This is a genomic window from Jeotgalicoccus saudimassiliensis (genome assembly GCF_000756715.1).
GTDB classification, from domain to species: domain Bacteria; phylum Bacillota; class Bacilli; order Staphylococcales; family Salinicoccaceae; genus Jeotgalicoccus; species Jeotgalicoccus saudimassiliensis.
The window spans coordinates 1384382-1499724 of the sequence record NZ_CCSE01000001.1 but is presented as its reverse complement, the minus strand read 5'-3'; the positions used below and the strand labels follow the sequence as shown (position 1 = coordinate 1499724).

Below are 115343 nucleotides of genomic sequence, written 5' to 3'. Positions count from 1 at the left end.
GGACGTATCGTGTTTGTATCGTCGGTATCAGGGATTACAACAAATCCGCTGTCCGGCCCGTATTCAGGTTCCAAGCATACTGTAGAAGCCTTTGCACTGGCATTGAGTAAAGAGCTTCAGGAATTCAATGTGGAAGTATCAACGATTAATCCAGGACCTTATTTAACCGGATTTAATGACCGTGAATTTGAAACGTGGAAAAACTGGGAGACAGATCTCAGTGAAACGGTATTTGATTACAGTAAAACGGCATTCCCGAGTGAACAATTCGACCCTCACGAAGTGACGGAACCGGCAATTAAAGTCATACTCGGTGAGACTAAGCAATACCGCAACGTCATTCCTGAGAAGATGGTTTCAGGGCTGAAAGAAAAACAGCAGGCTGTATGGGATAAGAAAACAACTGACGGTCTCGGCGAGCGTAACGAAACAGTACAGAAATCATATGACATTGAACCGGGAACTCCGGCAGAATAGTGAATACAAAAAAGTCCGCTTAATTTTTGAAGTGAACCCCAAAAGTTGAACTTTTGGTTAAGCGATTTTATTAAAGGTGTGTCTCCTGTAATTGACAGGGGACATGCCTTTTAGTTTTGTTTTAATTCTATCATTGTTATAGAAAGCGATATATTGATGAATCGCAGATTCCAGTTCTGTATAGGTCGTAAACTGTTGGCCATAAAACATTTCCTGTTTCAACAGCCCGAAGAAATTCTCCATTGGAGAATTATCCAGACAGTTGCCTTTTCTCGACATACTTTGGAATGTCTGATGCTTCTTAAGGTATTTGACCCACTGTCTATGCTGATAGTGCCAGCCCTGATCCGAGTGGACGGTCATTCGATAGTCCAACATCGGTCGTTGTTGAATCAAATCGATTAAAGGGTCGATTGCGATATCCAGTGTGGGTGAACGATTGATTTTGCAAGACAGAATCTCTCCGCTGAATGCATCCATGAACGGCGACAAGTAAAGCTTCTCCCCGGACGCTGGAATGTTGAACTGAGTGATATCCGTCAATACTTTTTGATATGGACGATCTGTTTTAAACCGGCGGGACAGTTTGTTCTTAGCAATTTTACCGACTTTTCCTTTATATGCTTTGTATTGTCGGTTTCTATGCTTAAACTTACCGCAAAGCAATTGATATTTCCGCATCAAACGCAGCACTTTCTTGTGATTCACTATCATCCCTTTATTTTTCAATGCCAAACAGACCCGACGATAGCCATATCTGCCTTTGCTTTCAGCCACGATCGTCTGGATGGATTCGACGATTTCAGCCTCTTTATCGTGCTGCTCCGGTAGCCGGTCATTCCAGTACTTAAATACACTTTTTGCGATTTTTGCGGTCTCAAGCAGTTCTTTCAGCTGATAGCGCCCTGTTTTCCTTAACTCTATGATCACTCTGACTATTTCTTTGTTCGTTTGTCTCGAGCTAAGGATTGTAACTTTTTTTCCAGGGCAATGGCGACCTCCAGCTTACGGTTCTCAATTCTTAAACGTTCCAGTTCCTCACGTTCTGTTTCGTTCAATGGCTGACTTTCATTTCGTTTCTTCCTGGATTGTTTCTTATTCATCAGTTTAGACGGCCTGCCTTTCGGTTGGGTTTCTAAACCCAGAATACCATATTGATGATACCGACTCTGCCACTGAGCAATGATTGAGGGATTCGGTATGTCAAAAGCATTCGCTGTTTCCCTGTATGATAAATGATGTTCGAGACGGTACTGTATGACCTCGAGTTTAAATGACTTGGAATAAGTGGATTTTGTCATCCCTGCCGTCAATCCTTGAACACCATTTTGATTGAATTGATTGACCCATGTACGGATTAAACTACTGGTAATACCATACTTACTTTCCAGTCTGTTAAAGCCATTGTTCCCCGTTAAATACTCATTCACCACTTTAATCTTGAAATCGATTGAATGTTTTCTATACATATAAAAGCACCCCTAAAGTTGAATTTTGGAGTTCAACTTTAGGGGTGCACATCATTTTAAGCGGACTTTTTTTATCTTGCATCAGTACTTTCGAACGGAGAAATTACTGCTCCAAGCTGTACGGCAGCAAATATTGCAGCAGCGATCATCAGCAGTAAATATAAATCGTATTTCGAGAAAGTTGTTCTGTGATAATATGTTCGGCTGCCGTCTGTGAACCCTTTTGATTCCATAGCAATGCCGAGTCTGTATGCCCGTCTGATACTTTGGCTGAGCAATGTGACAATCGTTGATTTCAGGCCTTTAAATCCAGAAATATGTTTTTTGTTAATCAGTGCACTGCGCACTTTTCTCGCCTGTCTCAGCTGGAAGTATTCGGAGACAATAATCGGCACCATTCGTATCGCTGCCATAAAAGAATAGGCATATTTAGGTTTCACTTTAAGCTGAATCATCAAAGCGTAAAACACATCGGTAATCTTCGTCGTAAATATAACGAGTGCACCGAATAACGACAGAATAACGCCGCGCATCGTAATGTGAAGTCCCCTGACAAAGCTTTCTTCAGTAATATGAATAATGCCGTAGCGAAACAGTGTTTCAGTACCTTCACCGTAAAATATCATATAGAGACTTGAGATGAACCCTGAAATAAATATGAAAATCAGCAGCATGGCGAGATATTTAATTTTAACACCGCTTAGGCACAGTAATGTTATGAGTATGAGTATTGTCAGATGAAAGAGGACGTTCGGATTATGAATGAAAATTACTGTGGCAAAAAGTATTGCCGCGAGCAGTATTTTCGTCAGCGGATTCGCTTTATCTATAAAGGTGCTGTAATTCTTTATCGTTTCAAGCATGATTTGTCCTCTTCTCATGAAGTGTTCCATTTTCAATAATCAACCGTCTCAACGGATAGCGTTCTTTAATATTCTCATCATGTGTAATCATAATTATCGTTGTGCCAGCGGCGGTCATTTCATGAAACATACTGAGCATACGAAAAGCTGATTTCTGATCGAGACCGAACGTCGGCTCATCGAGCAGCAGCACATCAGGTACAGCGCCGAGAGCTGTTGCAACACTTAAGCGTCTTTTCTGGCCGGTGGAAATTTCAAGCGGATGCAGATGGGCAATATTATTCAGCCCGAACTGATTTAAAATAACCTCTGTCCGGCGCACTGCCTCCGTGTATTCAAAACGGGATTCCATATTGATAAAAATTTCATCGAATACTTTATGTGTAATAAATTGCAGTTCCGGATTTTGGAAAACAGGATATACGTTTCCCGCAATGTGTTTGGTCTTTTTAATTATTTTACCTCGGTAATAAATGCTGCCGTCTGCCGGAATGAGTTTCATAATCGCAAGCAGCAGGCTGGATTTACCAGTGCCATTTTTGCCTTCTAGTGTAATCCATTCCCCTTTTCCAACACTTAAATGATCAACGTGCAGAATCTCCATGCCCCGGCGTTCAAGATGCAGGTCTTTCAGTTTCAGCAGTACTTCATCCTGAGGTGACAGCGGAGCGTATACAGGAGCCTTCTGCCACGATTCCGGATGCCAGACACCGTATTCATTTAAAAGGTCTTTGTGATGTCTTAAAACGTCATTGGGTATACCTTCGTGGATAATCTGTGCTGCGCCATTCATCAGAATGACACGGTCGACTTTATCCCAAATATAATCAACACGATGTTCAACGATAACTACTGTGCGTTTTTCCCAAATCTGCTCAATAACGTTCCACAACGAAGCTGCGGATTCATCGTCCAGCATACTTGTCGGTTCATCCAGGAACAGTGTATCTGGGTTCTGCAGCAGTGCGGAAGCGATAGACAGCTTCTGCTTCATTCCGCCGGATAAGTTATTAATATTTAAGTCGAGAGGCACATCGAGTCGGGTCTGCTTCAGTGCATCCAGCATCATCGGTTCCATATTTTCTTTTGGAATACTTCTGTTTTCTAATATAAAAGCGAGTTCTTCTGCAACAGTCGGCATCGTAAACTGAGAATCAGGATCCTGAAACACATAAGCATTATCATCAGGAATATCGAGAATCTCAGCTTTCATCGGTGTATGAATAACATTGGGAATTAATCCGCCCATGACATTCAGCAGCGTACTTTTTCCCGAACCGCTCGGTCCGAGCAGCAGTACTTTCTCCCCTGATTCGATATAAATATTTAAATCGTTAAAAAGCTTGGCAGGTGCTTCCGGAAATTTTAAATTCAATTTTTCTATATTTACACCAGACATATTATAATCCTTCATGTGAATTATCAGCTCTTCGACCGACAAACTTTAAGACGCCGGTTTCTTTCAAAGCTTTATAGAGCAAATGACCCAGCCAGCCGGCTACAATCGCACCACTGAGAATTCTGAGTGAGAACATTAATGCCAGATTCCATGTTTCAAGGTGTCCGAGATAACCGTAATACCAATCGAGTGGCAGCGTTGACAGAGCAGCTGCTATACCGGCAAGAACTGCCGCCATCAGGCTTGTACTCTTATATCTGAAGAACAGGAATACAAGCTCACAAACCAGTCCCTGTATTAAACCATACATAATCAGCGAGACATCAAACTGCAGCAGTACAATCGTTTCCCCGGAAGCCGCTGCAAACTCGGCAATCAGTGCAACACCGGGCTTTCTTATAATTAAGTACGCCACAATTGCAGCGATAAACCACATGCCGTAAACCAGTTCATTTAAGTGAAGTCCGAACGGCTGCAGAATAGTATAAATTCCGTCCCATAAAGAATAAATAACAGCGAAAACGAGTGCGATAACGACAGTAATTAAAATATCAGTGAGTGTTAAACTGTTTCCTTTTTTCATGATGAAGCCTCCGTTATAAATTTCAAACAAAAAAACACACCACTAACGGAATGGTGTGCATATAAAAATATGCCACTTCCCTACGCTAGTATGATCTAGATCAGGTGATAAGGGTCAATCTCAGTCCGTACGGACACCCCCAGTGGTGGTGAATTCATTATTTGATTATCACTATCATAGTCCACTTATGTGAATTTGTGAAGTGTCATCTGTTTAGTAATCGTAACACCCTGCCTCGGATTTTCGTACAGCGTTACTTTCAGCAGTACATCATTCTCCGGCAAACGTGCAGAAAGCTCTTCAAACAGCCAGTAAGATATGTTTTCTGCTGTCGTATTCATCTCCGGAAGCGTTTCATTAAGCAGGCAGTTATCCAGCTTAATGCCGATTTCTTCATCGTAAATTTTATCGATTAAATGAAAATCAGTCGCAAGCCCAAGAGCATTAACAGGTGAAGATATCTCAATGCTGAAAGAATAATGATGATTCTTTAAATCTTTAAAAGCAGTATTAGAAAAAAATATACGGTTATCGCATATAAACGAAAAATGTTTGTGAATGGTTACCTGTTCTTCAAAATACTTAAACTCTGCAGGCGGCTTTACATCGTTAATATTCATATAACTACCTCTTTATAAATCAATTTAATTAATTATACCCATTTATAATAGTGAGTATCAAATGTGTGAAACATCATAAAGTTGTTAGGTCATGCTCTAAAACGGGAATAGGTAAATAAAGGCAGTTGCGAACTAATCTTTTAAGGAGGATTTACCATGCGTAAACGAACGAAGTTTATTATTGGAGCGGGACTCGCAGCAGGAGCACTTTATGCATCAAAGACAGAAGCGGGACAGTTAATTAAAGGTGCTGTGAATAAATGGACGGATGATGACTATATTATTAATCTCGGAAAGCCTGATGAGGCAAGGGATGCAAATATGGTGGATGAAGGTGCGATGACCAGCGTATTATATTATAACGAGTTACGGGATAAGGCATCTGAACAGGAAGATAAATACGCATAAAAAAGCCGGGGACTCCCCGGCTTTTAATGTTTAACTGAATAAATTTATAAAGAACACGATAACGGGAATGTTAACGATATCAATAAGGAATGCTCCAACGACCGGTACGATTAAGTAAGCAGTCTTCGAAGAACCGAATTTAGATGTAATTGCATCCATGTTAGCCATCGCTGTAGGTGTTGCACCTAAACCGCTTCCTATCAGTCCGTTAATCATTACTACTGCGTCATAATTTTTCCCGAGCAGTCTGTAGACAATAAACATTGTATACAGAATAATAACGATAACGTGAACAGAAACAATCAGCAGAATCGGCAGTGCCAGATCTGCGAGCTCCCAAAGTTTTATACTCATTAACGCGAATGACAGGAACAAGCCTAATGAAACAGCTCCGATTTTATCGTTAATTGTTGTGTCAAAATCAAATGGAATTCTGTCCTGTGTTGCATCTAGCAGTGTTCTGACAACAATAGCCACAAACATTGCACCTACATAATCAGGCAGGATAACTCCGGTTAAATCAGAAAAGATACCGCCAATATACGTTCCGAGCGCCATAGCGAATGTAATAATGGCAAGGTATATAAAGAATTGATCGATTGTAAATTTATTTTCTTTTTTCTGAACAGGAATTTCATAATCGCCAGCATCGAACTTGGGTTCGTTACTCTTAAGATTGTGCTTGTTAATCATAAAGCGTGCAACCGGTCCGCCAAATACGCCGCCGGCGATGAGGCCGAGTGTCGCCGCAGCAATCCCGACAGTTGTCGCACCCTGTACTCCTAATCCATCAATTGTTTCACCGAATGCTGCAGCACCCCCGTGCCCGCCGATCATCGCAGGAGAAGAAGCCATAAGACCAAGCAGCGGATCTATACCAAGCAGACTTGCCATGGATACACCTAAAGTATTTTGTACAATTGATAAAAAACTTGCGGCAAGTAAATAAATCACAAGTAGTTTTCCACCCAATTTAATAAGTTTAAAACTTGCACCTAAACCGACTGTTGTAAAAAATATAATCATAAATAAAGACTGTAGAGAAGTATCAACAGTTATCGTAACTAAACCAGCAGTGTGCATTATCAATGTGAACACTGCAAAAATCAGACCGCCGACAACTGGTGCCGGTATAGAGTATCTATCTAAAAAATGTATTTTTTTAACTAAGTAAGCACCGATGAGGTAAACTATCACTGCTAAAAATAATGATGTCACTAAATTTAATTCCATATCCCATCCTCCATCATTTAAAATTCAATCAGAAAACCTATTCTAATCTATAACTGAAGAATAACCAACAATAACTTTTACATCTTTGTAGTAAATTATGGAGTTTTTGTGAACGCATACATTTTGCCGATAAACAAAAATCCCGCTGGAGCTTTAGCAGCTCGGGCGGGATTTAAATAATCAATGTAACGCATGGCATAGTTTTGTAACGCTATACATTACATTGATTTGAGCGTTAAGTTCCTAAATCCTTTAACTCTCCCATTTGGAATGAAGAATGCATGTGCAGAAATTATCATTCGCGTAACCTGGTTCAAAATGTTTAATAACATCTTCTTTCATGTTGCCGAACGTCGTTTCCGCCTTATGCTCTGTATCTGCGGAATGATATATACCGGTTTAAAAAATACTGAATAACAGTCGCAAACATCGTCGCGCCTATTTTAACAAAAATAGCATTCCATTCAAGGTTTTGCACAAAAATAAAGACGAATATTGAAACAATTGAAAAGCCGACAGCACCGATAGTCAGAAATGAAAAATAGCGTTTGAAAAACTTGCTGTCCGCCTTGAAGTTAAAATGATAATTTAATATAAAATTTGTTGTGATACCTGTGAACATACTGATCAGATTTACTATTTGAATATGAATATCCGTATAAGTATGCAGTACGATAAACAGCAGCAAATCAAGTATTCCGCCAACTGCTGCAATCATGATATATTTAGTGAATTCTTTAAGTTTACGCATATCCACCCAACTTTCTGCCTCTGTTTTATGTTGGATTATATCATAAAAAAAATGCGCCCCTTTTTGAGACGCACATGATCTTATTCAAACATTGTTTTGGATATATTCAGTGCGCGGAGCATCGCTGTTTTCTTATAATTATGGTCATCACTCTTACTCAGAATATCATCGACCGTTTTCACGCCGTCGACGATGTAATCTCCTTTGTTCAGCATAATACATTCAGCACGTGCACCGGCCACAACATCGGAAATTTCCGAACGTGTCGGGATACCTGTTTTAATCAGCGATTCCAGCACCTGCGTCGCCCAAATAATCGGTGTATGGGCTGCTTCACATATCCACAGCAGTTCTTCCTGTATTTCACTGAGTCGTTCATAGCCTATTTCAACAGCAAGATCTCCCCTGGCGACCATGATGCCAAATGATCTGGCTGATGCTGCTTCTGCAATAATATTGGGTATTTCACCAATTGCTTCTGTTGTTTCTATTTTAGCGATAATCGGCATATCTTTTTTATCTTCCGGGAGCTTCTCCTGCAGTGTATCTTCAATATACTTCATATCATCAGCACTTTTTACGAATGAAAATGCGATGATATCTGCGTTCTCCACTGCGAAATCGAGATCTGTCATATCTTTTTCTGTAAGGACGTTTAAATTCATATCCAGGACCGGAAAGTTTATCCCTTTTTCGGTTTTGATTTTAACACCTTTTGGTTTTGATGTTTTTTTTACTTTACATATCAAGCCGTCATCCTGAATTTCCGTGACGACAGCTTCAACCTGTCCGTCATCTATTTTAATAAGCTGATCGATATCCACATTCTTAAGTACTTCCGGCACGGAAGTGTTAATCGCTATGCTGACTTTTTGCGGGAGCACCATTGCTTCCTGATTGGACAGCAGAAAATTCTCGTCTGCCTTCAGTTTAGGATTTCTTTTAGAAGTCAGCAGTGTTTTAATACGGACTTTCGGTCCGCTTATATCCATCAGTATTCTGCATGATTTACCCGTTTCTCCTGACGCTTCTTTGATGTTGTTAATCATCTGTTTCCATGTATTCTCGTCATCGTGAGCACAGTTGATACGTGCGGCATTCATGCCGGACTCAATCAGCGTTTTAACCAGCTCATAGTCTTTCGCTGCTTCCGTAGGCATCGTTACCATAATCTGCGTATGACGATGGTCGTCACGTTCGCCGAGCAGCAGTGAGGTATTTTTTTCAAGCAGACTTTTTCGGTCTGTTGAGCCGGGGTATTTAAAATACTCAGTATCATCCTGAATATCTCCGGTAATGTAACCGAGTGTTTTAATTACTGAATCGAGGTTGCCGAGCACGTTGGGTTCAAGACGGCCGAGTGACGATACACCCCACGGTATTAAAGCATTCTGTATGTCCCTGTGATCTTCCCGTCGGAACGCCATATAGGAAGCGAGATTTTTAAGGCTGTGCTTATAATCTTCACGGACTTCTCTCTGCTGCCAGCGCTCCAGTATTTCTCTGCCGTCTTTTCTGACTTGCTGGCGTATCTGCTTTACCTCTTCTAATAACGGTACTGCTTCTTTATTCATAATGTCCCCCTCAGTGTGTTAAAAACCTTTTTTATGAAGTAGAAAAATAAGAATGAAATAACACAGATGTATAAACATCCATACATTAAAGCCCTGCAGGCCGTATAAATTAATCTCTTCTATACTTAAATAATCCAATACATAAAACAGTGCGCTTGTCAGCATCCAGCTGAATACAAGTGCCGGAATATAAAACTTTTGAAAGTTCACAAAGATAAACTTAAGTAACACAGCAATGATAACCGAAGTAATGAGATGAAACAGTACCTCTGTCACGAAATAAAACTCATGTGCTGTCAGAAAATCTATATTCAGAAGCAGTGTCATCAGCTCTAGCTCAGTCAGCCGTTCAATTGCTGCAGAGACGATAAATAAAAACATGCCGGAAATTAATCCGGTCACTGTTCCGGATATTAAATACTTCATCTATTCAAATCCTTATAGTAAAAAAGATATAGAACAGGACTGCCGAGTTCATTAAAAACTGAGCAGTCCGTTATTTTAACCGAAGATTTTGTCTGTTGCCTTCGCACCTTCGATATCACGCTCTTTAAGTTCATGTGTGGAGAATGTTGTCCATACTACCGTTATCGTGGTGTAATTAATTCTGATACCGGGATGGTGCTGCTCTTTCTCTGCCTGCTGGGCAAGCATATTCACAAACTCGATACCGTCGAGAAAACGATCGAATTTAAACTTTTTAACCAGTTTCTCTTCTTTCAGTTCCCAGCCGTCACCTTCGAGTTTTTTCGCTTCTGCCTTAACATCCATAATCAATTACCTCCTGTTCATTTTATCGATATTCATTTATACCCTTTATGAATAAAAGAAATCATATGTGGTATGTACATAAAGAATGATTAATTTAAAGGACAGGTGATATTGTGGAACAGTCAAGAGTTATTGAACGTATAGAAGAAATTTTAGATGAGTCAAAAATAGGTGTCTTATCCACAGCGAAAGATAATGTGCCGAATTCCCGTTATATGTGGTTTTATAATGACGGGCTGACATTGTATGCTAAAACGAATGACCAGTCGCCTAAATACGATGAACTTGAACAAAATCCGAAGGCTCATATACTCCTTGGCTTTAATGATACTGATAACAATGCATTTGTGGAAATCAACGGCAGTGTGGAACGAATTGATGACCAGGATACAATTGACTGGCTCTGGGAAAAACAGGATAAAACCTTCTTTGATTCAAAAGAAAATCCGCACCTGAAAGTTCTAAAGGTGACGCCGGACGAAATTAAAATTATGAACGATGACGAAGAACCCGTTGAAATCACACTATAGAGAAAAGCGAGGGCATGCCCTCGCTTTTCTTATTACTAATAACAGAAAGGTGATTTGATGAGTACACAGAGAAAATGGGCAGCAGGTTATTTAGCTGCTTTTATAGTAATGATAGTAATGAACTACTTTGTAGGAACAAATGTTGGAAATGTTGCGAACAGTAACCAGCCTATTATTCAGCCGGCGGGATTTGCGTTTTCCATATGGGGATTAATATATATTCTGGTATTTATATGGATAATTAAGCAGTTCTTTCAGAAAACTTGGGAAGATTCTCCAGCCTATAAATTAAAATACTGGCCAATCATTAACTTCTTACTCAACAGTGCATGGATTTTAGTATTTACTCAGCAAATGATACTGGCGTCAGTAATTATAATTTTTGCATTGCTGATTACACTAATTATTATGCATATTTTAATTACGTCTCAGAACTACAGCTGGTTTGACCGTTTTCCTTACTCTGTTTATTTTGCCTGGGTAACAGTCGCCTCTATCGTTAATGTTTTCCAATTAACGAATGATAATAATATCGATTCTATAATCGGTCTGGATGAATTAACATGGACAATTATCATGCTGGCAGCTGCAGGAGTCATTGGTGTTCTGACGGCCTTGTATTTTAAAGACTGGTTATATCCGCTCGTCATTATCTGGCCGTTATATGCTATCTATTCGGAGAATGGCAGTGATTACATGAATTTAAATATTACATTGCTGATTATCAGCATTGTACTCGCAGTTTCTGCCATTGTTGTTATTGTAATAAAAAATAAAAATGAAAAACCCGTTTAAGCACGCGGGCAATGGGGTTTATAAACTAAGAGAAGATTTATGTGTTAAATATATTTAGGAGTGGTCATTTAAATGAGTAAAATATCTAAGGAAGATATTTTAAAGATTGCACAAGAAGAAAAAATCGGGTATGTGAAATTACAGTTCACAGATATATTAGGTGCACTTAAAAATGTGGAAATCCCTGTTGAGCAGCTGGAAGAAGCACTGGATGGGGAAATAATGTTCGATGGTTCTTCTATTGAAGGGTTTGTCCGCGTTGAAGAATCGGATATGTATTTAAAGCCTGATTATAATACTTGGAGTATTTTCCCATGGTCTGAAGAAAACTGTAGAGTTGCACGATTAATTTGCGATGTGCATAACTTCAATAACGAGCCTTTCGAAGGAGATCCGAGAAGTAATTTAAAGCGTATTGTTAAAGAAATGGAAGACATGGGTTACGATGCATTTAACCTTGGTCCGGAGCCTGAGTTCTATTTATTTAAATTGGACAAAGACAATAATCCCACTACTATCGTGAATGACACGAGCGGTTACTTTGATGTATCGATCACAGATACAAGTGAAAGATGCCGACGTGAAATAGCAAAAACACTTAAGAAAATGGATTTTGAAGTAGAAATGTTTCACCATGAAGCAGGACCCAGCCAGCATGAAATCAGTTTTAAATACAGTGATGCGGTAACGTCGAGTGATAATATTCAGACGTTTAAACTGGTGGCAAAAACAGTAGCCAGACAATACGGTCTGCATGTTACATTTATGCCTAAACCTTTATACGATGAAGCCGGAAGCGGTATGCATTATAACGTGTCGTTATTTAAAGACGGTACCAACGTTTTCTATGATGAACATGATGAAGACGGTCTGAGTGAGGAAATGAAATACTTTATGGCAGGTCTGCTTGATCACGCGCGGGGTTATACGGCAATCTGTAATCCGCTTGTAAACTCATATAAACGTCTGAGCACAGGATTCGAAGCACCGCGTTATATCGCATGGAGCGGCAGCAACCGTACACCGCTGCTCCGAATACCATCGACAAGAGGAGCAGGAACACGAGCAGAAGTCAGATCGCTGGATCCATCGGCAAATCCGTATCTTGCGACTGCAGTAATATTAAGAGCGGGCCTCAGCGGCATTAAGAATCAGAAAGACCTGACGACGCCGGTGGACGAAAATATTTTTGAAATGACAAGTACCCAACGTAAGGCGGAAGATGTCGAAGACCTGCCAACAACGTTATATACAGCGCTGAAAGCATTGAAAGAAGATGAAGTGATTCAGGATGCGCTCGGCAGGCATATATGCGACCACTTTATAGAGAACAAGAATTATGAATGGAAAATGTACAGTGCCCAGATAACGTCGTGGGAGAAAGAACAGTATTTAAGCCAGTATTAATAAGGAAACGGGAGTAACGCATAGCGTTACTCCCGTTTTTTGTATTAGATATAATCTTTTACATCATAGCTTTCCTCGCTGCCGAAGTCTTCCAGCGTCACTACTTTGTGAAGTGCTGCTGCAACGTCTTCAGCTTTTGCAAGCTTGTTTGTATCCTTATACTCTTTGAAGCGGTCGAGGTTGGGAAACTCATTGATATCAGATGCGCGGATGACTTCCTGCATCCCTGTATCGATAACGCCCGGATAGAACACCGCACTCTTAATGTTGTTGCCCTGATGGATGTTTTCTTTGTTAAGAACGCCATGTACCATGTTTACAGCTGCTTTGGAACTGCAGTATACACCCCATCCCTCAATTGCACTTCGTGCAGCACCGCTCGTTACAGTAACGATACGCTTTTCGCCTTCAAAGTCTTTGAAGCGGTTAACGAAGCCCTGGATAAGAAGTGTCGGAGCGACAACGTTGACTTTATAGTTTGTTACCATGTCATCTGCTGACACATTGCTGACTGCTTTGACCGGGTCGACAATGCCTGCAACGTTCAGTAAATACACTTCATCAGTTTCGTCCGGGTCTACAGAGTTGAAAATTTCAGGTACAAATTGCTCAAGTGCATCGGTATCACTGAAATCCACTGAAAATGATTTATGGATGTTACCTGCTTCCTCTACTTTGCTTCTCGTAATACTGATAATTTTACTGTCACCGAAAGTTTTCGCAGCTGCTTCGCCGAGTCCGCGGTTGGTACCTGTTAAAAATACATACTTCATTGATGTTTTCCCCCTTGATTTATATCTTTCAACTTCATTATACGCTTTTATTTTTACTTGCTAAACGTTCTTCACATATTTTTATAATCGTTTTCAGTGCAGTAATACGTGCATAGCGTTTATCGTTTGCCGGAATAACAATCCACGGCGCATGTTCAGTATCTGTTTTAAGTATCATATCCTCAGACGCTTCCAGATATAAATCCCATTTCTCACGATTACGCCAGTCATCCTCTGTAATCTTCCATTGTTTCTCAGGTGTGTTTAAACGATCTTCCAGTCGTTTGAGCTGTTCATCCTTATCGAGTGACAGAAAGAATTTAATAACAACTGCCCCTGAATTATGCAGTGCTTTCTCAAAATCATTAATCTCTTCATATGCCTGCTGCCATGCATCCTGTGAAGCGAAACCTTCTACACGTTCGACGAGAACCCGTCCATACCAGCTGCGGTCAAAAAATCCAATGTGGCCGCTTCTTGGTGTCCGTTTCGCAAACCGCCATAAGTAATGATGGGCAAGCTCGATATCAGTCGGGGTACCAATAGCATTGTTTTTATAGCCCGTCGGATCAAGGAGTGCTCTCGTACGTTTAATGTTACCGCCTTTGCCGGCAGCGTCCATTCCTTCATAAACCAAGACAAGCGGAATCTTCTCCTGATAGAGCTGGAACTGAATTTCACGCATTCTTGCCTGTAAATCCGGCAGTATTTCTTTATATTCATGCTTTGGGATAGTTTCTTTATCAAAATCAAATGTGAACAAGTCAGTTTTAAAGTTATCGCTGAACCTGCCTTCGGTCTTTGGCTTATTTTTATGCTCAGCTTTAATACGTTTCTTTAAACGAGTAATGATCGCAGAGTATAAAGTATTTGCGGCATCTTCTTTGTTATGAAAATCAATCTGAGTCCACGGAGAAACTGTCTCACCCTGCAGAAAGTATTCCATTTCTTCATCATAGTCATGGTGCTGCAGGCGGCTCTGGAATTCTTCAGCTTTCCATTTCAGCATAGGGTTATCTTTCAGATTCTGAATATGACGTTCCCGGACTTCTTTATCCGTAGTAATGTAAAATTTTAAAACCTCATAGCCGTTGTTTGTTAAAGTTTCTTCAAAGTTCTTCATATCTTCTTCAATCAATTTGAAGTCAGTATTAATATTGCGCTTGATATTATAATCCTTGTATTCTATTAATTGCGAGTACCAGCTTCTGAAATGAATATTAATATTGCCGTCTTTCGGAAGATGATACCAGTAGCGGTGAAGGAAAGGATACCTTAAATCGGCTTCTCTCGGCGGACGCGTGGCGACGAAGTTTGTATACTTCGCATCGAGCGACATATATAAGGCGTTTGATAACCGTGATTTACCCGATGCAGGAGCGCCTTCAATAATAATCATGACAGGAATACCCATATTGTGTGTCCTGCGTGTGACTTCTCCTAATTCAAATTCCAGGTCTTTATCAATTGAAATCATGTTTATCCATCTCCAATCTGAATATATCGATTCAACTTAAAGAATATCTATTAATTCCAGTATATCTTTAACCGGAGAAACTGGGTACTATATAAACAAATTGTTAACTTCTTACATTATGGGATAGAAAAATCTGATAACATGAAGAGTGAATTATAGTCTTTAAAGCATTAAAAAGGGGTGGTCCGATGGATCAGAAGGATTGGAAAATATTAAAATTGCTCTATGAAGAGAAGAATATTACGAAAACAGCTGAGAAATTATATGTTTCGCAACCTTCATTAAGTTATCGTTTGAAAAATTTAGAAAAAGAAATAGGAACCGAGCTTATTTTTAAAACGAAAACAGGTATTGAATTTACGTCTGAAGGAGAATATCTCGTTAAATATGCAAAAGATATGCTACAGCAGCTTCAGGTGGTTAAAGATAATATTAATAATATGAGTGAAGAAATATCGGGCACACTGAAGATCGGTGTATCGAGTAACTTTGCTCAATATGTTCTGCCTAACCTGCTTAAAACATTTTCAAATAAATATCCTGAAGTACGTTTTAATGTTAGAACAGGTGTGAGTTCAGATGTATATAAGATGATAAACGATTCATCAGTTCATATTGGTATTCTTAGAAGAGATTATCAATGGCAAAGCAGGAAGTATTTATTAAATCAGGAACCGCTGTATATTATTTCTCAAAACGAAATTAATGTGCAGGAATTACCTTCATATAAGCAGATAGATTATAAAACAGATTCTTCTCTTAAAGAGATTATTAACCGCTGGTGGACGACTGAATTTGCTTCGCCGGCAAGTATAGAAATGGAAGTAGATCGTCTTGATACGTGTAAGGAATTAGTAAAAAGCGGTTTAGGATATTCTATTGTGCCTGAAATTTGTTTAAAAGAAGAGGAGAACCTGTATAAATCAAAAGTTGAATCGAAAGACGGAGCTTTAATAAAAAGAGATACATGGATAATGTACAATGAGGACTACGAAAATCTGGTTATTGTAAAAAAATTCATTGAACATATGCGCTCGTGGGGAAATATCAAATAAAAAAAGGAAAGCATCGGGGGGATGCTTTCCTTTTTAATTTATGTCTAATTCTGTGCTGCTGTAGAAAGATAGTTTTTAACTGAGTCACCTGCAGTTTTTCCGAATACAGATCCTGACATTAAGCCTGAACCGCCGGGATAGTTATGGTAGAAAAGATCTCCGACCATCTCGCCTGCAGCATATAACCCTTCAATAGGTTCATCATTCTCATCCAGTACTTCTGATTTGTTGTTTACTTTGATTGCACCGAAAGTAAATGTGATACCGCAAGTAATTGGATAAGCGTAAAAAGGACCTTCGTTAAACTTAAGCGCCCAGTTTGTTTTGTTCGGTGATAAGCCGACTGTTGTTTTACCGTCTTTAACACTCGGGTTATAGTCGCCGTCCTGAACTGCATCGTTGTAGCTGTTAATTGTCTCCAGGAAATTTTCTTTATCAACGCCCATTTTCACTGCAAGTTCTTCAATAGTGTCAGCTGTCAGCATTGTTGCTTCTTCCAGGTTGTACTCTACTCTTAACATGTCTCTCACCTGAGAATCGTAAATCTGAAATGCTTTCTGCTGAGTCTGTTTCAGAGTTTCTTTACCGTATTTTGCGTAAGTGTAGTTTCTGAAATCTGCACCTTCATCGACGAAACGCTCACCTTCTACGTTAACGATTAATCCTAATGGATATGATGATTTCTTATAGATGTCACCAGGTTTGCTGTAGTCACCAGTTTTAGGTGAGTTGTAGTCTGTAGTATGTGCGTGACAGCCGTCATATTGTCCTGCTTTTACTGCACCGACTTCAAGTGCCATTGTGATACCGTCACCTGTGTTGTACTCGCTTCCGCGGACAATTGCATTTTCCCACTCTTTGCCGAGGTGCTCCATACGTTTCTTCTTGTCAGCTTCAAATCCGCCGCTCGCTAATACTACTGCTTTAGTTTTAACAAGGACTTTACCGTGCTCTTCACTGTTTACGTGAACCCCTGTAATTTTCCCATCTGTTTTTTCAAGCTTTTCAGCAGGTGATGCGTACCAGAAGTCCACACCGTTCTCTTCTGCTTTTTTGAATAATGATTTTACAAGACCGATACCTTTATCGACTGTTTTAACAGGCAGACCGCCCCAGAATGATTTCTTTCCGTCTTTTTCAAAGAACTGGTTTTCATTTAACTGAAACTCTACACCCTGCTCTTTCATCCAAAGAATCGTTTCATATGATTTACCTGTTAAATGTTCAGCAAGACTTGGGTTGCTTTCGTTTTTAGTAACGTTCATTAAGTCGCCGTGATAATCCTCTGTTGCATATTTTGGTAATTCAATTGAGTTTAGTTCTTCTTCAGATAAGTTGTCTACGACTTTGCTTAAACCGTCAAGATCGTTATATGCGAATCGGATTGCTCCATCAGTAAAGAATGAGTTGCCTCCGCGTTTGTGCTGCGGCCCCTTTTCGACAACAAGTACTTTTAAATTGTCTTCACTTGCAGATACCGCTGCACTTAATGCTGCGTTACCAGATCCTACTACAACTAAATCATATTCAAAATTTGTCATTTTATAATTCCCCCTGTTATGGATGTATAGCTCAAGGTTAGAACATATCTGATAATAAATGAAATATCGTTTTTAAATAAAATGTGATAAAAATATTCTATGATGCTTTAAGGACGGCAGATGATTGGCAAATTTATAGAAAAGATAGTTAAATTAATTATCAGAAATATCAATACATTGCGTTTCTCATAGTAATGTACTATATTTTATAAAGAGTTTTTCAACTGAATACAATTCTTTCGGGGCAGGGTGAAATTCCCAACCGGCGGTAATCTTTATAAGAAAGCCCGCGACCTGTACGGTAATTTTTACCGTATGGCTGATTCAGTTCAAGTCTGAAGCCGACAGTTAAAGTCTGGATGGGAGAGAGAATAATGTAGCAGCGTAAAATGTTTTAACAGCATTTATATACGTTTATTTAGCATTGTGTCAAACACTGTGTTAATTCAGCATACATTTTTTTAGCACCGGCGGATAAGTTTATTCGCTGGTGCTATTTTATTCAGGAGGTAAAAACTTGAACACATATATGAATATGGCTGTAAATATGGCCAATATGGCAGCCGGTCAGACGGCAGTCAATCCGCCGGTCGGTGCCGTCATTGTTAAAGACGGCCGGGTCATCGGTTACGGGGCGCATTTAAAATCAGGAGATCTTCATGCAGAACGTGCAGCATTGAACAGCTGCAGGGAATCACCAGCAGGTGCAGATATATATGTCACACTTGAACCCTGTTCACATCACGGCAAAACACCGCCATGCACCGAGGCGATTATTGAAGCGGGTATAAAACGTGTGTACTACGCTTACCGGGATACGAATGATAAAGTTGACGGACTGAAAGTGCTTAACAATCATGGTATTGAAACCATTCATCTCGGTAATACTGATGTGGATGAACTGTACCGTCCGTTTAATATTCAACTGGCAAATAAGCGTCCGTTTATTACATTAAAGAGCGCGATGAGTCTCGACGGTAAAATTGCGCACAGGAATGGTGACAGCCACTGGGTCAGCAACGATGAATCCCGGCGTGACGTGCACAATTTAAGGCATCATCACGACGGCCTGCTGATTGGTTCGCACACGCTGTTAAATGATAATCCGCACCTGACAACCCGTTTGTCCGAAAACGATAAACACCCGGTGCCGGTTATTCTGCTCGGTTCGCAAACACTGCGTGAGGATATGAATATATTCAAGCACCCGCATAAGCCTATTATATATACCAGTAACGAGGAGAATGTGCAGTTCAAGGACCGCGCAAAAATATTCTTTGGAAATTATAATTTAACTGAAATACTTCATATATTATATGAAGAAAATATTGCATCACTTTTAGTGGAAGGCGGTTCGTCTATCCACACTCAATTTTTAAACGAAAAATTATTCGATGACCTCATCATTTACATTGCCCCGAAAATATTTGGTTATTCTGAATATCAGCTCCATCAAGGTGACCCTTCCGGTCAGCTGGATTTGATATTACATCATGTTGAAAAGCTCGAGTCGGACATCAAACTTACTTACAGGAGGACTCCAGCATGTTTACAGGATTAATCGAACAAACTTCACCGGTACTCTCTATTAATAAAACATCTGCATTAACTGAAATGGAAATAAAAAACACTCTTTTTGACGATTTAAATATAGGCGACTCTGTCGCAGTTAACGGTGCGTGCTTAACAATAACAAAACTTCAGGAAGAATCATTTTCTGTTGAGATTGTAAATGAAACGAGCAGTATAACGTCGTTATCTGACGTTAAAAAAGGCGATATACTTAATCTGGAACGAGCGATGAGACTGGACCAGCGCTTAGGCGGACACATAGTGTCAGGCCATGTCGATGGTACGGGACTTATTGAAAACATTTATAATGACGGCGATGCGTTGGTACTATCGGTAAAATGCAGCCGGGAATTGATGAAATATATGATCTTAAAAGGTTCTGTCACAATAGACGGCATCAGTTTAACGTTATTTGATATCAAAACTGAAGAGGATATTTTTATCTTAAATATCATTCCAAAAACACAGTATAAGACGAATATCTCCGGGAAAACTGCTGGGGACATTGTGAATATTGAAGCGGATATGATGATTAAGCATATCGATCATCTGCTTAATTTTGAGAAAGCAGGTGGCAGACATGTTTGATTCAATTGACAGTGCCTTAAAAGATTTAAAAGAGGGAAAACTGATTATCGTTGTCGACGATGAAGACAGAGAAAACGAAGGAGATCTTGTCGGTATAACGGAGTTTATCGACGCAGAAGCTATTAACTTTATGGCCACTCATGCAAGAGGATTAATCTGTACGCCGGTGTCGAAAAGTATTGCTGCACAGGCGGGACTCGTGCCGATGACTGAGCATAACAGTGATGAATATCAGACAGCATTTACAATTTCTATTGATCACGTCAGTTCAACGACCGGTATCAGTGCATTCGAACGCTTCGACACGATAAAGGCGCTCTTAGCCAGCAATGTTTCACCAAAAACCTTTAACCGTCCGGGTCATGTCTTCCCGCTTGTTGCTAAAGAAGGCGGCGTGATAGAACGACAGGGACATACAGAAGCAGCAGTGGATTTAGCGAAGCTGACTGGTGCAAAACCGGCAGGTGTGATTTGTGAAATTATGAATGACGACGGCACGATGGCGCGCGTCGATGATTTACAGGTATACAAAAAGCAGCACAATCTAAAAATGATTACAATTGAAGCTTTAAAACACTATATGTTAAAAAAGCGAGCAGTTACGCTGGCGAGTACTATTAATCTGCCGACGAAGTTCGGCGAATTTAAAATGTATGACTTTGTCGATGGTAAAGGGAAAGAACATTTGGCGCTTGTGCATGGTGAGGTTACACCGCATATGAATGTCCGCATTCATTCGGAGTGTCTGACGGGCGATGTGTTTAAAAGTTCGCGCTGCGACTGCGGTGAACAGCTCAATAAGGCAATGGAGATTATGAGTGAAGAGGATGGCATCATTTTATATATGCGCCAGGAAGGCCGCGGTATCGGTCTAACGAATAAATTAAAAGCGTATGAACTGATAGAACAGGGTTACGACACAGTAACGGCGAACGAACATCTGGGCTTTGATGCAGATCTTAGAACCTACGAAGAAGCTGCGGCAATGCTTAAGCATTTAAATGTAAATGAAGTGACACTGCTGAGTAATAACCCGAAGAAGATTCAAGGGCTGGAAAATGAAAATATTAAAGTACATTCAAGAGAACATATTGTGCCGGCAAATATTTACAATGCAGATTATTTAAATACAAAAAAAGAAAAAATGGGTCATCTATTATAGGAGGAATTAATTATGAATGAATTAGAGAAAACAATGAACGGTCAAAATTTAAAAATAGCGATTGTGACGGCGGAATTTAATGAATTTATTACGAGTCGTTTATTAGACGGTGCACATAAAACTTTGCTGAAACACGGCGTTAAAGATGACAATATCGATTTAGTCTATGTACCGGGAGCATTTGAGCTGCCGTTAACAGCAAAAACATTGGCTGAAACGGGTAAATACGACAGCGTTATAACACTCGGCTGCGTAATACGCGGCAGTACGACGCATTACGATTATGTTTGCAATGAGGCAGCAAAAGGTATAAGCCATGCAGGACTGTCAACAGGCGTACCCGTTATATTCGGCGTTATAACAACAGAGAATATCGAACAGGCCATCGACCGTGCCGGCGCGAAAGTTGGTAACAAGGGGTCGGAAGCGGCTGCGACAGCAATTGAAATGGCAAGTATCATAGAAAGTATTAAAAAATAATATCAGGGGGTCATTTAATGATAACCGGGGACGATAAAAAATACTTAAAACGCAGTGTGGAACTGGCACAGAAGGCTCTCGAAACAGGAAACTCACCTTTCGGTTCACTGCTTGTGTCAAAAGAGGGAGAAATACTATTTGAAGACCATAACCGTGATGCAGACGGAGATCAGACAAAACATCCGGAATATGCCATTGCGAAATGGGCTGCCGAGAATTTATCGGCTGCAGAACGTAAAAATTCAGTAGTTTACACTTCAGGAGAACATTGTTCAATGTGCTCATCTGCACATGCCCTGGCGGGACTTGGCCGCATCGTTTACGCAAGCTCCTCAGCACAGCTTAAAGCATGGCAGAAAGAGCTTGGTATTACAGAACGCAGTGCCTTAAAAGGATTGAGTATTGAGGAAGTCATTAATGATACAGAAATAGATGGACCTGATGAAGAACTGTCTGAGCAAGTGAAACAGCTGCAGCTGGAATATTATAAATAAAAAATGCTGGAAATCTTAAGTGATTTCCAGCATTTTTAAATTTTTTGAGGCTGTCGGGTGTGTGTGTGGGTGCCGGATACACATGAGCTTCTGTCATGCCAGTCCTGTGAGTGCCGGATACACATGAGCTTCTGTCATGCCAGTCCCGTGAGTGTCGGATTCACATGAGCCTCTGTCATACCAGTCCTGGAAGTCCCGGATTCACATGAGCCTCTGTCATACCAGTCCTGTAAGCACCGGATACACATGAGTCCCGATCATGCCAGTCCGGCTATAAATTTAACCCTATCCTGAAAAAGATATTTAAACTTCAGCAAAGTCATTAAACTTACAGTTTGAAAGTTCGCGGTTTAAACCAAGCGCTTTAGGAACCATAGTTTCAAGCAGCAGATCGTCTTCTTCGAAGATAATTTTCTTAAGTTCTATACCGAAAAAGTGTTTCATCCGCGATTCTGTCATCACTTCATTAACTGGTCCAAAGACGAGTCCTTTGTCTTTACCTGTTAAGAGTACTTTATCCGCCAGGTAAAAGGCGTGGTTTGGATAATGTGTATTAATGATGCATGATATTTCTTTTTCTGTAGCAAGTCTTCGTATCGTCTCAAGAATAACGATTTGTTTTTGAATATCGAGATGTGATTCCGGTTCATCCAGTATAAGCAGTTCCGGCTCTGACACAAGTGTGCGTGCAATCAGTGCCAGCTGCAGCTCCCCGCCGCTGACTTCGTCGCATGTCGAGTGTGCAAGGTGTTTAATACCGACTGCTTCCAGAGCTTCCAAAGAGGCTTCAGTATCTGTCTGATTAGGCTGCTGCAGCGTACTGATATATGGTGCCCGCCCCATTATAACCATTTCCAGTATCGTGTAGCCGAACGTCATTTTTTGAGCCTGAGGGACATAACCGATACGTTTCCACAGGTCTTTCTTTTTGATGGTGTTTCTCGGTTCATCATCGATACGTGTCTCACCCTCAGTCCAGTCGAGCAGTCCGGTAATGCATTTAAGCATCGTCGTCTTGCCGGCTCCGTTCGGTCCTAATATCGATAAAATCTCTCCTGGTTCGAGTGTAAATGAAACATTTTCGGCATACAGATCCGGACCTGATTTTTTCTTCATCTTATAATGAAAATTCGCGTCCCGTACTTCTAATTTCATGACCAGCGTCCTCCCATTCTTCTGAGCAGATAAGCAAAAAACGGTGCTCCGATTATTGCAGTTAAAATGGACAGTGGAATTTCCGTTGCAGTCATACTGCGTGCAAGGTCATCGATAATCAGCAGGTAAACACTGCCGATTGCGAGTGACGCCGGCAGAACGTACTGATTATTACTGCCGACAAGCATACGTGCAATATGTGGAATAATTAAGCCAACCCAGCCGACTATGCCGGCAACTGCAACGGTTGCAGCGGTAATCAGTGTGGCTCCGGTAATTACAGACCATTTTAAAGCTGTGACCGGAATCCCCATTGATTTTGCTTCATCCTCTGACAGAGTCAGCAGATTTAAGCGCCATCTTAGTAAATATAATATGAGCATGCCGACTATAATAATCGGCCCTGCGATAAATAAATCCCGGTATGTCGCGGTGCCTAGGCTGCCCATTAGCCAGTAAGTAATAGCAGGCAGCTTTTCTTCGGGGTCCGCGACGAACTTTGTCAGAGAAATCAGCGCATTAAATAATGCCGATGTAATGACCCCGGCGAGCACAAACATGAAAATCGGTGCAGTTTTTTGATATCCGGCGACAAAAAAAGTAATGAGTATTGCCAGAAATCCGAATATCAGTGCAAGTATCTGCGCTGCAAAGCTGTGGCCGAATAACAGTATGCCGAGTGAAGCACCGAATCCTGCACCAGCCGAGACCCCGAGGATATCAGGAGATACGAGCGGATTGCCAAACATGCCCTGGAAACTTGCTCCGGCCATCGACAGACCGCCGCCGATTAAAAGTGCCAGTAAAATACGGGGCAGACGGATATTCATGACGACAGTTTCCTGCATGGCAGTCCACGTAGGTTCTATCGGTAAAATTTGTCCTGTTAAGATTTTAATAATTGTAATCGGATCGATAAACATTCTCCCGACCCCGAGTGATACAATCGCTACTGCAATCGGCAGCAGCCACATTAATATAACAACTGATTTTTTCATTTTATACCATCCTAATATTTAGCAGCATCAGATGACGGATGAAGAATACTGTCCACATCTTCATCTGTCAGTTCATATTCGTAAAAATCGCTGTAATAGTTTTTGATTTCTTCATTTATATCGTAATCGAATACTTCAGGGTGGTTAATCTGTGCCATCCATTTAAGCATCAAAGGTGCATCTCCGTTTGGCGGGAACCAGCGGTATATACCTAGCGGCACTTTATGCACGTTGCCATCTTTTACAGCCTGAACTTCACTCCAGTCCTGACCGGATACGCTGTTGTTTAACAAATCATCCGGCTGGGTTTCAGTAAAGTTAGTAATGTAAATAATATCCGGATTCCAAGCGTAAATTTGTTCCATATTCACTTCTTTCTGTCCCTCTACACCATCATCCCCAACGATATCCGTACCTCCGGTTGCTTTAATCCACTTCTCACTGAAGAAGTTGGCTCCGCCGACGATAATGGATTTATCCGAATGCCGATGCAGGAACATTACACGCGGTTTTTCAGTATCTTCAACCCCAGTTAACCCTTCATCAATCATCGTCTGAACTTTTTCTCCCTCTTCTATAAAGCGGTCGGCACGTTCTGTCACTTCGCCGCCTTTAATATCAGATGTGATTTTCAGCCAGCTGTTAAAGGTTGCAAGCGGATCAGCATCAGCGACCTGAATGGTCTGCAGACCTACGGTAGAAATTCCCGCTTCCGCAACTTTTTCCAAAGTTTTTTCATCTGAAGAATTTTCAAAGTAAATCTGTGGATCGACCTTCATCAGCTCTTCTATATTTACTTCTCCATTTTTAACGAAATCAGTTGAAGCATCTAATATTTCCGGGGAAATATTAGCGAGCATGGAGTTTTCTGCTGCGTTATATGCGTTGGGATGAAGACCGACTACTTCTTCAGTTGAATTAGTACCGACATACCAGGTGCTGAAGTAAGGCAGTATTCCGCCGACAACGATACGTTCTACATCATTTGGAATTGTCACATCGCGGCCGAGCTGGTCCTGGATGACTTTCTCTTCTGCCGAAGTTTCTCCTTCGTCTGTGGCAACGGAAGAAGCGTCGCTGCATGCTGCAAGTGTGAGTGCTGATAAGGCGCCAAGTGCCATTAATTTATAAAGTTTTTTCATTGTTTTTATCCTCTCTCAGCCATGTTGCCAGGCCGTGTAAAAATGGTTTTGATTTATTTATAAAACCGAGACCGATATGGAACATCGGATCGAGTGACGTCACGATAAGTTCACCGTTAAAGCTGACGTCGTCTATGTAAAATATCGAGCGTCCCTCCGGTGTATCGAGCAGTGATTTCGCATCTTTTGGCGGAGCGAATGTACCGTGATAGTGCCATTTCATATCAGGTACGCTTAAGTGTTTATAAAGCGGATGGTCAGCGTGCTGCTGATTTAACGGCAGGTCGCCATTTTCCCGTACCCACCAGCTGAAATTCACTTCTGAATCTTCCCAGTCGACAGACGGCATGAAGTTATCAAGTACTTCTCCGAAGATAATTATTCTTGTACCGTCATTCAATGCGCTGAGAAATTTAGATTGAAATCTCTTTAAAAGTGTCACGTCCAGACGGCATGATAAGAGCACTGTATCGTAAGCAGTCAAATTGTACTGATCAAGCGTTCGTATATGAATCACGTCGTCATATAAGTAATGAAATTCCTCTTCTTTCAGAAACCTGTTCTGATAAGGTGTGCCGTTAACGATTAAAGCAATATTCATGATTTCACTCTCCCTTTAATGAGTGCAGCTTCCTTACGGATAGCTTTAAGCATCTGTAATCCTGCCTGATTAGCCGAGTTATCCTCATCGGCATAAATACGATAAAGATCAGTTCCCGCACCGGCGTAAATCGTCCCGTTCGTAGATGCTCTGTCCACGTACATGATGACATCGTTATTCTGATCGGTAATCAATACCTCAGCGGCTTTTGGAACGGTTTCAAAATATCCGCGTGAAAAGAAACCGCGCACGCCTTTACGGTATTCCAGATGTTTCGGCTGAATATTTTCTAAAAAACCGTGATCTGTTTTTTTAATATGTACTTCTCTGTCTTTCAGCGACAGCGGCGAACGTTTCCAGTCGGGCACCTGCTGCAGCCAGTCCATGCCTTTTTCAGCGAGTGAGAAAATAACACCGCCATTATTTAAGTAAGCCTGCAGCTGGTCGTCGTGTTCAGCCATAAAATACTCATCGATATGAGTCGAGATGATGAGACCGTCGTATGTATTTAAATCTGTATAAGGCAAATCGTACTGGCTGAGGAAGGTCAACCCTCTTTTATGATCCGTGTCGTTAAGCCGGGCAAACTGTATATCAATACCAAGATACAAAATATTATTCATGATGTTTACATCTCCAAAACATTTAAAATTTTAATGAAAAGATAAAATTGCACAATCACTAGTATATTGACAATGATAATCATTTTCAACTAGAATAGTAAAATAAATATGACGAAATTAATAAGGAGCAGGAAAATGAGCTTGAAAATAGCGTTTTTAGATTCTGGAAATGCATTTGGAAATAATACTGAAGTCTTACCAAATGAGAATATTATGATTCAACAGGTGCCGCAATATGAAATAGGAAGTTACGAGTTCTCTGATTTTGATGTTATTATGGTGCCTAATTTTGCAGATCAGGAAAATCTTTACATGCATAAAAATGTAATTGAAAAGTTTTTATCACAAGGTAAAATCATCGCATTTTTTGGACATTTATTCAGACCGTGGCTGCCGGGAGCTCCGCTTTTCATGCCGGAGAAAATTAAACATTTCAGCGATTATAATTTATATCCGCAAGAGAACTCGTCGATTTTTAAAGGTGTGTTGACAGAAGATATGACGTTCAATAAAGGTGTAGCAGGATTTTTTGCGAGAGGTCATTATCATGCGGATGAGAAAAGTGAAGTTCATTTAATATTTGAGAGCGGACATATATGCTCATATGCAGACAGACACTCGACAAGAGGTACGATATTTGTACATGCCGGCCGCCCCCTGCACGGTTACTATAAAGATGGCAAAACGACAGATAGATTAAGACCGCAGTTTATCCAGTGGCTGCATAATGAGGCTAAAGCGTTAAAAGGAGAGTCAGCAGAATGAAGAAAATAGGCGTTATTTACTCAGGAAACGATGCACACTACAGAACATTTCATGAGCCCAAATTTAATCAGTATATCGACAGAATAATTTATCACCCTGAATTTTTAACTACGGATTTAAGCGGGCTCGATGTGCTTTATGTTCCTTCACAGCTCAACAAGGAGCTTCTTCTGGCAAGTGCTGAAAAAATTACAGATTTTGCAAATAATGGCGGTACAGTTGCCGTATTCGGACCGCAGCCGTGGGAGTGGATGCCTGAACAGCATTGGGAATCACGTCCGACAAATTTCTGGTGGTGGCTTAAAAAAGATGCTGACAGCGGCTTAAAACTCGAGTCGCCGGAACATCCGATGTTTAACGGCTATCTAACACTGGAGAGCTGTACATGGCATCAGCACGGTGTATTCTGGCCGTCCGCGAACGCTGAAAAATTAATTACAACAGCAGATGGCGGTGCTGTGATGTTTGAAGAGAAATTACCGTCAGGCGGCAGATGGATTGTGACGACACTGGATCCGGACTATCATTTTGGCTCATATTTCATGCCTGCAACGGAAAGATTTTTAGAAGGCTTCTTTCCTTATCTTGCAAGCGGCAAATAAAAAAAGGACTTCCCGCGGGAAGTCCTTTTTATCTTATCTTATTTCTTCTTGCCGTATTTAAATTTGTAGTAGAAGTAGTACAGTGCAGGTGTTGCAAGCATCGACAGCAATGTCGAGAATGCAAGTCCGGCAATGACTGTGACTGCGAGCGGTTCAAACAGCACGTCACCGCTGAATGCGACAGGTATCAATGCAAGTATACTTGTTACAGTCGTTAAAATAATCGGTTTGAATCTTGCACGTCCGCTTTCGTAAATCGCTTCGTAAATATCGTCCACACTGCCATCTTTTCTGCGAATTTCTATAAAGTCTATTAACACAATCGCGTTTCTGACGACGATACCGGTCAGTGAGACCATCCCCATTATACCGAGGAAGCTGATTGGTGTCTGAGTTACAAACAGGCCGATAATGCCCCCGCTTATTGCTAAGAAGATGCTGAATACTATAATCAGCGGCAAGACGAGTGAGTTAAATTCAAATGCGATAACAAGGTATACAAGAATCAGTATTACTGAGAATAAAATACTAATTTCGATAAAGAAGTCAGTCTGGTCGGATGATTCTCCGCCGACGATAACTTCTGTACTGCCGTCGAGGCTGTTACTGTAATCGCTGATTAACGATTCAATATTTGCTCCATCATCGGAATACACTTGAAGTTCAGCAGTTCTTTCACCGTTCTTGTGCTGAATTGCAGGTGTATCTTCAGTTTCCGATACTGTAACGAAGTCGCTTAGCGGATACGTTTCCGGACGGCCGTCTTCGATATTTACAATATCGACGTTATCGAGATTAAACTCATCTGCATATTTCAGAGACAGCTCTTTACTGCTGCCGTCTTCAATGATTTCCTGCATCGGAATGCCTTCTGAAATCATGTTCAGTTCATTTTTAACCTGTGATATCGAAATGCCGTTCTCTTCCAGTGCATCGTAATCAATACTGTACTGTAATGTGTCTACAGGATTGCCGATGCTTGAAGTAACGATTGCACCTTCATTTTCAAGCTGTTCAGTGAGTTCTGCAACTTCGGAACTTAAAGTATCTAAGTCTTCTTCGAAGAATTCTACTGTAATTGGAGCGCTGGCAGGCGGCCCCTGGATAATCGTGTTCATGAATATTTTAGCATCCGGGAATGCTTCGCGCAGCGGTGCTTCATATTCATCGATTGTTGCTGAAGCGCTCATTTTTTCTTTGTCTATCTGCAGTGCAATCTGTGCTGTATTTTCACCAGACTGGTCTAAAGAAGCACCAAATAAGTTCGGCAGACCTTCACCTGTAAAGATAGATGAACCTTCGACATGGTCCATAACTTCCAATAGATGAGCGAGGACTTCCTCTGTATCTTCATGTGTCTTCTGGATAGTCTGTCCTTCATTAAAAATCAGATCAATTGTTACTTCTGAACGATCGGCTTCAGGGAAAAACTCAAATGGTGTGAAGCGGACAAGACCGACTGACAGTAAAGTGACAATGAGTATTGCCAGGAACGACAGCACTGGACGTTTTAATACTTTAGGCAATACTTTATCGGCGTAAACTTTACTGCCCCATGTAAATGCTTTTCCTAATAACCCTGGATTCTTAGGTACTTTTTTGTAAGGAATTACATTGCGCATCGCCGGAATAAATGTCAGGGCAAGCACTGTTGAAACAATCATTGTAGATATTAAAATACTCGGCAGTGCTTTTATAAAGTCACCATTCGCACCGGATAATAGCAGAAGCGGCGAGAATGTAAAGACGATAGCAGCTGTTGATGCAATAACTGATGGTGCAACCTCTTTCACACCGTTATAAATCGCATCACCTTTACTGTCTCCGAGGGTGAATCTGCGTTCAATATTATCGTTAACGACAATCGAGTCATCGACGAGTATACCGAGCGCGATAATTAAACCGATAACGGAAATCTGGTTCAGGTCAACACCCATCCACGGTACCGGAATAAGTCCGATAAAGATTGAAATAAGTACAGTCAGCATTACTGTAATCGAACCAAATAATGACAGTCCGATTGACGTACCGATAATAACAGCAATTACTGCAATCAGCAGTGATGTGTATAAGCCGATAAATATATCTTCAACGTTTTCTCTTTCCGATGAAATATTATCTACTGTTACGTTGTCAGGCATATTGTCAAAGCTGTCATTAATAACAGACTCGACATTTTCAGATACTGACGGTACATCTTCTTCACTTGATAAGAATACTGTGAATGATATTGCATCCTCACCGTTATACTGAACAATATCTTCAGGTGTGCTCTCAACTGACTCAATGCTTGCGACATCTAAGAGCGGCACTCTGTCTTCACCGATACGCACTTCTTCAAGTGTTCGAAGAGCTGTTTCATCTTCAAATGATAAACGAATAATTTCGTCATCCTGAACATCCTGGCCAAGTATGACAGGACTGAGCGATAAATCAATTTCATTCATAATTTCATTTGGATTCAGCTGTTCTTCTGCCAAAGCATCCCAGTCCAGCTGAATTTCGTATGCCGACTCGCGGTAACCTTTGATTGTTACGCTGTCGACACCGTTCATTTGTATAATTTCCTGTTTTAAGCTTTCAACGTCTCCTCTGACTGCTTCCAGATTTTCGAAGGAATCACTATGTATCTGATAGCTTAAGAGCGGAAAGGCATTTGTGATGGATTCAACTTCCGGCTGGGCAGCATTTTCCGGCAGATCACCGCTGATGCTCTGCACCAGGTTGTTAACATCATTAAGCACATTATCCGGAGTGCTGCCGTCACTGAGAGAAAGCGTAAGTACTGAAACATTATCTTCCGATACGGACGATACATCTTCAATATCTGAGATACTGAACATTTCCGTTTCAATAATGTTTGTAACGTTCTCTTCAATGTCATCTTTATCTGCCCCCGGCCAGGCAGTGATAACGTTAATTAAATTCACTTCTGTTTCCGGAATTTCACGCTGATCGATAGTTAAAAAAGTATACACGCCGACAACCGACACTGTAAAAATTAAAACTATGAACAGCAGGCTTCGTTTTAATAACAAGTCTGCCAATTTTCTCATATCGCATCCTCAATTCTATATTTAAAAATATATTATTCTGCTATTATACAGCAAAAATTAAGGGGGTATCTATTATCCGGTTTTAAAATGACAGCTTTTAGCAGAATTAGATAAATCGACATAAAAATACCTGCCGTTTTTTATAGGCAGGTCGTTCATCTATCTTATTAACTGTCTCAGGTGCTCCGGAAGCATTACTACCTCTGCCTGCATATCAGCAGGACGGAACGTTTTATCTATACATTCATCCATGTATTCAAGGTGTTTTTCATCCAGATGTGTGTCGTCAATTTTTTCTCCGTTTTCATCGCTCTGAATGCTGTACCAGTATAAATATTCAACATCCATAAAGACTTCGCGGAAAATTGTTTCAACATACATTTTTTCGCCTTCAAGGTTTAAAAGCACATCATCCATATTATCGCGCATATACCCGATCCACTCGTCGACAACTTCACTTTTTCCTTCTTTTACTTTGAACTTTGTCAGTTCGGCTTTCATATTATCCCTCCTGTATTTACCATTTAAATAACAGTCTTAATATACATTTTATATGAAAGTTAACACGTATGCTATTTTATCCAATTATTTTATCAATATTTAAATATTTCATCTGATATACTTAGAATAAGCAATTAATTTTAGGAGAGAAAAAATGATAGAAAAACTTAAAAGAGAATGGCTGACTGCACCGGGAACTAATATTATGGCAGGAGTCGTCGTAGCACTTGCACTGATTCCGGAAGCTATTGCGTTTTCTATTATTGCCGGTGTTGACCCTATGGTCGGTCTGTACGCATCATTTCTTATCGCAGTAATTATTTCTATAGTCGGCGGCAGACCGGCAATGATTTCGGCTGCGACAGGTGCGGTTGCATTACTTGTTGTTCCGCTCGTCAGGGAGTACGGTGTGGAATATTTATTCGCAGCGACGATACTTATGGGTATTATCCAGATTATTCTCGGAATTTTTAAAGTAGGAAAGCTGTTAAAATTCATTCCGAACTCGGTAATGATCGGCTTTGTTAACGCGCTCGCAATAATGATATTTATGGCTCAGCTGCAGCATATTTTCGGAATTTCATTTGATACTTATATTTATGTAGCAGTCACGCTCATTATACTTTACGCGCTGCCGAAGTTTTTTACAAAACTGCCGGCACCGCTTATCGCAATTGTTGTGTTAACAGCATGTTATATCTTTCTCGGTGCGGAAGTACGTACGGTTGGCGATCTTGGGGCAATCGAGAAGTCATTGCCTTCGTTTATCATACCGGACGTGCCATTTACGCTTGAAACACTGAAGATTATCTTCCCTTATTCATTATCAATGGCAATTGTCGGTCTGGTGGAGAGCCTGCTGACAGCAAGAATTGTCGATAATGCAACGGATTCATACAGCAGTAAGAACAAAGAATCACGCGGTCAGGGTATCGCAAACTTCGTTACAGGATTTTTCGGAGGTATGGGCGGCTGTGCAATGATCGGCCAGTCCGTAATTAACGTCAGAGCAGGTGCGACAACAAGACTGTCGACGTTTACAGCAGGATTTGTTTTAATGCTGATGATTATCGTTTTTGGTGATCTGGTAGTACAGATACCAATGCCGATACTGGCAGGTATTATGATTGTCGTGACAATCAGCACTTTCGACTGGAAAACATTCAGGTATATGCAAAAAGCACCGCGGACAGATGTTTTCGTTATGCTGATAACTGTTGCAATTATTCTCGCTACAAATAACCTTGCAGTCGGTGTTATTGCAGGTGTGTTTTTCAGCGCAATATTTTTTGCTACTAAGATTTCAAAAGTTAAAGTAACATCGGAATTAACGAAGAATCATTATGTCTTCCATTTTGAAGGACAGGTCTTCTTCGCTTCGATCGACACGATGATTGAACAGCTTGAATTTAAATCATACGATAAAGATATTATGCTCGATTTCTCGAAAGCGCATCTGTGGGATGACTCTGCAGTAGATGCAATCGATACGATGGTAAGAAAATTTGAAGATAAGGGCAACACAGTTTACGTTAATCAGCTGAATGCAGACAGCAGAAAAATCGTTAAGGAACTCAGTCAGCTGAATGAACAGCATTTAACGTAAAATAAGGAGGAGTTTCGATGTATAAATCAGTACTGCTTGCAGCAGACGGCTCGGACAACAGCTTCAGAGCAGCAGAAGAAACACTGAATTTTATCGGTAAAGATACAACTGTGACAATACTGAATGTAATTCAAATAGAAAAATCGAAAGACGCGGTACTTCACGGCGAAAATACGGTTCAGCAGCAAAAAGAAAAATTGTCGGGAATTATTGATTTATACGAATCGAATAACGTTCAATATAACGTTGTTTTTGAGCGCGGACTTCCTGATGAAACGGTTGTTAAAGTCTCTAACAGCGGGGATTATAATATTATAGTGCTTGGCAATAGAGGTCTGAATTCTCTGCAGGGAATGATGATGGGCAGTGTCAGTTATAAAGTGGCGAAAAGAGCCGGGATACCGGTAATGATAGTTAAATAAATGTAAGACGGGTGCCTGAAAGTGCCTGTCTTTTTTATTGCAGAATTAAATTATCTGCAAATTGAAAGCCTTTACATTTTGATTCCGCATTAGGTAGAATGGAAGTATCAACAAACATAAACAAGGGGGAAATAAAATGGTATTTGAATTTCCGAACAAAGAAGGCGCAAAGTACAGGATTAAATCACAGTACGAAAACTACATCGGCGGCAAATGGACACCGCCTGCAGACGGCGAGTATTTTGAGAATGAATCACCGGTAACCGGGGAGGTTGTTTCAAAAGTTCCCCGTTCAAAACAGGAAGATGTGGATAAAGCAGTTGCGGCAGCACGTGAAGCACAGAAGTCATGGGGACTGACATCTGTTACAGAGCGAAGCAATATCCTGTTAAAAATTGCAGACCGCGTAGAAGAGCATCTTGAGGAGCTCGCAGTGCTTGAGACATTCGAGAACGGTAAAGCTGTACGTGAAACATTGAATGCCGATTTACCGCTTGTAGTCGACCACTTCAGATATTTTGCAGGTGTTATCCGCGGACAGGAAGGCGGAATTTCTCAAATCGATAACGATACTGTAGCGTATCACTATCATGAACCGCTTGGGGTTGTCGGACAGATTATTCCATGGAACTTCCCGCTGCTTATGGCGACGTGGAAAATTGCCCCTGCACTTGCAGCAGGTAACTCTATCGTCTTAAAACCTGCAGAACAGACACCGACAACAATTCTGCATCTTGCGGAATTAATTGGCGATCTGCTGCCTGAAGGTGTATTCAACATTGTTAACGGATTCGGTTCAGAAGCCGGACAGTCACTTGCGACGCATACCGATATTAACAAGATTGCCTTTACGGGTGAAACGACTACAGGACGCATCATTATGCAGAATGCGAGTCAGAATCTAATTCCTGTAACACTTGAGCTCGGCGGTAAATCACCAAACATTTTCGCGAAAGACGTTATGGATGAAGATGATGAATACTTAGATAAAGCAATTGAAGGACTTGTAATGTTTGCGCTGAATCAGGGGGAAGTATGTACATGTCCGTCACGTGCACTTGTGCATGAAGATATCTTTGATGAGTTTATGGAACGTGTAATTAAACGTGTTGAACAGATTAAAGTCGGCAACCCGTTAGATCCGGATACGATGATGGGTGCACAGACTTCAAATGAGCAGCAGGAAAAAATTGCGTCGTACCTTGATATTGGTAAAAAAGAAGGCGCTGAACTGCTGACAGGCGGAAACATAAAATCAGTAGATGGCGATATTAAAAATGGATATTACGTCGAACCGACAATCTTTAAAGGAAACAACAAGATGCGTATTTTCCAGGAAGAAATTTTTGGACCGGTATTAGCAGTAGCAACGTACAAAGATGACGATGAAGCAATTGAAATTGCCAACGATACATTATACGGACTTGGTGCAGGTGTATGGACGCGCAGCCAGAACAGAGCATACCGCTTAGGACGTGCGATTCAGGCAGGACGTGTATGGGTTAATACATACCATGACTACCCTGCTCACGCAGCATTCGGCGGTTACAAGATGAGTGGTATTGGCCGGGAAAACCATAAGATGATGCTTGCACATTATCAGCAGACTAAAAACCTGCTGGTAAGCTACAGTGAGTCACCTAAAGGATTTTTCTAATTGGCAGTACTTGAACAAGTCTATGCGACTGATCAGGCCAGATCACTTATTAATGAATTAAAAAAAGAACATGGGAATTTAATATTTCATCAATCAGGGGGATGCTGTGACGGCTCCAGTCCAATGTGTCTGAAAGAAGGCATGATGATTATCGGAGACGTAGATGTACAGCTTGGTGAAATTGAAGGTGTACCATTTTATATGAATCATAAGCAGTATGAATACTGGAAGCATACGCAAATCACGCTTGATGTTGTAAAAGGCATCGGCGGCATGTTCAGCGTCGAGGGGCCGAGAGGCGTCAGATTCCATATTCGCAGCGAACCGATAGAATAATGAAGAAACCGGACACATAGATGTCCGGTTTTTCTTGTTTATATAAACGTAAATATATTACCGAACAACCCTGAAATAAGAAATCCGGCAATTAAGCCCATCAGAAATATCACTATCCATTTAGTCCGTTTCACAGATATTTCCTCCTCTTTCTTGTTACCTTTTTATATACCCTGTCCTGTACGGTTATAAACGAATACTTAGCTTTTTCTGCGGCTTCATCTTATAATATTAAGATTGTGTTTTATAGTAATTAAATATCAGCAGGTGAAAAAATGAAAAGCACGAAAAATGATTTTACTTCCGGTCCGATATTAAAGCCGCTGATTATCTTTTCAGCGCCGATTATGCTGGCGAATCTGCTGCAGACTTCATTTCAGATTGTCGACAGTCTGTGGGTGGGCAATATTCTCGGTGCAGAAGCGCTGGGTGCAGTTGCGATTGCAACGACGATTCTCGTCACGATACTGTCGTTCATACTTGGATTGAATAATGCGGCGCTGACTATTTTATCGCAGCAGCACGGGCGGAAAGACGAGGAAGGTCTGAAGCGTTATTTAAATGCCTTTATCGTTATTATGACGTCGATGTCAGCGGTTTTTGCCGTGATCGGCTACATATTCGCAGAAAGTCTGCTTGGAATTATCGGCACACCGGATGCGATTCTGGATATGGCGGCATCATACCTCCAAATAAGCCTTCTCGGGATGTTCTTCCTGTTTGGCTATAACTTCATCAATACTGTGTTCAGAGCGCTTGGGGATAGTAAGACGCCGCTTAGAATCGTCTTTATAGCAGTTATACTTAATGCGATTCTTGCACCGGTGTTTATGATAGTGCTGAATCTCGGAATTCAAGGTGCGGCGATGGCTACGGTTGGTTCTCAGGCAATTGCGTTTCTGTACAGTGTGTATCTCGCGGTTAAACGTAAACTCGTACCGTTCAAAATGCCGACTATACCGGCGCGTTATGAAGTCGGTCTGATATTAAAGCTCGGTATCCCAGCAGGTCTGCAGATGGGTGTTATCCACGCAGGTATCGCAGCGATTCTGAGTGTAGTAACTCAGTTTGGTGCAGACAGTGTGGCGGGATTCAGTGCTGCACAGCGTCTCGACAGTTTAATTATGCTGCCAGCCATGGCACTTGGTACGGCAGTTAACGCCATGGCTGGACAGAATATCGGTATTCAGCAATGGCCGCGTGTGAAACAGATTGCGCGCTATGCAGCGTTATACAACTTCGGTTTGATGATGAGTGTCGCTGCAGTCGTGATAATTTTCGCAGAAGCGGGCATCAGAATGTTTATACAGGATGAAGCGGCTGTAGAGTTCGGAACGAATTACTTAAGAATAGTTGCATTATGCTATCCGTTTTTAGGCTTAAATTTCGTTTTGAACGGTATCGTGAGAGCATCGGGAGCGATGTATCAGGTGCTCATCCTGAATATTATCTCCTTCTGGATACTGCGCTATCCGTTATCCGGCCTGTTTGCTTCGTACTTCGGTGAAATTGGTGTCGGTATGGGAATGGGCATCAGCTTTATTATCAGCAGTGTGTTTGCGTCGCTGTACTATAAGTTCGGTAAATGGAGAGAAAAAGAACTGTTTAAAAAGTAAGAGAAACATAAAACCGTCCGGTACTCTCCGGCCGGTTTTATTTATATAAAAATATATAGACAACTATCTATATAGATGATAATCTATGTAAAGATTACGGAGGTATACATATGAATTATGAAGAAACAGCATCAATGCTTAAAATAATAGCGGACCCGGGCCGCTTGGAAATACTGGATTTACTATCGTGTGAAGAATTATGCGGATGCGATCTGCTGGAACATTTTGAGTTCTCTCAGCCGACGCTCAGCCATCATATGAAAGTGCTTGTGGAGAACAGATTTGTTACGAAGAGAAAAGACGGCAACAAAATGATGTACAAACTCAATCACGGTATGATGGACGGTATTTCCGGCCATCTGCAGCTTACCAATGCAGCACATGCGGACTGTGCATGCAAAACGATGAAAAAAGGTGTCTGCTGATGACGATTTTAGCGATTAGTATTTTTATCATAACTTTAATTTTTGTAATCTGGCAGCCGAAAGGACTGGATATTGGTATTACTGCAATGGCCGGTGCCCTTCTCGCTGTAATTACAGGTGTGGTCTCGTTCGGAGACATTCTCGAAGTGACAGGGATAGTCTGGAATGCGACTCTTACTTTTGTTGCGGTAATTTTAATTTCATTAATTCTCGATGAGATAGGATTCTTTGAATGGTCGGCAAGACACATGGTGAAAGCTTCAAACGGAAGCGGACTGAAGATGTTTATCTACATCGCACTGCTCGGCTCTGTCGTAGCAGCATTCTTTGCCAATGACGGTGCAGCATTAATTCTGACGCCCATTGTACTGGCCATGGTCCGCAACTTAAATATGAAAGAGAAAGTAATCTTTCCATTCGTTATTGCCAGCGGATTTATAGCGGATACGACTTCCCTGCCGCTAATTGTCAGCAACCTGGTGAACATCGTGTCGGCGGATTACTTTAATATTGGATTTATAGAATACTTTCTGCATATGATAATACCTAATATCTTTTCACTGATTTCGAGTATTCTCGTATTGTGGCTGTTTTTCAGAAAATCTATTCCTGAAACGTTTGATGACAGCAGCTTAAAAGAACCGTACGAAGCTGTGAAAGATGAAAAAATGTTCAAATTCTCGTGGGTAATACTTATCCTGCTTCTGATTGGTTATCTTGCGAGTGAATTTATAGCTGTGCCAGTGTCGTTTATCGCGGGAGCTATTGCACTTGTCTTTCTCGTTACATCGCGTAAATCGGAAGCAGTCAGTGTTTCACATGTAATTAAAGGTGCACCGTGGAATATTGTTGTTTTCTCTATCGGAATGTATGTCGTTGTATTCGGGCTGCGTAACGCAGGGCTGACAGATATACTGGCAGACGTCATCGTTAACATTACGGAGTACGGTTTACTCGCAACAGTAATGGGCATGGGTGCAATTGCAGCTATTCTGTCATCGATTATGAATAACATGCCGACAGTAATGATTAACGCGATAGCAATCAGCGAAACAGGTGCTCAGGATGTTATTAAAGAAGGATTAATATATGCGAATGTTATTGGTTCGGATCTCGGACCGAAAATAACCCCTATCGGCTCATTGGCAACGCTGCTGTGGCTGCATGTGCTCGCTAAAAAAGATATGAAGATATCGTGGGGCACGTATTTTAAAATCGGTATACTGATTACTCCGCCGGTGCTTATTATGACACTGCTCGGATTATACTTTACGCTGTTAATATTTTAAGTGAGGGATAGCTATGACTAAAAAAACAATATACTTTGTATGTACAGGAAATGCCTGCCGCAGCCAAATAGCTGAGGGCCTCGGCAAAGAGATACTTGGGTCTGAATGGAACGTCTACTCCGGCGGTATAGAGGCGCACGGTGTGAATCCAAATGCGATTAAAGCGATGGCTGAAATCGACATCGATATCAGCGGAAATACATCTGATTTAATTCAGCAGGATATCATCAATGAAGCTGATTTAGTAGTTACGCTGTGCAGCGACGCGGATCAGAATTGTCCGATATTGCCCGCTCATGTGGCAAAAGAACATTGGGGCTTTGATGATCCGGCTGGTAAAGAATGGACCGAGTTCCAAAGAATCAGAGATGAAATCAAAACAAGAATACAGCAGTTTAAAAATACAGGAAACTAAAAAAGCAGTGCCGCATAATTTATGCGCACTGCTCTTTATATTATTTAGACATTTGTTTCTCAATGAATTTCTTCAGTACGTGAACTGTAAGAACGCAGTCATCGAGCGAAGTCCATTCAGCGGGATTATGACTGATGCCAGCTTTACTGCGCGCAAAAATCATTGCGACAGGCAGCTCGAGTCCGATATTCATTGAATCATGACCTGCCCCGCTCGGCAGCTCCATCGCTTCAATATTTAAATCTGTTAATATATCGCGGAGTTCATCTTTGTAAGTTTCTTCAACAGGAACGGGTTTAACACGCGACGTACGGCTTACTGTAACGTCGATATCTCGTTCTTTTGCAATGTCGTATGCCCGCTCTGATATGAGCTCAAGCAGCATGTCTCGCGATTTCTCATGGATGTCGCGTATATCGACAATCATTTTCACCGATTCAGGAATAACGTTGGCACCATTCGGATAGACAGCGAGTTTACCTACCGTTGCAACGGCGGTACTGCTGACGATTTTCGGTATGCTTTCAAGTTCGCTGACAAAACGTCCGGCAGCAACAAGAGCATCCTGACGATCATTCATCGGTGTATTGCCGGCATGTCCCGCAAGTCCTTTAAACTCAACTTCAAGCCATGCCTGTCCTGCAATACCTTTAACGATACCGACAGGAAGATTGTTTTTCTCAAGCAGCTTGCCCTGCTCAATATGAGCTTCGGCAAAGAACGTCCAGTCGCGCTGCTGAATCTTTTTAAAATCCGGAAGAGAAGAACCATACTGTTCGAGAACTTCTTCAAGATTTAAGCCGTCACTGTCTCTGAGCGACTCAATTAATTCATCGTCAACCAAACCCATATAGGCACGGCTGCCGAATACACCACTTGAGAAACGGGCACCCTCTTCATCTGAAAATATAGCGACTTCATATGATTTATCAGGAATATAGCCAGTTTCTTTCCATGCTTCTGCAACTTCAAGTGCAGCAAGCACACCAAGGACGCCGTCAAAATTCCCGCCCGCAGGCACAGTATCAACGTGAGAACCTGAAGCGACAGACTGTGAATCATCTCTGCCTGCTAGCCTGCCAAAAACATTACCGGCAGCATCAGTTTCAACAGTCAGCCCGGCAGCTTCCATCCACTCAGAAACTAATGCCTTAGCATCTTTCTCTTCTTTCGAAAACCCCGGACGGCTGACACCGCCGGTTTGCAGCACGCCTATTTTTGAAATCGCATCAAGGCGCTCAGCAAGACGTTTGCCGTCAATGCCGTCGTAATTTAACGCAGTATTATAATCTTTCACTAATTCATTTATCATGTGTGAAAAGTCCTCCCTTAAGGATTAATTGTTTTGCGGCTTCCGGAGCCATGCAGCAACAGCGAGGATAATCAGAACAAACCCAAGGTAACCCATTACTACGTAAACGCTGCCGACAAGTGTTGTGAAGCCGATAAGACTTGCAATAAAACCGAGTATGCCGATAACAATGACGGCAGGACGATAAGATTTACTTTCAGGTGCTATAAAGCGCACGGTAAATGAGTACAGCATTCCAACAGCGGTATTATAAATCATACCGAGCAGTGCAACAGCTGTTAGCAGACCGATTACAGGATGTATCTGATTGGCGAGTTCCAGAGTAGGCATATCTTTTCCTGCTACGACATCAATGCGTGCAAACATACCGATATGAATCAGGATAATCAGTATACCGAGCATCAGTCCGCCGAGCACTCCGCCCATGCCGGCAGCTTTTTTGTCTTTTTCATTTCCCGTCATAATAATAAGCAGTGCTGCTCCTGCGGCTAAGTTATAAGACACATATAGAAATGCCCCTAACAGCCAGTTTGATGCTGCTGACGGCTGCTGTTTTGCCAACTCATCAGCTTCAGCAATTGATAAATCCATTGAAAAAATAGAATAAATCAAAATCACAAAAATAACAGCGATTAAATAAGGTGTAATAGTAGCGATGATGCCGAGTATCTTATTGGTATTAAGAAGCAATGTCAGGATAACAGCAGCTGTCATAATAATACTTCCAGCTACAGCAGTAATACCGAACATCTGGTTAAATGTTGATCCTGCACCGGCAAACATCACTACCGCGACACCAAACAGGAAAAATGTAATAACGATATCAAGGACAGGGCCGATGAATTTACCGCCTATGTAGTACAGTACTGTCTGGTGGGAATTGGCTCTTAAGTTCGTGCCAAGCTTGGCGAATGTGTAGCCGAGAAAAATAAACAGCAACGTTGTAACAATTCCTCCGGCTGTTCCCCATATCCCAAAACTGGTAAAGTACTGCATGACTTCCTGCCCGGAAGCAAAACCTGCACCGACGATAAGACCGACAAATGCACTTCCTATCTGGAAACTTTTTTTCATAGTAATCGTTCCTTTGTTTTATTTATATTCTTTTTTTGCAACGGTGTAGGATTCAACAGTATCGCGATTAACTGTATAACCGATGCCTGCAGTTTCCGGGACCTCGATAGAACCATTTTCTGCGATGACTTCAGGTTCGATAATATCTTTTTCAAAGTAGCGGCTGGAACTGGCTGTATCACCCGGTAAAGTGAAGTTTTCAAGAGTGGTCAGTGCAACGTTATGTGCTCTTCCAACACCTGATTCAAGCATGCCTCCGCACCAGACAGGAATATTATTTTCCTTGCAGTAATCGTGAATTTTAACAGCTTCAGTTAAACCGCCGACACGTCCGATTTTAATATTGATAATTTTAGTACTGCCGAGCTCTACAGCTTTTCTTGCATCTTCAAGGGAGTGAATACTTTCATCGAGACAGATCGGTGTTGCCAGTTCCTGTTGCAACTGAGCATGGTCGATAATGTCATCTGAAGCGAGAGGCTGTTCAATCATCATTAAATCAAAGTCGTCCAGTTGTTTTAATAACTCAGTATCTGCCAGCCTGTAAGCAGAATTAGCATCAGCCATAATTGCAACATCAGGAAAAGTTTTACGCAGCGTGCGCATCACTTCTACGTCCCAGTCCGGTTTAATTTTAACTTTGATGCGTTTATAGCCTTCCTTAACGAAACCGGCCACGATGTCCACAAGTTCTTCAATAGAATTTTGGATGCCGATACTGATGCCGACATCGATATTTTTTCTTGTGCCGCCAAGAGCATGAGCTAATGACTGGTTTGTCTGCTGAGAGTAAATATCCCAAATTGCACCTTCCAGAGCAGACTTAGCCATATTATTTTTGCGGATAGCTGAGAAAATCTCATTAACTTCACTTGGATGGATGATTTCCTTATGTAAAATAAGCGGGATTAAAAAGTCCTCCAGCATATGCCAGTTCGTCTTTACTGTTTCTTCACTGTAGAAAGGCACATTGAACGCTACCGATTCACCCCAGCCGATTGTTCCATCCGCATCAATTGCTTCAAGAAGTAAAAACTCTTTTTTGTCAAATGTTCCAAAACTGGTTGTGAATGGTGCTTTCATATCCATTTCCAAATGTCTGATAACGATATGTTCAATTTTCATTATTTATGTCCTCCAAGATTTAATGTATTCTCTTTTACAAATATGTAGGTTGCAGTATATTTCCCGGGAATTAAATGTACTGCAGCATATCCTGCTCTAAAAAGATCCTGAAATATCTTTCGTGTCAGCATTCTCCATTCCATTGCAATTTCCTGATTTTCAGATTTTATATGCTGGAAATCCTTAGGGACTTCAAAGCCGTAAATATCCTCGGTCAATTGTTCCTCGTGAAACACAGTGCAGGAAGGAAGACCATTGTTAATATTTACTTCGTTGAGCGGCACTGCATTTTTGTAATTTACAGTTTCAGCTTCTCTAACATGCCCGCTTGATATATGCCAATGAACTTCGAAACGATCGGATGGCAGTCCTTTGTTCAAACCGTCTTTCATCTCTCCGTAAGCATTCTCCATGTAAACAGAGCATATACCCTTCAGCTTAGTTAAATTCAAATATGCATTACGTGTTTCCAGCGGATCGTATGTCCAGTGTATTTCTGAATAGCCTTTTCTAATCGCTATTTCCTGCTGCTGTCTTTTCAGCTGTTCCCCTATTTTTTTGGAACGATATTCTTCTTCTATCCCGAGCATATGGGAGCAAAGATATGTTTGACTGTCTTTAAAACCGGCAAAACCGTAACTGAAACCTATAATTTCCTTCTTGTCAAAGGCACCGATAATTATGCCGCCGTTTTTAACTGCTGTCAGCGTTTGATGTATTGGCAGCGGCGGCATATCCCAGACATTCCGTTCTATTTTTTCAAGCTGTTCAAGATCTTTTATCGTCGTTAATTCTCTCAGTGCAATCATTTCAAACCCTCTTTATATAGAAAAGTAATTTTTTCATAACATTAGCATAACTATTATTCGAATACAATAAATATTCAGATAACATACAGTATATCAGAGGTAATATATAACGCTTGATATTTCGGAATCTAAGTATTATACTATATATAGATTAAATTTAATATACTTAAAACTGAAATAATTGAAGGAGGTGCAGACATGAATGAAAAAGAAGCACGTATAAAAGCATTTACTGTTTTTATAAAGTCCTCGCAATCCGTACAAAAACTTATTAAACAGGATTTTTTAAAGAAAGAAATTAACCTTAATGAATATGCAGTGATGGAATTGCTGTATCACAAAGGAGATCAGCCTATCCAGTCCATCGGCAAAAAAATACTGATGGGCGGCGGCAGTATTACCTACATTATAGATAAGCTTGAAAAGAAAGGTTTTTTATACAGAAATCCCTGTCCCGAAGACAGAAGAGTAATGTTTGCATGCATTACAGAAGATGGTAAACAGTATATGGATACAAGAGTCGTAGAACAGGAGGCTCTCATCAATACGATATTTGATGAGTGGGATGACCATGAAGTAGAAGATGCAATTAATCTATTAAAAAGAATCGGGCTGCACGCTGAAAGTTTACTCAAATAAAAACCGGAGGAAGATATTATGACTAATGAAAATTTAAAAGGGATACACCATGTAACAGCAATGACAGACAATGCGATGAGGAATTATAAATTTATGACGGAAGTTGTCGGTATGCGTTTAGTTAAGAAAACAGTGAACCAGGATGATATTCAGACTTATCATACGTTTTTTGCAGATGACGAAGGATCACCGGGCACTGATATGACATTCTTTGACTTCCCTAATAATCCTAAAGGGTCGAGAGGCACAAACTCAATTTCAAGAACTGGTCTCAGAGTCCCAGACGATGCAGCTTTAGAATATTATTTAAACCGCTTTGAAGAAAATGGTGTAACGCATAGCGGTATTCAAGAACTGTTCGGTAAAAAAATACTGCCGTTTGAAGAGTCTGACGGTCAGCGCTATCAGTTATTCTCGGATGAAAATAACGACGGTGTAGCGCCTGGTAAACCGTGGAAAAACGGTCCTGTACCAGAAGATAAAGCAGTATACGGACTTGGTCCGATTGAGATTACAGTAAGCTATTACGATGATTTCAAAAAAGTTCTTCAGGAAGTTTACGGAATGAAACCGGTTCTTGAAGAAGAGAATGTAACACTCTTGGATGTCGGCGAAGGCGGTAACGGCGGTCAAGTTATTCTTCGTAAAGATGAAGGTACTGAAGGACGTCAGGGTTACGGTGAAGTACACCACGTATCATTCAGAGTTGAAGATCACGCAGCACTTGCAGCGTGGGAAGATAAATACCGCAAGATGGGTATCGGCAACTCGGGACTTATAGACCGTTTCTACTTTGAAGCGTTATATGCACGCGTCGGCCATATTCTAATCGAATTATCTACAGACGGACCTGGATTCATGGGAGACGAGCCGTACGAAACATTAGGTGAAAGTCTTGCATTGCCGCCGTTTTTAGAGCCGAAACGCGCACAGATTGAAGCAGCAATCAGACCGTTTGATACTACAAGAAGTAAATAATAAAGGGGAAGATTATAAATGGAAGCAATTAAAAGAATTCATCACATTACAGCAATTGTCGGTGATCCTAATGAAAATATAAAATTTTACAGAGATGTACTTGGACTGAGACTTGTTAAACAGACAGTAAACTTTGACGATCCGGGAGTTTATCATTTGTACTTTGGAGACTATGACGGCAGTCCGGGAACAATTATTACGTTCTTTAACTGGGTTGTCGACAGACCGGGAGTTAAAGGCAGCGGACAAGTTGGCAGAATAGCTTTTAGAATTCCTAAAGGCAGCATGACTGAATGGGAAAATCATTTGAAAGAACAAAATATCAAAACTGAACATACAAAGCTTTTCGGTAAAGATACACTGCAGTTTGACGACGTTCACGGACTTGAGCTCGCTTTAGTAGAAGGTGACAGTGAAGCCGATACAAAGGATATTATCGGGTTCCACGGCGCTGTTTTACTATCGGGTAACCCTGACGGCACAAAAGAATTACTAGTGCGTACAATGGGCTTAACTGAACTGAATATTAATGACAGAAACTACCACTTTGAAACGGCCGGTGAAGAGAAGCATCATATCGTCACTGAGCTTCCGCCAAAACCTAGAGGCAGCTTTGGTATTGGAACAGTACATCATATTGCATGGTCTGTACCGAACCTGGAAGTTTTAGAAGAATGGCAGATATTACTTCAAAGCAAGAATTTCGGTGTTACTGAAGTCAGAGACAGAAACTATTTTAAATCGATATATACGAGCGAGCGGGGCGATGTTGTATTTGAATTCGCGACTGATGAACCGGGCTTCGATGTAGATGAAGATAAATCAGAACTTGGCTCTTCTATGCAGCTTCCGCCGCAGTACGAGCACAAAAGAGAAGAGTACGAAAGAACAATGCCGAAGCTAAACCTTTAAGGGGCGATATATCATGTTCAGCTTTTCAAAAGATGATTTAACTACTAAAGAGAAAAATAAAATACTGATCGGCACGGTTGTACCGAGACCTATTGCATTAGTATCAACGGAATCAGCAGACGGGGTCGTTAACGTGGCACCGTTCAGCTATTTCAATATTGTCACTTACAGACCGGCGATTCTGTCGATTGCAGTGCAGAGAATCAGCAGCGAACCGAAAGATACAGCGAGAAATATTATGTCCGGTAAAGAAGCGGTCGTTCACGTTGTTGATATGTCGAATGTGGAACTTGCTAATATTACAGCAGCACAGCTTGCACCGGAAGACAGTGAATTGAACTATGCCGACTTTACCCCGGTTGAATCTGAATCGATAAAAGTGCCGGGTTTAAAAGAAGCGAAAGCAAGATTTGAGACTACGCTTTATGATAGGCATGTTATTTATGACGGTGATGAGCCGACAACTGACGTCCTGTTTTTAAAAATTGAACACTTTCATCTGGATGAGTCAGTGTATAATGCTGAAAACGGCTATGTTGATGTAGAACAGCTTGGCGCGGTCAGCAGACTGGCGGGCAATGATTACGCAGAAATCGGCCGGATGTTTACGATAGAAAGACCCAAATAATTTTTAGGAGCGATAATTTATGGAACATATTTATAACGAGAATAAAAAAGGTGCACCGGTATTTGTTTTACTTCACGGTACAGGCGGAACAGAAACAGATTTACTGCCGTTGGCACAAGCTTTAAATCCTGAGTATAATGTTCTCAGCATTCGCGGTAACGTAAAAGAAAATGGTATGAACCGCTACTTCCGCCGTCTCGGCGAAGGAAACTATGATTGGGAAGACCTTGAATTCCGCGGTAACGAACTGTATAAATTTATTGCAGACAAAGCGGAAGAACACGATTTTAAGTTAAGAGATGTAATCTTCGTCGGATTCTCAAACGGCTCGAATATTGCAATTCAGTTAATGCTGCAGCAGGAAGAAAAATTTAAAAAAGCAATGCTGTTTGCCCCATTATATCCAACAGACCTTGAGAAAAAACATGACTTCAGCGATGTTAAAGTATTCCTGTCATTAGGTAAAGGAGATCCTATAGTACCAGAGTCTGAAAGTGAAAGAGTAATCAGACTGTTTGAAGAACGTAACGCCGATGTAACGCATATCTGGGTGAACGGGCATACACTTCCTCAGGAAGCGCTCGTTGCAGGTAAAGAATGGCTGAACAAACATTAATAATACAGTAAAAAGGCATATCCATTCCGGAGATGCCTTTTTTTAATTTTTATGTTCAAAATGATTAAAAACTTTTGAATCCGGCTATATATAGCTATTGAGTTTAGAATTGAATATAGAAGGAGTAATCATTATGAAGCAGTCGCTTATAGGAATCACAACTTTTATCGGTAAAAACAATCAGGAAGTCCCTAAGAGATTTATAGATGTCATCAGCAGAGAACATGGGGTTCCGGTGCTGCTACCTGAAATTGAGAATGAAGATTTAATTAAAGCGCAAGTTGAGAATATAGATGCATTGCTGCTGACCGGCGGCGATGATGTGGATCCGGCATTATATGATCAGGATCCGCATCAGAAACTAGGTAATATAGAACCTGAACGTGATGAGTATGAATGGAAACTTATCGATTACGCTTTGGAAAGAGACATACCAGTTCTCGGCATCTGCCGCGGTTCACATATGCTGAATATTCACGAGGGCGGAACGATATACCAGGATATTTACAGTCAGATAGAAGAAGGTACAGAATTGATTAAACACCAGAGAAATGACAGCAAAGAGCATTTCACTCATAAAGTGAATATTAAAAAAGATAGTAAGATGTACGATATTGTTAAACAGGAAGAAATATTTACAATCAGCAACCATCACCAGGCGGTAAATGAAGTCGCACCGGGATTCCAAGTTGCTGCCAAAACAAACGACGGCATTATAGAAGCGATAGAGAGTACTGAGCACGACTTCGTTATCGGACTGCAGTGGCACCCTGAGGAGCGTTATCATACTGATGAATCCTCTCAGAATATTATAAGAAGATTTGTAGAAGCAGCAGGTAAATAAACTGCTGTTTTTCTTTTTAGTGTTAAGTTTTAAATATTCTGATAAAATCTAAGGGAAATGCTAAATGTAAGGAGAGAGTATATGACTAACCCGGTTATTGGTGTAACAACGTTTATAAGCAATGACGGACTCAGGCTGCCTGAGAATTACAGTATTGCGATAGCAGGTGAAGAAGGTGTACCGGTAATACTGGCTAAGGTAGAAGACGACGTATTAATTAAAAAGCAGATAGAGAATATTGACGGACTGCTGCTATCAGGCGGTGATGATATTGAGCCTTCATTTTTTGGAGAAAGTCCGCATCAGAAAATGGGTGCGATAGAACCAGGGCGTGATCTCTATGAAATGAAACTGATAGAATATGCCCTTGAAGCAGGCAAGCCGATTCTCGGTATATGCCGGGGAGCTCAAATATTAAATGTGCAGCAGGGCGGCACGATGTATCAGGATATCTATTCCCAGCACGGCGACAGTACGATGAAGCATAACCAGGATGCTGCGAAAGATTATTTATCCCATAAAGTTAACATTATAGAAGGTACGAAACTTCATGAGATTCTCGGTGAGACAGAAATTAGGACAAACAGTTTTCATCATCAGGCAAACAAATACCCGGCGGAGGGTTTGCAAGTTTCTGCAATGACAGACGACAGAATTGTCGAAGCGGTGGAGAGTGCTCAGCACGATTTTGTTATCGGTATTCAGTGGCATCCCGAAGGAACTTATTTAGTAGACGAAGCATCAAAGAAAATATTCAGAGCATTTATAAAAGCAGCCGCACAACTCCAACGCTAAATTAACAGAATCTTTAAAAAAACAGATTGTCATTTCGATTCCCGAAAGGTATACTGGTTTGTAAGCGTATACATATAAAGGGGATGAAGTGTTTTATGCAAAAGAAATTGTGGCTATTAATGCTTTTTACAATGCTTTTAGTACTTGCGGCCTGTACGGACGACAGTGATGTGGATGAAGCGGCTGAAGGGGATACGGAAGCTGAATCCGGCGGGGGAGATTTAGTGATTGGGATGATTAGTGAAGCAGTATCACTGGATCCTCACGTATCGAATGATATACCCTCCGCGCAGCTGAGAACTCAGATTTACGATACTTTAATTGAACAAACAGTCGATTTAGAATTAACAGAAGGTCTTGCTACTTCATTTGAACAGGATGGGGATAAGTGGACACTCGGTCTTAAAGAAGGTGCCACTTTTCATAACGGCAGTGAGTTTACTGCTGAAGATGTTAAAGCGACACTTGAACGTGTAGTCGACCCTTCAGTAGGTTCATCAGCTGCATTTATGTTCGAGATGATTAACAATATTGAGATTACAGATGACTATGAAATTGTTTTAACAACAGATTATCCATTTACACCGCTGCCGAGTCATCTTGCACACAATACAGCAGGTATTTTAAGTAAAGAAGTTATCGATGAAGACTATCAAAATGCTTTAGATGAAGCAGGCTCGGACGTCACTCTGGAAGAGTATTATGACTTGCGTGAACAAGGAGGTACAGACTTTGAAGCTGTCTCGGAAGACATCGGTACCTATGTCGGTGCTGTTATTTCTGAAAAACCGGACGGTACAGGTCACTTGAAGTTACAGGAACGCATACCCGGTAACGAAATTGTCTTAGAAAAATTTGAGGATTTCCACGGTGGAGAACGTCAATTTAATACAGTTACTTATCGTGTTATCCCTGAGAATTCATCGCGTCTGGCTGAGTTGGAAACAGGAGGTATCAGCATTACAGATACTGTAGATCCGTCATCAATGGACCGAGTCCGAGATCATGAATCAACAGACATTATTGACCAGGACGGCTTATCAATGACTTACCTTGCATTCAACTATACAAAAGAACCTTTTGACGATGAAAATGTCAGAAAGGCAATATCACATGCTCTGGACAGAGAGCAAATTATAAGCGGCGTGCTGGATAACCGCGGTATCCATGCAAAAAATCATATTTCGCCCTCTGTTTTCGCTCACAATGAAGACATGGAAGAAGTGGCATTTGATTTGGATTTAGCAAAAGAATATATGGCTAATTCCAGCATGCCTGACGGTTTCGATACTACTATCTGGACATCGGATTCAGAACAAAATAGAGATATCGCATTAATAATGCAGGAATCTTTAGGAGAAATCGGCATCGATGTAAAGATTGAACAATATGAATTTGGTGCGTTTTTAGATATGGCTAATCAAGGTAACCATGATATGTTCATGCTTCAGTGGATTACAGTGACAGGGGATCCAAACTATGGGCTGTACCCGATGTTCCATACAGACTCACAGGACGGGTCAGGAAACCGCTGGAATTACTCTAATCCTGAGCTTGATGGTTATTTAGAAGAAGGACAGCAGACTTCTGATGAGAACGAACGTGTTGAAGCATATGCAACAGCACAAGAAATATTAATGGAAGATCTGCCTATTACACCGTTATACTACGGTCAGCTTGGTGTCGGTGTAAACAATACACTTGTAGACGGTGTTGAACTAGACCCGGTAGGAATCGTCAGAATTGAAAATGTAACATTCCCTGAATAAGACAGCAAAAAGCATTGCCGTAATTGGCAATGCTTTTTTATTGGAATAATGACAGACTTTTATCAGTAATATCTTTACTACGAAGCCACTGGCTGAATTTTGGAAGTGCCAGATGATATAAGCTGAGTGACAATAGCACAGTTGCCGCCCCGAAAGAGAATCCTGCGAGTACATCTGTTGGGAAATGCACGCCGAGATATATTCTGGAAGCCATCACAAATAAAATAATTGTAACTGTTATAAAAGCGATAATAATCTTCTTCCATAATTTTTGAACTGACAGAATCAGTATCAGACCAAGCATGCCGTAAAAAACAGTTGAAGCGGTTGAATGACCGCTCGGAAAGCTGTATGTGGACTCTGCAGCTAGTCTTAGAAATTCAGGACGTTCTCTGCCTATAACAGGTTTCATTAAATGTACGAGAACACCCGGACTGAGTGAAATAGTCAGGCCAAACCAAAGGGCAGCTGTATACATTTTTTTAATAAACAATGACACAGTAACAATCAAGGTCAGGACAACAATTGCCTCGGTTCCGCCGATTTCTGTCATCACTAGGATGACCGCTGCCCTTGAGTCAGTGACAGTACTCTGTATGGCTTCGATAAAGTAAAGATCAAGATGGTTTACCCAACCGCTGGCAGTCATGACACTGACAGCAATGAAGATGTACAGTATTAAAAATGATATCCCTGTAATAAGCAATTTTTTTGTCATAATCATGCTTCTTTCTTTTTGACTTATTTATAGTAGATTATCTAATTTAACATGATGTTGACATATTGTCACCATTATAATAGTATTCATGATATTGAATATTAGCAAGAAAGGTGATTTTATGGAAAGACAGAATAGACTCTATCAGTTTATGAAAAATGAAATGGATAAGCGCAGTATGTCTCTAAGGCGCTTCAGCATTTTTGTAAATATCGACCATGCAACATTGTCTAAAATTATGAATGGCAAGCGTCAGGTAAACTTAAATCACCTTCAAAAACTATCGGAGAGTCTATCAGTGGACTTTGATTTTTTATTAGAGCTTGCGGGGTATGGGAAACCTGTTAAAGATGACCTTGAACAAACGTGGGAAGCAGTGCAGAAAATAGCAGAGGAATTGACTGACGTTAATGAAAGTATTTCATTTGAGCGTGTGAATCAGGAAATTTCGAATTTTGAAACTTACAGCCAGACAGCAGCAGGTCAAGAGAAGATAGTTGCAGAGTTTGACACTAAGATGAAAGAAACCGCGGGTATTGGTAAATATGTGGAACAGCTCAAAGCAATGTACGCTCATTTTATAAATGGACACGGTCATACCAGGGATCAAATACTTATTGGAGCAGCTTTACTTTATTTTATAGTAACAACAGATTTGCTGCCGGACTATTTATTGCCGGTCGGTTTATTGGATGATGCATTTATTGTGCAGGCGATCTCACAGCGTTTGGAAAATAAAAATATACTGCTTTAGCTGAGGAGACTGAGTAGAATGGTTCAAAATTTAAATCAGCTTGTTCACAGCGTTACATATACTATTCAGCAACAGGACAAGGAAGCATTTTTTGAGAATATAAAAGATTTACAGAAATATGATTTAACACGTATTTTTATAAAACTTTCTTCCGATGAACAAGAAATATTTCTTGAGTTTATTTCAATTCCTCTGCTGGCAGATCTATTGTCTGAGCTCGATGGGAAAAACCAGCTTGCAGTAATTAAAACCTTGGACTGGAAAAAAGTTTCTCTGTCAGTGACTGAGATGAACAATGATGATCTCGTATCCATGCTGAGCCAGCTGGGAGCAGAAAAGTCTGCAGAAGTGCTGTCATATTTAGATAAAGCGCTCTCTGCCGATATTGAAAATATTTTGGCTTATCCGCCGGAAACAGCCGGAAGAATAATGAACAACCAGATGGTTTGGATTAATCAATCTTATACGGTTCGTGAAGCGGTCGATAAATTGAAACATTTTGCAGAACTCGCCGAGTACTTAAACTATCTGTATGTCATTGATGACGATAAAAGACTTGTAGGAATAGTATCTTACCGGGAACTGCTGCTTGCAGATATGCAGACGGAAATTGCAGATATTATGCAGACAAGGATTTTAAAAGTTGATGCCTTAATGGATCAGGAAGAAGTAGCAAGAATGATTCAGCGTTATGACTTTGTGACGATTCCAGTCGTTGATGAACATGAAAAACTGCTCGGTATTGTTACGATTGACGATATTTTGGATGTCGTGTATCAGGAAGCTGAAGAAGATATTGAAAAGTTTTCTGCATCGGGAAAATCAATAGATTTCAATACCAAGCCTGTCACTGCAGCAAAAAGAAGATTAGCTTGGCTGATACTTCTGCTGTTTATCGGTATCGTTTCCGGCAGTATTATTGCAAGCTTTGAAGAAACACTGGAAGAAGTCGTTGCATTAGCATTCTTTATGCCGATGGTCGCAGGTATGACAGGTAATACTGGAACCCAGTCACTGGCTGTAGTCATCAGAGGACTGGCTAAAGAAAAAATCAATACAAAACAGGTCATAAATCTTTTAGTAAGAGAGTTAAAGGTAGGTATATATATCGGTCTCACATGCGGACTGCTTATATTTATCATTGCCTACCTGTGGCAGAACAGTCTGATATTAGGAATGGTTATAGGTGTATCATTATTGTGTACTTTAATCATAGGAACAATTGCGGGAACAGTTATACCGCTTATTTTAAATAAATTAAATGTTGACCCGGCAGTGGCTTCAGGTCCATTGATTACAACCATTAATGATATATTGTCACTGTTAATTTATTTTGGAATTGCAACAGCATTTTTATCATATTTAATGTGAAAAATCCGAAGAGATATCTCTTCGGATTTTTAGTTTGTCACGGCGCTTTCTAATATTTTAAAGGTGAGATTGTCAGTATCTATTTCAGCCTCGAGACCATATGGAATAATGCATTTCGGTTCATTGTGACCAAAGCTTGCGTTATACAGCACCGGCAGGTCACTTCGTCCAGTTTCAGTGAGTATACGCCGCCATGCCTCTTTGTATTCAGTATAATATCGTCCATCCTGAGGTCGACCGATAACAATACCGTTTATATGTTTAAATATGCCGATAACAGACATAGCGCGCAAATAATCTTCAAATATTTCGGGGTCGAGATAACATTCAGATGTTTCAAAGAACAGTATGGCATTTTTAAAATTATTTAATTCAGGAAAATACTTAGTGCCGCGCAAATTGTTAAAGACTTCCAGGCAGCCGCCGATTAAATGTCCGCGGCCTTTACCAGAACCTCCGATGCTTTCATAGCCAGGATTATTGTCTTTTGGACGTTCGGTATTTTTATTTTTAACATTCCAGCTGAGCCCGATTTTTCTAATATGCGGAGAGGTATTAATCTCGCCTATAGGTTCCGCTGAAAACCATGTTTTTTTAATTGAATCGACAGTATAATCATCCATTGCGATATTCTCAGCAAAATCGGTTAACAGAGCAGGACCGTAACTAGTCGATATGCCATATTTGTAAAAGAATAGATGATTCGTTGTAGTATCGGAATAACCTGTGAATATCTTTGGATTATTTTTAAGTGCCTCAGTGTCTATAAATGGCAGAATACGTACAGTTTCATTGCCGCCGATTGCACAGATGATGGCCTTAACAGAATCATCTCTTAAAGCGTCATTTAAATCCTCAGCCCTTTTCTCAGGGTGGTTATAAACGTAATCAAGGCCCTTCAAAGCATGGGGCATTACTTTCACTTTTAAGCCGAAAACATTTTCCAGCCGTTCGATTCCCTGTTCAGTTCTCCATCGTATATCTTCTTCGCCTGCGAGTCCACTCGATAATGAGATGAGTGCAACCGTATCACCGCGCTGTAATTTACCGGGTTTAATCATAAGACCGCCTCCTGTGTAATTTCCAACATTATAACAAAGAAAGGAGTAATTAGTTATAAAATATATCAGTTTGCTATTCGTACTCTTAAATTTTATACTTAAGAAAATGTTACGAAATTGTGAATGGAGTGAGTGAGAATGAGAAGAATTAAATTACTATCTGTATTATTTTTTAGTTCTATTATCTTAAGCGCGTGCAGTGACCCTTTTGATCAGCTTGCTGATGAAATTAACGGCTGGCTGGGTTCAGACAGCACGAGTACTAGTGAAGAAACTGCCGATAGCGATACTGAGACGGACACAGAAAACGACACCGAAACAAGTACTGATACTGCTGGTGAAACTGAAGAAATTGAAACTCTGGATTACAGTCATTTAATGAATCAGGGCGAAGCCGTTACACTTGATGAAGGTGTGCATGACGTCGGTAAAGATATTGAGCCCGGCAGATACGTTGTTACAGCCGATTCGGGTTATGGGAGTGTTTATGTTACAGACGCAGAAGATAGAGGAATTCTCGGTGAGACAATTGATGGCGGAACAGAAGGCAGAGAAGAACGTGTAACTCAGTTTGCTGTTTTTTAAGATGAAGGCTATTCAATTGAAATAGATTATATAGAAAGTATGAATTTTACGCCGTATGAAACGGCACCTGTAGAAACTATTTTCTCCGGTCAGTGGGTAGTTGGTGAAGATTTCCCTGCAGGTGTATATGATGTCAGTCTTCCTGAAACTGAAGAAACAGGATCACTGGAAGTGACAGCACATCCCGATTTTAATAAATCGAGACATACCCTGGGCAGTGCAGAATATGGGGGCATGACTGAGTTTACGATGTCATTTGAAGATGGTGATGTTGTTGAGTTGAGATATATTCCAGAGGTAACATTAACTGAAAGATAGAGCGTTACAATAGCGGTGTTAATATTATAAAACAAGGAGTAACGCATAGCGTTACTCCTTGTTTTTCCTTTATTATTAAGGGATTTGAGCAGTGATGCACAGCGTTATTTTTCATTTATGCCATGACAATCATTCATTACTCTCTCGTAGTTTTCCGGATCTGTATCACCTTCGGTATTGATTAGAAGAACACGTGATTTTTTATTTAATCCAAGCTGTTCTTTTACATTTTTCAAATCATTATTTGTCATGATTTCATGTAAAGTTCCAATGGTCACACTGCCGGATTCTCCGGATATAATTTTCTCATCTTTGCCGGCCGGATAACCAAGTTTTCTCATACCTTTTTGGCTGATCTCATCACCGCAATGTATGAAGGCTTCCGCTGAATCTTTTAAAATACTCCAGCCCTGTGTACTGGGTTCTCCGCAAGATAATCCTGCCATTATAGTTTGAAGGTCACCGCCGGCGTTCTGCGGTTTACCGCTGGTATGTTCTGCAGATTTATATAAACAAGAAGCATTATCCGGTTCGACAATCACTATTTTAATATTTGTATGATCCATAGATTGAATTAGTGAAGCTGCCATGGCACCTGCGAATGAGCCGACACCTGCCTGCAGAAATACATGTGTCAGTTCGTTAAAGTCGTCTTTAAGCTGAACTCTGATTTCCGAAATAATCGCTGAATACCCCTGCATTATTTTTAAAGGAATATCCTCATAACCATCCCATGAAGTGTCCTGCATAAGCTGCCAGTTATTTTCATGCGCTATATTGCTTGCATAACGGACAGTATCATCGTAATTCAGCTCGGTAACAGTCACTTCACCGCCTAATGCTTCAATTGCTTCGACGCGTGATTCTCTTGTATTTTTAGGCATATAAACAAGTGCCCGCTGCTTAAGCAACTGTGCAGCCCAGGCAATTCCCTTACCGTGATTCCCGTCAGTTGCAGTAACAAAAGTTTCTGGTGTTTTATCTTGCAGCTGAGCAAGCAGTTCATCGAGAGTTGAAAATTCAATGCTGTGACGTTCTTTTAAATACCCTGCAGCAGAATAAATACTGCCCAGTCCTTTAAATGCATTTAAACCAAAACGATGTGATTCATCTTTAATATAAACATTGCCAATGCCGGTACTGCTGCTGAAGTCATTTAAACTGTAAAGGGGTGTTTCTTTATATCCGGGTACTGTTTGGTGAAAGTTTAAAATTTCAGTCAGTACATCTGCAGAGAAGTTATTAAAAAGCGGATTTTCAAAAGAAGTGCTTTTAAAAACATTATTGGTAATCTTCATAGATATCCTCCTTGATAGAAAAGTGTTTTAGTTTCACGGGAAACATTTACGTGCTAAAAAAACACAGAAACCTTAAGATTCCTGTGTCAGTTGTCATATATAATTTCACTATACCAGTTCCAGACGTTCTTTATAGCATTTGCGGCATACGGGAACGTATTCCTCGTCGCCGATCTGTATAGATTCTCCAACGTTAATCGGAACGCCGTTACGGAGTCTCATATTAAGAGTCGCTTTTTTATTGCAGTACTGGCATACTGTTTTCAGCTCATCGATAGCATCAGCCAGTTCAAGTAAAACGCGGCTGCCTTCGAACAGTTCATTTCTGAAATCCGTCTTTAAGCCGAAAGCAATTACAGGAATACCGAGAAGGTCCGGAATATCACTTAAATTATGAATATCTTTCTTCGATAAGAATTGTGCTTCATCGACGAGAACAGCATATACTTTTTCTTTATCGTGTTCCTGTTTTACTCTGACGAAAATATCATCTGTTATATATTCAGCGTCAAGTTCAAGACCGACTCTGGACTTAATTTTTTTATGCCCGCTTCTTGAATCAATCGGTGTTGTGTAAGCCAGGCAGCGTTTCCCCTGAGTCGTATATTGATGATGTGTTGTAATAATCTGGTTGCTCTTGTTACTTTGCATTGTACCGTAGCGATAGTAGAGTTTTGCCATAAGTATCCCCAATCTTCACGTAATCAGCATCAATTTTAACATGAATTTTACATTTATATATTATAAATTTGCTCGTGATATAATCGTAGCAACGAGATTAATCACTTTGGAGGGGAAGTAACATGGAATTACAGGGACATGAACGGTGCGTCAGCAGAGTTCCGATTTTCAGCCACCTTGAAATGGATGAACTGGAAGAAGTGTTTCAGAGAATTAATCATCAGAACATGAAAAAAGGCGAGTATCTTTTTATGGCCGGTGACCGGTCTTCTTCATTATTTGTCATACATAAAGGCAAGGTGAGAATCTACCGTTTAAATGACAATGGCGAGGAACAGTTAATCAGAGTGCTGAGTCACAGTGACTTTACCGGAGAACTTTCATTGTTCAGTGCCGATGAAGAGAGCAAGTCCTACGCTGAAGTGCTGGAAGATGCAGAAGTCTGCCGCATTAACCGCGAGGATATTTACGGACTGATGCAGAAATACCCCGATATCAGTATTAAAATCATTGAAAGCTTTGCAGAAAGACTGAATGATTCCGAATCTCTGACTACTAATATTTCACTGTTAAACAGCAGAGAAAAATTGATTGAATACATTCGTACACATACAAAGAACGATAAACTCATATTAACTATGACAAAAAAGAATCTTGCTTCATATCTGAGCATGCAGCCGGAGACACTGACAAGAACGTTCAAGAAGCTGGAAAATGAGGGTATCATTAAGAAAATTAATAATAAGACCTACGATATTCTATAGTAAATTATAAGAGCTTAAAAGTTCCCGTTTCCGGGAACTTTTTTTGTATTCTTGACCACGGTCAATTTCTATATGGACGAAAGACTGTAACATTATAAATGAAGATACACCGGAAAACATTTTTTAAGAAGGAAGGAGATCTACAATGATTAGGTTTATATTTAAACAGGAAAATAAAATTACTCTTATTGCATTTATTTTAATAGCAGCGGGTCTTATATTAAGATTCTCCGGCTATACTGATGCAGGAAACGCTGCATTAATCGGAGCCACAATTATCGCTATGCTGCCAATTGGTATTAAGGCATATCAGGCGGTTCGGATGAAACTTTTCAGCATTGAACTGCTGGTAACCATCGCCGTTATAGGGGCGTTGTTTATCGGTGAATATGTTGAGTCATCCATTGTTACATTTTTATTCCTGTTCGGGAGTTACTTGGAAGCGAGAACGCTTGAAAGAACCCGTACTTCAATTAAGGAACTGACAGAGATGGCACCGCAGGAGGCTAATTTAATACTTGCAGACGGCAGTCGGAAAGTCATTGATGTAGATGATGTGGAAGTCGGCAGCAGAATAGCGATACTGCCCGGGGGAATGATTCCTGTAGATGGTAAAGTATTGAGCGGTGAAGCAGAGGTCAATGAAGCTGCTGTCAGCGGGGAATCGGTGCCAGTATTAAAAATTAACGGTGATCAGGTTCTGAGCGGAACAATTCTGGATTCCGGATATTTGGAAATGGAAGCGGAAAAAGTAGGAGACGATACGACGTTTTCTAAAATTATAGAACTTGTTGAAGAAGCTCAGGACAGTAAGTCAAATGCAGAACGATTTCTCGACAGATTTGCACAGTACTACACTCCCGGAGTTTTAGTACTGTCGGTAATCGTCTGGTTCATTACGAGAGACCTTCATCTTGCAATTACATTTCTTGTTATCGCATGTCCGGGAGCTCTGGTTATCGGTGCACCGGTTTCAAACGTGGCCGGCATCGGAAACGGTGCAAAAAACGGCTCGCTTATTAAAGGCGGAGAAGTTATTGAGAAACTGTCCAAAGTCGATACACTGGTTTTTGATAAAACAGGTACATTAACGAAAGGTCGTCCGGAAGTTACGGACTTTAAAGTGTTTGAAGGAGACGAGATCGAACTTACCGGTTTGATAGGGAAGCTTGAAACTGCATCGGAACATCACCTCGGGAGAGCTGTAGTTGAGTATGCAGAGAAAACGGCAGATCTTTCAGCTTATACAATGCAGCAGGCATCCGGAGTTAAGGGACGAGGTATCGAAGGAGATATAAATAATCATTCAATTATTGCAGGAAACAGAAAGATGTTATTGGAAAACGGTATTGATATACCGGACAATATTGAGGCTTATGCACTTGAACGGGAAAAGAAAGGAAACACTGCAGTATTTGCAGCGATAGATTCGAAGCTTGCAGCGGTAATATCTATTGCCGATAAAATCCGGGATGATGCAAAAGAAGCTCTGGAAACGATGCGTGACAACGGCATTAAACACATCGTTATGCTGACAGGTGATAACCGTCATACAGCTGCAGCAGTCGCAGCCGAACTCGGCATTGATGAGGTCCATGCGGAACTGCTGCCGGAAGATAAAGTAACGCACGTGAAACGCCTTAAAGAGGAAGGCAGAATAATCTCTATGGCAGGAGACGGTATTAACGATGCACCAGCTATTGCAACCGCAGATGTTGGACTTGCGATGGGTAAAGGCGGTACGGATATTTCGATGGAAACTGCTGATGTAGTATTAATGGCAGATAAACTTTCACAGTATGCGCATGCATTATCTTTATCAAAAGGAACGATGCGCAACATGAAGCAGAACATCATTATTGCACTCGTTACAGTAGCGTTACTTCTTGTCGGTGTTTTGATGGGCGGCGTTAACCTGGCGATTGGAATGTTTGCCCATGAAGCGAGTGTCCTGATTGTTATACTCAACGCGATGAGATTAATAAAATTTAAACCGTAATCTTGATACAGGTCAATTTTTAATCGGCGGATTACCGATATAATAAAGATAGGAGATAAAAGTAAATAAAAAACCGGGAGGAATATATTATGAATAAAGTAACAATGCAACTTGAAACATTGAGTTGTCCTACATGCATTAAGAAAATAGAAGGTGCACTGACGAAAACAGACGGTGTAGAATCAGCTAAGCTGCTATTTAATGCGAGCAAAGCGAAAGCGGAATACGATCCGGAGAAAGTAACAGCAGCAGAACTTAAAAATGTCGTTGAGAAACTGGGCTATGAAGTACTGAAAGTAAAAGAAGCATAATTAAGAAAGAAGCCGGAGTTCATCAGAACCCCGGCTTCTATTTATAAATAAATGTGGTATCTTTGAATTAATACAGTGATATGGAGGATTATAATGACAACACCATTACCAAATTGTCCGAGCTGCAATTCGGAATATACTTATGAGGACGGCCCTTTGTTAATTTGTCCGATGTGTGCGCATGAATGGACGAGTGAGTCAGCTGAAGAAGAAGCGCTGGCAGCACTTGTTAAAGATTCGAACGGCAACGTATTAAATGACGGAGATGCCGTGACGGTAATTAAGGATTTAAAAATTAAAGGTTCGTCCAATGTAATCAAGCAGGGAACGAAAGTTAAAGGTATCAGACTTGTTGATCCGGAAGATGGTCATGACATTGATTGTAAAATACCGGGTATCGGCCAGATGAATCTGAAGTCTGAATTTGTGAAGAAAATAGATTAAGTTTAAAACTAGAAAAAACGGTCCGGAACCTTTAAATGAGGAAATCCGGACCGTATTATTTTTTATTCCATTAAACCTTTGCTGTATATTTCAAGCAGGTATTCCAATGTTGTTGGATCGCTGTAGCTGGATGCTGCAGTATCAATTTCAATAACATTGTCATTTTGTACAGCGGGTATCGACTGCCATACTTCACTGTCAGTAAATGACATGTCCGTCTCTTCACCGCGGCTTAATACAATGTAGTCACCCGCATATTCTGCCAAGACTTCTTGTGAAATTTCATAATATCCATCAGATGAGACAGCTTTCTGTACATTTTCAGGCATCTTTAAATCCATTGCCTGGTACAAAATTTCAGTTCCTCTTCCCCATGCTTCGCCAAATAAATAAAATCCTTTGCCATCAGTCTCAATCACTGTAACGGTAGTATCTTCACCGTGCTTCTCTTTAATCTTACTGCCGATATCTGCAGCACGTTTCTCAAAGTCTTCTGCCCATGCACGGGTTTCATCTTCTTTACCAACGAGTTTACCTATCTCAATTTGCTGTTCGAGATAATTTAATTTTCCCCAAGTATAAGTCACGGTTGGTGCGATTTTCTCAAGCTCTTCCAGATTTTCCATGTTGGCTCCTGCAATAATTAAATCAGGATTTTCAGCTAAGATACTCTCTGGTTCAGCTTCAGTCACCTCGGCAACACCTTCCAGGTCTTCTTCGAACAGTGGATTATTTTTAGACCACTGATCAACACCTGACATTTCAATATCGAGGGCATGAAGGTTTGGGGCGTAGGCTAAAGCAACAATGCGTTCCGGGTTTTCCGGAACTTCTACAGGACCGAATTCAGATTCATATGTAATAGTTTCTTCCTTTGATGATTCTTCACCGGCAGGTTCTTCTGAACTGCATGCCCCGAGTATTACTGACAGAGCCAGCGCAAGTGTAAAACTTAAAAATTTCTTCATAATATTTCTCCTTTTTCAGCTAATTGAGATGAATTCTCAATGGCTGTTTATTATATAATCCGGCTGCTTTACAGCCGGATTATAATTACTGGTTTAATCATTTAATTTTGCTAAAAGGTACAGGAAGTAAGGTGCACCTATAATCGCGACAACAACACCTGTCGGAATTTCAGCAGGCTGAAGTATGACACGGCCCAGTGTATCAGCGGTTAATACGAGCACTGCACCGATAAGCGCACATATCGGAATGACGTACTTATGTTTATTGCCGACGAGCCTTCTGGTCATATGCGGAGCAATTAACCCGACAAAGCCGATACCGCCGCTGACCGAAACACTCGCTGCAGCGAGACCGACAGCTGCAGCAAGCAGAATTCGGCGTTCCTTTTCGAGATTCATGCCTAGACTGACAGCAGTATGATCGCCGAGGTTTAAAACGTCTAACACTCGTGACTTCATATAGATAAATGGAATTAAAATCACAAGCCACGGCAGAAGGGCCAATACGAAGTTCCAGTTTGAACCCCAAATGCTCCCTGCAAGCCAGGTGGCAACGAAATCATATGTTCTCGGGTCGAGTTTTAAGGTCAGAACAATCATCAATGCACTAATACCTGCAGCAACTGCAACACCGACAAGTATTAATCGGATAGGCGATACGCCTTCATCTTTTTTATAGGAGAAAGCATATATAACAACAGCCGCCGCGCCTGCACCGATGAACGCAAGAAACGGCATAATAAATACCGAGTTTCCAAGTTCAGTTGAGAAATATGATACAAACAGCATCACTGCAAGTCCTGCCCCGGCATTGATTCCTATAATTCCGGGATCTGCCAGAGGGTTTTTCACTATCCCCTGAAGCACGGCTCCAGATACGGCGAGTCCCATACCGATGAGTACGGCAATGGTAATTCTCGGCAGACGGAACTCAAACAGCAGCAATTCATCACGCGGTTCGCCGCTGCCGAATATTGTTTTTATTACAGTGACCGGGTCGATGCGTATAACACCTGTATTTAAACTGACGAGAAATAAAACAAGTAAAAGAAGTATAAAAATACTGGCAACCACTGCAGCACGGCGCTGCTTTTTTATGAGACCAGCGGGTTTATACTGATTCATATTGCCTTACCTCCTTTACGAGCAAGGTATAAGAAGAATGGTACACCGATTAAAGAAATGAGTGCACCGATTGGTATTTCAAAAGGAGCATTCAGCGTACGTGCGAATAAATCTGCAACAACAACGAGAATTGCACCAACAACGGCGCTGACGGGTATTATCCAGCGGTAGTCATAACCGACGAGCCTGCGGGTCAAGTGCGGGACAATTAAGCCGACAAAACTGACTGCACCGACTACTGAAACTGCAAGACCGGCAAGCACGACTATAACGCCTGCGCTGATCAGTTTTGTTCTGACTGTGCGTTCCCCGAGACTAACGGCGACTTCTTCCCCGAGACTTAAAATAGTAATAGATTTTGAAATACGCATCGCTATAAATAACATGACAATAACGATAGGCGTTATTATCGCGAGATGACTCCAACGTGTGCTGGATACGCCTCCGGCATACCAGAATGCCATATCCTGTCCGACGTTAAAGTACAGAGCGATACCTTCACTCAATGCAGTAAGTAATGCTGTAACAGCTGCCCCTGCCAGGACTAAGCGAAGCGGTGTTAAACCATTTCTGCTCATCGAACCAATGCCGTAAACTATACCTGCACCAAGTGCAGCGCCAAAAAACGACATCAGTACAACATAGACATACGGCAGTCCCGGAAAAAAACTGAAACTGATTGCGAGCATCATCACTGCGCCCGCATTCAATCCCAGGAGTCCGGAATCGGCAAGAGGATTTCGTGTCATCCCTTGCATTAATGCACCTGCAACACTGAATGCCGCTCCAACGATTGCTGCACCGATAATACGCGGGAATCGGAGTTCCCATATTATCTGGTGCTGTGTGACAGACCCGTCAAAGTTAAACAAAGCATTCCATATTGTTGATAAGTTTATATCTGCTGCACCAAGTGAAATAGATACTGAAAACGCACACAGCAGAAAAATTATCCCGCCTGAGATGATAACCGTTCCGCGGACAGGTTTTGCAGAATTTTTAACTTCTTTTACTTGTTCTTTATCAGTTAAGGAAGAATTGAATTTACTCATAATCTTTGTCCTGACTGCTTAAATGATAAGAAGTGAAAATCGGGTGACCGCTGTAAGGACACTTCTGAATGTCGGCTTCGATATTAAACAATGTTCTTAAATTGTCATGTGTCATTACTTCTTCAGGATTGCCTTTTGTAATAAGATTTCCATCCTTCATTGCTATCATATAATCAGAAAATCTTGAAGCGTGATTCAGGTCATGCAGAACCATAATAATGGTGCGGTGTTCTTCAATATTCAATTTCTTCAAGAGAAGCAGAATGTCGAGCTGGTGAGCGAGGTCCAAATAAGTAGTCGGCTCATCGAGCACGAGTGTTTCCGTGCCTTGTGCAAGAGACATAGCAATCCAGACACGCTGGCGCTGGCCGCCTGACATATCACTGATTTCACGATCTGAGAAATCTGCAAGGCCTGTTACTTCAATCGCCCAGTTAATATAATTATAATCTTCTTTACTTAGAGAACCGAGTGCTTTTCTGTATGGAAAACGACCGTATGAAACAAGTTCAAAAACGGTGAGCCCGCCCGGAGATTCTGCAGTTTGCGGCAAAATCGCCATCTGCTTGGCGATCTCTCTAGTGTCCAGAGTATTAATCGCTTTACCATCGAGTAAAATCGTACCTTTCTCAGCTTTTAATATACGGGAAACCGTTTTTATCAGCGTAGACTTTCCGCAGCCGTTCGGTCCGATAATTGTCGTTATTTTTTTTTTTGGAATCGTAACACTTAAGTCATTTATTACCGAACGGTTGTGGTAGCCAACCGCTATATTATTTATTTCAAGTGCGTTCAACACAGTCACCTCTCATATAGATGATTCTTCAAGAGTATTGAGAATCATTATCACTCTGAAAGTTTATGCCAATAATATCCGAATGTCAATATGATATATATCGCTGCGTGAAAAAGGGTACAAGATAATTAAAGTGTAAAGGAAAGAAGGGGTCTGATGAAACGGCGTGGAATGATTGAAAAACTGTGGACAGAAGAAAAATATAAAGTTATGATGCATTCGCAAAAACATTATAATTTAATCAGGGAAGAATTGAAAAAAGATATCTCAATAGAAACGCTGGAAATATTGATTAATGATGCATTTAAAATTACGCCGGAATCTGGTTCTGTAATCAATACAGCTGATCATATGTGGGGATATTTTAAAAAAGTATGTACGGCTGCAGAGAAAAATGAATATATGCGTTTAAAAGAAGCTTATAAAAAAGAAGAGGTGCCGGCTGAAAAGATGCTGGCTTTTATTAGAAAGTCAGCAGATAAATACGAAGTGGATTACTTGCAAAAATCTACTGTGTTGCATAAATAAAAAATACAGCACGTCAATAACGTACTGTACTTAGAGGTGAGCGATTATTATACTGAATATGCTAGGATGATGAAGCCAATCGGGCACCGACGGGAAGTACAACCTTATTTTCTTGTTTAGCCCCATGATATTATCCTCTGCCGGCGTGTTTATTTACTTTAGGATGAATATATTTATAATCAGCAGCTTCTTCTGTTGTAATTGTTCGCTCTGAAACTTCATATGCTTCAAGGAAATTCATTTCCGACACAGCGAATGAACCGTCTTCATAGACAGTTTCAATGTAGGCAACGTGCCCGATTTCACCGCGGTCACTCTGCATTAATGAACCTTCTTCAGGTACATTATTTACAACATAGCCGTCATCTTCTGCACGCTCTGCCCAGTACTCAGCATCGTTCCATGTTCGTTCTATCATCATGCCGTCTTCCTTAACTTTATCGAAAACATAGTACGTACATTCTCCCTGATCATATGTATTATTTTCCATAGGATTAGGTGTGAGAATAATTCTAAGTTCTTCTATTAAGCCATCATCAGTTTTACTGTCTGCATAAACTAAACCAAATGCCGCAGCAGCGGTAATGATGATGGGAAGTATAATTCTTTTCATAAAATATAGTGTCCTCTCCAAAATGTAACGCTATGCGTTATTTAATAACTATATGCATTATAACCTATATGTGGCAGGCTTTCTCTGAATTTGAACTGCTGTTGTGTTTCACATATATTGTAAAGGAAATATAGAAAAGTATAAAGTTTAAAGAAGGTGCTGCTCGTTCACCTGGTAAAGTTCGGAGAGATGTATCTCGGCAGTGTAAGTAGTACAATGAGGAATATACTAAGTAAAAGGTAGGAGACTATATGGCTGAAAATATATTTAACAGAATGGCAAAGAAGTATGACAATGAACAGAGAATTGAACTGGCTAATACAGTAGCAGTAGAAGTGAGAAAACATTTACCTGCTGATTCTAATAAAACATTAATAGATTACGGCTGCGGGACCGGACTCATTGGTCTTCAGTTTACCGATTATTTTAAACAGCTGATTTTCAGTGATATCTCAGAAGGTATGATGGAAGTTGTTAGTGAAAAGATTGAAGCGGGCAATGTCAAAAATGCTGAAACGAGAGCAGCAGATGAACTGAATGAAAGTGAAGCCGATGTAATTATTGTGTCACTCGTAATGCTGCATGTACCTGAATATAAAGAATTGATTAAAAAACTATATACCTTATTAAATGATTCGGGTCAGCTGATTATTGCTGATTTTGATAAGAACGAAACAGTATATCATGAGAAAGTACACAATGGATTCACACACGATGAAATGCACTCGGCCTTAATCGATGCAGGTTTTAAAACTGCAGTTATCAAGACGTTTTATCGCGGTGAAAATATATTTATGAACAAAGATGCTTCAGTGTTTATTGCATCAGCGGTAAAATAATTTAAAAGGGAGAGGATGGCTATGGAATTCATACTGCTTGCAGTAACCGGTACGATTGCAGCAATAGTCGGCTCACTGATCGGGCTCGGCGGCGGTATAGTCATCGTTCCCGTTCTTATATTTTTAGGAGCAGAACTTGGTCTGCTGGAGGACATTACGCCGCAAATTGCTGTCGGTACTTCGAGTCTTGTGCTTGTATTTATCGGCTTATCGTCTGTTATTTCATATAATAAAAATAAACAAGTCGACTGGAAGAACGGAAAGTATCTGTTGTTCGGTATTATTCCCGGAGCAATGCTTGGTTCATATACAAGCAGTCTGTTTACAGTGGACAGTTTGAAGCTGTATTTCGGTCTTTTTATTATTCTGGTCAGTTTTATACTGCTTGCGCGCGATAAAATTAAACCGTTTAAAATATTTCAGAATGAAAAATATATCAGACCCCATACTGACGGGACAGGAAAAGTACATTACTACGGTTTCCCGCCTTACATAGGAGTACTCGGGAGTTTACTTGCAGGTTTTGCTGCAGGACTGTTCGGCGTCGGAGGCGGTGCCTTAATGACACCGATGATGATTATTTTATTTTTAATGCCGCCGTCAATCGCGGTCGGTACGAGTATGTTTTTAGTATTGTTTGGCAGTATCTCATCTGCAACAGGCCATCTGATTCAGGGAAATATTCATTTTCTGTACGCACTGACACTGATTCCGGCCGCATACTTAGGAGCGAAGTTCGGTGTTAAACTGAATAGAAAACTCGATTCAAATACTGTTGTCTTTATATTGAGGATGGTTCTTCTCTTACTCGGCATATATATGATTATTGACAGTTGGTAAAATGTGATAAAATATACAGAGTAAATTACAAAGAATGGAACTGAATATATATATGTTTAATTGGAAAAATGTGCCGAAAGGCTTTTTAATGGGGATTGTTGAATTGGTACCCGGCGTCAGCAGCGGTACAATGGCGTTATTATTAGGAATTTACGATCAGTTTCTAGGTGCAATCAGCCGCATAGTATCAAAGTATTATAAACAGGCATTAGCATTTTTACTGCCTTTAGTAATTGGTATGGCAATTGCAATATTAACGATGTCTTCAGTTCTCGATTACTTTTTACAAAACCACACGATTCCGACGCACTGGTTCTTTATGGGAATGGTGCTCGGTGTTATACCGATGATGATAAGAATTTCAAATGTTAAAGCAGAATTCAGAGCAATACATTTTATATTGATACTTATCGGTATTGCAATACTGTATGCCATGTCTATGTTTAACGCTGATGCGCCGCCGGCAAGTAGTGCGGGTATGGGTGCAGGTGATTTGATTAAGTACTTTGTGACAGGTGTCCTGGCAGCCTCAATGATGCTGCTTCCGGGTATTTCCGGTTCGCTTGTGATGCTAATTCTCGGAGTTTATCCGGTAGTAATTTATGCAATTAATGAATTTACATCCCTTAATTTCGAAGTATTACCAATACTAATTTCTACAGGTCTCGGCATTGTGACAGGTGTGCTGGTTGCGAGCAGAATCATTTCGCACCTGCTTAAAAACTATACTTACCTGACTTATGCAGCAATTATCGGCTTATTATTCGGCTCGACATTTGCTATTTATCCAGGCCTGCCCGTCAGTGCTGCAAGCTGGATAGTATCTATTATTGTCTTTATATCCGGTTTATTTATCAGCTATATTTTCGGCAAACAGCAAAATGACACTCCTTAATTAAAGGAGTGTCATTTTTATGGGAAAATAAAGGGTACTGCAAGATAAAATTTAGGCTGATCTAAAAATTTATTTCATACAATAGAAAGTTTGCTGCAAGAGTCAAAAGCTGTTGAAAATAATTTGATTACAGTGCATAATTAATCTCCACTTACTTTTAGGAGCTGTCATTATGGGTAATATAAATAATTTAAAACTTGCCCAGCGGGGCGCTTACTTAAGTATCGTTACGTATATCATTCTATCTATAGTGAAATATTATTTCGGCATGCAGTACGAATCAGCGGCAGTACGTGCCGATGCATTAAATAATATGACGGATATATTTGCCTCTGTTGCGGTACTGATCGGTCTGAAGATTTCCATCAGGCCGCCGGATGCCAACCATCCGTACGGGCATTTAAAATCCGAAAACATTGCTTCGCTGCTCGTATCTTTTATCATTATCTTTGTCGGAGTCCAGGTGCTGATAAAAAACATACCGGCAATCTTTTCGCCCGTCGTCTCGACACCAAATCCAATCGTGATTTATATAAGTATTGCCGGGGGGCTTGTGATGTTCACGGTATATCTGATTAACGCAAAATTATCACGGAAAACGAACAGCAGCTCGCTTAAATCCGCAGCTATGGACAATCTGTCAGACAGTATAATCAGTCTCGGCACAGCGGCAGGACTCGTGCTGACGCAGCTCGGCCTGCCGATTGCGGACGTTATCATTGCGTCGATACTTGGCGTGCTGATTATATATACCGGCTTTAAAATATTAAAAGACGCGGTCTTCGCATTGAGCGACGGTTATAATGATGCTGACTTAATAGATCATAAAGAAGATGTGCTTGAAGTTGACGGCGTACTGGATGTTAAATCCATTAAAGGCCGCTATCACGGCAGCAGTATCTTTTTAGATGTAACAATTATTGTAAATCCGGGCATTTCGATTACAGAAGCCCACTATATATGTGACCGGGTTGAAGAACACATGCATAATAAAGGGATTATGTCCCTCTATGTACATCCGGAACCGCTGCTCGACGAATAGAAATATCCCTTTAAGACTTGTGCAGTCTTAAAGGGATATTTTTTATGCTTCTCTGAAAATAACATCCTTATACTTATCGTTATATTCATCAAAACGCTTGGCTACGAACGGGCACCTTCCGATTAATCTCAAATCGTTTTCGCGGGCATAGTCGGCCGCTGCATCGAGCAGCACGTCGCCGTATCCTTCTCCGCGGAGTTCTTCTTTTACTACGACGCTATCTATAACAAGTTTATTTTTTTTATCGGGAAGATACGTTAATTCCCCATCCGGGTTCTGCGCATCATCTCCGAAATAAAACTTGTTTGTTCCATGCTTAATATCCATGTAAGAACACCTCCGTAATTTTTCATTAATAATACTATACCCGTTAGAAAGTTTTTAACACTTAAAGCAGATTATAACTTTCAATTGTTCTAACGAGTTCTTCAAGATAAAGTTTCGCAACTCTGCTGAGTTGTGCCTTGTTGTTCGTTACCGTGCCGACTTTAATTTCATCATTCACATCGAGCGGTACTGGAATGATGTCTGTTCCGTTTAATTCCTCGCTTAATATACCGCTTGATATCGTATAGCCGTTTAACCCGATCATACAGTTGAATATCGTTGCTCTGTCACTGACCAGAATATTTTTCGGACTGTGCAGTGTACTCAGTATTTCTTCGGAGAAATAGAAGGAGCTGTGCTCACCCTGGTCAAAAGACAGTCTTGGATACGGTTCAAGGTCTTCCAGTGTTACTTTATCTTTCTGTGCGAGCGGATTTGTTTTACTGATAAAGACATGAGGTCTTGCCGTAAACAGCAACTCAAATGTCAGATGATTTTCTTTTAACAGCTGTGTCAGTATTTTTTCATTAAAATTGTTCATATACATCACACCGATTTCACTCTTTAAGTTTTTTACATCATCGATGATTTCATATGTACGTGTTTCACGCAGTGAGAACTGATATTTATCGCCGCCGTGGAGTTTAATCATTCTGACCATCGCATCGACGGAAAATGAATAGTGCTGGGTCGATACCGACAGCAGCTGTTCCTGATACGGCATATCTAGATATTTATTTTCCAACAGCTCTACCTGCTCTGTAATCTGGCGTGCATAACTCAGAAACTCGGCACCGTCCGGACTCAGGACGATACCTGTTGAAGTCCTTTTTAAAATTGTAATGCCCATTTCACGTTCCAGCTCTTTAATCGCTTTCGATAAAGTTGGCTGGGATATATATAAATTCTTCGCTGCTTCGTTAATGGAACCGCTGTTGACGACGGCAATTAAATACTTTAACTGTTGAAGTGTCATAAGATTCTCCTTTGGTTATAGCTGAAAGTTATAACGAGTAATGAATTTAATCAGTTAGTCTATATCTTACAGGCGTGATAGTATTTAAACAATCATTAAAAAGAGATGGAGTGGCAAATACATATGACTAAAGAGATATACAGAGCAGACCACGTAGGGAGTCTGTTAAGACCGGCAGAACTGAAAGAAGCACGCAGACAATTCGAAAATAACGATATTACAATTGAAGACCTTCGAGCCGTAGAAGATAAAGCAATTGCAAATGCGGTTCAAAAACAAAAAGAAGCGGGATTAAAAGCAGTTACTGACGGGGAGTACCGACGTGCATGGTGGCACTTCGATTTCCTCGAAGGATTAAAAGGTGTGGAAGGTTCCGATACAGGCAGCGGAATCGCATTTAAAGAACGCCAGACGAAATCACGCGCTATTAAAGTCACAGGCAAAGTGGATTTTGATGGACACAGAGAAATAGAATTCTTTAAATATCTACAGGAGCAGGCCGGAGGAACGACAGCGAAATACGCAATTCCGAGTCCGAGCATGCTGCACTTCAGAGGAGAAATTGATAAGAGCGTCTACCCTGACGAAGAAGAGTTCTTTAACGATCTTGCGGCAGCATATAAAAAAGTTCTGCAGGGATTCTACGATGCAGGATGCCGTTATCTGCAGCTGGATGATACTTCATGGGGCTACTTCTGTTCAGATGAAGAAAGACAGAAGTTAATCGATAAAGGAATTGACCCTGAATACTTAAAAGAGAAGTATTTGGAAGTATTAAATAAAGCAGTTGATGGCCGTCCGGATGACTTTAAAATTACTATGCACATCTGCCGCGGGAACTTCCGTTCAACATGGATCTCTTCAGGCGGCTATGAGCCGGTAGCGGAAATGCTGTTCGGACGTTTAAACATCGATGGATTCTTCCTCGAGTATGACAGCGATCGAGCAGGCGGATTCGAACCGCTCCGTCACGTGAACCGTAAGGATTTAACAATTGTTCTTGGCCTTGTAACTTCTAAAAGCGGTGAACTTGAAGATGCGGAGGATATTAAAGCGCGTATTGATGAAGCGGCTCAGTTTGTACCGCTCGATCAGCTGGCGCTCAGCCCGCAATGCGGCTTCGCATCGACTGAAGAAGGTAACGTGCTCACAGAAGAAGAACAATGGAATAAATTAAAATACGTCACGGATATCGCAGCTGACGTCTGGAAATAGAAAGGGGACATGTGAATGGCAACTATTAACCCGGAAACGGTTATTGCAAACAGTAAATTCAACAAATTCCACCTGCTCGTGTTTATATGGTGTTTTATCGCAATTGCTTCTGACGGATTTGATATTGCAGTTTACGGACTTGGACTGCCGCAAATGATGAGCGATTTTGAAATTACACCTGCGACAGCGGGTGCGATAGGCAGCTACGCCATGATGGGCATGATGATTGGGACATTTGTATTAGGCACGATGACCGATGTAATCGGCCGTAAAAGAGTGTTGGCAATCTGTCTGGTGATTATCGGCTTATTCAACTTCCTTGCCGGTTTTGCACCGAATGAAACGGTCTTTGTAATCTTCCGTTTTATCGCGTCAATTGGTATGGGCGGATTAATGCCTGCTGTTATTTCACTGATGGCTGAATACTCGCCGCGTAAAAACCGTGCGATGATTGTTGCTTTGATGTATTGCGGGTACTCAATCGGTACGATTGGTGCATCGCTTCTCGGGATTTACTTCCTTGAGTATTTAAGCTGGAGACTGTTTTTCTGGGTTAGTATTTTTACAGTAGTTATAACGCCGTTCTTCCTGAAGCAATTCCCTGAATCGATCTCATTCCATCTCGCACGGGGAAATAAAGAAAAAATTGCAGATATTTTAAACAGAGCGACAGGGACTGACAAATACAGTGCTGCTGACGAGTATGCAATACCGGATACGGCTAGTGTAGAAAAAGGTCTGCCGTTTAAGAAAATATTCAGTGAACGGAAAGCACTGTCGACAATTATGTTCTGGATTGCAGTAATAAGCTGCCTCCTGATGATTTCGGGCCTTGGTACATGGCTGCCGAATATCATGCAGGAATCCGGCTACGGGGTATCATCGGCGATGATCTTTACGATGACACTGGCAGTCGGCCAGATGTCGGGTTCTCTCGCCGGAGGCTATATGGTGGATAAAATCGGCCACCGCAATGTACTCCTGACGCTTCTCGGAACAGGTGCAGCAGCATTTGTCCTGTTAAGCCTGACGGGCTCCACAGTACTGCTGTTTGTTCTTATAGCAGTAGCAGGCGCATGCACAGCCGGTTCACAAAACCTGATTAACCCTTATATAACGATGTTCTATCCGTCGGATATACGCGGTTCCGGTTTAAGCATTGCTGTCGGTATGGGACGCATCGGTTCAATTACAGGACCGCTCCTGATCGGCTGGGTGCTGATGACTAATATGCCCGCACAGCTGTCGTTTTTAGGATTCGCTTTACCTTGTATTACTGCATTCTGTGCGCTGCTATTTGTGCAGGAACAGTATGGTACCGAAGTTCAGAAAGGCCGTTTCAGAAAAGTAAAAGAAGCGGCTGCAGTGTAAATTTTTCAAGACGTGAATTTTACTCCGATTCACGTCTTTTTTCTATACTTTTAATGGGATGTCAAAAAATATTCATATCTTTGTGAAAATTTTAACAATGAAAGCGTGTTCTGTTGAGATAAGTGAAGAAGTATTAGATAATGTAATAAATACAACAAATTAGGAGTGTTTTATATGGTCAACAAGGAAGAAATCGAAATTATTCACAGTACAATTCCAATTTTACAAGATAAAGGTGTTGAAATTACTTCTAAATTCTACAAGAGAATGTTTGAAAATCATCCTGAGCTGCGCAACATGTTTAACCAGCCTAACCATAAACAGGGACTGCAGTCGACTGCACTTGCAACTGCAGTACTTGCAGCTGCACAGCATATTGAGGACTTAACGCCGATCGTACCGGTAGTAATGCCGATTGCACACAAGCACTGCGGACTTGAAGTGCTGCCTGAACACTATCCAATCGTAGGTGAAAACCTGCTTGCTGCTATTCAGGAAGTTACAGGTCTGAAAGCTGATGATCCGATTATCCAGACTTGGGGTAAAGCATATGGTGAGATTGCCGATGCATTTATCGGAATTGAAAAAGATATCTATGCAGGTATGGCATGGGAAGGCTTCAAGCCATTTGAAGTTATCGGTGTCCGTGAAGAAACAGGTATTATTAAATCATTCACAGTTAAATCTGATGACATTACAGATATCCCGTATTCAGCAGGACAGTACATCACAGTAGATGTTCAGGTTCCGGGACTGCCTTACAGAGCAAAACGCCACTACTCAATCGTCGATGTTCAGGACGGCAAGCTGACTTTCGCGGTAAGAAAAGAAAATCTTAACGGCAACCGCGGTGAAGTATCGACATACCTGCATGAAGAAGTGAATACAGGCGACACGATTAATTTATCGGCGCCTGTTGGTGTATTCGGTGTTGAAAATGCTGATAAACCTCAGCTGTTCATCGGTTCAGGCATCGGTGTAACGCCGTTATTCCCAATGTACCGTGAAACAGCAGGTGCGAATGCTGACGCGCAGTTCATCCAGGTATCTGACAATGCAGACAATATTGCATTTGAAGTTGAACTTAAAAATATCGCAGAAGCTGAAAATGCAGAGCTGCACACTCACGTAAGAGACAAAGAAGGATTCCTGATGAGTGATGAGCTTCAGAAATTCCTTAAAGACGAACAGGAAATTTACGTCTGCGGCGGTGTGACATTCATTCAGTCAATCGTTAAGGAATTAGGAAAAGCAGGCGTTGATAAAGGACGTATTCACTACGAAATCTTTATCCCGCGCTTAAGTACAGCCGTATAATTTAATAATTGTATAGCCATCCGCATCAGCGGATGGTTTTTTTAATGAGTAATCTGAACTTAAGGATTTTTAAAGTGGTGATATAATACTGGTAATAACAGCCTGAGGAGGAGCGGTATGGAGAGAATATTAGTCGTTGACGACGATCCGAATATTGTAAAGTTTGTAACGCTGAATTTAACTGAAGCCGGATACCGTGTTGCAGCTGCGAACGACGGCAGACAGGCGCTTGCACGCCTGAAGGAAGCCCCGTGTTCTCTTGCAGTGGTCGATGTCATGATGCCTTATATGGGCGGTCTTGAGCTGACAAAAGCAATAAGGGAAGAGTATGATATTCCTGTAATTATATTAACAGCGAAAAGCCATATTGATGATAAGGCGGAAGGTTTTAAAGCGGGTACGGATGATTATCTCGTGAAGCCGTTTGAACCGCAGGAACTGATCTTCAGAATTGAAGCGCTGCTCCGCCGCTATAAAGCTGAAGGCGAAACAGACTCAATCCGAATCGGCAATGTCAGCATTTATCCCGACAATTATACTGTTGAAATCGAAGATAAGACGTATATGCTGCCGCTGAAAGAATTCGAGCTGCTGCAGCTGCTGGCGGAACATCCCGGTCAGGTGTTTTCCCGTGAACAGTTAATCGAGCAGATCTGGGGCATTTTTTATGAGGGGGACGAGCGCACTGTGGACGTTCACATTAAAAGACTCAGAACGAGATTTACTAAACTGACGGAAGATTTTACGATTAAGACCGTGCGGGGTGTCGGATACTTCCTGGAGCCGTGTGTATGAAGTCGTTATATGTAAAATTTGTCGTGATGACACTCGGTATCATGATACTGAGTTTCTTTATCGCATTTGTTGTGTCGAATGCGTACTATCAATTTAATTTAAAAGACAGCAACGATGAAAAGAATACGGTGATTGCAGCAGAAATCGCTGAATTTATAGAAGGCAATCCAGATGTGCAGATCGAAGATTATCTGTCGACTGTCGCTGCTTCAGGCTACCAGATGTACCTTGCGGACGGTGAGGCGCATAAATCGTTCTTCGGTGCAGACTTTAACGACCATAATCTGTCTTCGAATGTTGTGAAAAGCGTGCTTAACGGTGAAACGTATCATGGTATGGCGAATTTTGAGGCGGAAATATTTGTGACCGGATTTTTTGCCAATGAATTGACGAACACTATCGGTGTGCCGGTAAATCATGACGGTACAGCTTATGCGTTATTTATCCGTCCGGATATTAATCTCTTATTTAATGAAATGCATCTGTTATTCGGAATTCTGTTTATGCTGACTGTGCTGTTAAGTATTGTGCTAGTATTTATCAGTGCGCATTTCCTGATTAAACCTGTAACGAAACTGAGTGAAGCCACGAAGCTGCTTGCAGCAGGAGACTATTCTGTGCACGACCTTGATACGAACCGCAGGGACGAACTTGGAGAACTGTCATCCAACTTTGTGCGGATGTCGAGACAGATTGAATACAACGATAAAATACAAATGGATTTCATTTCGAACATATCCCACGATATCCAGTCGCCTCTGTCGAGTATTAAAGGTTATAACAAGCTGTTAAATAAACCGCTCACGGCAGCAGAGCGGAGCGAATATACTGAAACTGTCGATTTTGAAATAGACAGACTGTCAACGATGACAGAACAGCTGCTCATTTTATCTTCTATTGATCATGAAGATTATCTGCTCCGCAAGGAATCTTATAATTTAAGAGAACAGCTGGAGCGGCTGATTAAAGTATACGAGTGGAAGATTAACGAAAAAGGACTGATGCTGTCGCATAAACTTCAGGATACTGAAATTATGGCGGACAAAGCGCTGATGAACACGGTGTGGGATAACCTGCTGTCGAATGCTGTTAAGTATAACGGCGACGCAGGGAGCATCGATATAGAGATGACCCATTATAAAGCACACACTGTAATCAGAATAAGCGATACCGGCGAAGGTATTGATACCGTGAGCATCGATAAGATATTCGACAGATTTTACCGTGTGGATACTGCTCGTACGAGCAGTGTCAGCGGTACAGGTCTTGGTCTGTCAATCGTTAAAAAGATTCTCGAACTGCATAATGGTTCAATTAATGTAAGAAGCAGCGAAAACGGCACTGTCTTTACAGTCAGACTGCCGGTTGATACAGCAGAATAATATTTTTTCCTCCTCGTTCATAGTGAGTTCATATTCCGCGTGTAGAGTATGACTCACAGATGATTACGAGGAGGATTTTTTAATGAAGATGGCATGGAAAGAAATGAAAAAATACAAACTGCGGTATACGATTCTCGGATCGATTATATTTTTAATCAGTCTTTTAACATTAAGTATATCGGGGCTCGCGAGCGGTTTGTCACAGGATAATGCGGCATTAATTAAAAATATGCCGGAAGGTACGTTTTATATGGAAGAGAGTGCAGAAGAGAATCACAGTTTCTCAGCACTGTCTGATGAGCAGATTGACAGTCTTAAAGATGCAGACTCAGATGTTACATTATTCTCGATTCAAATGGGTGAGTTCCAGGATAATGAAGATAAAAAACACAGTCTGGCATATGTGAGTGCCGATGACTCAGTAATTTTCCCGGAAACAGCACCTGGTGAAATTGTAGTGGATCAGTCGTTCCAGGAAGAAGGATTTGAAGTTGGAGATACTGTTTCAACAAGCCTAATGGATAAAGATTTGACAATTACAGGCTTTGCCGAACAGGAAAAATTCAGCCACTCTCCAGTCGGATTTATTAACAGCGAAGATTTCTTTGAAATGTACAGAACGGATACATTCCAGCTGGCATTTACTACGGCGGCAGAAGAGCCGGTGGACGAACTTTCACACTTTAATAACGGGGATTTTCTAAATACAATTCCAAGTTACAGCGCAGAACAGATGTCATTGAACATGATTATTATTTTCCTGTACGTAATCAGCGGAATGTTATTTGCGATATTCTTTTACATGATTAATGTTCAGAAACTTGGTACATTCGGTATTTTAAAAGCAATCGGCGTGAAAACATTTACGCTGTTCAAAATGATGTGGACACAGATGTTTATCATCACAATTATTTCACTGCTCTTAGCTGTCGGCGTCAGCCAGTTATTTAACATGTTCGCACCGAGCGGTATGCCGTTCCACTTAACAGCGAGCATGGTGCTGCTGTCATCAGGGGCGTTCATGATTATCGGATTCATTGGTGCGACACTGTCAGGTATTCAGATAAAGCAGGTAGAACCGATGCAGGCAATTAACCAGGGAGGCGCATAAAATGAGTTTATTCCAATTAGAAGATATTAAAAAAGAATTCAAGCACGGCAGTACGAAAGAACAAATCTTAAAAGGTATCGATCTCGAATTAAATAAAGGAGAACTGACGGCACTGGTCGGTGCTTCGGGTTCCGGTAAAAGTACGCTCTTAACAATCGCCGCGGGACTGCAGGACTTAAGCGACGGTTCAATTACATTCGGCGGAAAAAATATGTCGGCAATGAACGCAGAAGGTGTCCGTGAAATCAGAGCGAAGCATTTCGGTTTTGTTTTCCAGCACGCTCACCTTGTACCATTCCTTACTGTGAGAGAACAGCTTGAGCTGATGCTTGATACTGCTGAAACGAAATGGTCCAAAAAATCGAGAGCGGCACGTATCGAAGATGCGCTGACAACTGTCGATATGCGGGAGCATAAAGACAGCTATCCTGAAAACTTATCAGGCGGAGAAAAACAGCGTGTGGCAATTGCCCGTGCAATTATCCATGAACCTCAAATACTATTTGCCGATGAACCGACGGCAAGTCTCGATTCAAAACGTTCGGTTGAAGTGATAGAATTAATTGAGAGACTGGCACGGGAATTAAATATTACAGTGCTGATGGTTACGCACGATAACGATATGCTGGAGTATGCAGAACGTATTGTTGAGATGAAAGATGGTAAAATTATCGAATTTTAGAGAAGATGGGTCATAGACTCGTCTTTTTTTATCCACTTTAGTACTTTTAGGCAGAGTTCATATGAGTTACAATGAAAAATAAAAAAGGAAGTTTACATATGAGCAATGATCAGAAAAAGAAAAGCGGATTCAAAATGCCGCATATCTATGTAATATTATTTGTATTCGGTATCGTTGCAGCAGCTGCAACTTATTTAATTCCAGCTGGTGAATTCGACCGTATTGAATTGGAAAACGGCCGTGCAGCAGTAGATCCGGAATCATTTACATATCTTGAATCGACACCGACAGGCTTAACGGAATTTATAACGGCAATTCCGCGCGGACTTGTCGACGCAGGTGAAGTTGTATTCTTCACGCTGATTATCGGCGGAATGTTTATGGTACTGCGTGAAAGCGGGATTATAGAAATTGCTGTTGATAAAATGGCGCGTAAGTTTTCGAAGAAAAGTATTTTTATTATACCGGTGCTCGTTGCAGTATTTGCAGCAGTTGCGACATTAATCGGTACAGCAGAATTGTCACTGGTTTATATCCCGGTCATTATTCCGCTGGTTATCGCTCTTGGCTATGATTCGATGACCGCCGCTGCGATAGCGCTCTGCGGAACGGTAATCGGATATACAGTGGGCGTGCTGAACCCTATTAATACAGGGCTTGCACAGACAATCGCAGAAATTCCAACGTTCTCAGGACTTGGATTCAGATTGATACTATTTGTTATCGTCTTAGCAGTAACAGCGTTATTTATAATGAGGTATGCCAGAAAAGTACAGAAAAATCCGGAAGCAAGTTTAGTGTATGAAGATGATGCAGAGAAACGTGAAATGTACTCAGCTATCGGGGATTCTGCACCATTAACTGCAACTAAGCGTCAGATTGCCGGAGCATTTTTTATCTTAATCTTTTTCGGTATTCTGATTTGGGGAGTAACAACGCAGGGCTGGTTCATGATTGAAATGGCAGGGCTGTTCATTATTATGGGTGTAACTGTCGGTCTTATTTCAGGTTTAAACCTTACGAGTATCAGTGAAGCATTTACTAAAGGTTTCAGAGAAGTATTAATGGGTGCGATTATCGTCGGCCTGGCACGTTCAGTTGCAGTAATACTGGAAGACGGTCAGGTTATGGATACAATCGTTAACGGACTGGGTACTGTAGTCGGGGAATTACCGCCGGTACTTGCTGCGGCAGGTATGTACTTTGTCCAGCTGCTTATTAACTTCGTTATCCCTTCAGGATCAGGCCAGGCGTTAGTAACAATGCCGATTATGGCGCCGCTCGCTGATATGGTTAACGTAACACGCCAGACAGCAGTTCTTGCATTCCAGCTGGGTGACGGATTCGCACATATTTTATATCCGACGAGCGGATACTTTATGGCTGCGCTGGCACTGGCAGGAGTAGAATGGCACAAGTGGATCAGATTCTTCTTCCCGCTGTTTATAATCTTCATGGTGATTTCTTTAAGTGCATTAACAATCGCGCAGATTACAGGATGGTCATAAAATGAGAAAAGGCAGAAATCCATTTGGATTTCTGCCTTTTTTAATATCATTATTTATTATTAAAATTTTTAACAGCTTCAGGTGCAGGCGTACTGCCGTCCAGCACCTGAAGCTCTTTGCCGCGGTTACTTTCATCTGTTACTACTTCATAGAGAACGTGTGCCACGTTTTCGCGTGAAACATCACCAACATCCTCGAAGTATAAGTCGACATCAACTTTGCCGCTGCCGTCTTCATCTGTCAGTATACCGGGATGGACTATTGTGTATGTCAGCCCGGAATTTCTTAAATGAACATCAGCATGATGTTTCGCAATTGTGTACGGTTTAAGTTTTTCTGCACCGGGTGCATCGAATGCTTCCCTTCTTGAATCCCAGGTAGACACCATAACAAAATGTTTTACACCGGCATCTTTACTTGCATCGACTGCCTTTACCGCCCCGTCAAGGTCGACGATAATCGTCTGATCGGCTCCTGTGCCGCCGCCGGATCCAACTGAAAAGACCACCTGTTCAAAGCCTTTTATTTTTTCTGCGAGTTCTTCGATGGAATCTTTCTCAACATCGATTAATAATGCTTTTACATCTTTATTGTTCAGATCCGAAACTTGTTCATCTTTACGGACACCTGCTGTAAAGTCCGCAGAATTTTCTTTAAGCTGCTGTACGAGGTGTGTTCCGACCCCGCCGTTTGCTCCGATAACTAAAATACTCATCTAAATACACTCCTTAAATGTGTTGTTAATTTCAGTCTAACTTAAAAACTTTCTGAAAAGCTTGGTTTTTGCTTCGTTAAATGGTGCATAACGAACAGGAATATCAATTAATGTGCTGTTCTTCACGACACTCTTTTCATGTGTAAACGTGTCGAATGAATACTTACCGTGATAATGTCCCATACCGCTGGCACCAACGCCGCCAAACGGCAGGTCATGGTGTGACAGATGCATAATGGTATCATTCACACAGCCGCCGCCGAATGACAGTCTTGACAGCAGTGCTTCAGTATTAATTTCATTTTCAGAAAAGATATAGAACGCGAGCGGTTTAGGCAGTGTCTGCTGGTGGACAATCAGGTCTTCAAGATTATCGTACGTAATAATCGGCAGAATCGGACCGAAGATTTCCTCTTCCATTGCGGGTGAGTCAAATGTGCTGTCCGGTATTAGTGCAGGTGCGATTTTCTGCTCATGTGCATTTAAACTGCCTCCAAGTACCATTTCATTTTCGAGTAATCCTGACAGACGCGTAAAATGCTTTTCATTAATAATCTTAGGATAGTCATCTCTGTGGACAGCATCGCTGTATCGTTCTTCAATTTCAGCAAGCATGCGGTCGATAAATTCCTGTTTCTTCGAACTGTGAATAATCACATGGTCGGGTGCAACGCATGTCTGTCCTGCGTTAACAAATTTACCCCAGGCAATCCGTTTAACCGCAACATCGATATTTGCTGTTTCGTCGACTACAGCAGGGCTTTTGCCGCCAAGTTCCAGTGTTACAGGAGTCAGTGTTTTGCTGGCTATACCCATAATCTCTTTGCCGACACTCGTGCTGCCTGTAAAGAATATATAGTCATACTGCTGCTCATTTACTTCATCGTGCGGTGTATCTGCAGGTGCACAGTAAACATATTCATCGCTGAAAGTATAATTTAGGATTTTCTCTATAATTGCAGCTGTATGCGGACTTGTTTCAGAAGGTTTAACGAGAACACAGTTACCTCCTGCGATCGCACCAATCAGCGGCATCATCGTTAAATTAAAAGGATAGTTCCACGGTGATAAAATAAGTACCACGCCGTACGGATCACGGTAGATATAATTTTTCGCCGGGAAACTCATCATTGAGCCTGAAACTTTCTTTGGGTTATTCCATTTCCTGAGATTTTTAATAACGTAGTCAAATTCTTTATAAACAATGCCGAGCTCTGTCATATATGCTTCGGCTTCGGATTTTCCGAGGTCTTTTTTTACGGCCTCCAGAACCATTCTTTCATTAGCCTGAATGGCAGCTTTCAGCTTCTTTAACTGGCGTATGCGGAAACTGACTGATTTGGTATGGTTTTTATAATAATATTCACGCTGATTTTCAACTATTGATTGTATCGACATGTATAATCCCCTCTCAAAAAAATATATTGTAATATATACTGTTCCCTTTTTATGTTTGTGGTAAATAGGGTATACATCATTATTCCCTATTTTAATACATATAATGATTTACTTAAAATAAAGAGGAGCGGATAATCCATGATTGAGTTTAAGAATGTAACGAAGCGCTACGGCAGTAAAACAGCTGTCGAAGATGCAAGCTTTAATGTTAAAGAAGGGGAGTTCTTTGTTTTAATTGGTCCTTCGGGAAGCGGCAAAACGACAACTCTCAAGATGATTAACAGACTGATTCCCTTAACTGAAGGCTATATTTATTTTAAAGATAAGCCGGTGAGTGATTACGAAGTCTATGAAATGCGCTGGGATATCGGCTATGTATTGCAGCAGATAGCACTGTTCCCGCATATGACAATCGGCGAAAATATTGCACAGGTGCCGCAGATGAAAAAATGGAAAGAAGCGGATATTAGTAAAAAGACTGCTGAACTGATGGTGATGGTGGGACTTGATCCGGATATATATAAAGACCGGAAACCTGCTGAACTTTCAGGAGGACAGCAGCAGCGTGCCGGAGTAATTCGCGCACTGGCAGCGGATCCGCCGGTTATTTTAATGGATGAACCATTCAGTGCTTTAGACCCGATTACAAGGGAAAGCCTGCAGGATGATTTAATAGCACTGCAGAAAGAAATTAAAAAAACAATTGTCTTTGTGACACATGATATTAAAGAGGCAATGAAGCTTGGCGACCGTATTTGTTTATTTAATGAAGGCCGGATTGAACAGATCGGTAGCCCGAATGAGTTTTTATCGAATCCGAAAAATGATTTCGTAAAAGAATTTATAGGATACCGGCAGAAAGAAAATATAACTGTCGGCGAATTCGTCAGCGAAAATTCACAGGAAGTTAACAATGAAGATTATCCTCTTGTGGAAGAAGATACAAAAATTGAAGATGCATTTAAAGTATTTGCGGAACACGAGACAGTAATAGTGAAGACTAAAAATGGAAATAAATGCTTGAACAGACAGGATGTCTTTAAGCATTTATCCCTGAAGCGTGGTGACAGTGCATGACTACATTTTTAGAAACGCTTAATTCTCGTAAAGGCGAACTGCTGTCGACTTTAATAGAACATATTCAGATATCGTTTATCGCGCTCTTGATTGCGGCTGTTATCGGTATACCGCTAGGCGTTATTTTAACAAAAACGAAGCGTACGGCAGAAGTGGTCATTAATGTCGCAGCAGTACTGCAGACGATACCATCCCTGGCATTACTGGGTTTGATGATACCATTGTTCGGTATTGGTGTGGTGCCGGCAATTATCGCGCTCGTTATTTATGCGTTACTTCCGATACTGAGAAATACTTATACAGGTATAGCTGAAGTGGATGACTCGCTCGTTGAAGCAGCACGGGGAATCGGTATGAAGCCGATGCGAAGATTGATGAAAGTAGAGATGCCGATTGCAATGCCGGTCATTATGGCAGGTGTCCGCACAGCAATGGTGCTGATTATCGGTACTGCAACACTCGCTGCACTAATCGGTGCGGGCGGTCTTGGTGATTTAATTCTATTAGGTATCGACAGAAACAATACACACCTCATATTAATCGGTGCTATACCGGCAGCATTACTGGCGATTCTTTTTGATATTATTTTAAGAGTGATTCAAAATCTGTCGTATAAAAAAGCAGTGACACTTGTTGGCACGATATTCATCGTTATTCTGCTCGTAGCGCTAGCACCGTTATTAACGAACCGCGGTGACAGTATAACAATCGCCGGGAAACTTGGTGCAGAGCCGTCGATTATTACGAATATGTATAAAATACTGATTGAGGAAGAAACAGACTACAACGTTAATGTCGAAGATGGGCTTGGCAAAACATCATTCCTGTTCAATGCACTGGAATCTGACGATATCGACGGCTATCTTGAGTTTACAGGAACAGTACTTGGTGAACTCGTCAAGATACCGCCGGAATCCAATGAAGCTGAGGCGGTTTATAATCAGGCAAACACCGCCCTTGATGAACAATTTGACATGACGATGCTTGAACCAATGGCATTTAATAACACATATACACTTGCTGTGAAAAGAGACTTTGCAGAAGAACACGGATTAGAAACAATCGGAGACCTCAGACAAATTGAAGACATTGTTAAACCAGGTTTCACTATGGAGTTTAATGACAGAAAAGAAGACGGTTATCCAGCAATCCAGGAAGCTTATAATTTAAACTTTAATGATGTGGTAACGATGGAACCGCAGCTTCGCTATCAGGCGATTGAGAGCGGTGATATTAATTTGATGGATGCATACGCAACGGATGCAGAGCTTCGCGAATACGATATGGTGATACTTGAAGATACAGAAGCGGTATTCCCGCCTTATCAGGGTGCACCAATGTTTAAACATGAATTTCTTGATGAACATTCGGAGATAGTGGAACCTTTAAATAAACTCTCCGGCATGATTACAGATGAAGAAATGCAGGACATGAATTACCGTGTATCTGTGGAAGATGAAAATCCGTATGATGTAGCAGAAGAATATTTAGCAGAAAATAATTTACTGGAATAAATAAAGCACTTTACCCTCTGAACGAGTCAGAGGGTAAAGTGCTTTTTTCTTGGAATCTTAAGAAACTAAAATTCTTCATACTCATTAGGGTTCTGGTTATCGATACGTCCTTCTTCCTGAGTAAGAGAATCAATTTTCTGCATTTCGGTCTCTGTAAGTTCGAAGTCAAAAATATTTAAGTTTGCCAGCTGATGTTTGGAGCTGGATGCTTTTGGTATTGAAAGCACGCCGTGCTGATAATGCCAGCGGAGAATAACTTGAGCAATTTCTTTATTTTTACTTTCGGCTAATTGTTTTAGTGTTTCATCATAGATAACTGTTCTTGCTCTGGATAACGGACTCCATGCTTCAGTAATAATGCCGTGTTCCTTATTAAACTCTCTCACTTCTTTTTGATTAAAGTAAGGATGTAATTCAATTTGATTCACAGCTGGTTTTACTCCAGTTTCATCGATGAGACGATTAATATGTGCGGGTTCAAAATTTGATACTCCGATTGAGCGGACATAGCCATTTTTCTGAGCCTGGATTAATGCTTTCCATGCTTCTGTGTATTTATCCTGCTTAGGGTTCGGCCAATGTAAGAGGAATAAATCAAAGTACTCCAATCCTGTACGGAACAGTGATTCTTCAATTGCAGCAAGTGCCCTGTCGTAATCATACAGTCCGCCGCGCAATTTTGAAGTCACAAAAATTTCTTCTCTCGGTACCGAACTGCGTCGGATACCTTCCCCGACGGCGCCTTCATTTTCATAGCGAATGGCAGTATCGATGAGACGATAGCCGTTTTTCAGTGCATTTTCAACACTCTCTGCACCGCTCTTGCCGATAACACTTGATGTGCCATAACCGATAGCTGGTATTTTATATCCATCGTGCATTTGAAAAATAGGAATATTATTTGACATTACACCCATCCTTTTCTGAAATTAAGATCATTGTCTTATCTACCACTCTTTAAATTATTAAAACAAAACTATAACTCGTCGTTTTCTTCTTCATTTTCCTGATACCTCATTCGCTGCCGGTAACCGTAAGTACTTTCCTGAATAACCTGCTTATCCTGGAATCCGGCACCAATCGCTCCTGCTACTGTTGTTAGAGAGGCTGCAAACCATGCAAGTTCCAGGTAAAATCTGACCCCGATATGCTCAGCCTGAATAGTTTTTGCGACAAAGTCAGGCGGCAGTAAAATAATGCCCGCTGCCAGAAATAAAAGGTATAAAAGCAAATAATAAAATAACAGTGATATAAATAAGGTTAATAATGTTGTGCTGTTGTACAGTGAAGTTATTCTGCGGCTGCCGCTTTCTTTGTAACTTTCCCATAAGTCGTGGGAAATAATAATCCACAGCAGCATACCGAATATGGCCAGTACTGAAATTGCAGCTAAACGCCATGTCGGAAACAGGTAGCTTAAATTCCACATGGTCGAAAAAATAATACCGAACGCACCTGTAGCAAAGGCAATCGCCGTAACACCGCTTAAACTCTGCATCATATTATATGGATTATTAGCAAAAGTCATGCCGGTGACGAGTCTGGCAGCTCCTCCCATTTTTGAATTCAGATGAAACAGCAGATGTCTCGTTTTTGAATCCTCAAAAAAATCTTTGGAAAAAACCAGTTTTGAAAAGGTGAACATCTTATTGAGAGCACTGTTTTCATCTTTAATATTATCTTCACCCTGATAAATTTTATTTATAATACTGAGTGTATTAATAATAGCCGTTTGAATTTTTCCCTTCAGCGGGCGCCAGCCAAAGGCGGGGATAGATATCATCGCTATGCCATCTGATGTATCGATATCAATGACCACTGTCTTATCTTTATAAAATAAAGGCAGATCAGTAATACTGATTAAAAAATCCCAGCCGTAATCGCGGAAGTATTCGTCTGTTCTGGCAAAGATTTTTTCACTGAATTCCGTTTCGCCGGTCAGCGGATCCACAATAATATCAATTTCCCATTCATCGTCTGTCAGCAATGAGTGCTTTAAATTATCAGCCAGTTCATCTTTAATCTTATAAGTAATATTTTTAGCCGGCCCGGGTGCGGCAATTATACCTAGACGAATCATACTATGCCTCCTCTTTTTTATTCTCTTCAGACTCATCATCTTCTTTTTGCAGTTCCTGATAGCGGTAAAGCTGACGGTAGGAATATGTCACACTGCGGATTTTCTCTTCGCTTTCAGCAGTAGAACCTAATGCACCTGCCAGTATACCGAGGGAAGTTGTAAACCAAATCAGATTGATATAGTTCATGACAGTGAAGTCCTCGTCTGCCTGTGTCCAGTCATTAAAAATTTCAGGAGGAACAAACATCGTAACGGATATTGTAAGCAGAATAAAAAGGATGACGTAGTTCGCAATGGTTACAAATAACAAGGTCATAAAAGTTGTCAGATTATAAAGCCAGCGGTAATGAACTGCTGTTTTTGTTGATGATTTACCCCATAATTTATGAGCGTATATCAGCCAGAACACCATACCGATAACCGCGAAAATCATGAGTAGAAACAGCCGCCAGGGCTGATAATCTATACTGAGCTCCCACGGTGTTGAGAATATTGCAATATATGTGCCGGTGGCAAAAGCCAGGGATACCAGGGTTTTAAAATTAGTAACAATAGACCATGGTTCGTTAATATAAGCCATGCCTAAAATTATTTTCAGCCAGCCGATGATGTAGGATTTAATAATATAGCGGTTGGTACTTTCATTGTCTTCGATTGGAGTTTCCCGGGAAATATTCATTACCGTTGGAGAAGATAACTCTCTAGAGCTGAATGACATGCTGTCTTCATTATATTTATACAAATACTCCATATGATGTGTCACCATACGTCTTAATTTTCTTTTTACAGAAAAAAAACCGAGTGCAGGAAGGGAAATGAGCGACACTGATTTTTGTGAATCAAATTCGGAGACGACCACTCTATTTTCAGACAAACTCGGCAAATCGGTAATACCGATAACATAATCCCAGTCATTTTTTTTCTTTATTTTTGCCATTCTGTGAATTGTTTCGTTAATATATTCCGCCGAACTCGCTAAAGGACTGACTTCAAGTTCAAATTTAAATATACAGTCTGCATCAATATACTTTTCGGTAAGTTCTGGCAACTCATCAATAATTTTTTCAATCAAAGTCCGCGGCATTCCGGGCGCCGGAATCAAACCGACTGTATATGAAGTCATCGAATTCTCCTTTCTTCTGTATGTAAAGATTGCTACCCAGAGTTAATACCCGTTTTTTCATAGTTTAAAGATACTTTTGTTTAATGTGAACAATTTCACATGTAGTTTTCAGTGGTTTTTACTGTATAATCAGAAAATTTAAATGATACAATGTAATTAAGAAAGAAATTCATTTTGGAGGTAATATAAATGGCAAAATTGCAAGATAAAGTCGTCGTTATCACAGGTGGTATTTCAGGGATTGGTAAAGCATCAGCAGACTTATTTAAAGAGGAAGGCGCAAAGCTGGTACTTGTGGATCTAGACGAGCAAAAAGGAAACAAAATTGCAGAAGAGATGGGCGGAGACACAATTTTCGTTCAGGCGGATGTAACGAGCGAGGAAGATGCTAAGAGAGTATTTGATAAAACAATAGAGAAATATGGACGTATAGATATTCTGTTTAATAACGCAGGAATCGGTGCAACGAAACCGACTCATGAAGTAACGTATGATGAATACCGCAAAACGGTAAACGTAGATTTGGATGCAGTATTCTTATTCTCGAAATTGGCAATCGACTACTTCCGTGAGCAAGGCAGCGGTAATATTATTAACACAGCGTCAATGTACGGCTGGATCGGTGCAGCAGGGAGTGCTGCTTATAACGCAGCAAAAGGCGGAGTGATTAACTTAACGAGATCATTAGGTATTGAGTATGCAAAAGAAAATATCAGAGTAAACGCACTCTGTCCTGGATTCATCGATACTCCGATTATACCGGCGGAAGTAAAAGAAGCATTGGCTGAAAGTACGCCAATCGGACGTCTTGGTACATCAGAAGAAATGGCTAAAGCAGCATTGTTCCTAGCATCAGATGACTCTTCATTTATGACAGCAAACACATTAACTGTCGACGGCGGCTTTACAGCACAATAATATATAGCGCCAAAATAACGCTCATAGCAATCTATGAGCGTTATTTTTTATCGTTTTATTTAATTGATATAACGGTGAGTCATTAAGTTTTTCAGCATATCGATTTCATATTTCAGACGTTTACCGATTTCTGTATCTCTTACTTTTTTACGTTCGAGTTCTTCATCGACTATTCTTCTGACTGCGAGAACATCGGATTCATTTTCCAGTACTTTATCTTTGGAGTTAAATTCCTGGTGGGCAACCAGCTGCATGCCGTATGAGTTGAAGAGGAGAGTGTATCCGGCAATGCCTGTCGTCGATTGATAAGCTTTTGAGAAACCCCCGTCGATTACAATTAACTTGCCGTCGGCCTTAATTGGGTTTTCACCTTCTTTTTCTTTAACAGGCGTGTGACCATTTATAATGTGTCCATTCACCGGATCCAGATTGAATTCTTTTAAGAATTTCTCTGCCATTTCAGGCTGTTCACGTAAATAGTAGTACGGGTTCTTTTCTTCTTTATGCGTTGCTTTGTCACTGATAAAGTAACGTTCAAATGTTGTCATGGCACGTTTACCAAACAGCGATGACTTCTTGCCTGTCCATAAGTACCAGATTAAATCTGTAGCGAGGTCTTCAGTCTCATCCAGATTAACGAATGCATGACGTAAATACTTCTCAAATTGATCGAGGAGCTCTCTGCCGTAATAAACTTCACCGTCGATTTCCATGCCTTCCATCTCACAGTTTTCCGTAACTGGAATACAGCCGTGAATCAGCAGGTTGCCGTTATACCGCAAGTACAGACTTCCTTTCTTCATCATAAAGTTCATATGGCGTTTAAGTTTCTCGGACTGCTGAACCGAAATCAGCAGCGTATTCATAACGTCCTGTTCCTCTTCGGTAAGAGCTGAAGGATTATTTGGATTGACTGTACTGAAGCATGTGTTTTCAAGCGGATAAACTTTGCCGTCAACAGTATATTCCATCGTGTCGTAATTAATATTTTCAAGTACTAAACGGTCATCCATTTCAAAGCCTGGGCGTCTTTTAATAATCGGTGCTTCCAGCTTAAACTGAATCATTGATATTGCCTGCTGAACTTTAGTCATCTGCAGCTGTTCGTGATCGGATAACACTTTGTCCGATGTTTTCTTCGGATGGAATGCAGGATTATCATCGTAGTACTTATCTGCGAGCGTAAATAACGGGCGCAGATTAATACCGTATGCATCTTCAATAATATCGAGATTATTGTAGCGTGCACAAATACGAATAATATTTGCGAGGCATACTTTGGAGCCGGCATAAGCTCCGAGCCACAGCACATCGTGATTTCCCCACTGAATATCGACTGAGTGGTAATCAATCAGCGTGTCCATGATTTTATCGGGTTCAGGTCCACGGTCATAAATATCACCGACAACGTGCAGGTGATCAACAACCAGACGCTGAATCGTAAAAGCAAGGCCCGTAATTAATTTATCAGCCTGACCCAGTTCGATAATTTCGTTTAAAATACGATCGTAATAACGTTTTTTGTTATCGTGCTCATCTTTTTTATATAACAGCTCTTCGATTATGTAAGCAAAATGCTGAGGCAGTGCTTTACGCAATTTGGAACGGGTATATTTTGAAGAAGAATGAGCAACAAGCTCAATCAGCTGTTCAATTTTAGCTTTATACCAGTCAGTTAATTCCTCTTTATCCGTGAACTGGTTTTTAATAAGTTTTAATTTTTCCTCCGGATAATAAACGAGAGCTGCAAGTTCACTGAGCTCAGCTTCTGAAAGACGGTCCTGAAGCAGGTCGTCAATTTTCACTTTCACGTTGCCGGACCCGTTACGGAGTACATGCTGGAACGATTGGAACTCGCCGTGCAGATCACTGACGAAATGCTCGGTGCCTTTAGGGAGTTCTAAAATAGATTCCAGGTTTATAATTTCAGTCGCAACTTTTTCTTCTGAATTAAACTTTTCAGCCAGCAGCTGAAAATAACGTGTTTTATATTCTTCATTACTGTTATCTGATACAGTCACTGATTAACACTCCTATAGTTAAATCTCATAATAGTTCCATTATATCCATAACTGTATAAATGATAAATGGTTATCGTCTTAATAAAATATGTTTGTCTGTAACAGCAACAGGATATTATAAGACTAAGACGTTGAAAGGAGAATTCACAATGAAAATAAAAACAATTGGACTGCTGCTGTCCTCGAGTTTAATTATGGCAGCATGCAGCAGTGAAGATGAGGATTCAGCGAATACATCCCCTGAAGGTGCAGCGATAACAGAAGAGGAAGCATCGGATGAAGGTGAAGAAACAAGCACAGAGCACGGCGGTACGGAACAGGATGCAGCAACGGAAGAAAATACACCGGATGAGGGCGCAGACAATGGTGAAGACTCCGATACGAGTACAGATTCTAATGCAGATGAAGCAGACGATGTTGATGATTCATCAAGTGAAAGTACTGAAACGGAAGGCTCTTCCAATAAAGTCGATACTGACAGCGGTCAATCAGGTAATCAGACAATCGCACTTGAAGATATCAGTCTGATGGCGGCTGATGCCATTTCCATAGCTGAAGAAGAAGCTGAAGGTGATATCCACGAAATTTCATTTGAAAAAGACGGTGACAGCTGGGTTTATAAAGTCGACTTAAATAACGGCAGTGAAGAGTCTGAAGTTGTAGTTGACCACGACACAGAAGAAGTCATTGATGTTAGAACTGAACAAGACGATGACGATGATAATCAGGACGAAGTGATTGATTACAACTCACTGAACGAAGCTTATGATGCAATTGATGAAGCGATTGCAGACATTGGCGGCGGGGAAGTTAAAGAATGGTCATTAAGTATGGATGATGGTACCCCTGAATACGACATCGATCTTGAATATGAAGGACAGAAACACGAATATACAATTAATGCAGAAACACTGGAAATCCTTGAAAGTGAACAGGATGATTAGTAAATGCAAAAAAGACGTCCGAAATCGGGCGTCTAATTTTTTTATCTCGAGACATTCGACATAGCCAGCTGTCTTTCTTTATAAAGTTTAAACAGTACATTATGACTCGGTTTTTCTACATAGTGAAGGATTATATGTGCGACTGCAAGACTGATTCCGAGCGGGACAGCAAGAAATACTTCATGCAGAAATCCGAGCGATTCGAGTTTCTGAATAATTACATAGCCGATATTCTGGTGAATTAAATATAAGGGGAATGATAACGCTCCAAGATAAACAAGCGTATTGGATTTCAGCCACTGCATTTTATCATTCAGTATCAGAAAAAATACAGCGATGAAAAATAGAGTGAATAAACCGTTCGTCATTCCTTCAAATGAGAAATCATATATCAGTGATGCACCTATCATCAGATAATATTTAAAATGATTACCGTGCTGCCAAATGTAGTAAAACATAATACCGGTGATAAACATCTGACAGTAATTCGACATGGAGAATTTCTCAAGCAATGCTGTTGTTTCTGTACCTGCAATACCGTTTGTAATTTGTATTATCGCAGATGTTCCGAGCCAGATACTGGTAAACAGCATAACTCTCTTCTGCAGATTAAAAATCAGGAGCAGTGCCATTAACAGATAGAATGTCAGTTCCACACGGAGTGACCAGTATACGCCGTCGACGTTTTTAACGCCGAAGAAGTCCTGGAACATTGTCATATTGATAAACGTATCGATAACACCTGTTTTAAGCGTATCGACAGATGACAGGCCGACAACGAGAGCCGTCACGACAATCGCAAAGATATACGTGGGGTAAAGTCGTATTGCTCTTTTTGTTAAAAAATCTGATGTTGATTTTACTTTTAGCACCGACATGTAAATAACGAAGCCGCTGATGATAAAAAACAGCTGGACCCCGTAATGTCCAAAAGACAGTATGTCGATATAGTTTTCTTTTAAATGTCCAAATTTCTCATCATAAAAAACAATGTAGTGATAAAGTACGACAATCATAGCAGCGATGCCGCGGAGTGCGTCAATTTCAGCGAATCTTTTCTTTTCAGCCATTTTGATATCCCTCATAGTCCGACAGAGTTTATATATACTCCTTATATTTTGCGTTGTTCCAATGATTGAATCACTATATATCATCCGCACGCCGGAATTCAAATAAAAAGCGGCTAAACAAAAGAACAGCTGTGAACACATGTTCACAGCTGTGGAAATTGCAGTAACGCCTGGCGTTATTTTATTCTGTCGAGAACAGTACGGTAGCCTTCACTGCCGTAGTCCAGACAGCGTTTGACACGCGATACAGTTGCGCTAGATGCACCCGTTTTTTCCTGAACTTTGGAGTATGTTTTGCCTTCATCAATAAGCTTTGCAACCTGGAAACGCTGCTTTAATGCAACGAGTTCATTGGAAGTGCAAATATCGTCAAAAAATTTATAGCAGTCTTCTTTGGTTTCCAACGATAGAATTCCGTCGAACAAATCATCCAGTTCCCGCCCTTTTAATTTATCAATCTGCATAGCCTCAACTCCGTAAAAATAATTGTATTATCACTTTAACATACTAAAGTGATAAAGAAAATGGTTGTGTATATGAATTATTTTTGTTACTATTTTATTTATTGGCAATTCTTTATCTCGCTAAAGTGCTAAAGGAGAGTATTTATGACAAACAACAAATTCATTTTGCAAAGACTCGCTCTTGGAGAGAAATATATGGGACTCCTCGACGAAACAGGTTACACCCTGGTTGATATGAACATGATAGAACCTTTTTCCATGGATGATAAATACCATCACCCGACGAGTGTCGTATTTGAAAGAAGTAATGCAATGTATGCGATCCGCAGCGACTGGACTCGGACGCTGCTGAATTTCAACAGCAACTTCTATTCAGACGATACACGTTTCGGTTATTTTGGACCGGTTGTCAGAGAGAACGAATCTTTCTATCAGGCTGGTGTCGAAATTTATAAAGCCGAGGAAGAGGACATTATAAATGCACTTTTAATGCATATGAATTTTGTTGAAGAATGTGCAAAAACATCAATTAAAACCCTGGTTATAAATAATGATCAGCTGATTGATTTATTTATTGAAAAATATAATCTGCCGGATACAATGCGTCAGCTCATCTATACAAAAAACATTTCAGAACTTCGTGAACTGCTCGGCAAAAATCACGACTTATATAAAATCATGAGTGCGAAAGTAAGCGATCAGTTTAAAATGGTCAGCAGCATTTTTGGAGATACAGAAGTGATGCAGGCAATTGCACATTTAAAAGAAAAGATAGACGAAGAAGAAACAAAATTCATTCTGGATCTGTCTTTCCGTTCACCGCAAAATTATTATAATGGTTTATATTTCCAGGCATTTTTAAATTCCAACTCAGCAATATTAAGCGGTGGAGAGTATAACAGTAATGCATTCGGCATCGCATTAAACCTGACAGACGGAGGGATTTTATGATTACAGTAGCATTATCCAAAGGACGTTTGTTTGATGATTTCGTTTCATATCTGGAGAAATATGAACTGTATAAATACAGTAAAGTATTAAAAGATGAATCACGTGCACTCTATACAATTGTGGATGACATTCGCTTTATCTTTGCAAAAGGACCTGACGTTCCTGTTTATGTGGAACGCGGCGTTGCAGATATCGGTATAGTCGGCAGTGATATTCTTGAAGAAGAAGTGTTCAGCTACTTAAATGTATCGGGTCTTCCATTTGGTAAATGCCATTTTGCAATAGCGGGGCCTCCGGATGTTGAGCACTTCAACACAGTAGCTTCCAAATATACAAATATAGCGCGCAAATATTTTAACGACCAGCAGCAGCCGGTATCGCTGATTCATTTAAACGGTTCAGTGGAACTTGCACCGATTCTCGGTCTGGCAGACGGTATTGTGGATATCGTGCAGACAGGGAACACGCTGCGTGATAATGGTCTGATTGAATACGAAAAGATTCTCGACGTCCAGGCGCGTCTGATTGCGAATAAGCAGACGTTTTATACGAAAGAAGACAGCATCTATGAATTTTTAAGCGAAATTGGAGTGATTGAATGAATGCGGAGACCTTTAAACAAAATTTTACAGCTGATGACAGCACAGATAAAGAAAGCCTCGATAATGTGCTTTCTATAATAGAAGACGTAAAACAGAATAAAGATGATGCACTAAAAAAATACACAGCACAGTTCGATGGCCAGAAAATCGAAGATTTTAAAGTGCCTGCAGAAAAATTGAAAAATAGTTTTGATAATTTAAGTATTGACGAACAAAATTCGCTGATACTTATAAAAGAACGTATTGCCAATTATCAGCAGTCAATAAAATATAAAGACTTCGAAGATGGTGAATTCTCTTATGTCTATCATCCGCTTGAACGTATCGGTATTTACATTCCGGGAGGGACAGCGTTATACCCTTCAAGTGTACTGATGACAGCAGTTCCGGCAACAGCGGCAGGTGTCGGAAATATCGTTGCTGTAACGCCAACTTTCACAGAAGACAACATTACATTCGCCGCCCTGTATCTTGCAGGCGTGACCGAGGTTTATACTGTGGGCGGCGCTCAGGCCATCGCAGCGCTTGCATACGGTACAGAGTCTATTAAGAAGGTCGATAAAATCGTCGGGCCCGGAAATAAGTACGTTGCCCTTGCGAAAAAACAAGTATTTGGAGATGTCGGTATCGATATGATTGCCGGCCCAAGCGAAATTTTACTGTACGTCGATGAATCCGCGGACTATACAGCAGTCGCTTACGATATTTTTGCCCAGGCGGAACACGATGTGAATGCACGGACTTTCCTGCTCGCAGATAATCAGGAAGTTATTGAAGGTATTCAAAGTGAGGTGGACCGTTTAATCAGCTCTCAGGTAAGGGCAGACGTTATTCGTGAATCGCTGAAAAACAATCATTATCAAATTGCAGATACACGAGAAGCACTGATAGATGTAATTAACTTCATTGCACCGGAACACGTATCAATCCAGCATGCTGATGAACAGAATATCAGCCGCAAAATCCGTTATGCAGGCGCGGTCTTTATCGGCAAATACTCACCGGAAGCAATTGGTGACTATGCAGCAGGTCCTTCACACGTGCTGCCGACGAATCAGACCGGACGTTTCAGTCATGGACTGAATGTTAATGATTTTTTAACAAGTCATGCAGTGATTAATCTAAAAGAGGGAACATACAATAATATCGCAGAAGCTGCGAAGACAATTGCACAAAAGGAAGGACTCGATGCGCACTACGAGTCATTAAATATTAGAACGGAGCGATAATATGATCAGTATGGACAGAAATACTTCACCGAAGTCACCTCTTTCAAAAGAACAGATTATTAAGGCGGTCAACCGTACAAATATTGAAGTGTATCCGGAAGAGGAACTGACACGTTTCAAAAGACTGTATGCAGAACGTAACGGTTTTTCACCGGAAAACATTGAAGTGGCAAATGGTTCGGATGAATGGCTGCAGAAAATTATTATGACACTGGGGAAAAATGGTGTAATGTCACTGAATCCGGACTTTGTCATGTATCAGATTTATACCAATCAGGTGGGATTCCGGTATTACTCAGTACCGTCCCGTGAAGATTATTCGTTCGATTATGATTTAACAATCAGTGAAATTAAAGCTAAGAAACCATCGGTATTCTTTATTTCCAATCCGCATAATCCGACAGGCGTACTGCTGCCGAGTCATTTTATTAATGAGCTTGCGGATGCAATGAAATCGATTGGAGGATACTTAGTAATTGATGAAGCATACGGTGAATTTGCACTGGATCACCCGGTACCGGAAGGCGAGCACATCATTATCGTCCGTACGATGAGCAAAGTATACGGTCTGGCAGGCTTAAGAATCGGTATCGTTATCGCAAAAGGAAAAACTTATGAAACGATTACGAGAATTAATCACCCGTATCCGTTAAACAGTTTAACTTTAAATTTGGGCAGTGAATTACTCAGCAATGAGGCTCAGTTGAACGACTGGTTTGAATACCAGAAGAAACTGCAGCAGTCGCTTGCTGACGCATTTGAAACAGTGCGCCGACACATTAAAATTAAACCCACGCATACAAACTTTGTATTTACTTACGGTGACAAAGCGAAAGATTTATATGAATATCTTTATAAAAATGGCTACAGGGGCAGAGTGTACGATGAACCGAATTTAAAAAATGCCGCACGTTTTTCAATTATCGATGAAGATGAGTATCCGAGACTGAAAGAACTGATTACAGAATGGGGTAAATCGTATGACTAGGTACAGCAAAGACAGAGAAACGAAAGAGACAAAATTAAGTGTTGAAATAGATGATGAAAAGGACTTTAAAGAGTCTGAAATAGATACGGGCATCGGATTTTTTGACCACATGCTGACACTGTTCAGTTTTCACTCGGAACTGTACGTAAATATTAAGGCGGAAGGTGATCTATACGTTGACGGTCACCACACTGTTGAAGATATCGGTATAGTGCTCGGTCAGCTGCTGAGAGAGCTGTATGCTGAAAAAGAAAGCTATCAGCGCTACGGTTCAATGTACCTGCCGATGGACGAATCACTTGCACGTGTCGTGCTTGATTTATCAGGCAGACCTCACCTCAGCTTTAATGCAGTTATTTCGAGAGAGAAAGTCGGCGACTTTGATACGGAACTTACAGAAGAGTTCTTTAATGCAGTCGCAATGAACTCGAGAATGACACTGCATATCGATCTTTTAAAAACAGGCAACTCACATCATGAAATCGAAGCGATATTCAAAGGCTTTGCACGCAGCCTGAAGATTGCACTGCAGTCATCGGAAAGCGGCGTGCCTTCTTCAAAAGGTGTTATTGAGTAGAGTAATAATATACAGATTAAAACAGCATAGGAAAAGGGAGTTTTCACATGAATATTATTCCGGCGATAGATTTAATTGACGGTCAGAACGTCCGTTTGTCACAAGGGGATTACGAGAAAAAATCACAGATGAAAAGAACGCCTGAAGAAGCACTCGAGTTCTATGCAGGATATAAATCGGTAACGAGAATTCACGTCGTTGATTTAATGGGTGCACTGAAACAAGAAGCGCTGGAATCGAATCTCGTAAAAAAACTGTCAGAGCTGTCTTCACTGCCGCTTGAAATCGGCGGCGGGCTGCGTTCACTTGAAACAATCGGGAAGTATCATGAAATGGGCGTTGAGTATTTTATACTCGGCACACGTGCAATTATTGATGTGCCGTGGCTGACTGAAGCGGTTAAAAAATTTCCCGGGAAAATATTCGTGGGCGTGGATGCAAAGGAAGATGACATTTACATTAACGGATGGACTGAAAACAGCGGCGTTAAAATAGATGAATACTTAGCTGAAATCGAAGCATTGGACCTGGCCGGAATTATCTATACGGATATAAATAAAGACGGTATGGGACTTGGGCCGAACTTTGAAAATACAGCACGAATTAACGATTTAACCCGTCATAAAGTAGTCGCAAGCGGCGGTGTAAGAAATAAAGCAGATCTTGATAAGCTGGAGAGTCTTGGCATAACCGAGGCAATCGTAGGTAAATCCAGTCACACTGATGAATTTTGGGAGGGAATTGAATAATGCAGAAAAAAATAATACCATGTCTCGACGTTAAAGACGGTGCAGTAGTTAAAGGTGTTAACTTCGTCGACCTGCAGCACATCGGCAAACCGGCGGAGCTTGCTGAAAGATATAACGAAGAAGGTGCAGATGAACTTGTCTTCCTGGATATCTCGAAAACTCAGGAAGGCCACGCACTGATGCTTGATGCGATTCGCGAAACAGCAAGCGTGTTATCAATTCCCCTGACAATCGGCGGCGGTATCAAAACAAAAGATGATATTAAACAGCTGCTTGAAGCAGGAGCTGATAAGGTCAGCATTAACTCTGCAGCATTATCCAACCCCGAGTTTATCCGTGAAGCAGCAGAAGAATTCGGCAGTGAAAGTATTGTTATTGCTGTAGATGTCAAGTTCAGCAATGACCTTGAAGACTACTATGTCTATACACACGGCGGTACGAAACGTGCAGATAAAAAAGCAGCAGAGTGGATAGCTGAGTGCGAACAGCTCGGAGCGGGAGCACTGCTGATTACAAGCATGGACCACGACGGTGTGAAGAGCGGCTTCGATCTTGAGTTTTTAGAACAGGCAGCAGACATGGTCAGCATTCCTGTTATTGCGAGCGGCGGTGCCGGCAGCATCGGTCACTTTAAAGATCTTTTCGGCAGAACGAAAGTAGCTGCAGGACTTGCAGCATCAATATTCCATAGAGAAGAAGTGCAGATTGGTGAGTTAAAACAAGCGCTCGCTGACGATGGATTCGAGGTGCGTGTGCAGTGAAACCGGATTTCAGTAAAAATAACGGGATGCTGTCAGTCATACTGCAGGATACGAATACAAAGCAGGTGCTGATGAACGGCTTTATGAATAAAGAAGCTTTTGAGAAAACGAAAACAGACAATGTCGTCTGGTTTTACTCGCGTTCCAAAGAACGATTATGGAAAAAAGGTGAATCGAGCGGTAACGTGCAGGAAGTTGTTTCAATGCAGCTGGACTGCGATCAGGACGCATTGCTGATAGAAGTTGTGCCGCACGGTCCAACATGTCACACAGGCACACAGAGCTGCTTTAACGATGACTATTTCAGCCTGCAGACGCTGGAGCGCACAGTACAGAACAAAATTCAGAAACCTGAAGAAGGATCTTACACTAAATATTTAATCGATAAAGGCACCGATAAAATCCTGAAAAAATGCGGTGAAGAGATGACGGAAGTTATTATCGCTGCGAAAAATAAAGATAAACAGGAACTTGTCGATGAGACGAGTGATCTTCTGTATCACATGCTGGTGATGCTGAATAATGAAGGCGTATCGCTGAAAGACGTCGAGAATAAACTTGAAGAGCGGCACGGTGAAAAACAGGAATACAGTATTCGTGACGATATAGAGAAGTGGTAGAGTTGATGTGAAGAGTGAAGCGGAGAACCTGAGGGGTTTTCCGTTTTTTTTTGTGCAGGGGTAGTGTTTGGAAGTTCTATGAGCGCTCATCATAGGAGTCCGGAGTGTTTAGAAATTCTATGAGCGTTCTTCATAGAACGCCAGAGCAGTATCGCTCCAGCACCATCCGCAAAAAACCGCTCAAAATCCCGGCAGACGGAATTTCAAGCGGTTTATCAAACTTTATCTTCAATCATATTACTTTTTTCTTCTGACGGATATAACAACTTCGTCATCGCCGAACATACGGCGGCATATTTTTCGTGCATCGATTTGATCACGGGCACAAATTTCCTGCGTCGCAATTCTGTTATCTTTTTCCACAGTTATTTCAAATCGTTTCGTACCGCATCTCATAAATTCTCATCCTTGCTAATTTTTCTAGAATGGTCCCCAATTTATGAAGTAAGCAATAATCAGGAACACAGCACCTAAACCATACCATATTAATAAGAGCGGCCAAATAAATTTAATCCAGTCCGTATACTTTATTTTAGCAATAGCGAGTGCAGCCATAAAATATCCTGAAGTTGGATAGAAGATATTTGAGAATCCGTCCCCAAACTGGAATGCGAGAACTGCAGTCTGTCTTGTCATATCTGTTAAATCAACAAGGCCGACCATAATCGGCATTGTTGCCGCCGCCTGCCCGCTTCCGGATGGAATTAAGAAGTTAAGCAGACCCTGGGTCACCATCATAGCTACCGGTACAAATGTTTCCGGAATCATTGTTACAATAATGCTTAAGCCGTAGACAACGGTATCTAAGATAGCTCCGTCTTCAAGAACTACGGAAATAGCGCGTGCAACCCCGACGATTAATGCACCGAGAATAATATTCTGAATACCTTCATTCATTGCTTCAGCAATACCTGAAGGCTTAAGACCGGCAACTAGTCCGCTGACAATACCTGCGAATAAGTAGAAACCGGCAAGTTCGGTAAAGTACCATTGATACTGGAAAATACCAAATAGCATAAATCCTAGTGCAAGAATAAAGATACCAGTACCTACATAAGTGCGTGTGCTGAGTTCAGGACCGTCAGTTTCATCTTTAATAAACTGAGAATTGTCCACATTATCAGTAATTAAAGTTTTGGAAGGGTCTTTCTGAACTTTTTTAATATAAAAGATGATAAACAGTATACCGACGGCAAGCATTACTGCCAGGATAATTAAACGGAAACCGATTCCCGAATAAAGAGGCAGCTCTGCAACTGTCTGCGCTGTTCCTAGGTTAGCTGGTGCTGTAATTGCGACAGCAAAACCGACAACTGTAGCCATTAAGACAGTACCGGTGGCAGCCATACGGTCATAGCCAAGCCGTAAAAATAAAGGAAGCAGAGCAGGTAAGAATATAAGTGATGATTCTATATTACCCGTCAGTGCTACAAATAGTGCTAAAGGAATAACTATTGTCGGAATGATCAGCATCCCTTTATTGCCAAATGACCGAATCAGGAAATTGAGTATTACATCAATAATGCCTGCTTTCTCAATAACTCTGAATAGAGCACCGATTGCCATAATACCGAATATGATAGCAACCGTCTCTTCAACACCTCTCGGTATTGCAGTCATAAAGTCCAGAATACCCACGGGTGTTTGTTCAGCATAGCTGAATGTATCTGGGATGATTATTGAGCGGCCGTCAACTTCTTCTCTGTCATAAGAGCCTGCGGGGACTATGTAAGTGGCTATTACAGATAAAGTAATTAAAGCGAATAGTATTACGTAAATGTGGGGCATAACAAATTTGCGTTTTGATTTACTTTCGTTCATTCATAAAACCCTCCCGAATTGTTTTGATGTAAAGCAATCTATTGCATAAATGCCATTATACACAAAATATTCAGAATTATTAATAGAAATTAAATTTAGGTTGATTATTTCAATAAAATTATAAAAACAGGAAACTAATTTTCCAATACAAAAAAGCCCCTGCATACTTGCGGGGACTTTCAGTTAATCTATTTTTCTCTGATTTCATATGAGTATTTAAGCTGACTTATAATCATAATTAAACCGATGATTACAATACTGAAAATCTGTGATTCATCTGTAACGAATGAGTAAAATATCATCATAATCATTGCGAAAAATAACAGCATTGATGTGAGTGTCCATGAGCTGTACAATGCTTTAGTCATAATAAATAATTCACCTTCATCTGAAGCAGCGAGCAGTTTCTGGTTGTATTTTTTATCGCCGGGTTTAGGTAAATCTTTATCCGGATAAATTATATTAATAAGTGCCGATGCCTGCAGATTCATAAAGCCTGATATGAACAGTAATATTATCGTGAATCCGACAAGCCACGGGTTTTCAGCAGCCATCGTTTGAATAGCCAGTGCTATAAGTGACAGTACAAGCGGCACAGCAGTAGTGACTGTAATTATATTAAATGCATTGTAGCTGTATACATCAAAATCATCTTCGTTCATTGTGCGGTTTTTATCGTTAGTCAGTTTAATGAGTTTTCTGCGGCGTATAAATGCATAGATCAGCAGTGCGGCAGCGAGAACAATCATCACGATACTCAGCCAGTAGTATATAACTTCTAAAGTAGCATCTGTATTTCTGCCGTAAAGGAGTTCCAGTATCAGATAACCGGCAGCAAAACCGATTGCACCATACAGAATTATTTTCAATGTGAATTTCATTTATAACTCCTCCTCGTCGAATATAAAAATACTCTCGATTGGTTCGTTAAATATTTTAGCCATACGTTTTGCTATCAGCAGCGACGGGATATACTCTTCACGTTCGATTAAGCTGATCGTCTGCCGTGATACTTTAGCAAGCTTTGCGAGCTGGGTCTGGTTTAAACTGTCTCTCGCACGAAGTTCGCGTAATCTTGTTCTCATATCTTCACCCTCGCTTCGAATTTTTCAGTGACATATATATCTGTATTTATAATGTAACATTTATTTGTCTTTTTGACAATTATAGTTGTCAAAAAGGGTGAAATATTTGTCATTATATATTTTATAAAGGTGTATAAAATGACAGATGGTATAGTGTCATGGGAAGATTAAAGAAAGAAGAGCTTTATATTTTAAGAGGTGAATACATTGGGACTGGTTTATTTAGCAGGTGCAATTATATCGGAAGTTTTTGGCTCCAGCATGATGAAATTAACAGCGGTAAATAATTCCAAAAAAGCGATTATCGGCATCGTTGCCGGTTATATGTTTGCATTTTATATGCTGTCACTGGCATTGATTACACTGCCGCTCAGCTTTGCCTACGCGGCATGGAGCGGTGTCGGTACGATGTTGACTGCCATTATCGGCTTTGCTGTATTTAAAGAAGAAATCCGGCCAACGACGGTTGCCGGCATAATATTATTAATTATCGGTTTGATATTGATGAGAGTATAGGGAGGTTCTGACATGAGAGCCGCATTATTTTTAATGGGAGCAATAACGTTTGAAGTGACGGGAACAACGCTGCTTAATTTATCGAATGGATTTACAAACGCAACACCTACAGTTATTATGCTGATCTGTTTCGGGTTATCATTTACATGTTTAATCGGTGCACTTAAAACAATCCCGCTGAGCATTGCGTACAGTGTATGGGCAGGACTGGGTACAGCAGGTGCAGGGATTATCGGTGTCTATTTGTTTAATGAGCATCTGTCGACAGTAAATATTATCGGCTTGGGCGTTATAATTCTCGGGGTCATTGTGATGAATATATCTAACAATGATAAAGAAGAAACTGCACAATAATAAAGGATAATGACATATTGTCATTATCCTTTATTATATAAGTTCAGGAAGTCTGCATTTAAATTACCTCTTTATAATTTATTTACCATTTTAATGAGAACGAACTGCAGCGGGACTCTTGCCCATAACAGCGGTTTCGGTACATCAATACTGCCGAGCGGCAGTGCATTCTGAGCCATATAAATATTTGCAGGAAGCACGAGCATCAGAAAACTGTTGATTGCAGATTTCATAATACTTCCCGGGCGTTTGATAACCAGCAGAAAGCTGATTATCAGTTCTGCGACCCCGCTTGCTTTAACGATAAAGTCTTTAAACGGCAAGTAATGCGGAACAATATTTTTAAATCCTTCAGATCGTGTAAAGTGTGCGACACCTGCGATACCGAAAACAGCCGCAAGTATTAGTCTCATAATAGTTTTCATATTACGTCCTCTTTCCTTTTTGGAATTGATACTTGTATTTACCCTGAACAGGTCGTGAAAAACTCAATTATTTAGTATAAACGGTGATGCTATTAATTTTCGCATCTTTTTTATGGCTTTCAAAAGCGATGAAATATGCAGCCTGATACATCCCACCGTCTGCGGTAACAGCTGTTTCTGCAGCGCCTTCCTTGCCGTGAGTCAGAATGCTGTTGATCTGAAGCGAGCTGATTGTTTTATCGGGTAAGGGAATACTTAGACTCCAGTCTTCGCCGGACAGTTCTTCAGTTAAATCATTTTTATAATATTAATGAGAATAAAGCACGCAATAATGAAGATGACGACAGCTGATATTTTATTAATATATAAAGTGATTTTACCATCGGTATCGATGCTGCCGAGTACTCTGCCGAGCAGTACGAGAATGATAAAAGCGAGCCATGAAACGGCGATGCAGGATATGGTGAAGACGATAAGCGCATTGTCTGTATATGCAGTTGAGTTGGTGCCGATAATACCTGCAGTGTCGAGAATTGCATGCGGATTTAATAAAGATACCGACAATGCATAGGCAATCTGTTTATAAGGCGAAAGTTTTACCGGCGCCTATGCAGTTTCCGCTTTAGTAAACCACAGTGATATTGACATATAAGTTAAAAATATAAAACCGATAATATACATGCCGAGCTGCAGTGCAGGCACGGATAAAATAATTAGTGAAACACCTGCCACTGAAAGTACAATCAGCAGTGTGTCGCTGAGTCCTGCAGCAATAACTGCCGGCAGGGCATGAATGAAATTTTTATGGTTGGCACCCTGATTAATAAGGAAAACATTCTGGGCTCCCGGCGGAAGTATAAGTCCTGCTGAAAGAATAAAGCCGTGAAGAAAAGCAGTAAGCATTTATGAGTTCTCCTGACTGTAATTAAGTAAACTAAGAGTAATATAATTCTATGGGACATACAACAAAGAATCACTGAATTAGTTTGTAAATTATGGAAGCGTTTTCTATAATAGTTATAAATGCCTCAGAATAAATTGCAGATGGAGATGGCCAATGTTTAAAATCGTGTTTTTGGAAACATTTAAAAAGATATACCGCAATAAAAAGAACAGATTAATATTTTTACTGGCTTTTCTCGGTATCATACTGTATTCATTTATATATTTGCCCAACCTCAATAATCCGCTGACAATCGATACGGATGAACTGACTCTGGAAACAGAATCGGCGTACGGTATGAAAGAAAGCAGGCTGGACTCAGGTGATATTGCAGTCAACAGTTTTACAGGTGTCGATACATACAGTCTCGCGAAGTATGATTATGAATATAACTTTAAGTATTATGATGCGCTACAGAAAGGCGATGTATCAAGGCTGCTGGAACTGAAAAGCGGCAATGGTGTACCTCTCTTCACACAGGCAGCGTTAAAAGATTACGCCGAACAGAAACATTCCGGACAGTTTCTGGAAATGGATTTTGAAAGAATGGTTATCGAAAGCAATCTCTCAGCACTTCGGGATATAGAAAATCCGACTACACATGAATTTAACGGCAAGACTGGAATTCAGCAGCTGTACTCATTTTTCTTAAACTACGGACCATTAATTATTTTATTTATAACTATTTTTACAGCAAGTGAAGTACTGGTCGATGACCGGAAGCATCATACTTTAAAGGCAGGACAGCCATTGGGATGGAGAAAATACATATTTTATCAGTCACTGTCGGTGTTCTTCATTATTATGTCCGGCTTTGCTGTACTGCTCGCGTTTTTCTTCCTGCTGATCTCACTGCTTTACGGTTTTGGAGATTTGTCACTTGCGAACACTCATTACGAATTCAATGGAGGCTATCGTGCAGGTGAAGAGAACTTCTTTACTGAGCCGATTACTGCTTTCATTATGCAGTCGCTGATTATAACGGCAGTACTCGTATATTTATTTATCCGTTTAAATGCAGCGCTCTCATTAGTATTCAGGCATGATGTAATTGTGATGATTGCAGGGTTGGTAATCGTTGCATTTAACAGACTGTACAGCGGCGGAGGCGAAGACAGTTTTCTCGGTATCGGAGCTCATTTATTTCCGCAGAATTACTTTGAATTTGGAAATATTTTAAGCGGCCGGCAGAACTTTTTAACGCTGTCGAATAACTTTACTTTTGAAACCGGTCTGATTGTCCTTACCGTTACAATTATTATTACCGAAATCATACTTGGAATTCTTGCCGGGTGGATGACCCGTCAGAAGTTCGCAAGGCAGGTGGATTAAATGAAACTGTTTAAATGGGACTTTCTTAAAATTATAAGAGACTGGAAAGTAAGAATACTGCTGGTGTCGCTGTTTCTTTTCCTCGCAAGCTACTCGGCGTTCTATCAGGATCGTTCACCTGCACTGCCGCTCGACGAACTGCGCAGTGAATATGAAGATACTCAGCAGATTTTCCATGCAATCCCCCAAAATCATTTCGAAACAAAAACCGGGCAGAAAGTATACGATAAACTTGCGCGCCAGCAGAGCATTATCGGTATGCAGCGTTATATTTTAGGTGAGCAGGAAGGGAATACTGTAGAGGGGCTGGAGAACGTCGTCAGCGATTATGTTGATCAGGGCCTCGAACTTGCAGAAAACCGTCTGTACTTCTACGAAGCGGATGATTTTGAATCACAGGAACTGCTGCTGTCATTTATGCCGAGTGAGCAGGATATTAAAAATGAGCTTAAGTTTTTAACTTATTTAAAAGAGAATAATGTCGATATTGACTGGAATCCTTTATCGCCGTCACTTGTGCTTTTTAATTTAATCAATATAGTTTCCGGCATCTTTATATTTATAATTGCAGCGATATTCGGTGCGGATCGTTTCTCGAAAGACCAGGAGTCGAACTGGAGTATTTCCCAGGGAATACCGTATTCATGGGCACATCAGTGGAGGCAGCGGACCTTTATCAGCTGGGGGCTGATCTGGATTATTACACTTGCCGGAATCGGGCTGTCGTATTTTTTCAGTACACTGCTGGCTGACAGCGGAACATTGAATTACCCGGTGCCGCTGTATGCAGGTGAAGAGATGGTGTATATCAGCATAATGGAATACGCGGCTATTGCACTGCTGCTTACAATGGGACTGAGTTATATTATCGTTAAGCTGTCCACCGGTTTGTCATGGGTGTTTAGAAATATCTATCTGACGATTACAATCGTTGTTGCGGTATTTTATTTGCCGTATGTTTTCGCACTCACAGGCCCTGCTGCGAGCTGGAATCCGTTCCTTTATCTGCAAATTATTCCGGTGCTGGAAGGCTCATGGGGGTCATTAAAAGATGTCACAATTACGAAGCTGATTATCAGCCTTGGCATCTTGTATATAATCGTTGAAGTTTTGTTTTACTTTATCTTTAAACTGATACCGACGCGTACAGGGAAGCTCGAAAGGAGAAGAAACTAATGTCATTGGAAGTCAGAAATTTAACGATTAACTACGGTACGAAAACAGTGCTTAAAGATGTTAATTTTAATATCCCGGATAATACGATTATCGGTCTCGTTGCACCGAACGGTACGGGAAAAACGACGTTATTTAATGCAATTATCCGTTTTATTCCGATTAATTCCGGAGAGATTTTAATCGATGATACGGTCTATAAAAACACGACTAAGGATGTTAAAACTCTGCACAGTAAAATTACGTTTTTCCCGGATCAGGCGGAACTGTATGAAGATTTTTCGGGTGTGGAGCATATAGAAATGTACCGGGATATATGGAATTCCGGCAGCAGTAATATCGATGAAGTCATCAGCCGGCTGAATATGGAAGGCTATGTTAAAAACAAAGTAAAAACTTATTCTCTCGGTATGAGGCAGCGGCTCTGTTTTGCGATGATGATTGCGGCGGATACGAAAATTATGTTTATGGATGAGATTATGAACGGACTGGACCCGGTGAACGTTGAACTGGTAAGTTCAGTGCTGCAGGAAATTAAAGAAGACGGCAAGATTATTATCGTTGCGTCCCACTTGCTTGAAAACCTGGATGACTATGCGGACCAGATTTACTTCTTAAATGAACAGAGTATCTATTACACATACAACCGGGAAGAATCTCACAGTGAGTATATAAAAGGCTACATTACAGAAGATAAATTAAAGCATCTGCAGCTTAAAAGGGGTACGCTGTATCTCGCAGGCGACCGTATATGCATTCCTCTGGATGGTATGTCAGAAGGCGAAGTATTTGAAACGATGCGCACGCTGAAACATTACAGCCGTGCTGAAGTCTCTCTCGGTGCCCTCGGCACACACGAGCATTATCTGCGTATTTACAAAGGGGAGAGAAGTTATGAAACGGTTTAGTGTTCTCTTGCCTTTCGTCCTTCTTTTAATGGGCTGCAGCTTTAACGGTATTATGAGTGAATCGTATGACGGAGAAAAAATAACTGCTGATGAAGAAGCGGTAAAATTATTTGAAGAAGAAAATTTGTTAAAAACCGAAGGATTGGAATCCCGCTATGCTTTCTTAAACAGCAATACTGAATTTGCCGGCGTCACTGAAGGCGGAACGGAAATCACATTGCAGCCGGGAAGGTATATGACCGGAGAAGATATTGAATCTGGCCGTTATATTGCCCAAACTGACAATGCATCAGCAGTCGTTGTCTATGATGAAGAGGACAACAGGCTTCTGGAAACGGCGCTGAATCACTTCAATACCGAAGTTGTTTTGGAGCTTCAGGAAGGTTATCGTGTTGATTATGTCACAAGACAGGGCAGTATCGTCCTCGAATCTTTAACGGAACAATTTGAAACAATGCTTCCTGCAGGTATGCATACTATTGGGGAAAATCTTGAAGCGGGTACTTATACCCTTTATACGAATGAATTGCCGATTAAAAGAGCAGATTCTGAAGATGAGATATATATGAACACAAAAGGAATAAGCAGTCTTACAGCATCAAATACGGAGGCTGAATTGAAGCCGGAATACGGTATTCAAGTGATGCTGCATGAAGGAGATACTATCATTACAGAACACCCGATTATCCTTGAAAAGAACTAGCCGGCATGCTTTCACTATGCGTAATATGGTCTATGTAATATTTGGAGTACTTGGAGTTATCATCTCGCTTGTCTTTCTTGTACTCCTGTTATTCCCTGGTTCACCGGCAGCATTAACAGCACCGTCGTATTATGCACTGCTTGCATGGACAGTACTTGGACTTATTTTCCTTGCAGCGAAGTATAAAACTTTGAAATCAATGACGAAAGAAGAACTGGACTATATGATTCTAAATAAAACAAGAGAAGAAGCGATGCATCAAAAGAAATAACACGGGTAAAGAATAATATATTATATTATTCGGAGATGATTTCATGTTGAAATTGAAACGTGTTTATGATGATGTTTCACAGCAGGATGGCAAACGGATTTTAGTAGACGGAATCTGGCCGCGCGGCGTTAAAAAAGAAGACCTGGAGCACGACGAGTGGTATAAAGACATTGCACCGTCAACCGACTTAAGAAAATGGTTTAATCATGATTCTGATAAATGGGAAGAGTTTAAAAAGAAATATAAAAAAGAGTTAAAAGATCAAAAAGAACTGGTTGATCAGATTAAAAAAGATTCAGATGGTCATAATGTTACATTATTATATGCGGCCAAAGATACAGAGCTTAATCAGGCAGCTGTGATAAAAGAATATATTGAAGAAAAATAAAAGACGGCAGATGCCGTCTTTTTTAATTATACTTTTAATTTTCCTCTGAAACCGCGGGCACCATAATATGAGTCGGCACCGTTATGGTACAGAAATACAGTGTTGTAGCGTTTATCGCAGAAGAGTGCACCGCCGAGATCTCTAATATTCTCCGGTGTAGCTATCCAGCTTGAAGACTTCAAATCAAAGTCACCGAACTGCTGAAGCGTTCTGTAATCATCTTCAGTCAGCATTTCACAGCCGATTTCGTTTACGAGATCCACAGCTGAGTTTTCAGGTCTATATTTTTTCCTGGCTTCCAGTGCAGTTCTGTCATAACAGACACTGCGGCGGCCTTTCGGGCTTTCTTTTGAACAATCTATAAAATAGAGTTCGCCATCCATTTCGATAACATCGGGTTCGCCTTCAGTTATCTCCATATTATGAAGTACAGCAAGTTGTTTACTGTCGAGTTTAGAAGTAATATCTTCAAATGAAATGTTTTCATGACGTTCCTTATGAGTGTTGAAACGGGATTCAAGTGTGTTCAGAAGTTCTTCCTGTTCTGCTTCAGTAAGTTTCTTCTTTAATGTCATCATCCATCCTCCGTTTATCTTATTTTATTTAATGATACCATGATAAACTGTATGAATAAATATATTATACAGAACGGGGAAAGACGATGATAGTAACAACAGGCGGACGATATAATGAGGAGACACTGCAAAAAGCGAGAGATATCGCTATGCGTTACGGACTGGAGTTCGCAATGCGCAGAAAGCGCTCTGTAAAAGAACTTAATGAGCGTTACAATGACGATGTAATGATCGTTGGAAATGATGGATTAAGCATTGCACCGCAGTCCTGCAAAGAATCTGTTAAGTACCACCCTAACTTTTCTATGGTACGGGCGAAGCGGTTATTAAAAAATGAAAATGATGCACTGGTCGAGGCGGCGGAACTGGAATCTGGCATGTCATTTTTAGACTGTACGATGGGGCTCGGGGCAGACAGTGTCATCGCAAGTATGGCGGTCGGTAACCAAGGCAAAGTCACTGCGCTGGAGCACAGTTTTATATTGTATCTGCTGACTAAAGAAGGTCTGGCATCATATAATGCAGACAACGATATTATTAACGAGGCAATGAGAAATATTAAAGCACTGCACGTTAATTACGAAACTTATTTAAAAACATTGGCTGATAACAGCTTTGATGTTATCTATTTTGATCCAATGTTCGATGAGGAAATCAGTAAATCCCAAAGCCTGCGTACCATTACCCCGGTAACACATACAGAAACATTGTCAGAAACTGCGGTAGAAGAAGCAAAACGTGTGGCAGCTGAAAAGGTGGTACTGAAAGATCATTTCAGAAGTAAGCGGTTTGAACAATTCGGCTTCGAACAGCAAATCCGGAAGACGAGCAAAGTACATTACGGCATTATCAGCACAAACGTGCAGGTTGACTGATGGAAAATAATAAATTATAGTGTAGATAACTGAATAAGAAGTTCTCTAGGGTTCCGTTAAATTATTTAAGTCTGGACCGAGAGAGGACGCTGGAAAGAGTTCCAGTACACGGAAGGACAAAAGCCTGGGAGAGTAACGAAAGTTATTCTTCCGGGCTCTTTTTATTCTCAATTCTTATAAATTTTTAAAATAGGAGCTTTATTTATGTGGTTATTAGTTATTATTGCAGCGATGTTTGAAATTGGCTGGGCAACTGGATTGAAATATGCTGACTCATGGTTTGAATGGAGTTTGACAGTGATAGCAATCATTGTCAGCTTCGGTCTTCTTGTATATGTATCGACAAAAATGCCGGCAAGCACAGTTTACGCAGTATTCGTCGGAATTGGCGCGGTAGGAACAGTCCTGGTGGATATTATTGTCTTCGGCGGTGCGTTTAATATCGGCATTATTATATTTGTAGCACTGCTTGTGTTCGGAGTTATCGGTCTGAAAACAGTGACAGATCATGAGGAGGGTGTTAAATGAGCTGGATTATATTAATACTTGCGGGTTTGATGGAAGTAGCAGGCGTTACAGGAATGTCCTTGATCGGACAGGGTAAAAAGCTGAGAGGCTGGCTGACACTGCTTATCGGTTTTCCAATCAGTCTTGCACTCTTAGGTACAGCGATGGAAACCATACCTTTAGGTGTCGCGTATGCTGTCTGGACAGGAATAGGAACAGTAGGAAGTGCGTTAGTCGGCATTATTTTTTACAGAGAATCAGCAAGTTATAAACGCGTGATGTACTTATCGATGATTATTATTGCAGTAATCGGATTAAGACTGGTGACAGGATAAAACAGTCAGGTTTCACATGAAACATAAAAAAACGTCTGCATAAATAATATGCAGACGTTTTTTTATATTAGTCCTGCTTGAACACGCTTGTGCTGTGTTTAGGCTGAACGCGTGATTTTGGGTCGTATGAAGATTTAGCATATGAAATTGCTACCGGTGCTTCACCGAAGCCCGTGGCAATCAGTTTAACTTTACCTTCAAACGTCGTAATATCGCCTGCAGCAAAGATGCCGGGGATATTTGTTTCCATATGAGGGTTAACTTTAATTGAGTTTTTCTCAAGTTCAAGACCCCATTCTTTTAATGGTCCGAGTGAGGAAATGTTACCGAAGTTAACGATAAGCTGATCTGCTTTAAGCACTTCTTCTGTACCGTCTTTTGCAGTCAGTACCAATTCATCAATCTGTCCATTTTCACCTTTAATTTCAGTGACATTCAATGATGTTTTAACATCTATTGGAGAATCCATAACCTGCTGTACACTTGTTTCATGTGCCGTAAAACGGTTGCGGCGGTGTACAAGCGTTACCGATTTAGCAAGTTCCTGGAGCATCAGTGACCAGTCGAGAGCTGAGTCCCCTCCGCCCAGTACAACTACGTCTTTGTCTCTGAATTTCTCAAGGTCTCTGACTGCGTACTGCAGTGATGTGCCTTCGAAATCAGCTTCGTTATCCAGGCCGATTTTACGCGGCTGGAAAGCACCGACGCCTGCTGTAATTAAAATTGTTCTTGTAAGATACTCACCTTTATCAGTTTTTAAAATAAAGTGGTCATCTTCACGTTCGTATGACTGTACAGTTTCTCCGAGGTGAAGTTCAGGTTCAGCATACTGCGCTTGTGAAACCAGGTTTGATACTAAATCTTTCGCCAGGATTTTCGGGAAACCGCCAACATCATAAATATATTTATCCGGATATAATTCCATTAATTGTCCGCCGAGCTCGGGCAGACTATCTATCAGTCTTACAGACATTTGTCTCATGCCCGCATAAAAAGTAGAGAATAAACCAGTAGGACCTCCACCGATTATCGTTACATCTACAATTTCGTCTTTCATGAATATAACCCTCCAGTAATATACGAAAAATATTTTTATATTTTCATTCCATTAAACATTATTACACAAGCCGCAATGAAAATAAAAGTGTTTGGCATGCTGAAACGTCGCTGTGAGGCGTAATTCAGACTTTCGAATGACGTTGCCCCGTCCGCGGATCGCGCCAGAAAAATACGGTAATAAGAAATCCGATAACAAGAATGATTGCACTGAAGTAGTACGGATAGTCCAGATTCATATCGAACAGTATACCTGCGATAACAGGACCAATAACATTTGCAAGTGACGTAAAGAACGAGTTCATCCCTCCTGCAAAGCCCTGGTTATCTTCAGCGATATGCGACAGGAATGTTGTGACCGCAGGTCTTATCAGATCAAAACCGATAAAAATCACAAACGCCACAGCCATGACACCCCAGTATGATTCGAGGAAAGTCATAGCGAAAACGAGAACGGCTGTATATATAATCGAAACCCTTATAATATTCAGTTCGCCATAGCGTCGGGTCAGCGGCTCAAACAGTACAATCTGTGCGAATGTACCGATGATTGCACCGCCTGCAATAGCAATGGCAATATCTGTCGGTGTAAATCCGAGTTTGCGGTCGAAGTACAGACTGAAGAATGATTCAAATGCTGCAAGACCGAATGATGAGACAAATATAACGAGAAAAGCAATGAAGAATATTGGTGTAAATACTTTTTTGAAATTACTCGTTGTGACTTCTGTTTTATCTGCGGCAACTTCTTTAAGATTCTTCGGCTCTTCCAGCATAAACACTGATAACAATGCACTGATTAAACCGAGCACTGCTGCAACGAAGAACGGCAAGCGTGTTGAAACTTCAGCCAGCACACCGCCGATTCCGGGCCCGATAATGAATCCAAAGTTAATTGCAGCAGTCATATAACCGAGAGATCGTGCACGGTTTCTGACGGTTGTTATATCGACGATAAATGCAGTAACCGCCGGCATAATAAATGCCCCGGCCAGTCCGCCGAGCATACGGGAAACAAACAATACCTCGATGGTTTTACCGAGACCAAATAACAATTCGGAAAATGCGAAAATAAACAGGCCGATAACGATAGCAATTTTACGGCCGAACTTATCTGCAGCACGTCCTGTGAATGGTGAGAAAATAAGCTGTGTAAAAGCAAAGGCAGCGGTTAAGTAGCCGACTTCGGCACCGCTGATATCCAGTTCATTCATAATTGACGGCAGAACCGGTATGACAAGACTTATTCCTAGAAAAACAAGGAAAACACTGCTATATAATAAATAGAGTTGATATTTTTTCTTCATGATAACTGCACCTTCTTACATTTTTGCATATGTTAAGGTATATACTACACTTGAAAACGGAGAAAGAATAGCAAAAATTAGACAGATTGAGGTGGAAATTTTGGGAGAGCATAATCATGAGCATCACCACGACCATACTCAAGGTGCAAATAAAAAAGCACTCACAATAAGTTTAATATTAATCGCATCATTTATGATTGTTGAAGTCATCGGCGGAGTGCTGACAAACAGTCTCGCTCTCCTGTCAGACGCAGGTCACATGTTCAGTGATGCAGTATCTCTCGCTGTTGCACTTGCCGCATTTAAAATGGGTGAGAAAGCAGCGGATTCGTCACGGACGTTTGGCTACAGAAGATTTGAAATTCTGGCTGCCGTATTTAATGGAGTCACACTGATTATTATTGCAGTATTTATTATTATCGAAGCTGCAGGAAGGTTTGTGAATCCGCCGGAAGTGGCAACGACGGGAATGCTGATTATCGCTGTCCTCGGTCTCATCGTAAATGTAATTGTCGCAAAAATTTTAATGTCGGGAGACACTCACGATAAT

Annotated in this window: 126 protein-coding genes, 1 pseudogene and 3 riboswitches (2 of these 130 running past the window's edge); of the genes and pseudogenes, 74 read left to right on the top strand and 53 right to left on the bottom strand. The window is 40.9% G+C overall.

Annotation, left to right across the window (positions count from 1 at the left end):
- A protein-coding gene (locus RZ44_RS07460; protein ID WP_026859437.1) for an SDR family oxidoreductase crosses the window boundary here: on the top strand, positions 1–477 show its 3' portion. It extends 372 nt beyond the left edge of the window; 477 of the gene's 849 nt are visible here — the last part of the coding sequence; its start codon lies beyond the left edge, outside the window; it ends in the stop codon at positions 475–477.
- 57 nt (positions 478–534) lie between these two features.
- Here the strand turns inward: RZ44_RS07460 and RZ44_RS07455 are convergent, their stop codons facing one another.
- The 6 genes from RZ44_RS07455 to RZ44_RS07430 all read right to left on the bottom strand — a co-directional run bounded on the left by RZ44_RS07455 (position 535) and on the right by RZ44_RS07430 (position 5411).
- Positions 535–1407, bottom strand: coding sequence for an IS3 family transposase (locus RZ44_RS07455; protein ID WP_081962374.1), 873 nt, complete (start codon positions 1405–1407; stop codon positions 535–537).
- Positions 1408–1412: 5 nt separating this feature from the next.
- Positions 1413–1946, bottom strand: coding sequence for a helix-turn-helix domain-containing protein (locus RZ44_RS07450; RefSeq protein WP_035810019.1), 534 nt, complete (start codon positions 1944–1946; stop codon positions 1413–1415).
- A 71-nt stretch (positions 1947–2017) separates the two neighbouring features.
- Positions 2018–2809: an energy-coupling factor transporter transmembrane component T family protein gene (locus tag RZ44_RS07445; RefSeq protein ID WP_035810017.1), complete on the bottom strand. Its 792-nt coding sequence runs from the start codon at positions 2807–2809 to the stop codon at positions 2018–2020.
- Positions 2802–4208 (bottom strand): ABC transporter ATP-binding protein, encoded by a 1407-nt coding sequence (locus RZ44_RS07440; protein ID WP_035810015.1) that lies wholly within the window; start codon positions 4206–4208, stop codon positions 2802–2804. Before RZ44_RS07440 ends, RZ44_RS07445 begins: the two co-directional genes overlap by 8 nt.
- 1 nt (position 4209) lies before the next feature.
- The gene (locus RZ44_RS07435; protein ID WP_026859440.1) at positions 4210–4791 is read right to left on the bottom strand and encodes an ECF transporter S component; all 582 of its coding nucleotides are present in this window, start codon (positions 4789–4791) and stop codon (positions 4210–4212) included.
- A 60-nt stretch (positions 4792–4851) separates the two neighbouring features.
- Positions 4852–4942: riboswitch (TPP riboswitch) on the bottom strand.
- Positions 4943–4976: 34 nt separating this feature from the next.
- A complete protein-coding gene (locus RZ44_RS07430) occupies positions 4977–5411 on the bottom strand; it encodes a 6-pyruvoyl trahydropterin synthase family protein (protein ID WP_035810012.1) in 435 nt (144 codons plus the stop codon).
- Between the two features lie 156 nt (positions 5412–5567).
- On the opposite strand from RZ44_RS07430, the gene RZ44_RS07425 reads away from it, so the two are divergent.
- A complete protein-coding gene (locus RZ44_RS07425; protein WP_035810009.1) occupies positions 5568–5819 on the top strand; it encodes a hypothetical protein in 252 nt (83 codons plus the stop codon).
- 30 nt (positions 5820–5849) lie between these two features.
- Here RZ44_RS07425 and gltS read toward each other — a convergent pair whose 3' ends face one another.
- From gltS to RZ44_RS07400, 5 genes are all read right to left on the bottom strand, one after another.
- Positions 5850–7052: a sodium/glutamate symporter gene (gene gltS / locus RZ44_RS07420; protein ID WP_035810007.1), complete on the bottom strand. Its 1203-nt coding sequence runs from the start codon at positions 7050–7052 to the stop codon at positions 5850–5852.
- A 364-nt stretch (positions 7053–7416) separates the two neighbouring features.
- Positions 7417–7803 (bottom strand): GtrA family protein, encoded by a 387-nt coding sequence (locus tag RZ44_RS11040; protein WP_141638996.1) that lies wholly within the window; start codon positions 7801–7803, stop codon positions 7417–7419.
- Positions 7804–7883: 80 nt separating this feature from the next.
- Entirely contained in the window at positions 7884–9377 is a 1494-nt protein-coding gene (locus RZ44_RS07410; protein ID WP_035810006.1) for a pyruvate kinase, read from the bottom strand.
- 18 nt (positions 9378–9395) lie between these two features.
- A complete protein-coding gene (locus RZ44_RS07405; RefSeq protein ID WP_035810004.1) occupies positions 9396–9803 on the bottom strand; it encodes a hypothetical protein in 408 nt (135 codons plus the stop codon).
- A gap of 75 nt (positions 9804–9878) precedes the next feature.
- The gene (locus RZ44_RS07400; RefSeq protein ID WP_221432895.1) at positions 9879–10148 is read right to left on the bottom strand and encodes a 4a-hydroxytetrahydrobiopterin dehydratase; all 270 of its coding nucleotides are present in this window, start codon (positions 10146–10148) and stop codon (positions 9879–9881) included.
- Between the two features lie 113 nt (positions 10149–10261).
- Here RZ44_RS07400 and RZ44_RS07395 point away from each other — a divergent pair, with 113 nt between their 5' ends.
- From RZ44_RS07395 to glnA, 3 genes are all read left to right on the top strand, one after another.
- Positions 10262–10678, top strand: coding sequence for a pyridoxamine 5'-phosphate oxidase family protein (locus RZ44_RS07395; RefSeq protein WP_035810002.1), 417 nt, complete (start codon positions 10262–10264; stop codon positions 10676–10678).
- A 57-nt stretch (positions 10679–10735) separates the two neighbouring features.
- Positions 10736–11473, top strand: a complete 738-nt coding sequence (locus RZ44_RS07390; protein ID WP_035810000.1) for a tryptophan-rich sensory protein — start codon at positions 10736–10738, stop codon at positions 11471–11473.
- Between the two features lie 72 nt (positions 11474–11545).
- Positions 11546–12880: a type I glutamate--ammonia ligase gene (gene glnA, locus RZ44_RS07385; RefSeq protein WP_035809997.1), complete on the top strand. Its 1335-nt coding sequence runs from the start codon at positions 11546–11548 to the stop codon at positions 12878–12880.
- Between the two features lie 44 nt (positions 12881–12924).
- Here glnA and RZ44_RS07380 read toward each other — a convergent pair whose 3' ends face one another.
- A complete protein-coding gene (locus RZ44_RS07380) occupies positions 12925–13653 on the bottom strand; it encodes an SDR family NAD(P)-dependent oxidoreductase (protein ID WP_035809991.1) in 729 nt (242 codons plus the stop codon).
- Between the two features lie 37 nt (positions 13654–13690).
- Positions 13691–15130 (bottom strand): phosphate--AMP phosphotransferase, encoded by a 1440-nt coding sequence (locus RZ44_RS07375; protein WP_035809989.1) that lies wholly within the window; start codon positions 15128–15130, stop codon positions 13691–13693.
- 188 nt (positions 15131–15318) lie between these two features.
- Here RZ44_RS07375 and RZ44_RS07370 point away from each other — a divergent pair, with 188 nt between their 5' ends.
- Complete coding sequence (locus RZ44_RS07370) at positions 15319–16185, top strand: LysR family transcriptional regulator (RefSeq protein WP_035809986.1); 867 nt, start codon at positions 15319–15321, stop codon at positions 16183–16185.
- Positions 16186–16229: 44 nt separating this feature from the next.
- Here the strand turns inward: RZ44_RS07370 and tcuA are convergent, their stop codons facing one another.
- Positions 16230–17726, bottom strand: a complete 1497-nt coding sequence (gene tcuA / locus RZ44_RS07365) for an FAD-dependent tricarballylate dehydrogenase TcuA (RefSeq protein ID WP_035809984.1) — start codon at positions 17724–17726, stop codon at positions 16230–16232.
- A 231-nt stretch (positions 17727–17957) separates the two neighbouring features.
- A riboswitch (FMN riboswitch) is annotated at positions 17958–18101 on the top strand.
- 142 nt (positions 18102–18243) lie between these two features.
- Between tcuA and ribD the strand changes: the two genes are divergently transcribed.
- From ribD to RZ44_RS07340, 5 genes are read left to right on the top strand one after another with little or no spacing between them, the layout of a single operon-like run.
- Positions 18244–19287, top strand: a complete 1044-nt coding sequence (gene ribD, locus RZ44_RS07360; RefSeq protein ID WP_074431620.1) for a bifunctional diaminohydroxyphosphoribosylaminopyrimidine deaminase/5-amino-6-(5-phosphoribosylamino)uracil reductase RibD — start codon at positions 18244–18246, stop codon at positions 19285–19287.
- A complete protein-coding gene (locus RZ44_RS07355) occupies positions 19272–19886 on the top strand; it encodes a riboflavin synthase (protein ID WP_035809981.1) in 615 nt (204 codons plus the stop codon). The genes ribD and RZ44_RS07355 overlap by 16 nt, the downstream gene beginning before the upstream one ends.
- Positions 19879–21048, top strand: coding sequence for a bifunctional 3,4-dihydroxy-2-butanone-4-phosphate synthase/GTP cyclohydrolase II (locus RZ44_RS07350; protein WP_035809980.1), 1170 nt, complete (start codon positions 19879–19881; stop codon positions 21046–21048). The genes RZ44_RS07355 and RZ44_RS07350 overlap by 8 nt, the downstream gene beginning before the upstream one ends.
- 12 nt (positions 21049–21060) lie before the next feature.
- Positions 21061–21528 (top strand): 6,7-dimethyl-8-ribityllumazine synthase, encoded by a 468-nt coding sequence (ribH, locus tag RZ44_RS07345; RefSeq protein WP_035809979.1) that lies wholly within the window; start codon positions 21061–21063, stop codon positions 21526–21528.
- 17 nt (positions 21529–21545) lie between these two features.
- A complete protein-coding gene (locus RZ44_RS07340; RefSeq protein WP_035809978.1) occupies positions 21546–22022 on the top strand; it encodes a nucleoside deaminase in 477 nt (158 codons plus the stop codon).
- Between the two features lie 303 nt (positions 22023–22325).
- Here the strand turns inward: RZ44_RS07340 and RZ44_RS07335 are convergent, their stop codons facing one another.
- The 5 genes from RZ44_RS07335 to RZ44_RS07315 are packed head-to-tail and all read right to left on the bottom strand — an operon-like array spanning position 22326 to position 26541.
- Positions 22326–23177: an ABC transporter ATP-binding protein gene (locus RZ44_RS07335; RefSeq protein ID WP_035809977.1), complete on the bottom strand. Its 852-nt coding sequence runs from the start codon at positions 23175–23177 to the stop codon at positions 22326–22328.
- Positions 23174–24175, bottom strand: coding sequence for a FecCD family ABC transporter permease (locus RZ44_RS07330; protein WP_035809976.1), 1002 nt, complete (start codon positions 24173–24175; stop codon positions 23174–23176). The genes RZ44_RS07335 and RZ44_RS07330 overlap by 4 nt, the downstream gene beginning before the upstream one ends.
- Before the next feature lie 11 nt (positions 24176–24186).
- A complete protein-coding gene (locus RZ44_RS07325) occupies positions 24187–25317 on the bottom strand; it encodes an ABC transporter substrate-binding protein (RefSeq protein WP_035809975.1) in 1131 nt (376 codons plus the stop codon).
- Complete coding sequence (locus RZ44_RS07320) at positions 25301–25918, bottom strand: hypothetical protein (protein ID WP_035809972.1); 618 nt, start codon at positions 25916–25918, stop codon at positions 25301–25303. The genes RZ44_RS07325 and RZ44_RS07320 overlap by 17 nt, the downstream gene beginning before the upstream one ends.
- Positions 25915–26541, bottom strand: coding sequence for a hypothetical protein (locus RZ44_RS07315; RefSeq protein WP_035809969.1), 627 nt, complete (start codon positions 26539–26541; stop codon positions 25915–25917). The genes RZ44_RS07320 and RZ44_RS07315 overlap by 4 nt, the downstream gene beginning before the upstream one ends.
- A gap of 135 nt (positions 26542–26676) precedes the next feature.
- On the opposite strand from RZ44_RS07315, the gene RZ44_RS07310 reads away from it, so the two are divergent.
- Together RZ44_RS07310 and RZ44_RS07305 are read left to right on the top strand one after the other, a co-directional pair.
- On the top strand, positions 26677–27306 hold the full coding sequence (locus RZ44_RS07310) for a hypothetical protein (RefSeq protein WP_035809966.1): 630 nt from the start codon (positions 26677–26679) through the stop codon (positions 27304–27306).
- A complete protein-coding gene (locus tag RZ44_RS07305) occupies positions 27303–27908 on the top strand; it encodes a type 1 glutamine amidotransferase family protein (RefSeq protein ID WP_035809965.1) in 606 nt (201 codons plus the stop codon). Before RZ44_RS07310 ends, RZ44_RS07305 begins: the two co-directional genes overlap by 4 nt.
- A 38-nt stretch (positions 27909–27946) precedes the next feature.
- Here RZ44_RS07305 and RZ44_RS07300 read toward each other — a convergent pair whose 3' ends face one another.
- On the bottom strand, positions 27947–30964 hold the full coding sequence (locus RZ44_RS07300) for an efflux RND transporter permease subunit (protein ID WP_035809963.1): 3018 nt from the start codon (positions 30962–30964) through the stop codon (positions 27947–27949).
- Positions 30965–31123: 159 nt separating this feature from the next.
- Entirely contained in the window at positions 31124–31465 is a 342-nt protein-coding gene (locus RZ44_RS07295) for a DUF6176 family protein (RefSeq protein ID WP_035809961.1), read from the bottom strand.
- Between the two features lie 154 nt (positions 31466–31619).
- On the opposite strand from RZ44_RS07295, the gene RZ44_RS07290 reads away from it, so the two are divergent.
- The 8 genes from RZ44_RS07290 (at position 31620) to arsC (ending at position 39231) form a co-directional block, all read left to right on the top strand.
- Positions 31620–33071, top strand: a complete 1452-nt coding sequence (locus RZ44_RS07290) for a SulP family inorganic anion transporter (protein ID WP_035809959.1) — start codon at positions 31620–31622, stop codon at positions 33069–33071.
- Between the two features lie 17 nt (positions 33072–33088).
- Positions 33089–33493, top strand: a complete 405-nt coding sequence (locus RZ44_RS07285; protein WP_035809956.1) for a universal stress protein — start codon at positions 33089–33091, stop codon at positions 33491–33493.
- Between the two features lie 136 nt (positions 33494–33629).
- A complete protein-coding gene (gene exaC, locus RZ44_RS07280; RefSeq protein ID WP_035809954.1) occupies positions 33630–35150 on the top strand; it encodes an acetaldehyde dehydrogenase ExaC in 1521 nt (506 codons plus the stop codon).
- Entirely contained in the window at positions 35151–35486 is a 336-nt protein-coding gene (locus RZ44_RS07275; protein ID WP_035809949.1) for a DUF779 domain-containing protein, read from the top strand. It abuts the gene before it with no gap.
- A gap of 275 nt (positions 35487–35761) precedes the next feature.
- Positions 35762–37102 (top strand): MATE family efflux transporter, encoded by a 1341-nt coding sequence (locus RZ44_RS07270; RefSeq protein ID WP_035809947.1) that lies wholly within the window; start codon positions 35762–35764, stop codon positions 37100–37102.
- A 110-nt stretch (positions 37103–37212) separates the two neighbouring features.
- Positions 37213–37527, top strand: a complete 315-nt coding sequence (locus tag RZ44_RS07265) for an ArsR/SmtB family transcription factor (RefSeq protein ID WP_035809945.1) — start codon at positions 37213–37215, stop codon at positions 37525–37527.
- Entirely contained in the window at positions 37527–38816 is a 1290-nt protein-coding gene (gene arsB / locus RZ44_RS07260) for an arsenite efflux transporter membrane subunit ArsB (RefSeq protein WP_035809944.1), read from the top strand. The genes RZ44_RS07265 and arsB overlap by 1 nt, the downstream gene beginning before the upstream one ends.
- A 13-nt stretch (positions 38817–38829) precedes the next feature.
- Positions 38830–39231, top strand: coding sequence for an arsenate reductase (thioredoxin) (gene arsC / locus RZ44_RS07255; protein WP_035809943.1), 402 nt, complete (start codon positions 38830–38832; stop codon positions 39229–39231).
- Between the two features lie 40 nt (positions 39232–39271).
- Here the strand turns inward: arsC and RZ44_RS07250 are convergent, their stop codons facing one another.
- Genes RZ44_RS07250 through RZ44_RS07235 form a run of 4 tightly spaced genes read right to left on the bottom strand, consistent with a single transcriptional unit; the run spans position 39272 to position 43551 of the window.
- Positions 39272–40543, bottom strand: coding sequence for a M20 family metallo-hydrolase (locus RZ44_RS07250; RefSeq protein WP_035809940.1), 1272 nt, complete (start codon positions 40541–40543; stop codon positions 39272–39274).
- A 24-nt stretch (positions 40544–40567) separates the two neighbouring features.
- Positions 40568–41617: a YkvI family membrane protein gene (locus RZ44_RS07245; RefSeq protein ID WP_035809938.1), complete on the bottom strand. Its 1050-nt coding sequence runs from the start codon at positions 41615–41617 to the stop codon at positions 40568–40570.
- 18 nt (positions 41618–41635) lie between these two features.
- Positions 41636–42742 carry an o-succinylbenzoate synthase gene (gene menC, locus RZ44_RS07240; protein WP_035809937.1) on the bottom strand — a complete coding sequence of 369 codons (1107 nt, stop codon included), beginning with the start codon at positions 42740–42742 and terminating at the stop codon, positions 41636–41638.
- The gene (locus RZ44_RS07235; RefSeq protein ID WP_035809935.1) at positions 42742–43551 is read right to left on the bottom strand and encodes a GNAT family N-acetyltransferase; all 810 of its coding nucleotides are present in this window, start codon (positions 43549–43551) and stop codon (positions 42742–42744) included. The genes menC and RZ44_RS07235 overlap by 1 nt, the downstream gene beginning before the upstream one ends.
- A gap of 198 nt (positions 43552–43749) precedes the next feature.
- On the opposite strand from RZ44_RS07235, the gene RZ44_RS07230 reads away from it, so the two are divergent.
- The 8 genes from RZ44_RS07230 to RZ44_RS07195 all read left to right on the top strand — a co-directional run bounded on the left by RZ44_RS07230 (position 43750) and on the right by RZ44_RS07195 (position 50732).
- Entirely contained in the window at positions 43750–44190 is a 441-nt protein-coding gene (locus tag RZ44_RS07230; protein ID WP_035809933.1) for a MarR family winged helix-turn-helix transcriptional regulator, read from the top strand.
- A gap of 18 nt (positions 44191–44208) precedes the next feature.
- A complete protein-coding gene (locus tag RZ44_RS07225; RefSeq protein WP_035809931.1) occupies positions 44209–45168 on the top strand; it encodes a ring-cleaving dioxygenase in 960 nt (319 codons plus the stop codon).
- 18 nt (positions 45169–45186) lie between these two features.
- Positions 45187–46080 (top strand): VOC family protein, encoded by an 894-nt coding sequence (locus tag RZ44_RS07220; protein ID WP_035809928.1) that lies wholly within the window; start codon positions 45187–45189, stop codon positions 46078–46080.
- 13 nt (positions 46081–46093) lie between these two features.
- Positions 46094–46708, top strand: coding sequence for a flavin reductase family protein (locus RZ44_RS07215; protein WP_035809926.1), 615 nt, complete (start codon positions 46094–46096; stop codon positions 46706–46708).
- A gap of 19 nt (positions 46709–46727) precedes the next feature.
- Entirely contained in the window at positions 46728–47324 is a 597-nt protein-coding gene (locus tag RZ44_RS07210; protein ID WP_035809924.1) for an alpha/beta hydrolase, read from the top strand.
- Between the two features lie 133 nt (positions 47325–47457).
- Complete coding sequence (locus tag RZ44_RS07205) at positions 47458–48168, top strand: gamma-glutamyl-gamma-aminobutyrate hydrolase family protein (RefSeq protein ID WP_035809922.1); 711 nt, start codon at positions 47458–47460, stop codon at positions 48166–48168.
- Positions 48169–48249: 81 nt separating this feature from the next.
- Positions 48250–48963 (top strand): gamma-glutamyl-gamma-aminobutyrate hydrolase family protein, encoded by a 714-nt coding sequence (locus RZ44_RS07200; protein WP_035809919.1) that lies wholly within the window; start codon positions 48250–48252, stop codon positions 48961–48963.
- Between the two features lie 95 nt (positions 48964–49058).
- Positions 49059–50732: an ABC transporter substrate-binding protein gene (locus RZ44_RS07195; RefSeq protein WP_035809916.1), complete on the top strand. Its 1674-nt coding sequence runs from the start codon at positions 49059–49061 to the stop codon at positions 50730–50732.
- 37 nt (positions 50733–50769) lie between these two features.
- Here the strand turns inward: RZ44_RS07195 and RZ44_RS07190 are convergent, their stop codons facing one another.
- Positions 50770–51450 carry a phosphatase PAP2 family protein gene (locus RZ44_RS07190; protein WP_074431641.1) on the bottom strand — a complete coding sequence of 227 codons (681 nt, stop codon included), beginning with the start codon at positions 51448–51450 and terminating at the stop codon, positions 50770–50772.
- Between the two features lie 121 nt (positions 51451–51571).
- On the opposite strand from RZ44_RS07190, the gene RZ44_RS07185 reads away from it, so the two are divergent.
- Positions 51572–52204, top strand: a complete 633-nt coding sequence (locus RZ44_RS07185; protein WP_035809910.1) for a DUF1232 domain-containing protein — start codon at positions 51572–51574, stop codon at positions 52202–52204.
- A gap of 18 nt (positions 52205–52222) precedes the next feature.
- Positions 52223–53575 carry a magnesium transporter gene (mgtE, locus tag RZ44_RS07180; RefSeq protein ID WP_035809907.1) on the top strand — a complete coding sequence of 451 codons (1353 nt, stop codon included), beginning with the start codon at positions 52223–52225 and terminating at the stop codon, positions 53573–53575.
- A gap of 29 nt (positions 53576–53604) precedes the next feature.
- On the opposite strand, the gene RZ44_RS07175 is transcribed toward mgtE, so the two are convergent.
- A complete protein-coding gene (locus RZ44_RS07175) occupies positions 53605–54636 on the bottom strand; it encodes a S66 family peptidase (protein ID WP_035809905.1) in 1032 nt (343 codons plus the stop codon).
- A 138-nt stretch (positions 54637–54774) separates the two neighbouring features.
- Between RZ44_RS07175 and RZ44_RS07170 the strand changes: the two genes are divergently transcribed.
- Both RZ44_RS07170 and RZ44_RS07165 read left to right on the top strand, forming a co-directional pair.
- A complete protein-coding gene (locus RZ44_RS07170; protein ID WP_035809903.1) occupies positions 54775–55221 on the top strand; it encodes a hypothetical protein in 447 nt (148 codons plus the stop codon).
- A gap of 39 nt (positions 55222–55260) precedes the next feature.
- Positions 55261–55539 carry a hypothetical protein gene (locus tag RZ44_RS07165; RefSeq protein WP_035809901.1) on the top strand — a complete coding sequence of 93 codons (279 nt, stop codon included), beginning with the start codon at positions 55261–55263 and terminating at the stop codon, positions 55537–55539.
- A 104-nt stretch (positions 55540–55643) separates the two neighbouring features.
- Here the strand turns inward: RZ44_RS07165 and RZ44_RS07160 are convergent, their stop codons facing one another.
- On the bottom strand, positions 55644–56837 hold the full coding sequence (locus tag RZ44_RS07160; RefSeq protein ID WP_035809900.1) for a diaminopropionate ammonia-lyase: 1194 nt from the start codon (positions 56835–56837) through the stop codon (positions 55644–55646).
- A gap of 108 nt (positions 56838–56945) precedes the next feature.
- Positions 56946–57518, bottom strand: a complete 573-nt coding sequence (locus RZ44_RS07155) for a thymidine kinase (RefSeq protein WP_035809899.1) — start codon at positions 57516–57518, stop codon at positions 56946–56948.
- A 122-nt stretch (positions 57519–57640) separates the two neighbouring features.
- On the opposite strand from RZ44_RS07155, the gene RZ44_RS07150 reads away from it, so the two are divergent.
- The 4 genes from RZ44_RS07150 to RZ44_RS07135 all read left to right on the top strand — a co-directional run bounded on the left by RZ44_RS07150 (position 57641) and on the right by RZ44_RS07135 (position 61036).
- The gene (locus tag RZ44_RS07150; RefSeq protein ID WP_035809897.1) at positions 57641–58282 is read left to right on the top strand and encodes a Crp/Fnr family transcriptional regulator; all 642 of its coding nucleotides are present in this window, start codon (positions 57641–57643) and stop codon (positions 58280–58282) included.
- Positions 58283–58427: 145 nt separating this feature from the next.
- The gene (locus RZ44_RS07145; protein ID WP_035809891.1) at positions 58428–60281 is read left to right on the top strand and encodes a heavy metal translocating P-type ATPase; all 1854 of its coding nucleotides are present in this window, start codon (positions 58428–58430) and stop codon (positions 60279–60281) included.
- 89 nt (positions 60282–60370) lie between these two features.
- The gene (locus RZ44_RS07140) at positions 60371–60592 is read left to right on the top strand and encodes a heavy-metal-associated domain-containing protein (protein WP_035809890.1); all 222 of its coding nucleotides are present in this window, start codon (positions 60371–60373) and stop codon (positions 60590–60592) included.
- A gap of 93 nt (positions 60593–60685) precedes the next feature.
- The gene (locus RZ44_RS07135) at positions 60686–61036 is read left to right on the top strand and encodes a zinc ribbon domain-containing protein YjdM (RefSeq protein WP_035809888.1); all 351 of its coding nucleotides are present in this window, start codon (positions 60686–60688) and stop codon (positions 61034–61036) included.
- Positions 61037–61098: 62 nt separating this feature from the next.
- On the opposite strand, the gene RZ44_RS07130 is transcribed toward RZ44_RS07135, so the two are convergent.
- The 4 genes from RZ44_RS07130 to RZ44_RS07115 all read right to left on the bottom strand — a co-directional run bounded on the left by RZ44_RS07130 (position 61099) and on the right by RZ44_RS07115 (position 64977).
- Positions 61099–62004: an iron-hydroxamate ABC transporter substrate-binding protein gene (locus RZ44_RS07130; protein ID WP_035809886.1), complete on the bottom strand. Its 906-nt coding sequence runs from the start codon at positions 62002–62004 to the stop codon at positions 61099–61101.
- 93 nt (positions 62005–62097) lie between these two features.
- On the bottom strand, positions 62098–63129 hold the full coding sequence (locus tag RZ44_RS07125) for a FecCD family ABC transporter permease (protein WP_035809884.1): 1032 nt from the start codon (positions 63127–63129) through the stop codon (positions 62098–62100).
- Complete coding sequence (locus RZ44_RS07120) at positions 63126–64181, bottom strand: FecCD family ABC transporter permease (protein ID WP_035809880.1); 1056 nt, start codon at positions 64179–64181, stop codon at positions 63126–63128. Before RZ44_RS07120 ends, RZ44_RS07125 begins: the two co-directional genes overlap by 4 nt.
- Entirely contained in the window at positions 64174–64977 is an 804-nt protein-coding gene (locus RZ44_RS07115) for an ABC transporter ATP-binding protein (protein ID WP_035809876.1), read from the bottom strand. The genes RZ44_RS07120 and RZ44_RS07115 overlap by 8 nt, the downstream gene beginning before the upstream one ends.
- A 156-nt stretch (positions 64978–65133) precedes the next feature.
- Here RZ44_RS07115 and RZ44_RS07110 point away from each other — a divergent pair, with 156 nt between their 5' ends.
- The gene (locus tag RZ44_RS07110) at positions 65134–65505 is read left to right on the top strand and encodes a YbgA family protein (protein WP_035809874.1); all 372 of its coding nucleotides are present in this window, start codon (positions 65134–65136) and stop codon (positions 65503–65505) included.
- A gap of 130 nt (positions 65506–65635) precedes the next feature.
- Here the strand turns inward: RZ44_RS07110 and RZ44_RS07105 are convergent, their stop codons facing one another.
- Positions 65636–66118, bottom strand: a complete 483-nt coding sequence (locus RZ44_RS07105; protein ID WP_035809872.1) for a CHAP domain-containing protein — start codon at positions 66116–66118, stop codon at positions 65636–65638.
- 251 nt (positions 66119–66369) lie between these two features.
- On the opposite strand from RZ44_RS07105, the gene RZ44_RS07100 reads away from it, so the two are divergent.
- From RZ44_RS07100 to RZ44_RS07085, 4 genes are all read left to right on the top strand, one after another.
- Entirely contained in the window at positions 66370–66957 is a 588-nt protein-coding gene (locus tag RZ44_RS07100) for a class I SAM-dependent DNA methyltransferase (protein WP_035809870.1), read from the top strand.
- 21 nt (positions 66958–66978) lie between these two features.
- Positions 66979–67797, top strand: coding sequence for a sulfite exporter TauE/SafE family protein (locus RZ44_RS07095; protein WP_035809869.1), 819 nt, complete (start codon positions 66979–66981; stop codon positions 67795–67797).
- 34 nt (positions 67798–67831) lie between these two features.
- Positions 67832–68692, top strand: a complete 861-nt coding sequence (locus tag RZ44_RS07090; RefSeq protein ID WP_231856256.1) for a DUF368 domain-containing protein — start codon at positions 67832–67834, stop codon at positions 68690–68692.
- 172 nt (positions 68693–68864) lie between these two features.
- Complete coding sequence (locus RZ44_RS07085; protein ID WP_035809868.1) at positions 68865–69734, top strand: cation diffusion facilitator family transporter; 870 nt, start codon at positions 68865–68867, stop codon at positions 69732–69734.
- Between the two features lie 42 nt (positions 69735–69776).
- On the opposite strand, the gene RZ44_RS07080 is transcribed toward RZ44_RS07085, so the two are convergent.
- Both RZ44_RS07080 and RZ44_RS07075 read right to left on the bottom strand, forming a co-directional pair.
- On the bottom strand, positions 69777–70061 hold the full coding sequence (locus RZ44_RS07080) for a GNAT family N-acetyltransferase (RefSeq protein ID WP_035809866.1): 285 nt from the start codon (positions 70059–70061) through the stop codon (positions 69777–69779).
- 61 nt (positions 70062–70122) lie between these two features.
- On the bottom strand, positions 70123–71037 hold the full coding sequence (locus RZ44_RS07075) for a LysR family transcriptional regulator (RefSeq protein WP_035809863.1): 915 nt from the start codon (positions 71035–71037) through the stop codon (positions 70123–70125).
- Positions 71038–71160: 123 nt separating this feature from the next.
- On the opposite strand from RZ44_RS07075, the gene RZ44_RS07070 reads away from it, so the two are divergent.
- The 8 genes from RZ44_RS07070 (at position 71161) to RZ44_RS07035 (ending at position 80418) form a co-directional block, all read left to right on the top strand.
- On the top strand, positions 71161–72252 hold the full coding sequence (locus tag RZ44_RS07070) for a 5-methyltetrahydropteroyltriglutamate--homocysteine S-methyltransferase (RefSeq protein WP_035809862.1): 1092 nt from the start codon (positions 71161–71163) through the stop codon (positions 72250–72252).
- A 15-nt stretch (positions 72253–72267) separates the two neighbouring features.
- Entirely contained in the window at positions 72268–73623 is a 1356-nt protein-coding gene (locus RZ44_RS07065; RefSeq protein WP_052108880.1) for an MFS transporter, read from the top strand.
- A 174-nt stretch (positions 73624–73797) separates the two neighbouring features.
- Positions 73798–74940, top strand: coding sequence for a globin domain-containing protein (locus RZ44_RS07060; protein ID WP_035809861.1), 1143 nt, complete (start codon positions 73798–73800; stop codon positions 74938–74940).
- A 117-nt stretch (positions 74941–75057) separates the two neighbouring features.
- The gene (locus tag RZ44_RS07055) at positions 75058–75735 is read left to right on the top strand and encodes a response regulator transcription factor (RefSeq protein ID WP_035809859.1); all 678 of its coding nucleotides are present in this window, start codon (positions 75058–75060) and stop codon (positions 75733–75735) included.
- Positions 75732–77117, top strand: a complete 1386-nt coding sequence (locus RZ44_RS07050) for a sensor histidine kinase (protein WP_035809857.1) — start codon at positions 75732–75734, stop codon at positions 77115–77117. The genes RZ44_RS07055 and RZ44_RS07050 overlap by 4 nt, the downstream gene beginning before the upstream one ends.
- 82 nt (positions 77118–77199) lie before the next feature.
- Positions 77200–78228 (top strand): ABC transporter permease, encoded by a 1029-nt coding sequence (locus tag RZ44_RS07045; protein WP_035809855.1) that lies wholly within the window; start codon positions 77200–77202, stop codon positions 78226–78228.
- 1 nt (position 78229) lies between these two features.
- Complete coding sequence (locus tag RZ44_RS07040; RefSeq protein ID WP_035809853.1) at positions 78230–78910, top strand: ABC transporter ATP-binding protein; 681 nt, start codon at positions 78230–78232, stop codon at positions 78908–78910.
- Between the two features lie 98 nt (positions 78911–79008).
- Entirely contained in the window at positions 79009–80418 is a 1410-nt protein-coding gene (locus RZ44_RS07035) for a YfcC family protein (RefSeq protein WP_035809850.1), read from the top strand.
- A gap of 49 nt (positions 80419–80467) precedes the next feature.
- Here the strand turns inward: RZ44_RS07035 and RZ44_RS07030 are convergent, their stop codons facing one another.
- Together RZ44_RS07030 and RZ44_RS07025 are read right to left on the bottom strand one after the other, a co-directional pair.
- Positions 80468–81133 carry an SDR family oxidoreductase gene (locus RZ44_RS07030; RefSeq protein ID WP_035809848.1) on the bottom strand — a complete coding sequence of 222 codons (666 nt, stop codon included), beginning with the start codon at positions 81131–81133 and terminating at the stop codon, positions 80468–80470.
- 36 nt (positions 81134–81169) lie between these two features.
- Positions 81170–82531, bottom strand: coding sequence for an aldehyde dehydrogenase (locus RZ44_RS07025; protein WP_035809846.1), 1362 nt, complete (start codon positions 82529–82531; stop codon positions 81170–81172).
- Positions 82532–82669: 138 nt separating this feature from the next.
- On the opposite strand from RZ44_RS07025, the gene RZ44_RS07020 reads away from it, so the two are divergent.
- Positions 82670–83608, top strand: a complete 939-nt coding sequence (locus RZ44_RS07020) for an ABC transporter ATP-binding protein (RefSeq protein ID WP_035809845.1) — start codon at positions 82670–82672, stop codon at positions 83606–83608.
- Positions 83605–85122 carry an ABC transporter permease/substrate-binding protein gene (locus RZ44_RS07015; protein WP_035809843.1) on the top strand — a complete coding sequence of 506 codons (1518 nt, stop codon included), beginning with the start codon at positions 83605–83607 and terminating at the stop codon, positions 85120–85122. The genes RZ44_RS07020 and RZ44_RS07015 overlap by 4 nt, the downstream gene beginning before the upstream one ends.
- A gap of 65 nt (positions 85123–85187) precedes the next feature.
- Here RZ44_RS07015 and RZ44_RS07010 read toward each other — a convergent pair whose 3' ends face one another.
- The 3 genes from RZ44_RS07010 to RZ44_RS07000 form a co-directional block, all read right to left on the bottom strand.
- Entirely contained in the window at positions 85188–86030 is an 843-nt protein-coding gene (locus RZ44_RS07010; RefSeq protein WP_035809842.1) for an aldo/keto reductase, read from the bottom strand.
- 68 nt (positions 86031–86098) lie between these two features.
- Positions 86099–87202 carry a hypothetical protein gene (locus tag RZ44_RS07005; RefSeq protein ID WP_052108877.1) on the bottom strand — a complete coding sequence of 368 codons (1104 nt, stop codon included), beginning with the start codon at positions 87200–87202 and terminating at the stop codon, positions 86099–86101.
- 1 nt (position 87203) lies between these two features.
- A complete protein-coding gene (locus tag RZ44_RS07000) occupies positions 87204–88325 on the bottom strand; it encodes a hypothetical protein (RefSeq protein ID WP_052108875.1) in 1122 nt (373 codons plus the stop codon).
- 189 nt (positions 88326–88514) lie between these two features.
- On the opposite strand from RZ44_RS07000, the gene RZ44_RS06995 reads away from it, so the two are divergent.
- Positions 88515–89243 (top strand): SDR family NAD(P)-dependent oxidoreductase, encoded by a 729-nt coding sequence (locus tag RZ44_RS06995; RefSeq protein WP_035809841.1) that lies wholly within the window; start codon positions 88515–88517, stop codon positions 89241–89243.
- Positions 89244–89302: 59 nt separating this feature from the next.
- Here the strand turns inward: RZ44_RS06995 and RZ44_RS06990 are convergent, their stop codons facing one another.
- A complete protein-coding gene (locus tag RZ44_RS06990; RefSeq protein ID WP_035809839.1) occupies positions 89303–91264 on the bottom strand; it encodes a fructose-bisphosphatase class III in 1962 nt (653 codons plus the stop codon).
- A gap of 149 nt (positions 91265–91413) precedes the next feature.
- On the opposite strand from RZ44_RS06990, the gene RZ44_RS11210 reads away from it, so the two are divergent.
- Complete coding sequence (locus RZ44_RS11210) at positions 91414–92208, top strand: PepSY domain-containing protein (RefSeq protein WP_052108872.1); 795 nt, start codon at positions 91414–91416, stop codon at positions 92206–92208.
- Between the two features lie 41 nt (positions 92209–92249).
- Here the strand turns inward: RZ44_RS11210 and RZ44_RS06980 are convergent, their stop codons facing one another.
- Positions 92250–93278 carry an acyltransferase family protein gene (locus RZ44_RS06980; protein WP_035809837.1) on the bottom strand — a complete coding sequence of 343 codons (1029 nt, stop codon included), beginning with the start codon at positions 93276–93278 and terminating at the stop codon, positions 92250–92252.
- Positions 93279–93454: 176 nt separating this feature from the next.
- A complete protein-coding gene (locus RZ44_RS06975; protein WP_035809835.1) occupies positions 93455–93742 on the bottom strand; it encodes a YerC/YecD family TrpR-related protein in 288 nt (95 codons plus the stop codon).
- Between the two features lie 144 nt (positions 93743–93886).
- On the opposite strand from RZ44_RS06975, the gene RZ44_RS06970 reads away from it, so the two are divergent.
- From RZ44_RS06970 to hisIE, 8 genes are read left to right on the top strand one after another with little or no spacing between them, the layout of a single operon-like run.
- Positions 93887–94693 (top strand): ATP phosphoribosyltransferase regulatory subunit, encoded by an 807-nt coding sequence (locus RZ44_RS06970; protein ID WP_035809834.1) that lies wholly within the window; start codon positions 93887–93889, stop codon positions 94691–94693.
- Positions 94690–95295, top strand: coding sequence for an ATP phosphoribosyltransferase (gene hisG / locus RZ44_RS06965; RefSeq protein ID WP_035809832.1), 606 nt, complete (start codon positions 94690–94692; stop codon positions 95293–95295). Before RZ44_RS06970 ends, hisG begins: the two co-directional genes overlap by 4 nt.
- Positions 95292–96524 (top strand): histidinol dehydrogenase, encoded by a 1233-nt coding sequence (gene hisD / locus RZ44_RS06960; RefSeq protein ID WP_035809831.1) that lies wholly within the window; start codon positions 95292–95294, stop codon positions 96522–96524. The genes hisG and hisD overlap by 4 nt, the downstream gene beginning before the upstream one ends.
- A gap of 1 nt (position 96525) precedes the next feature.
- Positions 96526–97512 (top strand): pyridoxal phosphate-dependent aminotransferase, encoded by a 987-nt coding sequence (locus RZ44_RS06955; RefSeq protein WP_035809830.1) that lies wholly within the window; start codon positions 96526–96528, stop codon positions 97510–97512.
- On the top strand, positions 97505–98089 hold the full coding sequence (hisB, locus tag RZ44_RS06950; RefSeq protein ID WP_035809829.1) for an imidazoleglycerol-phosphate dehydratase HisB: 585 nt from the start codon (positions 97505–97507) through the stop codon (positions 98087–98089). Before RZ44_RS06955 ends, hisB begins: the two co-directional genes overlap by 8 nt.
- Before the next feature lie 47 nt (positions 98090–98136).
- On the top strand, positions 98137–98838 hold the full coding sequence (locus RZ44_RS06945; protein ID WP_035809826.1) for a HisA/HisF-related TIM barrel protein: 702 nt from the start codon (positions 98137–98139) through the stop codon (positions 98836–98838).
- A complete protein-coding gene (gene hisF, locus RZ44_RS06940) occupies positions 98835–99599 on the top strand; it encodes an imidazole glycerol phosphate synthase subunit HisF (protein ID WP_035809823.1) in 765 nt (254 codons plus the stop codon). The genes RZ44_RS06945 and hisF overlap by 4 nt, the downstream gene beginning before the upstream one ends.
- Complete coding sequence (gene hisIE / locus RZ44_RS06935; RefSeq protein ID WP_074431618.1) at positions 99596–100219, top strand: bifunctional phosphoribosyl-AMP cyclohydrolase/phosphoribosyl-ATP diphosphatase HisIE; 624 nt, start codon at positions 99596–99598, stop codon at positions 100217–100219. The genes hisF and hisIE overlap by 4 nt, the downstream gene beginning before the upstream one ends.
- 237 nt (positions 100220–100456) lie before the next feature.
- Here hisIE and RZ44_RS11310 read toward each other — a convergent pair whose 3' ends face one another.
- The 4 genes from RZ44_RS11310 to RZ44_RS06920 form a co-directional block, all read right to left on the bottom strand.
- Complete coding sequence (locus RZ44_RS11310; protein WP_171816118.1) at positions 100457–100615, bottom strand: hypothetical protein; 159 nt, start codon at positions 100613–100615, stop codon at positions 100457–100459.
- A gap of 24 nt (positions 100616–100639) precedes the next feature.
- Positions 100640–102040, bottom strand: coding sequence for a YfcC family protein (locus tag RZ44_RS06930; protein WP_035809820.1), 1401 nt, complete (start codon positions 102038–102040; stop codon positions 100640–100642).
- A 188-nt stretch (positions 102041–102228) separates the two neighbouring features.
- Entirely contained in the window at positions 102229–102921 is a 693-nt protein-coding gene (locus tag RZ44_RS06925; RefSeq protein WP_035809819.1) for a DUF3169 family protein, read from the bottom strand.
- Positions 102922–103125: a helix-turn-helix transcriptional regulator gene (locus RZ44_RS06920; RefSeq protein WP_035809818.1), complete on the bottom strand. Its 204-nt coding sequence runs from the start codon at positions 103123–103125 to the stop codon at positions 102922–102924.
- Positions 103126–103332: 207 nt separating this feature from the next.
- Here RZ44_RS06920 and RZ44_RS06915 point away from each other — a divergent pair, with 207 nt between their 5' ends.
- Positions 103333–103641, top strand: a complete 309-nt coding sequence (locus RZ44_RS06915) for an SMR family transporter (protein WP_035809817.1) — start codon at positions 103333–103335, stop codon at positions 103639–103641.
- A gap of 12 nt (positions 103642–103653) precedes the next feature.
- Entirely contained in the window at positions 103654–103995 is a 342-nt protein-coding gene (locus RZ44_RS06910) for a DMT family transporter (RefSeq protein ID WP_035809816.1), read from the top strand.
- Positions 103996–104066: 71 nt separating this feature from the next.
- Here RZ44_RS06910 and RZ44_RS06905 read toward each other — a convergent pair whose 3' ends face one another.
- Positions 104067–104420: a DoxX family protein gene (locus RZ44_RS06905; protein WP_035809815.1), complete on the bottom strand. Its 354-nt coding sequence runs from the start codon at positions 104418–104420 to the stop codon at positions 104067–104069.
- A gap of 288 nt (positions 104421–104708) precedes the next feature.
- A pseudogene (locus RZ44_RS06900) lies at positions 104709–105323 on the bottom strand (LysE/ArgO family amino acid transporter).
- Positions 105324–105477: 154 nt separating this feature from the next.
- Between RZ44_RS06900 and RZ44_RS06895 the strand changes: the two are divergent.
- The 6 genes from RZ44_RS06895 to RZ44_RS06870 are packed head-to-tail and all read left to right on the top strand — an operon-like array spanning position 105478 to position 110138.
- Positions 105478–106695, top strand: a complete 1218-nt coding sequence (locus RZ44_RS06895; RefSeq protein ID WP_035809814.1) for a hypothetical protein — start codon at positions 105478–105480, stop codon at positions 106693–106695.
- Positions 106696–107871 (top strand): hypothetical protein, encoded by a 1176-nt coding sequence (locus tag RZ44_RS06890; protein ID WP_035809813.1) that lies wholly within the window; start codon positions 106696–106698, stop codon positions 107869–107871.
- A complete protein-coding gene (locus RZ44_RS06885) occupies positions 107871–108776 on the top strand; it encodes an ATP-binding cassette domain-containing protein (protein WP_035809812.1) in 906 nt (301 codons plus the stop codon). The genes RZ44_RS06890 and RZ44_RS06885 overlap by 1 nt, the downstream gene beginning before the upstream one ends.
- A complete protein-coding gene (locus RZ44_RS06880) occupies positions 108763–109479 on the top strand; it encodes a hypothetical protein (RefSeq protein WP_035809811.1) in 717 nt (238 codons plus the stop codon). The genes RZ44_RS06885 and RZ44_RS06880 overlap by 14 nt, the downstream gene beginning before the upstream one ends.
- 16 nt (positions 109480–109495) lie before the next feature.
- Positions 109496–109750: a hypothetical protein gene (locus RZ44_RS06875; RefSeq protein ID WP_035809810.1), complete on the top strand. Its 255-nt coding sequence runs from the start codon at positions 109496–109498 to the stop codon at positions 109748–109750.
- A gap of 43 nt (positions 109751–109793) precedes the next feature.
- Positions 109794–110138: a DUF488 domain-containing protein gene (locus RZ44_RS06870; RefSeq protein WP_035809809.1), complete on the top strand. Its 345-nt coding sequence runs from the start codon at positions 109794–109796 to the stop codon at positions 110136–110138.
- A 26-nt stretch (positions 110139–110164) separates the two neighbouring features.
- Here RZ44_RS06870 and RZ44_RS06865 read toward each other — a convergent pair whose 3' ends face one another.
- Entirely contained in the window at positions 110165–110713 is a 549-nt protein-coding gene (locus RZ44_RS06865; RefSeq protein WP_035809808.1) for a DUF4256 domain-containing protein, read from the bottom strand.
- An 86-nt stretch (positions 110714–110799) separates the two neighbouring features.
- Here RZ44_RS06865 and RZ44_RS06860 point away from each other — a divergent pair, with 86 nt between their 5' ends.
- The 3 genes from RZ44_RS06860 (at position 110800) to RZ44_RS06850 (ending at position 112430) form a co-directional block, all read left to right on the top strand.
- A complete protein-coding gene (locus RZ44_RS06860; protein WP_035809807.1) occupies positions 110800–111588 on the top strand; it encodes a class I SAM-dependent methyltransferase in 789 nt (262 codons plus the stop codon).
- 34 nt (positions 111589–111622) lie between these two features.
- Positions 111623–111721, top strand: a riboswitch (guanidine-I (ykkC/yxkD leader).
- A gap of 71 nt (positions 111722–111792) precedes the next feature.
- Entirely contained in the window at positions 111793–112116 is a 324-nt protein-coding gene (locus RZ44_RS06855) for a DMT family transporter (RefSeq protein WP_035809806.1), read from the top strand.
- The gene (locus RZ44_RS06850) at positions 112113–112430 is read left to right on the top strand and encodes a DMT family transporter (protein WP_035809805.1); all 318 of its coding nucleotides are present in this window, start codon (positions 112113–112115) and stop codon (positions 112428–112430) included. Before RZ44_RS06855 ends, RZ44_RS06850 begins: the two co-directional genes overlap by 4 nt.
- A 67-nt stretch (positions 112431–112497) precedes the next feature.
- On the opposite strand, the gene RZ44_RS06845 is transcribed toward RZ44_RS06850, so the two are convergent.
- Both RZ44_RS06845 and RZ44_RS06840 read right to left on the bottom strand, forming a co-directional pair.
- Entirely contained in the window at positions 112498–113487 is a 990-nt protein-coding gene (locus RZ44_RS06845) for an NAD(P)/FAD-dependent oxidoreductase (RefSeq protein ID WP_035809804.1), read from the bottom strand.
- A gap of 124 nt (positions 113488–113611) precedes the next feature.
- Entirely contained in the window at positions 113612–114793 is a 1182-nt protein-coding gene (locus RZ44_RS06840; protein WP_035809803.1) for an MFS transporter, read from the bottom strand.
- Positions 114794–114893: 100 nt separating this feature from the next.
- On the opposite strand from RZ44_RS06840, the gene RZ44_RS06835 reads away from it, so the two are divergent.
- Positions 114894–115343, top strand: the beginning of a protein-coding gene (locus RZ44_RS06835; protein ID WP_035811627.1) for a cation diffusion facilitator family transporter. The gene runs 468 nt beyond the window's last position; only the first 450 of its 918 coding nucleotides appear in the window; it begins with the start codon at positions 114894–114896; its stop codon lies beyond the right edge, outside the window.

Bases quoted from the DNA above. Each gene is read 5' to 3' on its own strand.
- RZ44_RS07450 (WP_035810019.1), bottom strand. From the start codon at position 1,946: ATGTATAGAAAACATTCAATCGATTTCAAGATTAAAGTGGTGAATGAG.
- RZ44_RS07445 (WP_035810017.1), bottom strand. From the start codon at position 2,809: ATGCTTGAAACGATAAAGAATTACAGCACCTTTATAGATAAAGCGAAT.
- RZ44_RS07440 (WP_035810015.1), bottom strand. From the start codon at position 4,208: ATGTCTGGTGTAAATATAGAAAAATTGAATTTAAAATTTCCGGAAGCA.
- RZ44_RS07435 (WP_026859440.1), bottom strand. From the start codon at position 4,791: ATGAAAAAAGGAAACAGTTTAACACTCACTGATATTTTAATTACTGTC.
- RZ44_RS07430 (WP_035810012.1), bottom strand. From the start codon at position 5,411: ATGAATATTAACGATGTAAAGCCGCCTGCAGAGTTTAAGTATTTTGAA.
- RZ44_RS07425 (WP_035810009.1), top strand. From the start codon at position 5,568: ATGCGTAAACGAACGAAGTTTATTATTGGAGCGGGACTCGCAGCAGGA.
- gltS (WP_035810007.1), bottom strand. From the start codon at position 7,052: ATGGAATTAAATTTAGTGACATCATTATTTTTAGCAGTGATAGTTTAC.
- RZ44_RS11040 (WP_141638996.1), bottom strand. From the start codon at position 7,803: ATGCGTAAACTTAAAGAATTCACTAAATATATCATGATTGCAGCAGTT.
- RZ44_RS07410 (WP_035810006.1), bottom strand. From the start codon at position 9,377: ATGAATAAAGAAGCAGTACCGTTATTAGAAGAGGTAAAGCAGATACGC.
- RZ44_RS07405 (WP_035810004.1), bottom strand. From the start codon at position 9,803: ATGAAGTATTTAATATCCGGAACAGTGACCGGATTAATTTCCGGCATG.
- RZ44_RS07400 (WP_221432895.1), bottom strand. From the start codon at position 10,148: ATGGATGTTAAGGCAGAAGCGAAAAAACTCGAAGGTGACGGCTGGGAA.
- RZ44_RS07390 (WP_035810000.1), top strand. From the start codon at position 10,736: ATGAGTACACAGAGAAAATGGGCAGCAGGTTATTTAGCTGCTTTTATA.
- glnA (WP_035809997.1), top strand. From the start codon at position 11,546: ATGAGTAAAATATCTAAGGAAGATATTTTAAAGATTGCACAAGAAGAA.
- RZ44_RS07380 (WP_035809991.1), bottom strand. From the start codon at position 13,653: ATGAAGTATGTATTTTTAACAGGTACCAACCGCGGACTCGGCGAAGCA.
- RZ44_RS07375 (WP_035809989.1), bottom strand. From the start codon at position 15,130: ATGATTTCAATTGATAAAGACCTGGAATTTGAATTAGGAGAAGTCACA.
- RZ44_RS07370 (WP_035809986.1), top strand. From the start codon at position 15,319: ATGGATCAGAAGGATTGGAAAATATTAAAATTGCTCTATGAAGAGAAG.
- tcuA (WP_035809984.1), bottom strand. From the start codon at position 17,726: ATGACAAATTTTGAATATGATTTAGTTGTAGTAGGATCTGGTAACGCA.
- RZ44_RS07355 (WP_035809981.1), top strand. From the start codon at position 19,272: ATGTTTACAGGATTAATCGAACAAACTTCACCGGTACTCTCTATTAAT.
- RZ44_RS07350 (WP_035809980.1), top strand. From the start codon at position 19,879: ATGTTTGATTCAATTGACAGTGCCTTAAAAGATTTAAAAGAGGGAAAA.
- ribH (WP_035809979.1), top strand. From the start codon at position 21,061: ATGAATGAATTAGAGAAAACAATGAACGGTCAAAATTTAAAAATAGCG.
- RZ44_RS07340 (WP_035809978.1), top strand. From the start codon at position 21,546: ATGATAACCGGGGACGATAAAAAATACTTAAAACGCAGTGTGGAACTG.
- RZ44_RS07335 (WP_035809977.1), bottom strand. From the start codon at position 23,177: ATGAAATTAGAAGTACGGGACGCGAATTTTCATTATAAGATGAAGAAA.
- RZ44_RS07330 (WP_035809976.1), bottom strand. From the start codon at position 24,175: ATGAAAAAATCAGTTGTTATATTAATGTGGCTGCTGCCGATTGCAGTA.
- RZ44_RS07325 (WP_035809975.1), bottom strand. From the start codon at position 25,317: ATGAAAAAACTTTATAAATTAATGGCACTTGGCGCCTTATCAGCACTC.
- RZ44_RS07320 (WP_035809972.1), bottom strand. From the start codon at position 25,918: ATGAATATTGCTTTAATCGTTAACGGCACACCTTATCAGAACAGGTTT.
- RZ44_RS07315 (WP_035809969.1), bottom strand. From the start codon at position 26,541: ATGAATAATATTTTGTATCTTGGTATTGATATACAGTTTGCCCGGCTT.
- RZ44_RS07310 (WP_035809966.1), top strand. From the start codon at position 26,677: ATGAGCTTGAAAATAGCGTTTTTAGATTCTGGAAATGCATTTGGAAAT.
- RZ44_RS07305 (WP_035809965.1), top strand. From the start codon at position 27,303: ATGAAGAAAATAGGCGTTATTTACTCAGGAAACGATGCACACTACAGA.
- RZ44_RS07300 (WP_035809963.1), bottom strand. From the start codon at position 30,964: ATGAGAAAATTGGCAGACTTGTTATTAAAACGAAGCCTGCTGTTCATA.
- RZ44_RS07295 (WP_035809961.1), bottom strand. From the start codon at position 31,465: ATGAAAGCCGAACTGACAAAGTTCAAAGTAAAAGAAGGAAAAAGTGAA.
- RZ44_RS07290 (WP_035809959.1), top strand. From the start codon at position 31,620: ATGATAGAAAAACTTAAAAGAGAATGGCTGACTGCACCGGGAACTAAT.
- RZ44_RS07285 (WP_035809956.1), top strand. From the start codon at position 33,089: ATGTATAAATCAGTACTGCTTGCAGCAGACGGCTCGGACAACAGCTTC.
- exaC (WP_035809954.1), top strand. From the start codon at position 33,630: ATGGTATTTGAATTTCCGAACAAAGAAGGCGCAAAGTACAGGATTAAA.
- RZ44_RS07270 (WP_035809947.1), top strand. From the start codon at position 35,762: ATGAAAAGCACGAAAAATGATTTTACTTCCGGTCCGATATTAAAGCCG.
- RZ44_RS07265 (WP_035809945.1), top strand. From the start codon at position 37,213: ATGAATTATGAAGAAACAGCATCAATGCTTAAAATAATAGCGGACCCG.
- arsB (WP_035809944.1), top strand. From the start codon at position 37,527: ATGACGATTTTAGCGATTAGTATTTTTATCATAACTTTAATTTTTGTA.
- arsC (WP_035809943.1), top strand. From the start codon at position 38,830: ATGACTAAAAAAACAATATACTTTGTATGTACAGGAAATGCCTGCCGC.
- RZ44_RS07250 (WP_035809940.1), bottom strand. From the start codon at position 40,543: ATGATAAATGAATTAGTGAAAGATTATAATACTGCGTTAAATTACGAC.
- RZ44_RS07245 (WP_035809938.1), bottom strand. From the start codon at position 41,617: ATGAAAAAAAGTTTCCAGATAGGAAGTGCATTTGTCGGTCTTATCGTC.
- menC (WP_035809937.1), bottom strand. From the start codon at position 42,742: ATGAAAATTGAACATATCGTTATCAGACATTTGGAAATGGATATGAAA.
- RZ44_RS07235 (WP_035809935.1), bottom strand. From the start codon at position 43,551: ATGATTGCACTGAGAGAATTAACGACGATAAAAGATCTTGAACAGCTT.
- RZ44_RS07230 (WP_035809933.1), top strand. From the start codon at position 43,750: ATGAATGAAAAAGAAGCACGTATAAAAGCATTTACTGTTTTTATAAAG.
- RZ44_RS07225 (WP_035809931.1), top strand. From the start codon at position 44,209: ATGACTAATGAAAATTTAAAAGGGATACACCATGTAACAGCAATGACA.
- RZ44_RS07220 (WP_035809928.1), top strand. From the start codon at position 45,187: ATGGAAGCAATTAAAAGAATTCATCACATTACAGCAATTGTCGGTGAT.
- RZ44_RS07215 (WP_035809926.1), top strand. From the start codon at position 46,094: ATGTTCAGCTTTTCAAAAGATGATTTAACTACTAAAGAGAAAAATAAA.
- RZ44_RS07210 (WP_035809924.1), top strand. From the start codon at position 46,728: ATGGAACATATTTATAACGAGAATAAAAAAGGTGCACCGGTATTTGTT.
- RZ44_RS07205 (WP_035809922.1), top strand. From the start codon at position 47,458: ATGAAGCAGTCGCTTATAGGAATCACAACTTTTATCGGTAAAAACAAT.
- RZ44_RS07200 (WP_035809919.1), top strand. From the start codon at position 48,250: ATGACTAACCCGGTTATTGGTGTAACAACGTTTATAAGCAATGACGGA.
- RZ44_RS07195 (WP_035809916.1), top strand. From the start codon at position 49,059: ATGCAAAAGAAATTGTGGCTATTAATGCTTTTTACAATGCTTTTAGTA.
- RZ44_RS07190 (WP_074431641.1), bottom strand. From the start codon at position 51,450: ATGACAAAAAAATTGCTTATTACAGGGATATCATTTTTAATACTGTAC.
- RZ44_RS07185 (WP_035809910.1), top strand. From the start codon at position 51,572: ATGGAAAGACAGAATAGACTCTATCAGTTTATGAAAAATGAAATGGAT.
- mgtE (WP_035809907.1), top strand. From the start codon at position 52,223: ATGGTTCAAAATTTAAATCAGCTTGTTCACAGCGTTACATATACTATT.
- RZ44_RS07175 (WP_035809905.1), bottom strand. From the start codon at position 54,636: ATGATTAAACCCGGTAAATTACAGCGCGGTGATACGGTTGCACTCATC.
- RZ44_RS07170 (WP_035809903.1), top strand. From the start codon at position 54,775: ATGAGAAGAATTAAATTACTATCTGTATTATTTTTTAGTTCTATTATC.
- RZ44_RS07165 (WP_035809901.1), top strand. From the start codon at position 55,261: ATGAATTTTACGCCGTATGAAACGGCACCTGTAGAAACTATTTTCTCC.
- RZ44_RS07160 (WP_035809900.1), bottom strand. From the start codon at position 56,837: ATGAAGATTACCAATAATGTTTTTAAAAGCACTTCTTTTGAAAATCCG.
- RZ44_RS07155 (WP_035809899.1), bottom strand. From the start codon at position 57,518: ATGGCAAAACTCTACTATCGCTACGGTACAATGCAAAGTAACAAGAGC.
- RZ44_RS07150 (WP_035809897.1), top strand. From the start codon at position 57,641: ATGGAATTACAGGGACATGAACGGTGCGTCAGCAGAGTTCCGATTTTC.
- RZ44_RS07145 (WP_035809891.1), top strand. From the start codon at position 58,428: ATGATTAGGTTTATATTTAAACAGGAAAATAAAATTACTCTTATTGCA.
- RZ44_RS07140 (WP_035809890.1), top strand. From the start codon at position 60,371: ATGAATAAAGTAACAATGCAACTTGAAACATTGAGTTGTCCTACATGC.
- RZ44_RS07135 (WP_035809888.1), top strand. From the start codon at position 60,686: ATGACAACACCATTACCAAATTGTCCGAGCTGCAATTCGGAATATACT.
- RZ44_RS07130 (WP_035809886.1), bottom strand. From the start codon at position 62,004: ATGAAGAAATTTTTAAGTTTTACACTTGCGCTGGCTCTGTCAGTAATA.
- RZ44_RS07125 (WP_035809884.1), bottom strand. From the start codon at position 63,129: ATGAATCAGTATAAACCCGCTGGTCTCATAAAAAAGCAGCGCCGTGCT.
- RZ44_RS07120 (WP_035809880.1), bottom strand. From the start codon at position 64,181: ATGAGTAAATTCAATTCTTCCTTAACTGATAAAGAACAAGTAAAAGAA.
- RZ44_RS07110 (WP_035809874.1), top strand. From the start codon at position 65,134: ATGAAACGGCGTGGAATGATTGAAAAACTGTGGACAGAAGAAAAATAT.
- RZ44_RS07105 (WP_035809872.1), bottom strand. From the start codon at position 66,118: ATGAAAAGAATTATACTTCCCATCATCATTACCGCTGCTGCGGCATTT.
- RZ44_RS07100 (WP_035809870.1), top strand. From the start codon at position 66,370: ATGGCTGAAAATATATTTAACAGAATGGCAAAGAAGTATGACAATGAA.
- RZ44_RS07095 (WP_035809869.1), top strand. From the start codon at position 66,979: ATGGAATTCATACTGCTTGCAGTAACCGGTACGATTGCAGCAATAGTC.
- RZ44_RS07090 (WP_231856256.1), top strand. From the start codon at position 67,832: ATGGAACTGAATATATATATGTTTAATTGGAAAAATGTGCCGAAAGGC.
- RZ44_RS07085 (WP_035809868.1), top strand. From the start codon at position 68,865: ATGGGTAATATAAATAATTTAAAACTTGCCCAGCGGGGCGCTTACTTA.
- RZ44_RS07080 (WP_035809866.1), bottom strand. From the start codon at position 70,061: ATGGATATTAAGCATGGAACAAACAAGTTTTATTTCGGAGATGATGCG.
- RZ44_RS07075 (WP_035809863.1), bottom strand. From the start codon at position 71,037: ATGACACTTCAACAGTTAAAGTATTTAATTGCCGTCGTCAACAGCGGT.
- RZ44_RS07070 (WP_035809862.1), top strand. From the start codon at position 71,161: ATGACTAAAGAGATATACAGAGCAGACCACGTAGGGAGTCTGTTAAGA.
- RZ44_RS07065 (WP_052108880.1), top strand. From the start codon at position 72,268: ATGGCAACTATTAACCCGGAAACGGTTATTGCAAACAGTAAATTCAAC.
- RZ44_RS07060 (WP_035809861.1), top strand. From the start codon at position 73,798: ATGGTCAACAAGGAAGAAATCGAAATTATTCACAGTACAATTCCAATT.
- RZ44_RS07055 (WP_035809859.1), top strand. From the start codon at position 75,058: ATGGAGAGAATATTAGTCGTTGACGACGATCCGAATATTGTAAAGTTT.
- RZ44_RS07050 (WP_035809857.1), top strand. From the start codon at position 75,732: ATGAAGTCGTTATATGTAAAATTTGTCGTGATGACACTCGGTATCATG.
- RZ44_RS07045 (WP_035809855.1), top strand. From the start codon at position 77,200: ATGAAGATGGCATGGAAAGAAATGAAAAAATACAAACTGCGGTATACG.
- RZ44_RS07040 (WP_035809853.1), top strand. From the start codon at position 78,230: ATGAGTTTATTCCAATTAGAAGATATTAAAAAAGAATTCAAGCACGGC.
- RZ44_RS07035 (WP_035809850.1), top strand. From the start codon at position 79,009: ATGAGCAATGATCAGAAAAAGAAAAGCGGATTCAAAATGCCGCATATC.
- RZ44_RS07030 (WP_035809848.1), bottom strand. From the start codon at position 81,133: ATGAGTATTTTAGTTATCGGAGCAAACGGCGGGGTCGGAACACACCTC.
- RZ44_RS07025 (WP_035809846.1), bottom strand. From the start codon at position 82,531: ATGTCGATACAATCAATAGTTGAAAATCAGCGTGAATATTATTATAAA.
- RZ44_RS07020 (WP_035809845.1), top strand. From the start codon at position 82,670: ATGATTGAGTTTAAGAATGTAACGAAGCGCTACGGCAGTAAAACAGCT.
- RZ44_RS07015 (WP_035809843.1), top strand. From the start codon at position 83,605: ATGACTACATTTTTAGAAACGCTTAATTCTCGTAAAGGCGAACTGCTG.
- RZ44_RS07010 (WP_035809842.1), bottom strand. From the start codon at position 86,030: ATGTCAAATAATATTCCTATTTTTCAAATGCACGATGGATATAAAATA.
- RZ44_RS07005 (WP_052108877.1), bottom strand. From the start codon at position 87,202: ATGATTCGTCTAGGTATAATTGCCGCACCCGGGCCGGCTAAAAATATT.
- RZ44_RS07000 (WP_052108875.1), bottom strand. From the start codon at position 88,325: ATGACTTCATATACAGTCGGTTTGATTCCGGCGCCCGGAATGCCGCGG.
- RZ44_RS06995 (WP_035809841.1), top strand. From the start codon at position 88,515: ATGGCAAAATTGCAAGATAAAGTCGTCGTTATCACAGGTGGTATTTCA.
- RZ44_RS11210 (WP_052108872.1), top strand. From the start codon at position 91,414: ATGAAAATAAAAACAATTGGACTGCTGCTGTCCTCGAGTTTAATTATG.
- RZ44_RS06980 (WP_035809837.1), bottom strand. From the start codon at position 93,278: ATGGCTGAAAAGAAAAGATTCGCTGAAATTGACGCACTCCGCGGCATC.
- RZ44_RS06975 (WP_035809835.1), bottom strand. From the start codon at position 93,742: ATGCAGATTGATAAATTAAAAGGGCGGGAACTGGATGATTTGTTCGAC.
- RZ44_RS06970 (WP_035809834.1), top strand. From the start codon at position 93,887: ATGACAAACAACAAATTCATTTTGCAAAGACTCGCTCTTGGAGAGAAA.
- hisG (WP_035809832.1), top strand. From the start codon at position 94,690: ATGATTACAGTAGCATTATCCAAAGGACGTTTGTTTGATGATTTCGTT.
- hisD (WP_035809831.1), top strand. From the start codon at position 95,292: ATGAATGCGGAGACCTTTAAACAAAATTTTACAGCTGATGACAGCACA.
- RZ44_RS06955 (WP_035809830.1), top strand. From the start codon at position 96,526: ATGATCAGTATGGACAGAAATACTTCACCGAAGTCACCTCTTTCAAAA.
- hisB (WP_035809829.1), top strand. From the start codon at position 97,505: ATGACTAGGTACAGCAAAGACAGAGAAACGAAAGAGACAAAATTAAGT.
- RZ44_RS06945 (WP_035809826.1), top strand. From the start codon at position 98,137: ATGAATATTATTCCGGCGATAGATTTAATTGACGGTCAGAACGTCCGT.
- RZ44_RS11310 (WP_171816118.1), bottom strand. From the start codon at position 100,615: ATGAGATGCGGTACGAAACGATTTGAAATAACTGTGGAAAAAGATAAC.
- RZ44_RS06930 (WP_035809820.1), bottom strand. From the start codon at position 102,040: ATGAACGAAAGTAAATCAAAACGCAAATTTGTTATGCCCCACATTTAC.
- RZ44_RS06925 (WP_035809819.1), bottom strand. From the start codon at position 102,921: ATGAAATTCACATTGAAAATAATTCTGTATGGTGCAATCGGTTTTGCT.
- RZ44_RS06920 (WP_035809818.1), bottom strand. From the start codon at position 103,125: ATGAGAACAAGATTACGCGAACTTCGTGCGAGAGACAGTTTAAACCAG.
- RZ44_RS06910 (WP_035809816.1), top strand. From the start codon at position 103,654: ATGAGAGCCGCATTATTTTTAATGGGAGCAATAACGTTTGAAGTGACG.
- RZ44_RS06905 (WP_035809815.1), bottom strand. From the start codon at position 104,420: ATGAAAACTATTATGAGACTAATACTTGCGGCTGTTTTCGGTATCGCA.
- RZ44_RS06895 (WP_035809814.1), top strand. From the start codon at position 105,478: ATGTTTAAAATCGTGTTTTTGGAAACATTTAAAAAGATATACCGCAAT.
- RZ44_RS06890 (WP_035809813.1), top strand. From the start codon at position 106,696: ATGAAACTGTTTAAATGGGACTTTCTTAAAATTATAAGAGACTGGAAA.
- RZ44_RS06885 (WP_035809812.1), top strand. From the start codon at position 107,871: ATGTCATTGGAAGTCAGAAATTTAACGATTAACTACGGTACGAAAACA.
- RZ44_RS06880 (WP_035809811.1), top strand. From the start codon at position 108,763: ATGAAACGGTTTAGTGTTCTCTTGCCTTTCGTCCTTCTTTTAATGGGC.
- RZ44_RS06875 (WP_035809810.1), top strand. From the start codon at position 109,496: ATGCGTAATATGGTCTATGTAATATTTGGAGTACTTGGAGTTATCATC.
- RZ44_RS06870 (WP_035809809.1), top strand. From the start codon at position 109,794: ATGTTGAAATTGAAACGTGTTTATGATGATGTTTCACAGCAGGATGGC.
- RZ44_RS06865 (WP_035809808.1), bottom strand. From the start codon at position 110,713: ATGACATTAAAGAAGAAACTTACTGAAGCAGAACAGGAAGAACTTCTG.
- RZ44_RS06860 (WP_035809807.1), top strand. From the start codon at position 110,800: ATGATAGTAACAACAGGCGGACGATATAATGAGGAGACACTGCAAAAA.
- RZ44_RS06855 (WP_035809806.1), top strand. From the start codon at position 111,793: ATGTGGTTATTAGTTATTATTGCAGCGATGTTTGAAATTGGCTGGGCA.
- RZ44_RS06850 (WP_035809805.1), top strand. From the start codon at position 112,113: ATGAGCTGGATTATATTAATACTTGCGGGTTTGATGGAAGTAGCAGGC.
- RZ44_RS06845 (WP_035809804.1), bottom strand. From the start codon at position 113,487: ATGAAAGACGAAATTGTAGATGTAACGATAATCGGTGGAGGTCCTACT.
- RZ44_RS06840 (WP_035809803.1), bottom strand. From the start codon at position 114,793: ATGAAGAAAAAATATCAACTCTATTTATTATATAGCAGTGTTTTCCTT.